General features: G+C 41.8%; 104 protein-coding genes, 2 tRNA genes and 1 pseudogene. 63 read left to right on the top strand and 44 right to left on the bottom strand.

Annotation, left to right across the window (positions count from 1 at the left end):
* Nucleotides 1-114 precede the first annotated feature (114 nt).
* The gene (locus H562_RS0114210) at nucleotides 115-858 is read right to left on the bottom strand and encodes a dienelactone hydrolase family protein (protein WP_084466383.1); all 744 of its coding nucleotides are present in this window, start codon (nucleotides 856-858) and stop codon (nucleotides 115-117) included.
* Between the two features lie 150 nt (nucleotides 859-1,008).
* On the opposite strand from H562_RS0114210, the gene H562_RS0114205 reads away from it, so the two are divergent.
* Nucleotides 1,009-1,368, top strand: a complete 360-nt coding sequence (locus tag H562_RS0114205; RefSeq protein WP_027378102.1) for a cupin domain-containing protein — start codon at nucleotides 1,009-1,011, stop codon at nucleotides 1,366-1,368.
* A 70-nt stretch (nucleotides 1,369-1,438) separates the two neighbouring features.
* Here the strand turns inward: H562_RS0114205 and H562_RS0114200 are convergent, their stop codons facing one another.
* Genes H562_RS0114200 through H562_RS0114190 form a run of 3 tightly spaced genes read right to left on the bottom strand, consistent with a single transcriptional unit; the run spans nucleotide 1,439 to nucleotide 3,805 of the window.
* On the bottom strand, nucleotides 1,439-2,050 hold the full coding sequence (locus H562_RS0114200) for an HAD family hydrolase (protein ID WP_027378101.1): 612 nt from the start codon (nucleotides 2,048-2,050) through the stop codon (nucleotides 1,439-1,441).
* On the bottom strand, nucleotides 2,051-3,361 hold the full coding sequence (locus H562_RS0114195) for a Na+/H+ antiporter NhaC family protein (RefSeq protein ID WP_027378100.1): 1,311 nt from the start codon (nucleotides 3,359-3,361) through the stop codon (nucleotides 2,051-2,053).
* A 9-nt stretch (nucleotides 3,362-3,370) separates the two neighbouring features.
* The gene (locus H562_RS0114190; protein WP_027378099.1) at nucleotides 3,371-3,805 is read right to left on the bottom strand and encodes a type I restriction enzyme HsdR N-terminal domain-containing protein; all 435 of its coding nucleotides are present in this window, start codon (nucleotides 3,803-3,805) and stop codon (nucleotides 3,371-3,373) included.
* A 2-nt stretch (nucleotides 3,806-3,807) separates the two neighbouring features.
* Between H562_RS0114190 and holA the strand changes: the two genes are divergently transcribed.
* From holA to ligD, 7 genes are all read left to right on the top strand, one after another.
* On the top strand, nucleotides 3,808-4,845 hold the full coding sequence (gene holA, locus H562_RS0114185; protein ID WP_027378098.1) for a DNA polymerase III subunit delta: 1,038 nt from the start codon (nucleotides 3,808-3,810) through the stop codon (nucleotides 4,843-4,845).
* Between the two features lie 150 nt (nucleotides 4,846-4,995).
* A complete protein-coding gene (trxB, locus tag H562_RS0114180; RefSeq protein ID WP_027378097.1) occupies nucleotides 4,996-5,937 on the top strand; it encodes a thioredoxin-disulfide reductase in 942 nt (313 codons plus the stop codon).
* Between the two features lie 103 nt (nucleotides 5,938-6,040).
* On the top strand, nucleotides 6,041-6,409 hold the full coding sequence (gene crcB, locus H562_RS0114175) for a fluoride efflux transporter CrcB (protein WP_034691220.1): 369 nt from the start codon (nucleotides 6,041-6,043) through the stop codon (nucleotides 6,407-6,409).
* Between the two features lie 109 nt (nucleotides 6,410-6,518).
* Nucleotides 6,519-6,603, top strand: a tRNA-Ser gene (locus H562_RS0114170).
* Nucleotides 6,604-6,716: 113 nt separating this feature from the next.
* Nucleotides 6,717-7,799, top strand: a complete 1,083-nt coding sequence (locus tag H562_RS0114165; RefSeq protein WP_034691219.1) for a transporter substrate-binding domain-containing protein — start codon at nucleotides 6,717-6,719, stop codon at nucleotides 7,797-7,799.
* Between the two features lie 294 nt (nucleotides 7,800-8,093).
* Nucleotides 8,094-10,631, top strand: coding sequence for an excinuclease ABC subunit UvrA (uvrA, locus tag H562_RS0114160; RefSeq protein ID WP_051190526.1), 2,538 nt, complete (start codon nucleotides 8,094-8,096; stop codon nucleotides 10,629-10,631).
* Between the two features lie 252 nt (nucleotides 10,632-10,883).
* Nucleotides 10,884-13,589: a DNA ligase D gene (ligD, locus tag H562_RS0114155; RefSeq protein ID WP_027378093.1), complete on the top strand. Its 2,706-nt coding sequence runs from the start codon at nucleotides 10,884-10,886 to the stop codon at nucleotides 13,587-13,589.
* Nucleotides 13,590-13,651: 62 nt separating this feature from the next.
* Here ligD and H562_RS0114150 read toward each other — a convergent pair whose 3' ends face one another.
* The 3 genes from H562_RS0114150 to H562_RS15260 all read right to left on the bottom strand — a co-directional run bounded on the left by H562_RS0114150 (nucleotide 13,652) and on the right by H562_RS15260 (nucleotide 16,114).
* Nucleotides 13,652-14,350, bottom strand: a complete 699-nt coding sequence (locus H562_RS0114150; RefSeq protein WP_027378092.1) for a DUF1826 domain-containing protein — start codon at nucleotides 14,348-14,350, stop codon at nucleotides 13,652-13,654.
* Nucleotides 14,351-14,429: 79 nt separating this feature from the next.
* Nucleotides 14,430-15,413 (bottom strand): hypothetical protein, encoded by a 984-nt coding sequence (locus H562_RS0114145; protein ID WP_027378091.1) that lies wholly within the window; start codon nucleotides 15,411-15,413, stop codon nucleotides 14,430-14,432.
* Nucleotides 15,414-15,619: 206 nt separating this feature from the next.
* Complete coding sequence (locus H562_RS15260; RefSeq protein WP_034691218.1) at nucleotides 15,620-16,114, bottom strand: c-type cytochrome; 495 nt, start codon at nucleotides 16,112-16,114, stop codon at nucleotides 15,620-15,622.
* Between the two features lie 402 nt (nucleotides 16,115-16,516).
* On the opposite strand from H562_RS15260, the gene H562_RS0114125 reads away from it, so the two are divergent.
* The 4 genes from H562_RS0114125 (at nucleotide 16,517) to H562_RS15455 (ending at nucleotide 19,976) form a co-directional block, all read left to right on the top strand.
* A complete protein-coding gene (locus H562_RS0114125) occupies nucleotides 16,517-17,422 on the top strand; it encodes a universal stress protein (RefSeq protein WP_027378090.1) in 906 nt (301 codons plus the stop codon).
* Nucleotides 17,423-17,432: 10 nt separating this feature from the next.
* The gene (locus H562_RS0114120) at nucleotides 17,433-17,879 is read left to right on the top strand and encodes a GNAT family N-acetyltransferase (RefSeq protein ID WP_027378089.1); all 447 of its coding nucleotides are present in this window, start codon (nucleotides 17,433-17,435) and stop codon (nucleotides 17,877-17,879) included.
* Between the two features lies 1 nt (nucleotide 17,880).
* Entirely contained in the window at nucleotides 17,881-19,002 is a 1,122-nt protein-coding gene (locus tag H562_RS0114115; protein ID WP_027378088.1) for an alanine racemase, read from the top strand.
* A 92-nt stretch (nucleotides 19,003-19,094) separates the two neighbouring features.
* Entirely contained in the window at nucleotides 19,095-19,976 is an 882-nt protein-coding gene (locus H562_RS15455) for an AraC family transcriptional regulator (RefSeq protein ID WP_156832017.1), read from the top strand.
* Nucleotides 19,977-20,002: 26 nt separating this feature from the next.
* Here H562_RS15455 and H562_RS0114105 read toward each other — a convergent pair whose 3' ends face one another.
* Entirely contained in the window at nucleotides 20,003-20,764 is a 762-nt protein-coding gene (locus tag H562_RS0114105) for an XRE family transcriptional regulator (RefSeq protein ID WP_027378087.1), read from the bottom strand.
* Between the two features lie 62 nt (nucleotides 20,765-20,826).
* Here H562_RS0114105 and dinB point away from each other — a divergent pair, with 62 nt between their 5' ends.
* The 7 genes from dinB (at nucleotide 20,827) to H562_RS0114070 (ending at nucleotide 28,282) form a co-directional block, all read left to right on the top strand.
* Nucleotides 20,827-21,975 carry a DNA polymerase IV gene (gene dinB, locus H562_RS0114100; RefSeq protein WP_027378086.1) on the top strand — a complete coding sequence of 383 codons (1,149 nt, stop codon included), beginning with the start codon at nucleotides 20,827-20,829 and terminating at the stop codon, nucleotides 21,973-21,975.
* A 107-nt stretch (nucleotides 21,976-22,082) separates the two neighbouring features.
* On the top strand, nucleotides 22,083-22,430 hold the full coding sequence (locus H562_RS0114095; protein ID WP_027378085.1) for a type II toxin-antitoxin system RelE/ParE family toxin: 348 nt from the start codon (nucleotides 22,083-22,085) through the stop codon (nucleotides 22,428-22,430).
* A gap of 7 nt (nucleotides 22,431-22,437) precedes the next feature.
* A complete protein-coding gene (locus H562_RS0114090) occupies nucleotides 22,438-22,752 on the top strand; it encodes a helix-turn-helix domain-containing protein (RefSeq protein WP_027378084.1) in 315 nt (104 codons plus the stop codon).
* Between the two features lie 423 nt (nucleotides 22,753-23,175).
* Complete coding sequence (locus tag H562_RS0114085; RefSeq protein WP_027378083.1) at nucleotides 23,176-26,235, top strand: DNA polymerase III subunit alpha; 3,060 nt, start codon at nucleotides 23,176-23,178, stop codon at nucleotides 26,233-26,235.
* Between the two features lie 78 nt (nucleotides 26,236-26,313).
* A complete protein-coding gene (locus H562_RS0114080) occupies nucleotides 26,314-26,556 on the top strand; it encodes a DUF6364 family protein (protein WP_027378082.1) in 243 nt (80 codons plus the stop codon).
* Nucleotides 26,556-26,963, top strand: coding sequence for a type II toxin-antitoxin system VapC family toxin (locus tag H562_RS0114075; protein ID WP_027378081.1), 408 nt, complete (start codon nucleotides 26,556-26,558; stop codon nucleotides 26,961-26,963). Before H562_RS0114080 ends, H562_RS0114075 begins: the two co-directional genes overlap by 1 nt.
* Nucleotides 26,964-27,271: 308 nt before the next feature.
* Complete coding sequence (locus H562_RS0114070) at nucleotides 27,272-28,282, top strand: M28 family metallopeptidase (protein ID WP_027378080.1); 1,011 nt, start codon at nucleotides 27,272-27,274, stop codon at nucleotides 28,280-28,282.
* A gap of 114 nt (nucleotides 28,283-28,396) precedes the next feature.
* Here the strand turns inward: H562_RS0114070 and H562_RS0114065 are convergent.
* The 5 genes from H562_RS0114065 to uvrA (H562_RS0114045) all read right to left on the bottom strand — a co-directional run bounded on the left by H562_RS0114065 (nucleotide 28,397) and on the right by uvrA (H562_RS0114045) (nucleotide 32,893).
* A tRNA-Arg gene (locus H562_RS0114065) sits at nucleotides 28,397-28,468 on the bottom strand.
* A gap of 137 nt (nucleotides 28,469-28,605) precedes the next feature.
* Nucleotides 28,606-29,136 (bottom strand): hypothetical protein, encoded by a 531-nt coding sequence (locus H562_RS0114060; protein ID WP_027378079.1) that lies wholly within the window; start codon nucleotides 29,134-29,136, stop codon nucleotides 28,606-28,608.
* A gap of 15 nt (nucleotides 29,137-29,151) precedes the next feature.
* Nucleotides 29,152-29,616: an SET domain-containing protein gene (locus H562_RS15250; RefSeq protein ID WP_051190524.1), complete on the bottom strand. Its 465-nt coding sequence runs from the start codon at nucleotides 29,614-29,616 to the stop codon at nucleotides 29,152-29,154.
* Between the two features lie 58 nt (nucleotides 29,617-29,674).
* A complete protein-coding gene (locus H562_RS15665) occupies nucleotides 29,675-29,827 on the bottom strand; it encodes a hypothetical protein (protein WP_156832016.1) in 153 nt (50 codons plus the stop codon).
* Nucleotides 29,828-30,109: 282 nt separating this feature from the next.
* Nucleotides 30,110-32,893 (bottom strand): excinuclease ABC subunit UvrA, encoded by a 2,784-nt coding sequence (uvrA, locus tag H562_RS0114045; protein WP_027378078.1) that lies wholly within the window; start codon nucleotides 32,891-32,893, stop codon nucleotides 30,110-30,112.
* A 308-nt stretch (nucleotides 32,894-33,201) separates the two neighbouring features.
* Between uvrA (H562_RS0114045) and H562_RS0114035 the strand changes: the two genes are divergently transcribed.
* From H562_RS0114035 to H562_RS0114020, 4 genes are all read left to right on the top strand, one after another.
* A complete protein-coding gene (locus tag H562_RS0114035; RefSeq protein WP_027378076.1) occupies nucleotides 33,202-33,918 on the top strand; it encodes a DUF2490 domain-containing protein in 717 nt (238 codons plus the stop codon).
* Between the two features lie 138 nt (nucleotides 33,919-34,056).
* Entirely contained in the window at nucleotides 34,057-35,187 is a 1,131-nt protein-coding gene (dnaN, locus tag H562_RS0114030; RefSeq protein ID WP_027378075.1) for a DNA polymerase III subunit beta, read from the top strand.
* A 152-nt stretch (nucleotides 35,188-35,339) separates the two neighbouring features.
* Nucleotides 35,340-37,775: a phenylalanine--tRNA ligase subunit beta gene (gene pheT / locus H562_RS0114025; protein ID WP_027378074.1), complete on the top strand. Its 2,436-nt coding sequence runs from the start codon at nucleotides 35,340-35,342 to the stop codon at nucleotides 37,773-37,775.
* Nucleotides 37,776-37,873: 98 nt separating this feature from the next.
* Complete coding sequence (locus H562_RS0114020; protein WP_027378073.1) at nucleotides 37,874-38,272, top strand: META domain-containing protein; 399 nt, start codon at nucleotides 37,874-37,876, stop codon at nucleotides 38,270-38,272.
* Nucleotides 38,273-38,337: 65 nt separating this feature from the next.
* Here the strand turns inward: H562_RS0114020 and H562_RS0114015 are convergent, their stop codons facing one another.
* The 7 genes from H562_RS0114015 to H562_RS0113985 form a co-directional block, all read right to left on the bottom strand.
* Nucleotides 38,338-38,586 (bottom strand): hypothetical protein, encoded by a 249-nt coding sequence (locus H562_RS0114015; RefSeq protein WP_027378072.1) that lies wholly within the window; start codon nucleotides 38,584-38,586, stop codon nucleotides 38,338-38,340.
* Nucleotides 38,587-38,620: 34 nt separating this feature from the next.
* Nucleotides 38,621-39,943: a hypothetical protein gene (locus H562_RS0114010; protein ID WP_027378071.1), complete on the bottom strand. Its 1,323-nt coding sequence runs from the start codon at nucleotides 39,941-39,943 to the stop codon at nucleotides 38,621-38,623.
* A gap of 58 nt (nucleotides 39,944-40,001) precedes the next feature.
* Nucleotides 40,002-40,892 (bottom strand): 3-hydroxybutyryl-CoA dehydrogenase, encoded by an 891-nt coding sequence (locus H562_RS0114005; RefSeq protein WP_027378070.1) that lies wholly within the window; start codon nucleotides 40,890-40,892, stop codon nucleotides 40,002-40,004.
* 26 nt (nucleotides 40,893-40,918) lie between these two features.
* Nucleotides 40,919-41,734 carry a M23 family metallopeptidase gene (locus tag H562_RS0114000; protein ID WP_027378069.1) on the bottom strand — a complete coding sequence of 272 codons (816 nt, stop codon included), beginning with the start codon at nucleotides 41,732-41,734 and terminating at the stop codon, nucleotides 40,919-40,921.
* 63 nt (nucleotides 41,735-41,797) lie between these two features.
* Nucleotides 41,798-42,616 carry a M23 family metallopeptidase gene (locus H562_RS0113995; protein ID WP_027378068.1) on the bottom strand — a complete coding sequence of 273 codons (819 nt, stop codon included), beginning with the start codon at nucleotides 42,614-42,616 and terminating at the stop codon, nucleotides 41,798-41,800.
* Nucleotides 42,617-42,618: 2 nt separating this feature from the next.
* Nucleotides 42,619-43,503, bottom strand: coding sequence for a class A beta-lactamase, subclass A2 (gene bla, locus H562_RS0113990; RefSeq protein ID WP_027378067.1), 885 nt, complete (start codon nucleotides 43,501-43,503; stop codon nucleotides 42,619-42,621).
* 173 nt (nucleotides 43,504-43,676) lie between these two features.
* Nucleotides 43,677-44,639: a Gfo/Idh/MocA family protein gene (locus H562_RS0113985; RefSeq protein ID WP_027378066.1), complete on the bottom strand. Its 963-nt coding sequence runs from the start codon at nucleotides 44,637-44,639 to the stop codon at nucleotides 43,677-43,679.
* Nucleotides 44,640-44,870: 231 nt separating this feature from the next.
* Here H562_RS0113985 and H562_RS0113980 point away from each other — a divergent pair, with 231 nt between their 5' ends.
* The 7 genes from H562_RS0113980 (at nucleotide 44,871) to H562_RS0113950 (ending at nucleotide 52,760) form a co-directional block, all read left to right on the top strand.
* Nucleotides 44,871-45,521, top strand: a complete 651-nt coding sequence (locus H562_RS0113980; RefSeq protein ID WP_027378065.1) for a protein-L-isoaspartate(D-aspartate) O-methyltransferase — start codon at nucleotides 44,871-44,873, stop codon at nucleotides 45,519-45,521.
* Nucleotide 45,522: 1 nt separating this feature from the next.
* Nucleotides 45,523-45,969 carry a PH domain-containing protein gene (locus tag H562_RS15450; protein ID WP_051190523.1) on the top strand — a complete coding sequence of 149 codons (447 nt, stop codon included), beginning with the start codon at nucleotides 45,523-45,525 and terminating at the stop codon, nucleotides 45,967-45,969.
* Between the two features lie 141 nt (nucleotides 45,970-46,110).
* Nucleotides 46,111-46,542, top strand: a complete 432-nt coding sequence (locus H562_RS15240; RefSeq protein ID WP_051190522.1) for a DUF559 domain-containing protein — start codon at nucleotides 46,111-46,113, stop codon at nucleotides 46,540-46,542.
* A 230-nt stretch (nucleotides 46,543-46,772) separates the two neighbouring features.
* Nucleotides 46,773-50,135 (top strand): cytochrome c biogenesis protein CcsA, encoded by a 3,363-nt coding sequence (gene ccsA, locus H562_RS0113965; RefSeq protein ID WP_027378064.1) that lies wholly within the window; start codon nucleotides 46,773-46,775, stop codon nucleotides 50,133-50,135.
* 302 nt (nucleotides 50,136-50,437) lie between these two features.
* Nucleotides 50,438-51,355 carry a ribonuclease Z gene (locus H562_RS0113960; RefSeq protein ID WP_027378063.1) on the top strand — a complete coding sequence of 306 codons (918 nt, stop codon included), beginning with the start codon at nucleotides 50,438-50,440 and terminating at the stop codon, nucleotides 51,353-51,355.
* A gap of 78 nt (nucleotides 51,356-51,433) precedes the next feature.
* A complete protein-coding gene (locus H562_RS0113955) occupies nucleotides 51,434-52,198 on the top strand; it encodes a TIGR02757 family protein (RefSeq protein ID WP_027378062.1) in 765 nt (254 codons plus the stop codon).
* Nucleotides 52,199-52,223: 25 nt separating this feature from the next.
* Nucleotides 52,224-52,760, top strand: a complete 537-nt coding sequence (locus H562_RS0113950) for a DUF1003 domain-containing protein (protein WP_027378061.1) — start codon at nucleotides 52,224-52,226, stop codon at nucleotides 52,758-52,760.
* Here H562_RS0113950 and rsmA read toward each other — a convergent pair.
* Nucleotides 52,757-53,524: a 16S rRNA (adenine(1518)-N(6)/adenine(1519)-N(6))-dimethyltransferase RsmA gene (gene rsmA / locus H562_RS0113945; RefSeq protein ID WP_027378060.1), complete on the bottom strand. Its 768-nt coding sequence runs from the start codon at nucleotides 53,522-53,524 to the stop codon at nucleotides 52,757-52,759. The two genes, H562_RS0113950 and rsmA, sit on opposite strands and share 4 nt — an antisense overlap.
* Nucleotides 53,525-53,658: 134 nt before the next feature.
* On the opposite strand from rsmA, the gene H562_RS0113940 reads away from it, so the two are divergent.
* The 6 genes from H562_RS0113940 to rluF all read left to right on the top strand — a co-directional run bounded on the left by H562_RS0113940 (nucleotide 53,659) and on the right by rluF (nucleotide 58,001).
* Nucleotides 53,659-54,558 (top strand): cell division protein FtsX, encoded by a 900-nt coding sequence (locus H562_RS0113940; protein WP_027378059.1) that lies wholly within the window; start codon nucleotides 53,659-53,661, stop codon nucleotides 54,556-54,558.
* Nucleotides 54,559-54,864, top strand: a complete 306-nt coding sequence (locus tag H562_RS0113935; RefSeq protein WP_027378058.1) for a DUF3098 domain-containing protein — start codon at nucleotides 54,559-54,561, stop codon at nucleotides 54,862-54,864.
* Nucleotides 54,865-54,942: 78 nt separating this feature from the next.
* On the top strand, nucleotides 54,943-55,755 hold the full coding sequence (locus tag H562_RS0113930; protein ID WP_027378057.1) for an undecaprenyl-diphosphate phosphatase: 813 nt from the start codon (nucleotides 54,943-54,945) through the stop codon (nucleotides 55,753-55,755).
* 156 nt (nucleotides 55,756-55,911) lie between these two features.
* Nucleotides 55,912-56,643 carry a tRNA pseudouridine(55) synthase TruB gene (gene truB, locus H562_RS0113925; RefSeq protein ID WP_027378056.1) on the top strand — a complete coding sequence of 244 codons (732 nt, stop codon included), beginning with the start codon at nucleotides 55,912-55,914 and terminating at the stop codon, nucleotides 56,641-56,643.
* 70 nt (nucleotides 56,644-56,713) lie between these two features.
* Nucleotides 56,714-57,298, top strand: coding sequence for a hypothetical protein (locus tag H562_RS0113920; RefSeq protein WP_156832015.1), 585 nt, complete (start codon nucleotides 56,714-56,716; stop codon nucleotides 57,296-57,298).
* On the top strand, nucleotides 57,279-58,001 hold the full coding sequence (rluF, locus tag H562_RS0113915) for a 23S rRNA pseudouridine(2604) synthase RluF (RefSeq protein WP_027378054.1): 723 nt from the start codon (nucleotides 57,279-57,281) through the stop codon (nucleotides 57,999-58,001). Before H562_RS0113920 ends, rluF begins: the two co-directional genes overlap by 20 nt.
* A 9-nt stretch (nucleotides 58,002-58,010) precedes the next feature.
* Here rluF and H562_RS15235 read toward each other — a convergent pair whose 3' ends face one another.
* The 5 genes from H562_RS15235 to H562_RS0113890 form a co-directional block, all read right to left on the bottom strand.
* Nucleotides 58,011-58,199 carry a hypothetical protein gene (locus H562_RS15235; protein WP_034691217.1) on the bottom strand — a complete coding sequence of 63 codons (189 nt, stop codon included), beginning with the start codon at nucleotides 58,197-58,199 and terminating at the stop codon, nucleotides 58,011-58,013.
* A 74-nt stretch (nucleotides 58,200-58,273) separates the two neighbouring features.
* Nucleotides 58,274-58,825 (bottom strand): DUF1003 domain-containing protein, encoded by a 552-nt coding sequence (locus H562_RS15230; RefSeq protein ID WP_034691244.1) that lies wholly within the window; start codon nucleotides 58,823-58,825, stop codon nucleotides 58,274-58,276.
* A 59-nt stretch (nucleotides 58,826-58,884) separates the two neighbouring features.
* On the bottom strand, nucleotides 58,885-59,556 hold the full coding sequence (locus H562_RS0113900) for an AcvB/VirJ family lysyl-phosphatidylglycerol hydrolase (RefSeq protein WP_027378053.1): 672 nt from the start codon (nucleotides 59,554-59,556) through the stop codon (nucleotides 58,885-58,887).
* Entirely contained in the window at nucleotides 59,553-62,144 is a 2,592-nt protein-coding gene (locus tag H562_RS0113895; RefSeq protein WP_027378052.1) for a phosphatidylglycerol lysyltransferase domain-containing protein, read from the bottom strand. The genes H562_RS0113900 and H562_RS0113895 overlap by 4 nt, the downstream gene beginning before the upstream one ends.
* A gap of 20 nt (nucleotides 62,145-62,164) precedes the next feature.
* Nucleotides 62,165-65,602, bottom strand: coding sequence for a polysaccharide deacetylase family protein (locus H562_RS0113890; protein WP_027378051.1), 3,438 nt, complete (start codon nucleotides 65,600-65,602; stop codon nucleotides 62,165-62,167).
* Between the two features lie 227 nt (nucleotides 65,603-65,829).
* On the opposite strand from H562_RS0113890, the gene H562_RS0113885 reads away from it, so the two are divergent.
* Nucleotides 65,830-66,141 carry a hypothetical protein gene (locus tag H562_RS0113885; RefSeq protein WP_027378050.1) on the top strand — a complete coding sequence of 104 codons (312 nt, stop codon included), beginning with the start codon at nucleotides 65,830-65,832 and terminating at the stop codon, nucleotides 66,139-66,141.
* Between the two features lie 68 nt (nucleotides 66,142-66,209).
* Here the strand turns inward: H562_RS0113885 and H562_RS0113880 are convergent, their stop codons facing one another.
* From H562_RS0113880 to H562_RS0113850, 6 genes are all read right to left on the bottom strand, one after another.
* Nucleotides 66,210-67,631 (bottom strand): sigma 54-interacting transcriptional regulator, encoded by a 1,422-nt coding sequence (locus H562_RS0113880; RefSeq protein ID WP_027378049.1) that lies wholly within the window; start codon nucleotides 67,629-67,631, stop codon nucleotides 66,210-66,212.
* A 73-nt stretch (nucleotides 67,632-67,704) separates the two neighbouring features.
* Entirely contained in the window at nucleotides 67,705-68,856 is a 1,152-nt protein-coding gene (locus tag H562_RS0113875) for a vWA domain-containing protein (protein WP_051190521.1), read from the bottom strand.
* A 259-nt stretch (nucleotides 68,857-69,115) separates the two neighbouring features.
* Nucleotides 69,116-70,663 (bottom strand): SulP family inorganic anion transporter, encoded by a 1,548-nt coding sequence (locus H562_RS0113870; RefSeq protein WP_027378047.1) that lies wholly within the window; start codon nucleotides 70,661-70,663, stop codon nucleotides 69,116-69,118.
* Between the two features lie 233 nt (nucleotides 70,664-70,896).
* The gene (locus tag H562_RS0113865; protein WP_034691215.1) at nucleotides 70,897-71,577 is read right to left on the bottom strand and encodes a type 1 glutamine amidotransferase domain-containing protein; all 681 of its coding nucleotides are present in this window, start codon (nucleotides 71,575-71,577) and stop codon (nucleotides 70,897-70,899) included.
* A 335-nt stretch (nucleotides 71,578-71,912) separates the two neighbouring features.
* Nucleotides 71,913-72,485: a pentapeptide repeat-containing protein gene (locus H562_RS0113855; RefSeq protein WP_027378045.1), complete on the bottom strand. Its 573-nt coding sequence runs from the start codon at nucleotides 72,483-72,485 to the stop codon at nucleotides 71,913-71,915.
* Nucleotides 72,486-72,636: 151 nt separating this feature from the next.
* Nucleotides 72,637-74,757, bottom strand: a complete 2,121-nt coding sequence (locus H562_RS0113850) for a heavy metal translocating P-type ATPase (RefSeq protein WP_233702006.1) — start codon at nucleotides 74,755-74,757, stop codon at nucleotides 72,637-72,639.
* Between the two features lie 188 nt (nucleotides 74,758-74,945).
* Here H562_RS0113850 and H562_RS0113845 point away from each other — a divergent pair, with 188 nt between their 5' ends.
* A complete protein-coding gene (locus tag H562_RS0113845) occupies nucleotides 74,946-76,082 on the top strand; it encodes an amidohydrolase (RefSeq protein WP_027378043.1) in 1,137 nt (378 codons plus the stop codon).
* A complete protein-coding gene (gene alr / locus H562_RS0113840; protein ID WP_027378042.1) occupies nucleotides 76,072-77,223 on the top strand; it encodes an alanine racemase in 1,152 nt (383 codons plus the stop codon). Before H562_RS0113845 ends, alr begins: the two co-directional genes overlap by 11 nt.
* A gap of 46 nt (nucleotides 77,224-77,269) precedes the next feature.
* On the opposite strand, the gene H562_RS15225 is transcribed toward alr, so the two are convergent.
* Both H562_RS15225 and H562_RS0113830 read right to left on the bottom strand, forming a co-directional pair.
* Nucleotides 77,270-78,376 (bottom strand): AI-2E family transporter, encoded by a 1,107-nt coding sequence (locus H562_RS15225; protein WP_084466380.1) that lies wholly within the window; start codon nucleotides 78,374-78,376, stop codon nucleotides 77,270-77,272.
* Nucleotides 78,377-78,626: 250 nt separating this feature from the next.
* Nucleotides 78,627-80,159 carry a T9SS type A sorting domain-containing protein gene (locus H562_RS0113830; protein ID WP_027378041.1) on the bottom strand — a complete coding sequence of 511 codons (1,533 nt, stop codon included), beginning with the start codon at nucleotides 80,157-80,159 and terminating at the stop codon, nucleotides 78,627-78,629.
* 465 nt (nucleotides 80,160-80,624) lie between these two features.
* Between H562_RS0113830 and H562_RS0113820 the strand changes: the two genes are divergently transcribed.
* From H562_RS0113820 to H562_RS0113800, 4 genes and pseudogenes are all read left to right on the top strand, one after another.
* On the top strand, nucleotides 80,625-80,804 hold the full coding sequence (locus tag H562_RS0113820) for a PLDc N-terminal domain-containing protein (protein WP_034691214.1): 180 nt from the start codon (nucleotides 80,625-80,627) through the stop codon (nucleotides 80,802-80,804).
* A 168-nt stretch (nucleotides 80,805-80,972) separates the two neighbouring features.
* Entirely contained in the window at nucleotides 80,973-81,188 is a 216-nt protein-coding gene (locus H562_RS0113815) for a hypothetical protein (RefSeq protein ID WP_156832014.1), read from the top strand.
* Nucleotides 81,189-81,750: 562 nt separating this feature from the next.
* Nucleotides 81,751-82,304, top strand: a pseudogene (locus H562_RS15220) (REP-associated tyrosine transposase).
* Between the two features lie 323 nt (nucleotides 82,305-82,627).
* Nucleotides 82,628-83,650 carry a T9SS type A sorting domain-containing protein gene (locus H562_RS0113800; protein WP_027378037.1) on the top strand — a complete coding sequence of 341 codons (1,023 nt, stop codon included), beginning with the start codon at nucleotides 82,628-82,630 and terminating at the stop codon, nucleotides 83,648-83,650.
* A gap of 302 nt (nucleotides 83,651-83,952) precedes the next feature.
* Here the strand turns inward: H562_RS0113800 and H562_RS0113795 are convergent, their stop codons facing one another.
* From H562_RS0113795 to H562_RS0113755, 9 genes are all read right to left on the bottom strand, one after another.
* Nucleotides 83,953-85,731 carry an acyl-CoA dehydrogenase family protein gene (locus H562_RS0113795; protein WP_027378036.1) on the bottom strand — a complete coding sequence of 593 codons (1,779 nt, stop codon included), beginning with the start codon at nucleotides 85,729-85,731 and terminating at the stop codon, nucleotides 83,953-83,955.
* A gap of 126 nt (nucleotides 85,732-85,857) precedes the next feature.
* The gene (locus tag H562_RS0113790) at nucleotides 85,858-86,175 is read right to left on the bottom strand and encodes a four helix bundle protein (RefSeq protein WP_051190520.1); all 318 of its coding nucleotides are present in this window, start codon (nucleotides 86,173-86,175) and stop codon (nucleotides 85,858-85,860) included.
* A 169-nt stretch (nucleotides 86,176-86,344) separates the two neighbouring features.
* Nucleotides 86,345-87,526, bottom strand: coding sequence for an acetyl-CoA C-acyltransferase (locus tag H562_RS0113785; RefSeq protein ID WP_027378034.1), 1,182 nt, complete (start codon nucleotides 87,524-87,526; stop codon nucleotides 86,345-86,347).
* Between the two features lie 50 nt (nucleotides 87,527-87,576).
* The gene (locus H562_RS0113780) at nucleotides 87,577-87,930 is read right to left on the bottom strand and encodes a four helix bundle protein (RefSeq protein ID WP_027378033.1); all 354 of its coding nucleotides are present in this window, start codon (nucleotides 87,928-87,930) and stop codon (nucleotides 87,577-87,579) included.
* A gap of 85 nt (nucleotides 87,931-88,015) precedes the next feature.
* Nucleotides 88,016-90,409, bottom strand: coding sequence for a 3-hydroxyacyl-CoA dehydrogenase/enoyl-CoA hydratase family protein (locus H562_RS0113775; RefSeq protein WP_027378032.1), 2,394 nt, complete (start codon nucleotides 90,407-90,409; stop codon nucleotides 88,016-88,018).
* 4 nt (nucleotides 90,410-90,413) lie between these two features.
* Complete coding sequence (locus tag H562_RS0113770; RefSeq protein ID WP_027378031.1) at nucleotides 90,414-90,866, bottom strand: MarR family winged helix-turn-helix transcriptional regulator; 453 nt, start codon at nucleotides 90,864-90,866, stop codon at nucleotides 90,414-90,416.
* 166 nt (nucleotides 90,867-91,032) lie between these two features.
* A complete protein-coding gene (locus H562_RS0113765) occupies nucleotides 91,033-91,956 on the bottom strand; it encodes an ABC transporter ATP-binding protein (RefSeq protein ID WP_027378030.1) in 924 nt (307 codons plus the stop codon).
* Between the two features lie 40 nt (nucleotides 91,957-91,996).
* A complete protein-coding gene (locus H562_RS0113760; protein WP_027378029.1) occupies nucleotides 91,997-92,980 on the bottom strand; it encodes a FecCD family ABC transporter permease in 984 nt (327 codons plus the stop codon).
* Nucleotides 92,981-93,036: 56 nt separating this feature from the next.
* Nucleotides 93,037-93,609 (bottom strand): TlpA disulfide reductase family protein, encoded by a 573-nt coding sequence (locus H562_RS0113755; protein WP_027378028.1) that lies wholly within the window; start codon nucleotides 93,607-93,609, stop codon nucleotides 93,037-93,039.
* Between the two features lie 33 nt (nucleotides 93,610-93,642).
* Between H562_RS0113755 and H562_RS0113750 the strand changes: the two genes are divergently transcribed.
* From H562_RS0113750 to H562_RS0113655, 20 genes are all read left to right on the top strand, one after another.
* Nucleotides 93,643-94,767, top strand: a complete 1,125-nt coding sequence (locus H562_RS0113750; RefSeq protein ID WP_027378027.1) for a 2Fe-2S iron-sulfur cluster-binding protein — start codon at nucleotides 93,643-93,645, stop codon at nucleotides 94,765-94,767.
* A gap of 66 nt (nucleotides 94,768-94,833) precedes the next feature.
* Nucleotides 94,834-95,391 (top strand): SanA/YdcF family protein, encoded by a 558-nt coding sequence (locus H562_RS0113745; protein WP_394330178.1) that lies wholly within the window; start codon nucleotides 94,834-94,836, stop codon nucleotides 95,389-95,391.
* Nucleotides 95,392-95,474: 83 nt separating this feature from the next.
* Nucleotides 95,475-96,092: a uridine kinase gene (gene udk / locus H562_RS0113740; RefSeq protein WP_027378025.1), complete on the top strand. Its 618-nt coding sequence runs from the start codon at nucleotides 95,475-95,477 to the stop codon at nucleotides 96,090-96,092.
* 35 nt (nucleotides 96,093-96,127) lie between these two features.
* Complete coding sequence (locus H562_RS0113735) at nucleotides 96,128-96,484, top strand: FtsB family cell division protein (protein ID WP_027378024.1); 357 nt, start codon at nucleotides 96,128-96,130, stop codon at nucleotides 96,482-96,484.
* A gap of 19 nt (nucleotides 96,485-96,503) precedes the next feature.
* Nucleotides 96,504-97,670 (top strand): methylmalonyl-CoA mutase family protein, encoded by a 1,167-nt coding sequence (locus H562_RS0113730; RefSeq protein ID WP_027378023.1) that lies wholly within the window; start codon nucleotides 96,504-96,506, stop codon nucleotides 97,668-97,670.
* Nucleotides 97,671-97,709: 39 nt separating this feature from the next.
* Nucleotides 97,710-98,858: a class I SAM-dependent methyltransferase gene (locus tag H562_RS0113725; protein ID WP_027378022.1), complete on the top strand. Its 1,149-nt coding sequence runs from the start codon at nucleotides 97,710-97,712 to the stop codon at nucleotides 98,856-98,858.
* Between the two features lie 53 nt (nucleotides 98,859-98,911).
* Nucleotides 98,912-99,202 carry a hypothetical protein gene (locus tag H562_RS15215; RefSeq protein ID WP_034691213.1) on the top strand — a complete coding sequence of 97 codons (291 nt, stop codon included), beginning with the start codon at nucleotides 98,912-98,914 and terminating at the stop codon, nucleotides 99,200-99,202.
* Between the two features lie 95 nt (nucleotides 99,203-99,297).
* On the top strand, nucleotides 99,298-100,680 hold the full coding sequence (locus tag H562_RS0113715; protein ID WP_027378021.1) for a dipeptidase: 1,383 nt from the start codon (nucleotides 99,298-99,300) through the stop codon (nucleotides 100,678-100,680).
* Between the two features lie 100 nt (nucleotides 100,681-100,780).
* On the top strand, nucleotides 100,781-101,485 hold the full coding sequence (locus tag H562_RS0113710) for an SDR family oxidoreductase (RefSeq protein ID WP_027378020.1): 705 nt from the start codon (nucleotides 100,781-100,783) through the stop codon (nucleotides 101,483-101,485).
* Between the two features lie 154 nt (nucleotides 101,486-101,639).
* Nucleotides 101,640-102,386: an electron transfer flavoprotein subunit beta/FixA family protein gene (locus H562_RS0113705; RefSeq protein WP_027378019.1), complete on the top strand. Its 747-nt coding sequence runs from the start codon at nucleotides 101,640-101,642 to the stop codon at nucleotides 102,384-102,386.
* 38 nt (nucleotides 102,387-102,424) lie between these two features.
* Nucleotides 102,425-103,372, top strand: coding sequence for an electron transfer flavoprotein subunit alpha/FixB family protein (locus H562_RS0113700; protein ID WP_027378018.1), 948 nt, complete (start codon nucleotides 102,425-102,427; stop codon nucleotides 103,370-103,372).
* Between the two features lie 148 nt (nucleotides 103,373-103,520).
* A complete protein-coding gene (locus H562_RS0113695) occupies nucleotides 103,521-104,675 on the top strand; it encodes a sensor histidine kinase (RefSeq protein WP_027378017.1) in 1,155 nt (384 codons plus the stop codon).
* A 45-nt stretch (nucleotides 104,676-104,720) separates the two neighbouring features.
* Nucleotides 104,721-104,891 (top strand): hypothetical protein, encoded by a 171-nt coding sequence (locus tag H562_RS0113690; RefSeq protein ID WP_156832013.1) that lies wholly within the window; start codon nucleotides 104,721-104,723, stop codon nucleotides 104,889-104,891.
* Between the two features lie 88 nt (nucleotides 104,892-104,979).
* On the top strand, nucleotides 104,980-105,570 hold the full coding sequence (locus H562_RS0113685; RefSeq protein WP_027378015.1) for a bifunctional nuclease family protein: 591 nt from the start codon (nucleotides 104,980-104,982) through the stop codon (nucleotides 105,568-105,570).
* Nucleotides 105,571-105,586: 16 nt separating this feature from the next.
* The gene (locus tag H562_RS0113680; RefSeq protein WP_027378014.1) at nucleotides 105,587-106,846 is read left to right on the top strand and encodes a nucleoside permease; all 1,260 of its coding nucleotides are present in this window, start codon (nucleotides 105,587-105,589) and stop codon (nucleotides 106,844-106,846) included.
* A 79-nt stretch (nucleotides 106,847-106,925) separates the two neighbouring features.
* On the top strand, nucleotides 106,926-108,104 hold the full coding sequence (locus tag H562_RS0113675) for an acetyl-CoA C-acyltransferase (RefSeq protein WP_027378013.1): 1,179 nt from the start codon (nucleotides 106,926-106,928) through the stop codon (nucleotides 108,102-108,104).
* 85 nt (nucleotides 108,105-108,189) lie between these two features.
* A complete protein-coding gene (locus H562_RS0113670; protein WP_027378012.1) occupies nucleotides 108,190-109,680 on the top strand; it encodes an MFS transporter in 1,491 nt (496 codons plus the stop codon).
* 108 nt (nucleotides 109,681-109,788) lie between these two features.
* Nucleotides 109,789-110,715, top strand: a complete 927-nt coding sequence (locus H562_RS0113665) for a mevalonate kinase family protein (protein WP_027378011.1) — start codon at nucleotides 109,789-109,791, stop codon at nucleotides 110,713-110,715.
* A gap of 50 nt (nucleotides 110,716-110,765) precedes the next feature.
* On the top strand, nucleotides 110,766-111,659 hold the full coding sequence (locus H562_RS0113660) for a geranylgeranylglycerol-phosphate geranylgeranyltransferase (RefSeq protein WP_034691212.1): 894 nt from the start codon (nucleotides 110,766-110,768) through the stop codon (nucleotides 111,657-111,659).
* Between the two features lie 99 nt (nucleotides 111,660-111,758).
* Nucleotides 111,759-112,841 (top strand): pseudouridine synthase, encoded by a 1,083-nt coding sequence (locus tag H562_RS0113655; RefSeq protein ID WP_233702005.1) that lies wholly within the window; start codon nucleotides 111,759-111,761, stop codon nucleotides 112,839-112,841.
* Between the two features lie 263 nt (nucleotides 112,842-113,104).
* Here H562_RS0113655 and H562_RS0113645 read toward each other — a convergent pair whose 3' ends face one another.
* Nucleotides 113,105-115,324: an NADP-dependent isocitrate dehydrogenase gene (locus tag H562_RS0113645; protein WP_027378008.1), complete on the bottom strand. Its 2,220-nt coding sequence runs from the start codon at nucleotides 115,322-115,324 to the stop codon at nucleotides 113,105-113,107.
* Between the last annotated feature and the right edge of the window lie 19 nt (nucleotides 115,325-115,343).

Genomic DNA, 115,343 nt, shown 5'->3' with positions numbered 1-115,343 from the left:
CGCGCGGGTTTTGGGGGATGTTAGAATTACATTATTATTTTAAGCCGGAGTTTCCAACCTTGTCCGAGGCGGCGGATTGGTTCTTTATTTCAGGACAAAAGAACAAGAGAAGAATTATTTCAAGACCTCCTTCAAAAACATCAGCGTATGATTCCAGGCTCTTTTCGCCATTACCTCATTATAATCCGGCGATTCGGGGTTGGTAAAAGTATGTTTTGAGTTGGCATACGTTATAATTTGCCAGTCCGTTTTTCCTTCTTTCAACTCGGTGACGAGATTGGAATAATCAGCAGCGGTTACACTTTCGTCATCGGCTGGATTTTCTACCAGTACTTTTGTTTTAATACCTGTGTTTTTCCGGCCCTGATCTTTCGCCAATCCGCCATGAATGGAAATAATTCCCGCCACCGACATGTTTGCGCGAGCAGTTTCGAGAGCGCCGGTTCCGCCAAAACAATAGCCGATTACTGCGATTTTCTGTGGATTAGCGCCGCTCTTTTTAAGCTGCTCCAGTGCCAAGGCGATTCTTTTCTGGTAGGCCTCATAGTTTTCTTTATAATATCCCGCCAGTTTGGCCGCTGAAGCATTGTCCGCAGGAATATTACCTTCGCCGTAAATGTCGGCAATAAAAGCAATGTAGCCGGCTTCCTGCAGGTTTGCTGCTGCAGTTCTTGCTTCAGTGTCAATACCTTTCCATGCAGGCAGGATCAGTACGCCGGGAAGTTTTTGTCCCGCGTTGGAAGTGACGAGACCGTTGAGTTTCTGGGCACCTTCATTATAAGAAACTGGTGTAAGTTTTTGGCTGAATAAATTGCTTGTGCCCATAAGAGTTGCTGTGACTAAAAGATTTCGGATCATAATCGTGTTGTTTAAAGGTTAAATTTACAGATAAAACGCAGGATATTTGGCCTTAAGTTCATAGATTTTCCAAATGATATTCATCCACCGTGCTTTGTTTTTCAGCCGTGATTAAATTTGTAATTTTGATTTACCGCTAAAAATTCAGTTATGCCAAAATATAAAATTCAAAAATCACCGTTCACCGTACCTACAACCGACGGGAAACTCATTGAGGAGATCTGGGGAAATTCTACCGGAAACTCACAGATTTCAATTGCACACATGGTGGCGCTGCCGAACTGGAGCGAACCTTTTCAGACGCCCGACTTCGATGAATTTACGTATATCATTAAGGGAAAAAAACAGTTTGAGATCGATGGCGAAACCGTCGTTTTAGAAACCGGTCAAAGCATTCTCATCCAAAAAGGTGCCCGGGTGCGCTACAGCAATCCATTTGCAGAACCCTGCGATTATATGGCCATTTGTCTGCCGGCTTTTTCAATGGATCTGGTGAACAGGGAAGAGTAAGCCCGTTTTTCTGGTTTTCCTTTACTTTAACGATCAGGAAATCTACGTTCTCCTGAATCTTGCGTGCCGACTAAAATTCTATTCCAAGATTCTTTAGTTCAGTTCCTAGATCAGTGTTTTCTTTTATGTGAATGCAGATAAATCCCAGTTTTTCCGCAGTTTCAATATTCTTTTGGTTGTCATCGATAAAAACAGATTCTTCGGCTTTTATTTGATATCGGGTCAAAAGCAGTTCCCAAATTTCGCGGTTTGGCTTAATGAGCTTTTCGGTGCCTGAAACCACAATCTTTCCTTTAAAGATTTTAAAAAAGTCGTAATTGCTGAGCGCATGTGGAAAAGTTTCCGCCGACCAGTTCGTCAGACCGAAAAGTTGGTAACCCGAGTTTTCGAGCTTACGCAGGACTTTTACATTATGCGGAATATCAGTTTTCAGCATGGCTGTCCAGTTGTCATAATATGCACGGATCTCGTTTTCCCATTCCGGGTGCTTCGCTATTTGAATTTCTGTACCTTCGGCGAGACTTCTGCCGCGGTCCTGTTCCGCATTCCATTCATCGGTGGCGATATTTCCGAGAAAATATTCCATCTTTTCATCATTCTTAAAATAATCTTTATAGAAGTAACGCGGATTCCAATCCATCACTACACCGCCAAAATCGAAAATAATATTTTTTATTGCCATTTAATTGTTATTAACAGTATTTGCCCGCGCTTTTTTACCAAATAACAAGGAGATCAGCGTCACGGCTAACAGAAGATGCAGATAAAATGCATTCTGCACCAGATCGACATAACCGATTTTGAAGTGACTCAGCGAAATTAAAAGCAGGATCTGCGCGCCGTACGGAATAATTCCCTGCACGTAACACGCAAAAATATCAAGTATAGAAGCGCTTTCCTGGGGTTTTAAACTATACTTGTGGGTAATCTCTCTCGCGACTTTGCCGGATATCAATATTGCAATTGTATTGTTTGCCACACAAAAGTTGGCCACCGTCACCAATCCACCAATGCCAAGTAAGGCAGATCTTTTTGATTTAATGACTTTACTGATGTTCCTTAACAGAAAACTGATGCCGCCGGCTTTTTCTACTAATGCCGCCAAACCCCCTGTGAGAAGTGAGAGCAGAAATATTTCCGTCATCTCAGTAAAACCTTCATAAGTGTTAAGTGCAAAATCCATCAGGCCAAAAGTTCCCGTAGCAACACCCAAAATCCCGGCAAAAAGTAAGCCCGAAAACAGCACTATAAAAACATTAATCCCAATAATAGAAAGTGCGATAACGAGTAAATAGGGAAGAATCAGCAGAAGGTTGAATTCATTTTTTTCAGGAACCACGGCAGATGTATCCGCCGTAAAACCGATATAAAGTAAAATGATGACAGCAATAAGTGCCGCGGGTAAAGCGAGGCGGAAATTGGCTTTAAACTTATCCTTCATCTCGCAGCCCAAACTTTGCGTTGCTGCAATTGTAGTATCGGAAATGACCGAAAGGTTGTCGCCAAACATAGCGCCGGACAGCAAAGCAGCGCCCATTAATCCGAGCGGCGAACCACTTTTTTCTGCCAGGTCTATCACGATCGGTCCCAAAGTTACAATAGAACCCACGGAAGTTCCCGACGCAAAAGAAAGGAAAGAGGCAATTACAAAAACGCCCACGGGGAAATACGCGGCAGAAATATAATTCAGACCTAAATTTACAATGGTATCTACACTTCCCGTCGCTTTAGAGACTGTGGCGAAGGCTCCTGCGAGAAGGTATATGATGCACATAGTCAGTATTTTACCGTCACCACAACCTTTAAGGAAAGTGTCGGTCTTCTGGTTAATGGAACCTTTTAAAAATACAAATGCAGATACAATTCCGATCAGTGCGGCAATCGGCGAGGGTAGTGCATAGAAATCAGCGGTATAAATCCCAAAACCCAGAAAAACACCCACAAAACAAAGCAGAGGTAAAACCGAAATGATAGAGCCTTCGTTTTTTATCATGCCGCAAAATTACGCTTCAAAAGGTAAAAAAGCATATTGCTCCCCGTTAAACTTCGCAAAAATATGCTGCAAACCGTTGCTCAGAATTATTTCTCCTGCACCCAACACAGAGTTATACCGCGCGGTCTGCTCAAAGGTTTTTTCGCTGAGCTTTATGTGTGGCGCTTTGCATTCGACCAGAATTACAGGCACAGTTTTTTCGGTGACAATGAGATCGATGCGTTTCGTGGTTCCGTTCAGGATCAGTTTTTTTTCGAGGATAAGTGACGAAAGATTGCGGCCCTGTTTGATGTGGTAAAAGTGTACCCAGTGCTGCCTTACCCATTCTTCGGGCGTGAGTTGCAGCCACGCTTTGCGGACCAGGTCATAAATAAAAAACTTATCTTTGTCTCTCCTGATTTGGAAATCAAACCGGTCCTCAAAATTAAGTTTCGGAAGCTGCATTTATGAAAGAATTAGATTTAATCCTCAAAAATATTAAAAATAAAGAGCTTTTACCTATTTATTTTTTTCATGGTGAAGAACCGTATTTTATGGATGTTGCTTTAAAGTCTTTTGAAAATGACTATCTGTCTGAAGATGAGAAAGCATTTAATCAAACTATGGTTTACGGGAAAGATACGACCTACAGTGAAGTTCTTTCCCTTGCGCGGCAGTTCCCCATGATGGGCGACATGCAGGTCATTATTTTAAAGGAAGCGCAGGAAATAAAACTCACTGAAAAAGAAGCAGAAGCTTTGAAGGTTTACGCGGAAAATCCTGTAGAATCTACGCTTTTGGTCATCGCGCACAAGTATAAGAAAATTGATTCGCGCAAGAGTTTCGCAAAAACACTTTTTAAAAACAAAATGCTTTTCCTGACGGAGAAAATCAAAGAAAATGCAATCGCACCCTGGATCGATAAAGAGTTGAAGCGCCTCGGTCTGCAAAGTAAACCCCATATTTCTACCTTACTGTCGCAATATCTGGGCTCCGATCTTTCCCGTATTTCCAATGAACTTCAAAAACTGAAGATCATCCTGAAAGATGGTGAACTCCTTGACGAAAAAATGATCGAAATGCATATCGGGATCAGCAAGGACTTCAATATTTTCGAACTTACCAAAGCTGTGGCCAGAAAAGATGCGGAAAATGCTTTCCGTGTAGCATATTATTTAGGTAAAAATCCCAAACAGAATCCTTTTGAAATGATCATGGGGAATTTCTACAGCTTTTTTTCAAATCTGATCATGTATCATACGATGGCGGGTAAAAATCCGCAGCTGATTCAGCAGGAACTGGGGCTAAACTATTATCAGAATATTGATGCTGCCGCAGCTGTCAGAAAATATTCGCTCAAACATGCGACCAGAATCATTTCTATACTGCGCGAAATGGACCTGAAAAAGAAAGGACTTGGCGCGGTGAATATGTCTGATGGTGAACTGCTGAAAGAAATGGTATATAAAATCCTGCACGTGGATCAATATAAGGTGAAGCTGTAGAGGTTTTAAGAAGTAATTGTCAAAAAAACAAATTGCAGTAAATTTCCGAAATACCGCGATTGACAAATTTAATCGGCCAAAACTTCGCCACCTTAAAATAAATCCCGATTTTTGAGGCCTTAAACTGAAAATCAACCTCAACCTTATTTAATGGAAGAAAATATTTTAGAATGTGTGATCGTGGGTTCGGGACCGTCTGGCTTTACGGCGGCAATTTACGCTGCCCGTGCGGATCTGAAACCTGTACTTTATACGGGCCTTGAACCCGGCGGACAGTTGACTACGACTACAGAAGTCGATAATTTTCCCGGTTATCCGGAAGGAATCACCGGGCCGGAAATGATGATGGACCTGCAAAAACAGGCTGAACGTTTCGAGACCAAAGTACTTTATGAAATGATCACCAAAGCTGAGTTTTCGCAGGAAGTAGGCGGTGTGCACAAGCTCTGGGCGGGTAATAAAGAAATTTTAGCTAAATCTGTCATTATTTCAACCGGCGCAACTGCCAAGTATTTAGGGTTGGATGATGAGAAAAAATATTCCGGTGGAGGCGTGTCGGCATGTGCGACCTGCGACGGTTTTTTCTATAAAGGGAAAGACGTGGTTGTGGTAGGAGCCGGTGATACCGCGGCAGAGGAGGCAACTTATCTCGCGAAACTCACCAATAAAGTAACACTTCTTGTACGGAAAGATCACTTCCGCGCTTCGAAAGCAATGATGCACCGCGTAAACACCACGCCGAATATTGAAGTGAGATTCAATCACGAACTGATCGGTATTGAAGGCGAAAATTCGTTGGTTGAGAGAGCGGTTGTTATTAATAACCTTACGCAGGAAAAGTCTACCATCGCTGTTCACGGAATTTTTATCGCCATTGGACATAAGCCCAACACGGATATTTTTAAAGGTCAGATCACGCTGGATGAAAACGGCTATATTGTGACCGAACCCGGTACCACGCGCACCAATCTTCCGGGCGTATTTGCCGCCGGCGACGTGCAGGATCATATTTACAGACAGGCGATTACTGCAGCGGGGAGTGGCTGTATGGCTGCCATGGATGCAGAGAAATATCTGGCGGAACTGGATTAGTTTAAAATATATTTTGAATGTTCAATGTTTAATAAAACATTTTTGACAACCTAAATATTTCTGATATTCCCTTGAAAATTAATAACAGAATTTACAGTTTTTAATGATAAAAAATCTGTTCTACATATTTCTGGGCGGTGGTGCGGGCAGCGTTCTGCGTTTCCTGGTCTCCAATTATACCCAGAAGTTGGCGAATGTTCAAAATTTCCCGCTGGGAACTTTTGTGGTGAATATTATAGGTTGTTTCCTGATCGGATGGTTAACATCTTATTATCTTCGGGCCGATAATTATTTTCGCTTTCTTTTGATCACCGGATTTTGTGGCGGTTTTACCACCTTTTCAACATTTTCTGCAGAAAACCTTTCGCTATGGCAGGCCGGCAATTACGGCATGCTGTTTTTGTACGTATTTCTAAGCATTATTGTAGGTTTTGCGGCGGTTTATGTGGGTTTGCAGATGGCAAAGAATTAATTTACGGCTGATTGTGAAGCGGTTAAATTATTTTTGCAAATATTATTTGGTCAGTGTAGAAAAGCTTTTTATATTTGCACCACTGAAAAATGAGAGATCATTTTTCTAAGGAGGAATGGCAGAGTGGTCGATTGCGGCAGTCTTGAAAACTGTTGACTGTAACAGGTCCTGGGGTTCGAATCCCTATTCCTCCGCTAATATCCCCAACCGAAAGGTTTGGGGATTTTTTATTTGTGACTTTTTGCACTTACGGGCGGTTTTTATTTTTTTATTAAATTGAGGCGCAGTTAATTTTAAAATATTCCCGATGCGCCATATTCTTTGTTTTGTTATATTTTCCGTTTGTCTTCCCACTTTAATCAAAGCACAGAAACTGCCCTCAACAGATACCCTCACCGTCGGCATCGCAGGAACTGCGCCCTTCGTGATTATGGAGAAAGGAAATCCGCAGCCACAGGGAATTTCGCCTGCTCTTTGGAATGCTATTGCCCAGGACCTGAACTGGAATTATAATTACCACACGTATGACAATGTCAATCTCGCACTCGATGGCCTGAAAAGAGGCGAGGTGGATATGGTTGCAGGACCGGTCACCATTAACTCTCAAAGATTGCAGAACTTCCGGTTTTCGCAGCCTTTTTACCAGTCAAGCTTGGCAATCGCCTATAAAAAGGGAGAGTTCAGCGTCTGGAGCATGATAAAACTGCTGTTCAGTATTAAGTTGCTCCTGGCAGTCGGCATTTTTTTAGTCATCCTCACCATTGTAGGAACTTTGTTGTGGTTTGCTGAGCGAAAGGAATCTCCGGAACAGTTTCCTGCGGAACCCGCAAAAGGAATCGGCACCGGCATGTGGCTCGCCATCGTGACCATGAGCACCACAGGATATGGCGACAAAGCGCCCGTTACGTTACTTGGACGAATCATCGCAGGAACGTGGATGATTGTGTCCATCATTTCGGCAACGTCGATGGTGGCCGGCATAGCGAGTGTGCTTACACTTTCTAATTTTCAGTCTGTAGACGTGCAGAATATTGAACAGCTCAAGGGTAAAAAAGTCGCCACTGTAGCAGGATCGCCCGCGGTTGATTTTTTAAGGGAATATGGCCTTACCCGCAAATCGGCTGAAAATCTTTCCAAAGCTATGGAGATGCTGCACGATGGTCAAGTTGACGCGGTGGTTTATGACCGGCCCCAATTAATGTACTACCTGCAAAATCACCCAAAAGAAGATTTTAGAATCGCCGCCGCCGAATATTATAAACAGGGCTACGGTTTTGCTTTTCCGAAAGAAAGTAAACTGACCTATGATGTGAACCGCACTCTGCTTGAACTGGCGGAGCAGGGTGAAAGTTCAAAAATAATTGAAAATTATATAGGAAAGGAAAATTAGCCGACAACAAAAGAATCACGCTCCGGTAAATTTGCAGAAGGAAATACTGGCCTTTAGATTGATTAAAATTGCTGAGTTTACTTTTTAATGGACCTAAGTTTATATCAAAGTTTTTTTAACATCACTACTGTTTTGAATTCAGATTAAGAAGTAGAATCGCCTTGTTTTTCTTTAATAATTTCCATATTCACAGGCTGTATTTATTAATGTATATGACTTTTTAGGGCTTTCTGCTACTGTTTCCCGTACCGCATTGTTTGCGATGGAAGGCATCATTTTTGCACATTTTGCTGCATGCAGAAAAAGACTTATAATTCCCCGATATCAAACGGTTTTATTCGTGTTAAAGGCGCACGCGAAAACAACCTGAAAAATGTTAGCCTGGAAATTCCACGTGACGCGCTGGTAGTTTTTACCGGCGTTTCAGGTTCCGGAAAATCATCATTGGCTTTCGGGACTTTGTATGCAGAAGCCCAGCGGCGTTATCTGGAATCGGTTTCACCTTACGCACGGCGGCTTTTTCATCAGATGCCCATTCCGCTTGTGGATGATATTGAAGGTCTGCCTCCTGCGGTCGCACTGCAACAGCAACGTGGTTCTTCTACTACAAGATCTTCGGTAGGTTCAGTAACCACTTTATCGAATTTGTTGCGCATGCTTTATTCGCGGGCCGGCAATTATCCCGTAGGTCAACCGCTGTTGTATGCGGAATCTTTCTCTCCAAACACACCCGAAGGAGCCTGTCCCCACTGTCACGGGTTAGGGCGGGTTTATGAAGTGACGGAGGCAAGCATGGTGCCCGATGATTCACTTACTATTCGAGAGCGCGCAATAGCAGCCTGGCCCACCGCCTGGCAGGGGCAGAACCTCCGCGATATTTTAACGACTCTTGGTTACGATGTAGATGTGCCATGGAAGGACCTTCCTAAAAAAGAGCGCGACTGGATCCTCTTTACCGACGAAAAACCTCAGGTGCCGGTATATGCTGGTTTCAACCGCGAGCAGGTACAAAGAGCCATTAAAAGAAAGATGGAACCCAGTTATATGGGAACTTTCACGGGTGCCAGGAAATATGTACTTCATACTTTTGCCCATACACAAAGTGCGCTGATGAAAAAGCGCGTATCAAAATATATGCTCAGCAGCGAATGTCCGGTCTGTCACGGTAAAAGGTTGCGGCAGGAATCACTGTCGGTCACCTTTGCGGGATTTGACATTGCCGAAATGTCACAGCTGCCGCTTAAAAGGCTTAGTGCGGTTTTTTTGCCATACAGCAACGGAACTGCTCCCGAACTGAAGAAACTGGGAAAAAACCACGAAGAGAAAGTCATTGTAGCACAGCGCATCGCCGAAGATCTTATGGCGCGGCTCTCGGTGTTACTGGAACTCGGTTTAGGATATCTCTCGCTTGACAGGACTACACCTACACTTTCGCCTGGCGAGCACCAGCGACTTCGCCTTGCCACACAGGTCCGGAGCAATCTTTTTGGTGTCGTTTATGTTTTAGATGAACCTTCGGCGGGACTTCATCCTGCTGATACCGAAGCTTTGCTGACTGCACTTGATGGTTTAAAGGCGGCAGGGAATTCCCTTTTTGTGGTAGAGCACGAGCTCGATGTTATTCGCCATGCCGACTGGATCGTGGATGTTGGTCCGGCTGCGGGAGAAGGTGGAGGTAAAATTCTGTACAGTGGGCCGCCTGCAGGTTTACAAGAGATAAAAGCTTCCCGCACGCGCGAGCATCTTTTTAATAATAAAGAGTTATCCCGACGGGAGGCGCGCAGACCGAATGCATGGCTGCGTTTAAGTCACGTAACACATAATAATATTCAGGACCTTAACGTAGATTTTCCGCTTGGTGTACTTACGAGCGTCACCGGTGTTTCCGGCTCCGGCAAAAGCACGTTAATAAGCCAGGTCCTTGTAGATCTGGTTGCTGAACATCTGGGAAACGTACCGGCTGAAGAAACTGAAACCGAGGACCTTTTGGCTCAGGAAAATACGCCCGCACCGCAAGGAGAAATTACCGAAGGTGCCGAACATATTAAGAGGTTGGTTCAGGTGGATCAAAAGCCCATCGGGCGAACACCAAGGTCGAACCTGGCGACTTACACCGGCCTTTTCGATAACGTGCGGAAAATTTTCGCTTCCACAAAACTGGCGAAAAGCAGAAAATACGATGCCGGCAGATTTTCTTTTAATGTCGGTAAGGGGCGTTGCCCGAATTGTGAAGGGCAGGGTTTTGTGATGGTGGAATTGCTTTTCCTGCCGAGCGTATACGCGCCGTGCCCTGTCTGTGGCGGGTCGCGTTACAATGCAAAAACGCTGGAAGTCACCTACAACGGAAAAAACATCGCAGATGTCCTGGCAATGACCGTGGCAGAAGCCGCGGAATTTTTTCGGGAAGATGTAGCAGTTTTCCGTGCGTTAACTGTTTTACTCGAGGTAGGTTTAGGCTATCTGCGCCTTGGCCAACCTGCTACAGAACTCTCAGGTGGTGAGGCACAACGGATCAAACTGGCTACAGAACTGCAACGCCTCAGCCGTGGAAATACACTTTTTATTCTGGATGAACCTACCACCGGTCTGCATCCTTTTGATGTGGAAAAGTTGGTTTTGCAACTTGAAAAGCTGGTTGATGCAGGTAATACTGTTGTTGTAGTTGAACATGATATGCAGGTAATCGCCGGCAGCGACTGGGTAATCGACATCGGACCGGGCGCCGGCGATGAAGGCGGCAGGATCGTTGCAGCAGGTATTCCGGAAACAGTTGCCAAAAATAAAGAAAGCAAAACCGCGAAATATCTGCAGCGGACTTTGTCGGGTTCCTGAACGGGAAAAGTTTCAAAGATGGAATGCAAAGCTTTAAATATTAATACCCGCTCATCAGTTTAGCTGAAATCATTAACAATAAAAAACATTGATTACCAGAAAAAGTGCGGCAAAATAACTTTAGATATCCCAACCGCGAATAAATGCCCCGCTCGGTGCAGTTTTTGTAAGCAAATATTTGGATACTAAAGCGGCCGTCAATGGTTTGAGGATATGGTGGCAGGACTTTTCGTTTCATTAAAATCATCAGTTATGGCATTAGAAAAATACCGTGAGAAAAGAGCAGAAGATAAAACGCCGGAACCTTTTGGCGGAAAGCCTTCAGGAAAAGAATTAAGATTTGTGGTTCAGAAGCACGACGCCTCGCATCTGCATTACGATTTCCGGCTGGAGATGGATGGCGTGCTGAAAAGTTGGGCAGTTCCGAAAGGGCCTTCAATGGATCCCGATGTAAAGCGTCTGGCGATGATGGTAGAAGATCATCCGTACGACTACAGGACTTTTGAAGGTATTATTCCGAAAGGCCAGTACGGTGGCGGTACAGTGATTGTGTGGGATGAAGGGGTTTATGAACCTGCCGAATTGCCGGAAGAAACCCTGAAAAAGCAGGAAAAAGAACTTCTCCATCAGTTGCACGCCGGTAAACTGAAATTTAAAATGAACGGCCAAAAACTGAAAGGCGAATTTGCCCTTGTTAAAGTGCACGGGCGCGGTGAAAACGGCTGGCTGCTGATGAAACTCGATGATGAATTTGCAACCTCAAAAGATATTACCAAAGAAGATGGATCGGTGATTTCCCATAAAACCATCAAAGAGATGGAAGCTGATCCGGATGAAGTGTACGGCCAAAAATCATCAAAAAAATCATCAAAAAAAGATCCGGATAAGCGTAAAGAAAAATTAACGGTGAAATCTGAAACTAAAAGTGAAACAGAACAGTCGGAAGCCCCACAATATTCAAAAGCGGATATTGATGCTTTACTGAAAAAATGCCCCAAACAGAAATTTTATAGCAGTGTAGATCCCATGCTTGCCACGTTGGTCACTGAACCTTTCGAAAGCGATGAATGGATATATGAAGTGAAATGGGACGGTTACCGCGCGGTGGCTTTTATGAATAATGGTGACGTATCGCTGAAGTCCCGGAACGATAAAAGCTTCAACGAAAAATTTTATCCTGTGTACAATGCGCTTAGCAAATCAGAACTCAATGCGGTACTTGACGGCGAAGTGGTTGTAGTGGGAACGAGCGGGAAATCGGATTTCGGCGGTCTGCAAAACTGGCGAAGCGAAGCCGACGGTGATCTTGTATATTATGTTTTTGATATACTTTGGTACGATGGTTATGATTTAAAGTCGCTCACCTTAATGGAGCGGAAAGCCATCCTGGAAAATATATTGCCCGAAAGCGAAAGTGTAGTTCTCAGTCAGGTTTTTGATACGTCGGGAATTGAGTTTTTGAAAGCCGCCAAGAAAATGGACCTGGAAGGCATCATGGCAAAACGCAAAGACAGCACCTATCATATAAAAAACAGGACCAGAGAATGGCTGAAGATCAAAGCCAACAAAAGACAGGAAGTCGTCATCGGAGGATATACCAAAAATGAAGGAACCAGCAAACTCTTCAGCAGCCTGCTGTTGGGCGTTTACGAAGGAAAAAAACTGGTCCATACCGGCAAAGTCGGCACAGGATTCAATGCGAAGGATCAGAAGGAAATGATGGAACTGTTTGCACCGCTTGTTACAAAAAAACCACCTTTCTCAGAAGAACCCGATGTGAATAAACCTTCGCGTTTCCGTCCGGATCCACCGCACGCAACAGTCACCTGGCTGAAACCTGAGCTGCTCTGCGAAGTAAGTTTTACCGAACTCACTTCCGATGGGATTATGCGCCACCCGTCTTTCCAGGGAATGCGCACCGATAAAAATGCTAAAAAAGTAGTACTCGAAAAAGAAGTTCCGGTGGAAGATGTTCTTGCTGCCGATGAGCAACCCGTAAAATCCCGCACCAAAGCCGGCCGGAAAACGCTTTTAAACCCCAAAGACAAAACCCAGGTACGCAAGGTCAACGGCCACGAACTGAAATTTACGAATCTCGACAAAATCTTCTGGCCCGGCGAAAAAATTACCAAGCGCGACTTCATTAATTATTATTACCAGGTGGCTCCGTACATTCTGCCTTATTTAAAGGACCGGCCACAAAGTATGAACCGTTTTCCCGATGGGATCGAGGGCGAAGGTTTTTATTACAAAGATGTGACAGGCAAAGCGCCCGACTGGTTAGAAACCTACCTTTACACCAGCGATACGGATAAGCGTGACCGCAAATATCTTGTGGGTAAAGATGAAGCCACACTCTTGTATATGGCCAATCTTGCGTGTATTGAGATGAATCCATGGAGCAGTACGGTGAAAAAACCGGACCATCCGACTTTCTGTATTATTGATCTTGATCCGGATCAAAATTCCTTCGACCAGGTGATCGAAACGGCGCAGGTGACCAAACAGCTCCTGGACAGTATGGGCGTGCCGTCTTATTGTAAAACCAGCGGTTCCACGGGACTTCATATCTATATTCCACTAGGTAATAAATATACTTACGAGCAGTCCAAAGAATTTGCGCGCGTAATCGTAACGCTTGTGCAGAAAGAATTACCGAAGATCACCTCGATTGAGCGCATAATTAAGAACCGCGGAGGCAAAATGTATCTCGATTTTCTGCAGAACCGGCCACATGCGACGATCGCGGCGGCATATTCGGTGCGGCCAAAACCTGGTGCCACAGTATCGATGCCGCTCCATTGGGACGAAGTGAAAAAAGGACTCAAGATGAGCGATTTCACCATTCACAATGCATTGGAACGGATTAAAAGTGAGGGCGACATCTTCAAGCCGGTGCTTGGAAAAGGTATTGACATGAAAAAGGTGATCGGAAAATTCTCTGAAAATGAGGAGTGATCGATAACCAGAGTTAATAATTAAGAATTAAAAATTAATAATTAAGAATTAAAAATGAGCCATTAGCAGATCAGCAACAATCGCAGTTCACCGGTTTTTTCTATTGGTGCGCGGTGCACGCATGGCAAACTTTTCTGGCCGGGATGATCAACTGCGAGTTTCCAGAGGTTTCCCACACCAAGATTGATGGGCCGGCTGCCGGATTTGGCTTCGTAATGAAGATCAAAATAATTGTCTACAAGGAATTTTTCAAAGTCAGCTTCATCGCCATCATAAATTTTTGCGAGCTGCTCACGTACTTTGGGAATTGAGACTTTCTTTAAAGCGTCGGCGTTTGGCAATATTTCGCTTGCCGCACCAAAGTAAGTACATAAAAAAGTGCTGGTTGCAACTGGCGACCGGTCTACATGAAAGGAATATACATCGGTAGAAATAAAATCAAAAACATCGTCGCGCTCATAACATTTAAGTAAATTAAGTGATGGCAAGGCACCTGCCTTTGTCAGCAGATCAAGGTCGTTTAAAATACAGCTGCGGGCCATATTTCCTTTCTCAGAAAGCTTCAGAGACAAAAGATCTTCGGTGGAAATTTCTGTAATATCTTCCTCAAGTTCGAGTTTTGAAACGATCTCCAGAAAATCTCCTGTGAGATTTCTTTCCCAACAAACTGCGTTCAGCGTTCCGCGGAATTCACATTCCATAAGCGCATCGAAAGAGGCTACAGTCTTTATTTGTTGTTTACACGGATTATTTTGAAACATTGCTTATTAAAATTAAAACTTTCTAAAGCCCTCAAAATACAGGAAATATGGAAACGGGTCTTTTTTTGTTTTAAAGAATCTAGAAAGGCTGATTAATTGTTTCCGGAACTACGAACTCCTTGGTATAAGGATTCTGCAGAAAACTTAAGAACGGTTTCTGAAACTGTATGATATCTTCGCGTTGAATACCGTACACCGACCAGTAGTTCGTGAGCAGTTGCGCAAAAACCTCTTCATCCCAAAAGGCAAAAACCGGGCGGTCTTCTGTAGCCATTATTGGAATCGCTTCGATGGAAACTCCCTCTTCAGTGCAGTCAATTTTATATTGCGGTTTGTATTGTAATATATAATCGGCGTAGTGAAACCGTGCAAACAACTCTTCAAACTGAAGCGGATGTAAAACGTGACCTTTCATTTTTTCAGTAAGTTCTTTTTCCTTTTCACCGATGACGCCGTTGTCCTGCAAACAGGCGATAAAGCCAAAACCATTGACACCAAACTGAAACAAAAGATTCACAGTATCATCGCGGTAACTGATAATATCCGCCGAATATTTCAACGGAAAAACTATGATGCTCCAGGGTTTATGGCCTACAAATGAAACCGGTTCTACGATTGACTTCAGCATAAGATGAAAATTTCCAAAACGTTCGCGGAGCATTGGCGACAGGTCAAACTCTTCGCGCTGTCTCATCATTCGGTTGCTTTCATAATACATTTCGTAGTACAGCATACCGTAAACCATTCGGCCTGCCCACAGGAAAATCTGTTGCTCATCAAGTTGCTCAATGCCTTGGAATCCTTTTTTGTATGCATTGTAAAAGGTTTCATCCAGCGCTTCAAAAGCTTTTTTAACACGTGGCGAACACGGCAGCTGAAGATCATTGTATGTGTATGATTTTGATTTGTCCATCATTTCAATCCGGTCTTCGCGGAATTTAAAATGATCCATAAGCCAGTTCGGGTAAACCGGCATTTTCTCGGTTGTAAGTTCGCCGGTCAGAAAGCAGAACTGTTCGTTGAAGATCAGATCGTCGAAAGGATTAAAAAGCGTTGGTGACATATAAATAAAACACAGTTTGGTGAAAAAGTTTTTGCAAAGATAGCCATAAACACTGTGGCCGGCGCCGAACGTATGTGAAATATATCAGCCGAAACACGCGTTGGAATTTCTTTAATTTTGAATTACGCATTTTTGAAAAGCGCATAAAAAACCCCGAACGATTTCTCGGTCAGGGCTCGCAGTATAAAATGGGCACGTATTTCCTGCTATTTTTTATTTTCTTTTCGGGGCGGCATCAGAACCGGGATCATTTTGCTTACGCCCTGTAAATATTTTTCGGGATCAGAGTTTCCGCGGTGGCAGGTGATACAGTAAACGCGTGTGACCTGTTTTGGTTTTGGATCCGGCATGTGAGGCAGAAAATATTTTGAATTGATGTCGTCGGTCATCTGGATCATTCCCCGCGCTATTTCTTTATTAAGTTTGGCGTCGGAGGCAAAGTCCAGCTTTTCAGGATTGTCCTTTTGCGGCGCGTGGCAGTGTGCACAATCAACGCCTAAAGATGCATTAAAGGTTTTCATTAAAAACATCAGGCTGTCTTTGGTAATGTTTTTGGGCAGAACTTTCAGGTTTTTGAAATCACTTTGCGATTCGCTGACCGGACGGTACACTTTGGTTGAATTCGTGGTCACGATTACTATTGCGCCAATAATCGCAAGCAACCCAAAGAACGAAAGGTAGGATTTAAGTTTTGTTTTCATAATATTCAGTTTTAAGGTCACACTAAGTTATAAATTATTTTTTTGGTGGGGTGAATTTCTGCTTGGAATTTTTCGCCTGATAACTTAGAAACCTGATACAAACCATGAAAACTGAGCAGATTTTCATTAGAAATTATTAGAAACTTAATGCGCGGACGATTTTCATTTGCGCTTGTTTTTTCTGAAATTCATTCCAAAATTTGAAACAGAAAAGCGCATAGTCGCCATCAAGTATATTTTTTTATTAACTACCTTTTTATTTCAGGAAAGTTTCTAATTGTACCAAATCACTCGATATAATCGGTAATACGTACCACTATGTGCGTTTTTATTAACATCAAATCTTTTAGTGGAGGCGTAACTTTGCCGTGAGAAATTTTGTGAAACAGAAAAACAATGCAGATGAAATCCGAAATAAAAATCATACTTGTTCCTACCGACTTTAAAAACCGGTCAGGAAACGCGCTGCAAGTTGCTGCTAAAATGGCTCAGCGACACAATGCAAAACTAATTGTTACGCACGTGATCAATGCGTACTACATGATCGATCACGGCGGCAAGCAACTCATTGGTTCGCAGACATTACAGCAAAATATCGATAATACAACCCGCAAGCTTGAGGCACTTCAAACCAAATTAAAGTCAAAATATAATCTTGCTGCCCAGGTGCAGATCAGTACGCAAAACATCGTCGACACCATCAATGATTTTATTGTAAGCGATAATGTAGATGTTGTAGTAATGGGAACCAGCGGCAAACAGAAAATGAAACATTTCATCTTAGGTTCCACTTCATATAATGCGCTTCTGCACGCAAACTGCTCCGTTCTGCTTATTCCAGAAAAATTCCAAAAAACAACTTTTGAGAAAATTCTTTTTCCCGTACGTGTAAAGCACGAGTTACATCAGAAAGCAGATTTATCGGTTTTACTGGCGCGGAAGAATAATGGTGACATCAACCTGTTGGGTGTGGGCAATCCGCAAAGCAACGCCATGGTGCGCCAGGCTTATATAGAAATGAAAAAAAATCTTGCCATAAAATCTGCGGATTTTATTTCAGAATTTAAGTTTTCGCGCGATAGTGCAGATTTGATCGCGGAAGCCGCTAAATCCAAAAACAGCGATATTATTATGCTGGCGGACCAGGACGAAGATTCGTGGAAATCCTTTATGGCCGAAAATTTCTTTAAGAAAATGATCAACCGGACGGATATTCCACTGTTTATCGTAAAATCTAAACTCAAAAAAATTAAAAATAACACAGAACGCCTCACAGGTTATGATGTAACTTTACCTGTTCCCGGATAAAATATTTTATATGATTACAATCAAAACTTACTCTCATCATGAACCTGCTTCAGCATACATTCAAAAGGAAATCGGTCATTTTCTCTTCGAAAATCTGGAGCAATACGGTGATCCCGAAGAGCATATCCAGAAATGTCTGGACTATGCCTTTGGTAAAGACCAAAAACCTGGAGGTCTTGTGATCACTGCAACAGACACTGCAACCCAGAAGCTTGCAGGCGCTGTCATTCTGAATAAAACAGGTATGGAAGGCTATATCCCGGAAAATATTCTGGTTTATATTGCGACCGATAAAGAACTCCGCGGAAAAGGCGTGGGAAAGAAACTCATGCAAACCGCCATTGAAAATACAGACGGCGATATTGCGCTGCACTGCGAACCCGATAATCCTGCGAAATTCCTGTATGAAAAACTCGGATTTTCCAGTAAATATCTCGAGATGAGATTAAAGAAATAACATGTCATACATTACTTTACATGCCACAAAGCTGAGGCACAACTTTAAAGTACTCGATCAGGTTTTCGAACAGAACCATATCGAGTGGGCAATTGTGGCTAAACTGCTCTGTGGAAACGAAAAATTTCTTGAGGTTCTGCTGAATTTGTCGGACAAAGAGATCTGCGATTCGCGACTTAGCAATTTGAAGACTATTAAAAAAATATCGCCCAAAACCCAGACCATTTATATTAAACCTCCGGCAAAGCGCCTGGCCAAAAGCATTGTGAAATTTGCCGACGTCAGTTTCAATACAGAACTGGCAACCCTGGAGGTGCTTTCTGCCGAAGCTGTAAAACAGAATAAAATTCACCGCGTGGTGCTGATGGTGGAGATGGGTGAGCTGCGGGAAGGAATTATGGCGCGGAACCTGATGACTTTTTATGATGAGGTTCTTGCACTCCCAAATATTGATGTGGTGGGACTTGGGACGAATCTCAACTGCCTGAACGGAATTTTGCCCGATGAGAAAAAACTCTACAAACTCAGCCGTTTTAAAGAGATCGTGGAAGAACATTCCGGGAAGAAGATCCCGTATATTTCGGGAGGTTCATCGGTAACGATCCCGCTTATTTTCACTAATGAAATTCCGCTCGGTATCAACCATTTCCGGGTGGGCGAAACGCTTTTCTTCGGAACCAATGTGTACAAAGATTCCTTGTTGGCAGGCATGTATCACGATGTTTTCACGCTGACTGCTGAAATCATCGAAATGCAGCAGAAACCCAATATTCCGTCCGGTTTGGCGGGTACCAATCTTACGGGAGAAACGCCTGTGTATTCTGAAGACGACAGAGGAAGTTCCTCGCTGCGGGCGATTGTAGATGTGGGATTACTGGATATTGATTTGCGCGATATTGCGCCGCTGCTCCCGGGAATTGATATTATTGGGGCCAGTTCCGATATGCTTATCCTTGATCTTAATGAAAATGCCGCGAATCTTGAAGTGGGTGATACCATTGATTTCAGCATGAATTATATGGCAGTTTTGCGTGCTATGAATTCCGATTATGTAGATAAAAAAGTAGAAACCGAGATCTTGCCACCCTCGCTTACATCGGATGAATTTATCTGTCTGAACTAGTTTTTTGTCACAAGACTTACCCCGAATTTAGATGAAATTATTTGTTTTATCTGGTTTGTTTTATCTTTGTTAAAGATGTAAAACAGACCTCAATGGCGCGTTCCCGTATTAATTCTCTTACAATAGATTCTTTGAAACATCCTTTTTCTTTTCAAGGTGAATTTCTTCTGCTCAATGTTTCAGATTTGGTTTCGGTGTTTTCTGCCCAGAATTCCTTTAAAACAAAATTTTACACATTGCTTTTGGTAGAAAGCGGTTCGGGTACTTTGCGCATTGATCATCAGGCACATGCGCTGCAGAAGGGCCGTGTTTTTTTTGGCGATTACGGACAGGTTTTTTCTTTTTCTGAGGTTGAGAATTTCCGGGGAGAGGCGGTGCTTTTTACGCGTTCTTTTTATAATTTGATTTATACGGGCAACCGAAAGATCCGGAACGATACCGCATTTTCGAACTTGCCTTTTTTTCGTGACTTCTCCAAAAATGACTTTGCCCATTTCCGTGCAGGCATTGCGGATATTAAAAGGGAATTCACGCGTGCAGAAGTTTTAGGTCAGGAAATTATCTGTTTGTTATTAAAGGCGTCTATGTTGAAATACATCCGGAAGACCGAAAATCCGGATTATATCGGCTTCAAGACCAACCGGAAGAATTCTTATATCGAAGATTTTAAGAATCTGGTTGAAATTCATTTTAAGGAACTCAAAAGAACTTCAGATTATTCCCAGAAATTGGCCATTTCCGCGAATTATCTGAATGCTTTAATTAAAGAAAAATTCGATATCTCGGCAGAAAATTATATTCAGAACCGTGTGATTCTGGAGGCAGAAAGACTGCTGCTGAATACTGATCTTTCCGTTACGGAAATTTCTTTTGAACTTGGTTTTTCCGATAAGTCGCATTTTGGGAAATACTTTAAAAAAATCACTCAGGAAAGTCCGAATAATTTTAGGAAAAAATTTGCCGGTTTATCCTAGTTTTTTTTGTGTTAATGTTTTGCGGTTTACTGCGCTTTGATCAAATCAATTTCCTTCTTCAAACTTAGAAACATGTCCTTCACCGTCATCATATCCAAAGTTTCGGTTTCAAATTCTGCCGTGTTGATGCTGCATGCATATTCCCAGATTTCAACCAGCTCCGAAAGTTTAATATCATAAGGCTTATACAGTGGATTGTCGGAACTCACCGTAATATTTCTGGTGGTTTTCTTTTCAAATCTTTTGTACACCACGCCTTCATTTTGGGTGATGAAGATATAGGTTTTCCCTTTTTTCAGCTCATTTACATTTTCCACATATTTTCCCACGATAAAAGTTCCGTCCTTAAAGGGCGGCATGGAATCTCCACTTGCCGGAAACGCGCGGAATTTCCCGTTTCGCAGAAAAGGAAGTGAGATGGTCTGGAGTTTCTCGATATATTCGGGATCGCTGTAACCCTGCAGATAACCCATCTGGGCTTTTTCCGGAATGATTTCAATCTGGTTTTCGCCTTTTTCATCAACCATAATAGGCAGTATTATTCGGTTGTCCGGCAGTTTTAACATTTTTTCTAAAGGGTATTTACGCACATCCATTCCCACGAGTAAATCAATACTTACGCGGTAATACTTGGAGATCCGCAGAAGGATCTCAATGGGCGGTTCTGTGGCGCCGTCTTCATATTTGGCATACCGGCCGCGGGTGATGAGAAGGTCATCGGCGACTTTCTGTTGCGAGGATTTTTGTTGCGCCCTCAAATACCGCATGTTATCTGATAAAACTGACATTGCTATAAATTATATCAACAAATATACAAAAATTTGATATAAATCATACTAATTTTGTTCCCATGGAAAGAGCAATTGTACACATGGATCTGGATACTTTTTTTGTGTCCTGTGAAAGATTACAGGAATCGAAACTCAACGGAATCCCCGTCATCATCGGTGGTGGCGACCGTGGAGTAGTAGCGTCCTGTTCTTATGAAGCGCGGTATTTCGGCGTGCGTTCTGCCATGCCGATTAAAATGGCGATGCGGTTATGTCCCGAAGCAAAAGTAATTCGCGGCGATTACGAACGCTATTCAAAATTCTCAAAAGAAGTCACCGAAATCATTCAGGAAAAAGTTCCTGTTCTGGAAAAAGCCAGCATCGATGAATTTTATATGGACCTCTCGGGTATGGACCAGTTTTTTGGGTGTTACCAGTGGACGAAAGAAATTGCTGACTCAGTAACGAAAAATACGGGATTGCCGATCAGTTTTGCCTTATCGACGAATAAAACAGTGTCGAAAATAGGCACAGGAGAATCAAAACCTGTGGGAAGATTTGAAATTCCCGCCCAACATACCAAAAGTTTCCTGAATCCTTTATCGGTACGGAAAATTCCTATGGTCGGCGATGTGACCTTTCAGCTTCTTTCGCGTGTCGGCATCAGAACTATTCAGACTTTGGCAGATATGCCGGTTTTGGTTTTGCAGCAGATGATTGGTAAAAACGGCGGCGAACTCTGGAAAAAAGCCAACGGCATCGATCTTACTCCGGTTGTTCCGTATTCGGAGAGAAAATCTTTGGGCACCGAACACACCTTTACCGATGATACCATGGATGTTTTCGAAGTCAGGCGGCTGATCTCGGGTATGGCAGAATCTTTAGCGTACCAGCTGCGGCAGGAAAAATGGCTGACTTCCACCGTAGTTTTAAAAATACGTTATGCCAATTTCGATACCGAAACCAAACAGGCAAAAGTTTCCTACACCTCCATTGATCATACTTTAGCCCGCGTAGCCCTGGATCTTTTTGATAAACTGTATACGCGAAGAATGCGTCTGCGCTTGGTAGGATTAAGGTTTACAAACTTAGTTCACGGTACCTATCAAATGAATTTATTTGAAGACAGCGAACAGCTCATCAATCTTTACCAGGCCATGGACCGCATGAAAAACCGTTTTGGCAAAAATGCGGTGGGTAGAGCTTCGGGATTTGAATTGGTGTGTTGAGTGTATAAAATTTCCCTGGTTCATTAATAGAATATAGAACACGATATTAAATAAAGTTTCATTATAACGAAACTTTAATTATCTTTGATTTACTAAATATTTCATAAATGAAGAATCTTTTTGAAATTATTTTTTTGGATGAGGCGTTTGAGTTTTTAAGTGGACTGGAAAAAAAGCATTATGAAAAAATTCTTTACAATATTCGTAAATCTCAGGTAAATCGGGATCCGGAACTTTTCAAAAAATTAACCGATGAAATTTGGGAATTTAGAACGCTTTATCAGGGTCTTCAATATCGGCTTCTGGCATTTTGGGATAAAACTTCATCTACGCAAACCCTGGTTATTGCAACCCATGGATTTATAAAAAAGAGAAGTAAAATTCCTGATAATGAAGTTGAAAAAGCAACTAATGCAAGAGCTAAATATTTTACAGAACAACAAATTAAAAAATAAGAATAAAATGAAAATCTATACTTTAAATCAAGTACAAGATCGATTAATAGGAGAGATTGGTACACCGGAACGTGACTTGTTTGAGTATGAACTTAAAATGGACCTAATTGGTAAGGCGATAAAAGAAACCCGAATTGAAAGGAATTTGACCCAGGAAGAATTAGGGAAATTAATAGGCGTACAAAAAGCTCAAATATCCAGACTGGAAAGTAATGCCAATAATGCAACAATAGATACCTTATTAAAAGTTTTTACTGCTTTAAAAGCTAAAGTAAAATTACAGGTAGAATTACCCAATTTAAATATAAGTGTAGGGGAATAGTAATTGATTTTTAACCACAAAATCCCAAAGTTTCCTTTTTTTAAAGCTCAAAAATACCAAAAAGCGGTAAGTTCATTTTCCCTACTGTAGAATTAAGAAGGATGTGAAATTTTTAATTTCAGAGAGATATTTTTAATTACGAAGAGTTTTTTCTGACTTTAGGAAACGGAAGCGTTAAGAAAATTGAATTAAAACCCGTTAAAAAATTCCCACTGTTTGAGCGCGCAATAATTCTTATTAAAAGGCTATATTTTGTATCGCGCGAGTTTGGGGAATTTTAGGATTTAAATTCAAATTTTAGCTGAATTTCCAGTCTTGTCCGCCGCGGCGGATGGTTCTTTTGTTTCAAGACAAAAGACCAAAAAATGCATTTTTACAACTTCTGAATCTTCATCTCTTGTCTATCCGTCTATCATCTAAAAAATGTTTCTAAACTCTCACACATACCACAGCCTGCGTTACGGCACTTTATCGGTTGAAGAACTGGTGAAGCAGGCCGTGGATTCCGGTGCGAAAGAACTGGCTCTGACAGACATCAATACCGTTACCGCGATTTATGATTTTAAAAAAGAATGTGAAAGATCCGGCATCAAACCCATCGTTGGCGTAGAAATCCGGCGGGAAAATCAACTCCTTTATATTACCATTGCAAAAGATGCAACCGGAATCGCCGAAATCAACCGCCTGCTGACGAACTACAATTGCGAAGGAGCCGATCTGCCGCAGGTTTCACCGGATTTCGAAAAAGTTTTTGTGATTTATCCGCTTCAAAATATCCCGGAAACTTTAAAGGAAAATGAATTCATCGGCATCCGTGCGGAAGAACTGAATCTGCTGATCCGGCCGGAGTGGCAAAAGTTTTTGGATAAGATAGTCGTGCTGCATCCGATTACTTTTAAAACAAAAAAAGAATTCAACCTGCATAAAATTCTGAGAGCCATTGATCAGAATACTTTGATCTCCAAACTTGCTGAAAACGATTTCTGCAGGGTAAATGAAACTTTTAAACCTTTAGAAAAAATCAAAGAAAAATTTAAAAGATATCCGAAGATCCTGGGAAACACGCAGTTTATTCTGGATCACTGTTCTTTTGACTTTGATTTTACCACGCCGAAAAACAAGATTTATTTTACTGAAAATAAAGCCGATGATGATGCGCTGCTGAGATTGCTGGCTTATGAAGGTTTAAAAAAGAGATATCCGGAACCGACAAAAACCGTTATCGACCGTATTGAAAAGGAACTGAAAGTCATTCAGGAAATGGATTTTGCCGGCTATTTTTTAATCACTTTGGATATTGTGAAATACAGCAACAGCCGCGGTTTCCTGCATGTCGGTCGCGGCAGTGGCGCCAACAGCATTGTGAGTTATTGCCTCGGAATTACAGAAATTTGTCCTATCGAACTCAATCTTTATTTTGAACGTTTCCTGAACAAAAACCGAAACAATCCACCGGATTTCGATATCGACTGGAGTTGGCAGGAAAGAGATGAGATCCTGACTTACATTTTCAAAAGATACGGCAAAGAGTACGTCGCTTTTTGCGGCACCAATGTCGAGTTTAAATACCGCTCGATCTTTCGCGAAGTGGGCAAAGCTTTTGGTCTGCCAAAAGAAGAACTCGATGTTCTGGCCAAAAATCCCATGGAAGTTCACGATGACAATAAAGTCGTGAAACTCGTGCAGAAATACGGCATGCTGCTCGAGAAATTCCCGAATCAAAGAAGCATGCATTCCTGCGGAATTATTATTTCCCAGGAACCGCTCACGAATTATACCGCTTTGGAAATGCCACCGAAAGGTTTTCCCATCGTGCAGTTTGATATGAATGTAGCCGAAGATATCGGCTTTGAAAAGTTCGATATCCTCTCGCAGCGCGGCCTCGGAACCATCAATGATACTTTGAAACTCGTGAAAAAAAATCAGGGCGTTGACATTGATATCCACCAAACAGCGCTCTTTAAAAATGATAAAAACTGTAATGATTATTTAACTATCGGCAAAACCATCGGCTGTTTTTATATTGAAAGTCCGGCCATGCGCGGGTTGCTCCGGCGTCTGAAGTGCGAAAATTATCCGACTTTGGTAGCGGCTTCCTCGATCATCCGTCCCGGTGTGGCGCAGAGCGGGATGATGAGGGAATATATTTTCCGGCACAACAATCCGACGCAGTTTGAATATTTTCATGATGTTTTTAAAGAGCAACTTGGCGAAACTTACGGAATTATGGTCTATCAGGAAGATGTGATCAAAATTGCCCTGCATTTCGGGGGCGTTTCGGCAGACGACGGCGATGTTTTACGAAGAGCGATGAGCGGCAAGTCACGCTCCATCAAAAAACTTCAGGAAGTAAAAGATAATTTCTTCGAATCCTGCGCGCGGAAAGGTCATCCGGAACAACTTTCTAAGGAAGTTTACCGCCAGATCGAATCCTTCGCGGGCTATTCTTTCTGCAAGGCGCATTCTGCTTCTTACGCTGTAGAAAGTTACCAGAGTTTATATTTAAAGGTGTATTATCCCATCGAGTTTATGGTGTGCGCCATCAATAACGGCGGTGGTTTTTACCGCACCGAGGTGTATGTTCATGAATGCAGGATGGGCGGTGGAAAAATTCATAATCCCTGTGTGAATAAGAGTTTATTTGAAACTACCGTTTATGGCGAAGATGTTTTTTTGGGTTTGATGCATATTGAAAAACTGGAAAGCAGACTCGCGAATTTCATTCCGGATGAAAGAAGAAAAAATGGCGGTTATACTTCTCTGGAAAATTTCATCAAACGCGTGCCGGTGGGGATTGAAACGCTGCAGACTCTGATTTTTGTGGGCGCTTTTCGCTTTACGGGAAAACCCAAAAATGAGTTGCTGATTGAAGCAAGATTGTTGATGGTTCATTTTAAACCGGAATATCGTTTGCCCACTTTTTTTGAAACGCCAGTGCAGGAATATGAACTTCCGGTCCTGAAAAGAAACCGGTTTGAAGATGCTTTTGATGAAATAGAAATCCTTGGATTTGCTGTTTCCTGCAGTCCGTTTGATCTGTTGCAGACAAAATTTCGGGGTAATATAATGGCGAAAGATCTGCCGAAATACCATAAACAACAGGTAAAAATGTTGGCGTATCTGATTTCGAGAAAGCACGTTCCGACTAAAAAAGGCACCATGTTTTTCGGTACCTGGATCGATGTGGAAGGCAATTTTTTCGACACTGCCCATTTCCCGGATAATTTACAGAAATATCCCTTTCAGGGTGGCGGATGCTATCTGCTAGCCGGAATGGTGGAAGTGGATTTTCATTTTCCTACGATTACGATTTTCAAAATGGCGAAAATGCCTTTCATCCCGGACCCGCGTTATGCTGAAGATAAAGAAATGCGGTATGAAGTTCACAAAAAAATCAATGAAGATGTGAGTATGACGTGGAGACAACCGTATCCGCAGGAGCATGAGATCGGTTTGCCGCGGCTGAAAATGGTGGAAAAGTGAAGTTGGATTTAAAATTGAATGCGATAATATTTGTTGGTTACGTATCAAATTGTTAATTTTACACGTAAAGATTGTGAAATGAATACAAAACTGACCTTAAACCTCAATAAAAATATCATTGAACAGGCGAAGGAATATGCGCGAGAGAACGAGGTAAGCCTTTCAAAACTTATTGAAAGTTACTTACATTCATTAATAAAGAAGGAAGCTAACGCGAAAAAAGTCAGTCCACTTGTGCAGAGCTTGACCGGCGTAATACCCCTAAGTGGAGGCGAATCGGAAGAAGAATATTATGCCTACCTGAATAAAAAATACTCCTGATGGAAAAACTGTTCGTGGACACAAACATCGTTTTGGATCTTCTTCAGAAACGACCGGGCTTTTTCGAAGGTGCCCAGGAACTGTTTACCCTGGCCGATAAAAAACTGGTAACCCTATATGTTTCCGCTTTGACGATTGCCAATACACATTTCCTGCTGCAGAAGCACTTAAAAGGTGAAGCCAGAAAGGTCTTGGCAAAATTTAAAATCCTTGTGGAAATACTTCCTCTGGACGGAAAGATCCTTGAGTTGGCGATGGTTTCCGATTTTTCTGATTTTGAAGATGCTGTTCAATATTACACTGCTCTTGAAAATGAAATGGACCTCATCATCACGAGAAATAAAAAGGATTTCAAAAATGTCAGTTTACCGGTTTTAACAGCCACCGAATATTTATACCGAAAATAAAAGATTAAAAATCGCAAATTAATCAACAGCCCGACTTGAGTGGAGCTCTCCCGCGCCGCAGGCGGCGCGGGAAGCGGGAACGGAAGGCGGAAAAAGCCGCCAAAAAAACAAAAACTTCCGGGAAAGTCGAAGGTCTGCCATAAAGAAACCAGCGAAAAATCTTTTACTGATCACTTACATTCTAGAAATTCATGCAGAATTTAGAACTCAAAATTTTCATCCAGTTAGCTGCTATAAGTTGAACCGGAAAGAATGTTTTGAGTACTAAAAGAATTACTCCTATATTTAAAGTTCAAAAAAAATAATAAATGAAAAAAACAAATTTTCTGATCCTACCCTTGGCTTTTGCACTCTTACAAAGTTGTGCCGCCAATCTTTCGTATACGGGTTCACCCTTTAAAAAATCCTTTGAATCGATTACTTCTGAAGAGTTGAAAACACACCTGTATATCGTGGCTTCAGACGAAATGGAAGGACGCGATACGGGAAGTGAAGGTCAGAAAAAAGCCGGGCGATATTTGATTGAGCAGTATCAGAAGATGGGCGTTTCGCACCCGCAATCGATGAAGAATTATTATCAGACCGTGCCGAAAGAAGCTTTAAATGGAAGAAGAGGAAGTCTGCCCGAATCGGAAAATATCTTAGCCTTTATCGAAGGAACACAAAAACCGGAAGAAGTAATTGTGATTTCTGCGCATTACGACCACGTGGGCATGAGCAACGGCGACATTTACAACGGTGCGGACGACGATGGCAGCGGAACAGTCGCGCTTCTGGAAATTGCAGAAGCTTTTCAAAAAGCAAAAAAAGCAGGCAACGGTCCGAAACGTTCTATTCTGTTTCTACACGTGACAGGCGAAGAGCACGGACTATTGGGCTCGAAATATTACGCTGAAAATCCGGTTTTCCCTTTGGCTAATACCGTGGCCGATTTAAATATCGACATGATCGGAAGATGCGATCCCGGCAACTGCGGCAAAGATTATGTATACGCCATCGGCTCGGAAATGCTGAGCTCTGAGCTGAAGAAAATCAACGAAGCCGCAAACAAAGCGACCGTGAATCTGGAACTGAACTATAAATACGATGATCCGAATGATAAAGACCGCCTGTACTACCGCTCAGACCATTACAACTTTGCGAAAAACGGCATTCCTGTGATTTTTTATTTTGACGGCATCCATGAGGATTACCACAAACCCACCGATACATCGGATAAAATCGATTATGCAGCATTGAGGAAACGTGCACAACTGGTTTTTGCCACGGCCTGGGAACTGGCGAATCGGAAAGAGAGAATTGCGGTGGATAAGAAATAGTGTTAAAGAGTAAGGGAAAAGAGCCAGGTAAAAAGAGCCAGGTAAAAAGAGTCAAGTAAAAAGAGCCGCGTTTCCACTTGGCTCTTTTTATTTTTTATCTGGCTCTTTCCGTAGTAGCTTCACTGGGAATCGAACCCGGATCTAAAGTTTAGGAAACTTTTGTTCTATCCGTTGAACTATGAAGCCGAGTGGCAAAGGTAATTGTTTTCAACCTCTTTTCAAAAGCGCTGTTAGAGCTCCAAGCTCTAACAGCGCTCCCAAAAAAAATCCGCTCTTTACAAGCGGAGTTACTGGCTCAAATTGGCAGACATTGTATGCAGCCACTATTTCACGATGATCATATCTCCATTTTCCGGATTTAAATAAAATTTCTCGCCTTTACTATTTTGCATAACTGTAGCACCGTCGTCATTAAGACCGAGAACCCTAATTTCTGGCCGGAAGTTATTGGTTTTCCAGGAGAAAGATTCTGCCTTACCGTAATTCTTTGGTTTTTGGAAATACTCGCTTTTAGACCATACTTCAGGTTTTATAAAAATCATATCTCCGGTCGAACTATTGAGTGTAAACAGTTCGCCTTTGGTATTGCGGAAAACAGGATTTCTCTTTGAAAGCCCTTCAATGCGTAGATTTTCATTGCAGTTGCATTTCTGAAAGGATCCCATTTTTAAATAATCATTTTTAAGATTCATTTTAATATACATAGATTCTTTCTTAGGTGTTTTTACAGTAGCCTGTTCCTTGTTCTGTGCCTGTACATTTGCACATACTGCCTGTAAAGTGATAAGAGCAGCTGCAGACAGAAAGTTGTTTTTACTGAAGCAGAACGTGGGGTTAAAAATGATCGTTTTCATTGTGTTGTTTTTTTATTATTGAATCAGTGTTTTTCTACAGTTAGCGGCGCCACAGTGGCAAGGATGCAGTTTTATTTTCTCCGCGAGACTTAGGATTTGTTCCGATGAACTGCCCAATTGATAGTCGAAAAAAAGTTCTGCTCCTTCAATGATGTCTTCCATGGCATAGATGTAAGGTATTTGATCAAAAAAATAGACTTCGCAATTGGGCATACAGCTGTGATTAAAAAATCGCGCATCATTTCCTTCCCGTTCACCGTCAATAGCTGTTAAATCATCTAAGCGCATCACGTATACTAAAGAAGTTAATCCTTTTTCACGGTCTGAGGGTAAATCCTCCTTAAGGATTCGCTTACCCATATATTCAATGATTCGCGTTCCTTTGGGAATTGCTTTTTTCGCAAATACACCTTTACCATGAATAGGTGAGCTCTTTACCAATATGAAATCCCGGTCTATAAATTTTTTACTGTTTTTCATGCTTGCTTTTCGTTAGTGAGTAGCGTTCGAGACTTATTGGATAAACAGTTTTTTCATTTTACGGAATTTTAATCGCGGACCATTTTACATGTACAAATCTTTCAGATATAATGACAATAATTTGGCTTGGTTTCTTTTTCATGGGCTGGTTCAGCAGAATAAAAGCGTGCAGTTGATCCCAAACTTTTGCAACTGGAATCTTTTCAATCATACGTTTGTAGTTTTGCCACGGTAAAATCTGTAAACAATAAGGCTTTTGCTAAAAAAAGTATAACATATTCAATAAACTAAATTAATTAATATATTGCTACGGTCTTAGAAAAAAAAAGAAAAATTTTCGTTTTATTTATTAAAAATGAAAAATATACAAACAAAAAGTCAGCTCCAAAAAGCTGACTTTAATTTTAACTGAATATTTCTAAAAACTTTTTTGATGTTCACCGCAAAACCTTCGTTTTACGATCGTCTTCCATATAATTTAGACTGATCCCGTCTACAGTTTCTCTGTTAAATATTTCGCAGTGTGCGATTGTTGATTTTTAATCAAATCTTCCGGTGTTCCGGCAAAAACCACTTCGCCACCATGCTTTCCTGCTCCGGGACCAATGTCAATAATATAATCCGCAGTCTTGATGATATCGGGCTGATGTTCGATCACAACTACCGAATGCCCAAGTTCGATCAAGGCCTGAAGCGATTGCAGCAACTTATTGATATCATGAAAATGCAGACCTGTCGAAGGTTCATCGAAAATAAATAAAGTTTTATCCGTGGTTACACCTTTTACCAAAAACGACGCGAGTTTCACACGCTGCGCTTCGCCACCGGAAAGGGTAGAAGAGCTCTGACCGAGTTGCAGATAACCCAAACCAACTTCCTGCAGCGGTTTCAGTTTGGTGACAATTTTTTCCTGTTTGTTTTCTTTGAAAAACTCGATCGCCTCGTCTACGGTCATGTGCAGAACGTCGGAGATGTTCTTTTCATCATATTTCACTTCCAGGATCTCATTTTTAAAACGCGTGCCATGGCAGGTTTCACATTCCAGTTCAATATCGGCCATAAACTGCATCGAAACGGTAATTACGCCTTCGCCTTTACAATCGTCGCAGCGGCCGCCATCAACATTAAAGGAAAAATGCTTTGGTTTCAGCCCTTGTACAGCAGCAGATTTCTGTTTCGAGAAAAGGTCGCGGATATCATCGTAAGCCTTTAAATAAGTCACGGGATTTGAGCGCGAGGATTTCCCGATCGGATTCTGGTCGATCAATTCAATGTTTTTAACGAGTTTTTTCGGGAATTCTACGGAATCATAATCGCCTTTTTTTCCACCCATTCCCAGTTGGATCTGAATGTCATTCGTCAGAATTTCTTTCATTAAAGTCGATTTGCCGCTGCCGGAAACGCCCGAAATTACCACCAGACATTCCAGCGGAACATCAACATCAATGTTTTTCAGGTTATTTTGCCGCGCACCTTTGATATGAATCCATTCTTTGGGTTTTCTCCGCTTGGCCGGCACTTTAATTTCTAAACGGCCGGTCAGGTATTTTGATGTTAAAGTATCTGCATTTTCAAGTTCTTCGAAATTTCCGGCAAAAACGAGTTCGCCACCCAAATAGCCGGCTTCCGGACCGATATCGATGATATAATCTGCAGCTTTCATCACATCTTCGTCATGTTCCACCACGATCACAGTGTTGCCCAGATCGCGCAGGTTTTTTAAAACTTCAATCAGATTTTCGGTATCTTTTGAGTGCAGTCCGATCGAGGGTTCATCTAAAATATAAATAGAACCAACCAGCGAACTTCCCAGACTTGTCGCCAGATTGATCCGCTGACTTTCACCACCGGAAAGCGTGTTCGAGGTTCTGTTGATGGTAAGATAACCTAGACCAACTTTCTCCAAAAATTCCAGGCGCGTTGTGATTTCGTACAAGAGCCGTCTGGCTATTTCGGCATCGTGCTCGTTGAGTTTCAGCGATTTTATCAAGGGCAAAAATTCATCCAGCGGAAGTTCGATTACTGACTGAATATTGTGTCCGTCTATTTTCACCCATCTGGTTTCCTCGCGCAGGCGCAGACCTTCACAGCTGGGACACAGCGTTTTTCCGCGGTATCGGGAAAGCATTACGCGGTACTGGATTTTATACAGGTTTTCCTCCAGCATTTTAAAGAAACTGTTGATCGAAGGGAAACTTCTGCTGCCGTCGCCTTTCCATAAATAGTTTTTCTGCTCTTTGGTCAACTGATGGTAAGGTTTATGGATGGGGAAGTCTTTGGCTTTTTTAATGAAGTTTTTCTTCCACTCGCTCATGCTCTCGCCTTTCCAGCTCGCCACAGCTTCTTCGAAAACCGAAAGATTTTTATTGGGGATGACCAGGTCTTCGTCGATGCCGATGACTTTGCCATAACCTTCACATTCGGGGCAGGCGCCGTACGGATTATTAAAACTGAAGAAATGAACATTGGGTTCCATAAACTCAATCCCGTCGAGCTCAAATTTATTCGAAAATTCCGTGATCGTTCCGGTGTCCGTATTTTTTAGGGAACAATAGCCGTGACCTTCATAAAAAGCCATTTGAATAGAATCCGCGAGCCGCTGGAGAAAACTGTCGTCTTCTTCATATTTAAAACGGTCGATGACCAAATGGATTTCCATATCCTTTTCCGGCGCAAAACCGAAACTTTCCAGATCTTCGATGCCTGCGACATTTCCGTTCACCTCCAGGCGTGTAAATCCCAGGACTTTCAGCGTTTTCAGTTGTTCCGTAAACTGCGAAACATCAAACTTAAGCGGACTGCGGAGGAGAAAAGTCTGGTTTTCATTTTCTTTAATGAAATTTATTACATCTGTCACCGAATCTTTTTTCACCTCCTTTCCCGAAACCGGCGAGTAAGTTCGGCCCACGCGTGCAAAAAGAAGTTTCAGGTAATCATAAATCTCCGTTGAAGTTCCCACAGTCGAGCGCGGGTTGCTGGAAATTACTTTTTGCTGTATGGCAATTGAAGGCGCTAAACCTTTAATATCATCAACCTTGGGTTTCTCCAGCTTTCCCAAAAACTGCCTGGCGTAGGAGCTTAAACTTTCCACATAACGGCGTTGACCTTCTGCATAAATGGTGTCGAATGCCAGCGATGATTTCCCGCTGCCCGAAACGCCGGTAATCACAATGAGTCTGTTCTTTGGCAGAAGCACATCAATGTGTTTAAGGTTGTTCAGATGCGCGTTTTTTACGAAAATCTCTTTTTTTATATCGATATCTGTATCTGTAGTCATAGGTAAAATTGAACATACAAAAATACGGATTTTTTTAAGGAAAAGGTTTTACAAAACTTAGCCTGGAATTTGTTTGGAGCCGAAATATTTTTTTATCTTTGTAGTACAAATATGTAACAATCATGAGAAAACTACTGAATGATTTGATTACACATTTGATGAGAAAAAGATAACGTTTATTAATCACAAACAACAGGATGTCGCCAAGCAGGTGACATCTTTTTTTTAGGGTGATTGCCTGGAAAAAGTCATGTTTTGACCTAGCAGTTGCGCAAATTATCATTTCCATAATTCTGTATTTTAGCTGCATGAAAAAACGAGGTTTAATTTTACTGTTGATTTTAATTCATTCAGCAGCTTTTGCACAGGAGGACTATTTTTCCAGTAACAGCACGATATCTGTAACGTATAAAATTAATCCCAATTTTTTTCTTAATGCAGAAGGTAACCTTCGCGCGTATGAGGATTTTTCCGTTCCGGATTATTATGAAATGAAAGCAAGTGGCGGCTATAATTTATCTGAATACCACAAACTTTCAGTCGGTTTCGGCAAAAATGGCTATTATGAAAATGAGCTTTTTGATAAGCGGGAATTTCAGGTCTGGCTTCAGGACGCAATCGAGCTGAAAAGCGGAAAATACACTTTTGAAAACCGCCTGCGCGCAGAAAAAAGTTGGTTTTATGAACCTGTGATCAAGAAATATTCCGACAGGATCCGCTTGCGTTACCGCCTGAACATTTCTGTTCCTCTTACTGCTGAAACCGTAAAAGGCGGCGCACTTTCTGCAAATGTGTACGACGAAGTTTTTTTTATTACCAACAGAAGTCCATCGCTTGCGCGAAATGTAATTTATGGCGGTTTAAAATATCAGCTCGATGAAAACCTGGCAGTGGCTTCGGGCTATCATTTCCAGCGCGAATTTGCACGAAAAGGAAATGTAAACTATCACATGCTGTACTTTGCAATCCTCATTTCGATTGATGGTTCGGGCAATAAAACAGCGAGTTCCGGAAAGACTGACTGATGTTGATAACTTTTACTTGATTTCATTTTTAATTTAGAGGTTTGTTTCCTTCATTTAGGTCAAATTCATATATTTGTGAAAATATTTTTTTAAAGGCTGATCTGAATCAACTTTAAAGAAGAAAATAAAAACGATCAAATGAAATTTATTGTTGCCAGCGGGGAATTACAGAAAGCTTTAAACACCGTAAGTGGTGTGATCTCCAGTTCACAGTCCAGACCAATTCTGGAAAACTATCTGTTCGAACTTCAGGAAAATCATCTGAAAATTACTGCTTCCGACGGTGAGACTACTCTTGTTACAACACTCGATGTAAAATCCGACGATTCCGGTAAGTTTGCGGTTCCTGCCAAGATTTTTCAGGATTTTGTAAAAACTTATAACGAACAGCCTTTGACCCTGTCGGTTAAGGACTCTGAAGACGGAAACGGCAGTTTGCTGGAAATTCTGGACGAGAAAGACAACTTCGCTGTAGCACTTGATAATGCAGAAGATTATCCGGAATTACCCGAATTTGACGCGTCACAAAGTGTTAAGATTTCTGCGGGAGTTTTAGCCGAAGCTTTAAACAATACGCTTTTTGCTACGAGCAACGATTCACTTCGCCCTGTAATGACAGGCGTACTGTTTCAGTTTAAAGAAGATGAAACGAATTTTGTCTCCACAGATTCGCACCGTTTGGTAGTTTATAAAAGAAAGGACTTGATCAATGCCGAACCTATCGAATTCATCATGCCGAAAAAACCTTTGGCAATCTTTAAAAATATTTTAGCCAATTCAAACGACGATGTAATCATTGAGTTTAATGAAAATATGGCGAAATTCACTTTTGGAAACAATATCTGGATCTGTAGGCTTATCGATGGGAAATATCCCAATTACAGCGCCGTAATACCAAAAGAAAATCCAAATGTGCTGACGATCAACAGGAATTTGCTTTTGAGTTCAATCCGAAGAGCTTCGATCATGTCTAACAAATCCACCAATCAGGTGCGCTTCAAACTTTCGGGAAATATTCTTCACCTTCATGCCGAAGATACAGAATATGCAAACAAAGCCGACATGCAGATTCCGTGCGATTACAATGGCGAGGACATCAACATTGGTTTTAGCTCCAGGTTTTTAACGGAAATGCTTTCTGTGCTGAATTCAGATGATATCACTATGAAAATGTCGCAGCCGAACAGACCGGGAATTATTGAGCCTGTAGACGGTTTGGAAGCAGAAGAGAATATTCTGATGCTTTCGATGCCGGTCATAGGAATGTAATTATCCGTAGAGCACATTCACAAAATTAAGGTTGAGATTCATATTATTTGGATCTCAATTTTTTTTTAAGCTTCGGAATCACGATATTTGCACCATTCAGAATTGCAGTATAAGGCTGCCCGCTGAATATAATATCTCAAACTGTCAATCCAATGAAAATCTCCGCTAACTGGCTGAAAGACTTTATACAAACAGATCTAAAAACGGAAAAAACCGGTGAATATCTTACTGATATCGGTTTGGAAGTCGAAGGAATTGAAAAATTCGAATCGGTAAAAGGCAGCCTTGAAGGGATTTTTGTGGGAAAAGTAATGTCCTGCGAACAGCATCCGAACGCTGATAAACTTAAGAAAACTACCGTAGATATTGGGAGCGGCACTTTGCTGCATATAGTTTGTGGCGCGCCAAATGTAGCGGAAGGACAAACTGTACCTGTAGCCGTTGTCGGTACCGTTTTATATTTTAAAGACGGCAAACCTTTAGAAATAAAAGAAGCGAAAATTCGTGGAGAGATTTCACAGGGCATGATCTGCGCCGAAGACGAACTCGGCCTGAGCGACGATCACGGTGGAATCATGATTCTTGACGAGAGTAAATTTGAATTAGGAAAAAAATTCGCAGATTATTTTGATCTTGTCAATGACCAGGTTTTCGAAATTGGTTTAACACCCAACCGAACCGATGCCATGTCGCATTACGGTGTAGCACGCGACCTGAATGCGTACCTCACGACCAATCAGATGAAGTCGGAGTTCACCAAACTTTCGCCAGAAAACATCACTGCGGAAGGTGTTTCAGATTTCACGCTTGATATTGAAGATGCCGAACTTTGCCCAAGATATCTGGGCGCAGTGATAGAAAATGTAAATGTGGCCGAATCTCCGCTTTGGCTGAAAAACCGGTTGAAAGCCATTGGCCTGAGCCCGATCAATAATATCGTAGATATCAGCAATTATATACTGCACGGTCTTGGACAGCCGTTACACGCTTTCGACGCAGATAAAATTGCAGCTAAAAAAGTGAAAGTCGGTCTGAGTGAAAAAGGGACTAAATTTGTAACCCTCGATGGTGTTGAAAGAACACTGAACGGTACCGAAATCATGATCAAAGACGGCGAAAATACACCGATGTGTCTTGCAGGTGTTTTTGGCGGTGCGCATTCCGGTGTTTCCGAAAGTACACAAACCATCTTTTTAGAAAGTGCCTACTTTAATCCGGTCGCGATACGCAAAGCAGCTAAAGCACACGGTTTGAATACAGATGCGTCCTTCCGCTTCGAGCGTGGAGTAGATCCGAATATTACCAGAACAACACTTACGCACGCCATTAAAATGATTGAAGAAATCGCCGGTGGAAAACTGAAAGGCGAAATTCTGGAAAATTACCCCGTAAAAATTGAAGATCATTATCTGATCCTGCGTTTTTCAAAAGTGGAACAGATCCTGGGTACGAAAATCCATCGCGAAAAAATAAAGGAAATCCTGAAAGCGCTGGAAATCACGGTACTTAATGAGATCCAGAACGGTTTGGAAATTTCTGTGCCTGCTTACAGAGCCGATGTGACGCGTGAAATAGATGTAATAGAAGAGATCCTGCGGATTTACGGTTATAATAAAATCGATTCACCAAAGAAAATTTCTTTCAGTCCTGTAAAGCTTAGTTTTAATGATCAGGATGCGCTGGAAAATTCCTGGGCCAGAACTTTGCAAAGCAACGGTTTCAATGAGGTTATGAACAATTCGCTGACTTCAGTTAAAGATGAAACCAACGCTGTAAAACTCCTGAATCCGCTGAGTAACGATCTGGCATTTATGAGAAAATCTTTGCTCGAAGGACTTCTGGAGAATGCAGATTACAACATCAAACGAAAAAATCCCGATATTAAATTTTTTGAACTCGGTAAGATCTACCACCGGAGACCTGTAGCAGAACCAGCGCCGGAGCAGCCGAAAAATAAATATGAGGAGCGAAAGCAGCTTGCCATTTTGGTTACCGGCAGGAATGTAGGTGAAAACTGGCTCGAACCAAAATCAGCCACGAATTTTTACTATTTGAAATCATATGTGAAAATACTTCTGGAAAATCTCCAGCTAAATACAGAAGAAAAAGCGCTGGACGATCCGCGTTTCTCCGATGCGCTGGAAATTACCGCCCGTGGTAAAACCCTGGCAAGGCTCGGAAAAGTTTCTGCTGAATTACTGAAAGATGCCGACATAGATCAGGACTGTTATTATGCAGAAATCGAAGTTGAAAACTGCCAGAAATTGCGTGAGGAAAGCAACCTCAAGTTTGCAGATATTCCAAAATTCAATAAAATAAGAAGAGACCTCGCGTTGCTTTTGGATAAAAACATTTCGTATGCCGACCTTCACAAAGCAGCAAAAAAGAATCCGTCGAAATATTTGAAAAGCATCAACCTTTTTGATGTGTATGAAGGCAAAAACCTGCCGGAAGGAAAAAAATCGTACGCGTTGAGCTTTGACCTTCTGAACGAGGAAAAAACTTTGGAAGAAAAAGACATCACAGAAGTGATGAACTCATTAATAAAAACCTTCCAAAAGGAATTTGCAGCGGAATTGAGATCTTAAGAAGTAGAAAATCCCTCGGACTTTAAGTAAAATTACCATGAGCATGCAGCCCGGTTTAAGTCGCGATTATTTCTTACATTTGACTAAATAAATTGAAAATGAAAAATATATTTTTGGCTTTTTTCGCTTTGGCAGTTATCGTTTCCTGTTCGGTAATCAACACCTCGAAGGTTGGAAGTTCACAACCCAATATTGCTGATACGCAATGGACTTTGGCCGACAATGTGAAAGGTAAAAAGCCTACATTAAATATAGAAGCCGGCAAAGTTACCGGTAACGCGGGTTGCAATAATTATTTTGGCGAACTTTCGCTGGATCCGACTGCGGGAAATTTCAGTGTGAAAAACGCGGGTGCAACAAAAATGGCCTGTGACAATCGGGATATTGAAAGCAACTTTCTGAAAATGCTGAGCGAAACCGATAAATATGTGGTAGCCGGAAATACTTTGGAACTGTATAAAGGTAAGTTGCTGCTGCTGAAATTCAATAAATTATAAGAAATTACTAAAAAAGATCATAAAAAAAAGGAACCCAAATTTGAGTTCCTTTTTTTGATTTTTATCTAGGCTTCGTCTTCGTCGTCTTCTTCATCGTATTTCGCGAGTTCGTCGTCACACCATTTAAAGGCGGCTTCTACAACTTTCGTCGCTTCATCGGCCATGGTTTCCTCGTCGTCTCCTTCCAGATCATCAAACCATTCCACTTCTTCTTCCTCAACATTCAACACGAATCTTGGGTACTCTGTGTGAACTACAAAGAGATCTTCAGGGAAATCTGAATTGTCGGCTAATAAAAACTTTGGTAATTTCATAATAATTAATTTAACTCCTCAAAAGTAATAAAAATTATTGAAATTGATTCTTGTCGATCTTTATTTTTCGCAAAACTCTGTACGCTGTGAGCGTGTTTTTACGCAGTGTGTCGGCTGGCTTAAAGGTGATGTTCACCCGCGGATTTACCGTGCTGATGAGTTCGGCGATTTTAAATTTGTCGAGTTCTTCCTCGCTTTCAACATAAAATTTCAGTGGAACTTTATCTAATTTTTCCGCTCTTAAAAATGTGGTGATCACTTTTCGGTTTTCGAGATAATTTCCTCTGGAAAGCCAGGTAAAAATTAAACCGGTAAGCAAACTTAATATGGTAAGGCCGTAAGTGAATTTTCCCAAAATTCTGTACATCTTCTTGAAGTAAACCAGCCAGATTGGTAATGAAAATGGCGCCATCAGTCTGTAATCGATCGCGTTTACGGAATAGAAATACTGAATGAAAAATGAACATAGGATTCCAAAAACACCCATAAATACGAGGAAGAATTCAGTTTCCGAAAGTTTCTGCTGTACAAACAGGTAGACTATCAACAAAATATTAAACAGACCGATGCCGTAGATTGCATAGTTGATCAGACCACCGCCCGGATCTGCAATATGCACGAACGGGTTAAATGTAGTTGTGAGTCCCTGAAAGAGTTCGGTAAGCAGTTGAGAAGTGGGATGAAGCCCAATCTCCAAAAAGGTGTCGATATACTTTTCATTAAAGTAATCAATGAAAAGAAATTTATAAAGTACGACATATACCAGGGCGGTGAAAGCTGAAGTTATAAAGATTTTTCCATAATGTTTTCTAAAATTTATCAGGCCAAAAAGTAAAACCCCACCGATCAAGAAAAGTGCGGGATAACGGATGTTGTAGAGGATGATCAGCGCCAGTGAAAGTAGAACAAACGCCCGCAAGCCTTTCAGTTGGTCAATGATAATCTGCCTGCCAACGAACAGGAATACAAATACAAAAGGCAAGATCAGCGCTTCGCTCATGGTGTAAGAAAAGATCGAAACAAAGCTGAAAAGACCGCCGGTCAGGATGATTTCTTTGAAATAAAATTTCTTTTTCCATGCGAACCATACGAGAACCAGATAAGCCATAATCCCGAGGATTTTGCTCGCCCAGAATTCATCAAATCCAAAGAGGGTGAAGAATTTTAAACTGAGCGGATAACCGAGAGGTGTGACGGTATTATCGATTACCGGAAAAACATTTGCCGAGCGCATGAAGCGTATAGAATCTGGATTTGTGCGCCCTTTTTCATTCAGAAGGAAGCGCAGGGCAGTCGCGGTCAAGGTGGCAAAAACCAGAAAAACACGGATTTGGTTTTCGAGAAGTCTTCTTCGCATGATACTGATTTTAAAAGCGCTGTTAGAGCTCCGAGCTCTAACAGCGCCCATTCCGGTTTTATTTCAGAAACATTTTCGACACTTTTTCCGCTTTTTTATTTTCCGCATAATCGTAGAAACCTTCGCCGGATTTAGCACCGAGTTTCCCCGCCGTTACCATATTGACAAGCAGTGGATTAGGCGCGTACTTGGGATTTTTGAAACCCTCGTACATCACATTCAGAATAGCGAGGCAAACATCCAGACCTATAAAATCTGCGAGTTGCAAAGGTCCCATCGGGTGGGCCATGCCCAGTTTCATCACCGTGTCGATCTCTTCCACGCCGGCCACGCCGTTGTATAAAGTTTCTATGGCTTCATTGATCATCGGCATAAGGATCCGGTTAGCTACAAATCCCGGATAATCATTTACTTCCACCGGAACTTTTCCCAAGGTTTTACTGAGGTCAAATATTGCGCTGAAAGTTTGGGGTGAAGTAGAGTAGCCTTTAATGATCTCCACAAGCTTCATGATCGGCACAGGATTCATAAAATGCATGCCGATCACTTTTTCCGGGCGGTTGGTTACCGAAGCGATCTTGGTAATTGAAATCGAAGACGTGTTGGTCGCCAGAATACAGTTTTCCGGCGCTAGTTCGTCCATCTGGCGGAAAATTTTCAGTTTCAGATCCAGATTTTCAGTAGCAGCTTCGACAATCAGGTCGGCATTTGCAGCACAATCTGCAAGATTTGTGAAAGTGGAAATTTTTGTGAGTGTTTCCTGTTTTTGTGTTTCGGTCAGATTTCCTTTGGCGACAATACGGTCCAGATTTTTTGTAATGGTGGCAAGTCCTTTATCTAAAGCTTGCTGCGAAACATCAACTAAATCAACTTTGAAACCTGTTTGTGCAAAAGTATGTGCAATTCCGTTTCCCATGGTGCCTGCACCGATTACGACAATGTTTTTCATTTTATATTGTTTTATGAAATTATATTTTAATAATTCTTGGTGTAACTTTTTCCTTCTTCTAAAAGTGCAGCGCCACTTTTTGAGGTCCTGAATTTTGTTTTAAAGTAGGTTCTGCTGCCATCTATATTATTTTTAAAAACCGAGAAATGCAGGTGAGGACCTTTAGTAAAACCGGTATTCCCACTGTACGCGATGAACTGGTTTGCAGCAATCTGGTCGCCCAGTTGAACAGCAACACCGTTCTTTTTCAGATGTACGTATTCTGCCATGGTTCCGTCGCTGTGCAATATAATTACTTTATTGTTAAACTGCGCACAGTCAATAGTGGGGCAGTGCGAAGAATGGCCGCTTTCAACTTCAACAACTTTGCCTGCACGTGCCGCGAGGACCTGGTCATTTTCCTTTAAGCTGAAGTCGATCGAATTCGCTTTTTGGTGAGAGAATTTGCCGTTATAACCCTGAAAGATCAAATAGGTTTTTTGTTTTGCAAACGGCAGACTGTAAACATAGTTTTCGTCGAAATCCTGATCGGTAATATCGCCCAACACAAACCCAACATCATAAGAAAAAGAAGATTTTAGCCTGGAGTCGGCAACGGCGACGGTAGAAATCTTAAACTTATCAGTTTTCGCCGGAATAATGATGATTGCTTTATTTAGTAACGAGGAAGTCATATTTTCCGCGGCGTAAGTATATTCGGCAGAAACCGGTGCAAATGTATGGTTGTCGGCGAAGATCTGCATTTCATTTCCGATTTTCTCGTGATAGAAAGTAACGTCAATATTCTTCTGCGCGCGGCTCAGGAAGGGAAGTGTGATCAATAAAACGTATAGATATCTCATTTAAATTTTGGAGGATTTTTATTTAATTATAACAAAGAACCGAAGCTGTACCTTTTTTCATTATTAATAATTTCGGGTATAACTTTTTCCTTCTTCCAAAAGCGTGGCCTCACCTTCCAAAGTCCGGAATTTCGTTTTAATGAATGTTCTGCGGCCATCGATCCTATTTATAAAAACCGCAAAATGCAGATGCGGACCGCTGGCAAACCCTGTGCTTCCGCTGTAACCCAGGAGCTGGCCCTTTTCAACTTTATCACCTTTCCGCACAACTGCGCCGTGGTATTTTAAATGAGAATAATCCGCAAAAGTCCCGTCGCTGTGCATGACAAGGACTTTGTTATTGTATTTTGCACAGGAAATATCGGGGCAGTTCCGGTCATTGGAATCCACAACTTCAACTGCAATTCCTTCGCGGGCCGCCAAGACCGGACTTCCTTCTTTCAAATCAAAATCGAGCGCAAATTCATTTTGGTGCGAAAACTTGCCGTTATAACCCTGATAGACCGACTGGGTTTTTCCGCTTTCAAAAGGCAGAGAATAGATATAATCCTCATCAAAACTCTCCTGCAGTGCATTTCCAAAGTTATAGGAGTTGGTGTAGGAAAATGAGTTTGCCGCATTGCGCTTTATTTCCTTAAGCTCCGCAATCGGAAATCTTTTTGTTTTTGGCGGTATCACTACAATTTCATCGTTTGGAAGGGTTGAAGTCAGGTTACTTAATTTAAAGGCGAACCGTGCGGAAATCGGCATCGGTTCGTTGTTATCCGCAAAAATCGCAATCTCACGGTTTACGACTTCATTATAAAATTTGACATCCCATTTCTGCTGAGAAAAAAGAAATAAGGAACAAAAAAGTAAAAATAAAAAAGGAAATCTTTTCATCGCTATTTTTTGCTAAAATAATCAAAAATGAGCTTCGAAATTTCCGCGATCATTTTCGTATTAGTTTCATCACTTTCCATAGAATCAGAAACGAATGCGCTGACGGCGTAATGTTTTCCGCTGGGAAGTGTTACAATTCCAATATCGTTTTCGGCGATGGTCAGACCTTTTTTATCTTTCCCGGAAGAGCCTGTTTTGTGGGCAACCGGAGTTCCTTTTGGGAGCAGCGCCACGAGTTTATTTGCGCCAGTACTGGTTTCCAGCATGGTCTGCATCAGGAAGTCCGTGGACTTTTTCGAAACTAATTTTCCCTCAAAAAACTTTTTGAGCAGTTGGTTCGAGGCGTTTGTGGTAGTCCAGTTCCAGTACATAAATTCGTAACCCTGATGCATTTTCTCTTCATCCGCTTTTATCCGAAAGTCTGAAATACCTGTATTATTAATGAAATTCTGCACTTCTCCTGGTCCACCAATCAGTTTCAACAAAAGGTCGGTGCCATTGTTATCGCTCTGAGCAACGCTGTATTTCAGGAGTTCACTTAAAGACATTTCGATATTTCCTGCCGGATATTTCTCGCGGATTGGGCTCCAGGTGTTTTCGTGAAGGTCAGTTTTTTTAATGAAAATTTTTTGGTTTAGATTTAATTCGCCTTGGTCAACAAGATTTAAAACCGCAAGTGCAATATGAAATTTAAAAACACTCAGCATCGGAAGTTTTTTGTCTCCGTTAATGTCTAAAGATTTATTGTTTTCAAAATCCAAAACAGATACGGCTACCGTGGCATTTTTTGCTTTGATGATGCTTTCGATCTGCATTTTTAATGACTGTTTCTGTGCAAACACACCAGCCGAAATCATTAAAAAGAACAGTATTAATTTATTTTTCATTTAATTATGTGAAAAAGTTGAGCAAAATTGTTGGTTTATTATCTCTTTTAAAGGCCAGAGGAACTTAATAGTCGAATCCGGCTGAGATATCAGAGCTGTTGGCAAAGTTTGCAGCAAATTCCTAGAACTTCTTGACCATAAACTTCAACTTTTCAAATCTGAAAAGTTCTGAATCAGCTGATCAGTTTCACGATTTCAAGCGCCACTTTTAATGCTTCTGTTCCGTCTTCCAAAGAAACTTCTACGTTTTTATTTTCAGTGATGGCATCGGCAAAACTTTCTAATTCGTCGAGTATAGCATTGTTTGGCTGAATATTGGGGTATTCGAAAATAATCTGGTTTTTTTCACCTTCCGCGTTTTCAATGATCATATCAAAATCGCTTGGATTTTCGGGCGCCGCGCGCATGCGGATGACTTCGGCTTTCTTCTCCAAAAAATCTACAGAGATATACGCATCTTTCTGGAAAAAACGCGATTTGCGCATCGCTTTCATCGAAATTCTTGAAGTTGTGAGATTCGCTACGCAGCCATTTTCAAATTCGATCCTTGCGTTGCAGATGTCGGGCGATTTCGAAACGATCGAAACGCCGCTCGCATGTATGGCTTTAACTTTTGACTTTACCAAAGACAACAAAATATCCAGGTCATGAATCATTAAATCCAAAACCACAGAAACATCGGTGCCACGCGGATTGAATTCGGCCAACCTGTGAATCTCGATAAACATTGGGTTTTTGATATAATCCTTTGATCCAATAAAAGCGGGATTATACCTTTCTACATGCCCAACCTGTGCTTTAATTCCATATTCCCGGCATTTGTAAAGAATTTCTTCAGCTTGTTTCAAAGTCTGTGTAATGGGCTTCTCAATGAAAAAATGAATTTTTCTTTCGATAGCTTTGAGTGCATAATCGTAGTGGTATAAAGTAGGTGTTACAATATCCAGCATCTCGATTTCATTTAAAAGATCATTAAAATTTTCGAAATATCTGTAGCCGAATTCTTTTTCCAGCTTTTTTCCGTTGTCCGCATCGGCATCGTGGAAACCCACAAGCTCGTATTTTTCCGACTGCTGCAGCAGTTTTAAATGTATTTTCCCCAAATGACCTGCGCCTACCAATCCTGCTTTAAGCATAGAAATTTATTTTTTGTAAAGATAATAATTACGGGAGACATGAGATAGCAGATATTAGACGCTAGTCACTGGATATGAGACGCGAGACGTTAGACACTAGACATGAGACGCGAGACGCGAGACTTGAGACGCGAGACATTAGACATCAGCGTTTAAAAATCAACAATTAATAATTAATAATTAAGAATTCCCGCATTGTATATTCTCGCCTCTATTCCCTATTTTTGTGACATGCATGATTCGTTTTTACACAAAGGGAAAAGAAAAATACTGGTCGAATATCTCCGCGGGAAAATAGGCATCACCGACGAAATGGTGCTTAAGGCCATAAATGAGGTGCCGCGTCATCTTTTCCTGGAAAGTATTTTTGAAGATTACGCTTACGAAGACCGCGCATTTCCCATTTTGGCAAAACAAACGATCTCGCACCCTTCTACAGTGGCAGAGCAGACAGAGCTTCTGCAGGTAAATGAAAAAGAAAAAGTGCTGGAAATCGGCACAGGCAGTGGTTACCAAACCGCCGTCCTGGTGGCGATGAATGCCTGGGTTTACACCATAGAAAGACAAAAGGATCTGCATGATTTCGCGCAAAGGAAACTTCGCGAACTTCATCTCCGGCCAAAATTTCAGAGTTTTGGTGATGGTTTTGCGGGATTGCCGACTTTTGCCCCTTTTGATAAGATCCTGGTGACATGCGGTGCAGAAGTGTTGCCTACTGAACTGCTTCATCAACTGAAAATAGGTGGCATGATGGTAATTCCCCTAGGGAAAAGCGATGAGCAGATACTTACCCGCTTCACAAAAAAATCTGAAAAAGAATTCGAAAAAGAGGAATTTGGTGCCTATAAATTTGTACCCATGCTCAACAATACCAACCACTGAAATGGCAGACGCAATTTTCAGATCAAAACCCCCGGATAAGACCTTTCTGCTTTTGTATGCCGGAGTGGTAGTTTTTCTTTGGAGCATCGCTTTCTATACCTATCTGCAAAAAAATGACCCGCTTGTTTTTCTGCCTGTCGGAATTATTTGCACCCTCATTTTATTTTTGACCTTGGCAAGTCATCTATGGCTGAAAATTATCATTAGAGATCACTTTTTAACCGTACACCTTATTTTTGAAGTTTCGCGGAAAGACATCCGCCATATTACAAAGATCCGCAAAGGTGAAACAATGTGGAGCGGTTTTGAAAAATTCGGAACGGTAACCAAAGGTTTGATTATTTTCACGAAATATAAAAATGACCTTTATATTTCACCTGAAAATGAGGAACTTTTTTTCCGTAAAATTTTAGAGGTCAACCCCGAAATAGTGATTGAAAGAGTGTAATGGATAGGAAGAAGTAGGGAATTCCCCTCCTTTGGAGGGGTGGCAAAAATTTGGGATAAATTTTTGACGGGGTGGTTTTACAGGCCAAAAGTAAAATAGCTTTTTATTTTCTTAAATTTAATGTGCCAGATTTCCCGGTTGATGAAACAGATATTAACATATATCGGCGACGAACCAATTTACAGGAATTTCATTGAAGATCTGCCATACACTCCTGAGTTGAAAAAGCTATTACCTGGCAAACGGAAAGCGGGGATTCTTGCCGAAGTTTTATTTTGGTACCAGGTCAGGGCGGGCAACTTTCACAGGATAGACTTTGACCGGCAAAGAATTATTGGCAATTATATCGTGGACTTCTATGTAAAAACTCTTGGACTTATCGTCGAGATCGACACTCAGGTTTCTAATGACATTTATAAACCTGACACAAAAGCTGAGCAATACCTCGAATCGCTCGGCCTAAAAATGTTCAGGATTTCTGAGACTGACATTAAAAATAATATGGTGATGATAATGAAAAATCTAGAAGTGTTCATTATCGAAAACTATGGAAACCACCCCGTCAAAAATTAAAATTTTTGCCACCCCTCCAAAGGAGGGGAATCCCAATTCACCTTTCTTCAAATACCCTTGCAGATTTCCACTATACCTTAAACCGCGGCTATAATTATTACAAATATCGTTTGTCTTATTCGCTATTTCAGTTTATAGTATGTATTTTTGCATGCCCTTAAATTTATTCTAAATTAAAAGACTGAAATCAGAATTTTACTCATTTCAGTTAAATGAAAGTTTTGATTCCTATGAAAAAAATTCAGAATATTCTTATTTCTACGCGAACCATGGCAGTTTTGCTGCTACTTTTCGCTTTTTCTATGGCTTATGCCACCTTCCTGGAAAATGATTACGGAACCCCAACTGCCAAAGCCCTTATTTATGAGGCCAAGTGGTTTGAACTTATCATGCTGTTGCTGATCATCAACTTTATTGGGAATATTGCACGTTACCGGCTTTTCCGGCGGGAGAAATGGCCGGTCTTGGTGTTTCACCTTGCATTCGTGCTGATATTTATCGGAGGTGCGATCACGCGGTATATCAGCTATGAGGGGATGATGCATATCCGCGAAGGAGATACCTCAAACGAAGTGGTAACGGATAAAAATTTCTTTAAAATTCAGATCGAAGAAAAAGGTGATGTGCTCAATTATCAGGATGTACCGTTTACCATGATTCCCGATGAAGCGCGGGAAAAGAAACTTATTGCCAAGATTGCAGGCAAGACCTTCAAAGCCGGTTATGATTACCACGGAAAACAGATTTCTGTAAAACAGGTTCGGTATATCCAGCGGAAAAAAGACAGCCTTGTTGCGGATAATTCCGGTGCAGAATATCTGCATCTCGTCTCTACGGGCCAGACCGGTCGGGAAAATATATACATCAAACCCGGTGAGTCCAAACTGGTCAACGGAACTTTGGTCGCCTTTAACAAAGCCATTGATGGTGCGGTTGAATTTAATAATACCAACGGTACTTTACTTATAAAAACTCCTGTTGATGCTACGTTTATGACTATGGCAACGCAGGCTACGGGTGAAACCAAGAAAGATGAATACCAACCTTTGGTATTACGGAGTCTGTACAGCATAAATGATCTTAAACTGGTCGTTCCCGAAGGACTGAAAAAAGGAAAACTTATCGCTTATGAGGGTGACAGGAAAAAGGATAAAGACGTGAATGACCAGCTTACGGTTGAAGTAACGGGACCAAAAAGTAAACTGCTCGTGGATTTGCCGGTAGAAAAGGGAAATCCCAACGCCTTCAAGCAAATCACGCTCGATGGGCTGAATATTATTTTAGGCTTCGGACCAAAAATCTATAACACGCCGTTCTCTCTGAAACTGGAAAAATTCGTAATGGAAACTTACCCCGGCAGTTCGTCGCCCAGTGCGTATGAAAGCCATGTTGAGATCATTGATGGCGGAAAGCAGACGCCCTACAAAATTTATATGAACCACGTTTTAAATCATGGCGGCTACCGTTTTTTCCAGGCGAGTTTTGATCCCGACAGAAAGGGAACTGTACTGTCTGTAAACCACGATTTTTGGGGAACAATAGTTACCTATTTCGGATACACCTTCTTATTTTTAGGAATGTTCGTTACATTTTTCTGGAAAGGTTCACACTTCTGGAAACTCAACAAAAATTTAAAAGTGGTAAACAGCAAGAGGGCTGCAATGGCCGTTTTACTGTTTTTAAGCTTAAGTATAAATGCACAATACATAGACACTCATGGGACCGACGGCAGCGAGCAGAAACATTCCGCCGGCGACGGCTATGACCATGCCGGAGCTGATGCGGCTTTAATGCAGGAAGCAGCTTCGGATAAACAGACCGGGGCGCTGCCTTTGAGATCACCAAAAATGATTTCTGCCGATGAGATCATTGCGCGGAACAAGATCTCAAAAGAACATGCCGATAAATTCGGTTACCTTCTGGTTCAGAACAGAGAGGGCCGTATTGTTCCGATTAATACCCAGGCTTTAGATGTTCTGAGGAAATTATACAAAAGCGATAAATTCAAGGGCTCCGACGGAAAAAGTATGGATGTCAACCAGTGGTTTTTATCGATCAATACTGATACTGCGACCTGGACTATGGTTCCTATGATCAAAATTAATAGTGGTGGTGATGAATTGCTGAAGAAGACCAAAGCCAATGCTGAAGGCTACACTTCGCTGATGAATCTTTTCCCTGCGGATGCAACCGGCCAGCTGCATTATGTGTTGGAAGATGATTTCAGGACAGCTTTTGCCAAGAAACCTGCCGATCAGTCTAAGTATGATCTCGCGGTCATCGATTTAAATGACCGTGTTCAGGCCTTTAACGAATTTTTCAGCGGTCAGTTTTTAAGAATAGTTCCTGTAAAAAATGATCCCAACAGCACGTGGCATTCCTGGTTAGATCAAAATTTCGAGCCAGATGAAGCTTCTCAAAAAGTAATGGGCCCTTACTTCTCGAGTATTTTAGATGCGCAGCAGAATGGCGACTGGAAAAAAGCCGATGCAGAACTTGCGAAACTTTCCCAGTACCAGCAGACCTGGGGCAAAAACGTAGTGCCTTCAGAATCCAAAGTGAAGCTCGAAGTTTTTATGAATAAAGTTAACCTGAACTTCAAGCTTCTCATTTTCTACACGCTGATTGGTGGATTGCTTTTGCTGCTTGGTTTTGTGGAATTGTTTAAACCCAACAAAATCCTGAACAGGATCATCAAGGGAATTATCGCACTGGGGATCGTGGGTTATACCGCGCACTTCCTGGGTCTTATCGCCAGATGGTATTTATCCGGACACGCTCCCTGGAGCAATGGTTACGAAGCGATTATATTTATTTCTTGGGTCGGCATTTCCGCGGGCTTGATCTTCTATTTCGGATTTGGCAAACCGAGTTTCAAAAAGAAAGACAGTTCAGTAAAAATCAAACGCACCAATGTGTCAAACGCACTGATTCCCGCGGCAGGATTTATGGTTGCTGTAATTATGATGGGCTTTGCACACGGTGGCTCCGCGCTGGATCCGCAGATCACGCCGCTCGTTCCGGTGCTTAAATCGTATTGGTTAATTGTCCACGTCGCGATCATTACCTCGAGTTACGGCTTTTTTGGCTTGTCGATGGTAATCTCTGTAATTACGCTGATGTTTTACATTATCTCCAACAAAAAATCCTATCATTTCCACCACGACAGTACGCTGAAGGAACTGACCATTGTTTCCGAAATGTCTTTAACCATGGGACTTTTCGCGTTAACGGTCGGGAATTTCCTTGGCGGTATCTGGGCCAATGAATCCTGGGGCAGATACTGGAGCTGGGATCCCAAAGAAACCTGGGCTTTCATTTCCATCATGGTTTACGCATTCATTTTGCACATGAGACTAGTTCCGGGACTTCGCGGCAGATGGGCTTTCCACGTAGCCGTACTGTTCGGATACTGCTCGATGGTGATGACTTATTTCGGCGTAAATTATTATTTGAGCGGTCTGCATTCTTATGCAGCAGGTGATCCCGTACCGATTCCGGCCTGGGTTTATATTGGCATTGCCACGATTATCACGCTTTCCGCCGTATCTTTTTGGCGCCTTAAGGTCCTCAACAGACCGGATAAAAACTAAACTCAAAAGGTCCCGAATAGATTTCGGGATTTTTTTTGCCGTGCGTTCATTCTTTTTAGGAGCACCGGGATACACATTGTTCCGAAGATTGTACCCGCCCTCACTACTCGCCCTTGTTTGGTGCGGCCGCTTCCAGCGGCCGCACCAAACAAGGGGCTCAAACATGCCGTTCGGTCGGGGCTAAAACCCAGGGTATTTTTTTCCCCGAATCACTAAATTTTCTTTAAATTTGTCCCCAGCTCACCAAATTTCACTTGCGGCTTTTTTGCCCGATCGAAAAATATCCACCACATCATACCGTTTTGAGTACTTATCTTACCATCCTCGGCTTCAATTCCGCCATTCCTACCGTGAATACCGCACCTACTGCGCAGTTTTTGGATATGGAGGAGCGGGCATTTCTAATCGATTGCGGCGAGGGAACACAGGTACAGCTCCGAAAAGCAAAAGTGCGTTTCTCAAAGATCAGTCACATTTTTATCTCGCATCTGCATGGCGACCACTGTTTTGGTTTACCGGGACTTATTGCTTCCTTCCGCCTGCTGGGCCGCGAAACACCGCTGCATGTTTACGGACCGCTGGGAATAAAGGAAATGATGGAAACTATTTTCCGGCTTACAGAAACATACCGCGGTTTCGAGGTCATCTACCATGAGCTCAGCGGCAATTCATCAGAAAAAATATTTGAGGATCAGCGTATCGAGGTTTTTACTATTCCCCTAAATCACCGGATCTACTGCAACGGCTATCTCTTCCGCGAAAAGCCGAAGGAGCGCCACCTGAATATGAAGGAAATTTCAAAATATCCGGAGATTGAAACCTGCGATTATCATCATTTGAAAGCCGGCCGCGATTTTGTCCTCAGTGATGGCTATGTTCTGAAAAATGAAGTCCTCACCACGGAACCTACAAAACCGGTTTCATACGCTTTCTGCAGCGACACCAGATACTGGGAAGATGTAGTTCCCGTAATCAGAGAAGTTGATGTGCTTTATCATGAATCCACTTTTCTGCATGACCTGAAGGATATGGCAGATCACACCGGCCACACAACAGCGCTCGAAGCGGCCCGGATTGCCAGGAAAGCCAATGTCGGAAAACTTATCCTCGGGCATTTTTCCAACCGCTACAGCGATCTCTCCGTTTTCACCGAAGAGGCTCGCGAAGTATTCCCGAACACATTTCTTCCCAAGGCATTGGAGCCGGTAAAAATTGGGTAGTACAGCTCGGTGACAATTTTTGTCATCAGCCGCTTTATGAACACAAACCTTCTCTCAATTAAATTTTAAACTTTCTGCATGACTTTTTCAGACCTAAAAATTTTCCTTGACGAAAAAGCAGAATTATATAACACACCGGACTTTATTGCAAACGATCCTATTCAGATTCCACACCGCTTTACACTGAAACAGGATATCGAGATTGCAGGTTTTCTGACCGCTACCATCAGTTGGGGAAACCGCAAATCCATCATCAACGATGCTGAAAAGATGCTGCGTTTTATGGAGCATTCACCTTTTGATTTCATACGTAATGTGTCCGGTAAAGAGCTGAAACCCTTAGAAAAAATTTCCATCCACAGAACTTTCAGCGGCGGGGATTTCGCGGAATTTATAAGAAACCTGCAGCGATTGTACCGCGAGAGCGAAAGCCTGGAGAAGTTTTTCCTGCTTCGGGAAGATGAAGAAAATTTCTACCATGCACTGGAGCGCTTCCGAACAGAATTTCTGAATGATATATCGCACCGCAGCTGCAAACATGTGAGTTCTACCTATAAGAATTCCTCCGCCAAAAGACTGATTATGTTCCTGCGCTGGATGGTTCGGCAGGACAGAAAAGGTGTTGATTTTGGTTTATGGGAAAATATAGATCCGAAATATCTGTCCGTTCCGCTGGATGTACATACCGGCAACATATCGCGCAAACTGCAACTCATCCAAAGAAAACAAAACGACTGGAAAGCCGTAGTAGAAATGGATTCGGCCTTGCGGAAATTCGACCCTGCTGATCCCGCAAAATATGACTTTGCACTTTTCGGATTGGGCGTTACGGGAAGTTTTTAACTAAATTTGCCAAAATCGAGATTTCATGAGCCGCGAAAAACTTACTGAAAAAAAGGCCGAATTTCTACAGAAAGTCACCGATGGCGTGATGTGGTGGATTGGTTCTATTCCCTCGCTCATCGTGCATTCAATCGTATTTCTTGTGGCATTTTTACTGCCCGTGTTTGGTATTGTGGCGGTTGATAAAATGCTGTTGGTCCTCACCACCGTTTTGTCGCTGGAAGCGATATATCTCGCAATTTTTATTCAGATGTCAGTGAACAGAAGTCATGAGCATATTGAAGACATCCGCGAGGATATTGAAGAAATCCAGGACGATATCGAAGAGATCAGCGAGGATATTGAGGAGATCAGCGTCGACATTGATGATATTCAGGAAGACATTGAAGACATTGCCGAAGACGAAGATGATGATGACCACAATGAGCGCGCCAGAAATGTAATGCTCAAGAGCAACGTGTCTTCAAACAAAAATGAGATCCGCGCCATGCGCGATGTAATTGCAAAACTGCAGGCACAACTCCACGAACTGAAACAGGAGAATGATCTACCGAAGTCTTAAGCGTTTTTCCAGGCGTTTGTAAAAGAAATAAAATCCTGAATCGATAATTCCTCAGCACGCTTTTCCATAAACTCGTGCGTGAGCAACGCTTCCGGAATCTCAAGAACTTTTAGCGAATTCGACAGTTTTTTCCGCCTTTGACCAAAGCCTGCTTTCACGATCTTCTTGAATAAAACTTCATTTCCCGCCAGACCTTCATTGGGATTTCTGGTCAGCCGGATCACGCCGGATTTAACTTTAGGCGGCGGATTGAACACGTTTTCGTGCACCGTAAACAGGTATTCCACGTCGTAAAGCGCCTGCACCAACACCGAGAGAATTCCATACGCTTTTGTACGCGGAACCGCCGCGGTACGTTCTGCAACTTCTTTCTGGAACATTCCCACCATTTCGGGTACATCTTCGTAATAATCAATAATTTTAAATAAGATTTGCGACGAAATATTGTACGGGAAATTGCCGATCACTGCAATCTGAGCCTGAAAGACTTCTGAAATATTCAGTTTCAGGAAATCACCCAGAATACGATCCTCCTGCAGTGCGCTGTAATTTTTTTTAAGGTAGGCGACCGACTCTGTATCTACTTCTGCCACATATATTTCCGCGTGTTTTTCCAGCAGATATTTAGTCAGTACGCCCATTCCGGGACCCACTTCCAGGACTTTTCCATAGTTTGAAAAACTAAGCGATTCTACAATTTTTTGGGCAATATTTTCGTCGGCCAGGAAATGTTGGCCCAGATGTTTTTTGGCTCTTACGCTCATGTTTTCACAAATCTTGTTTTCGGGTAGAAAGCCTTTGGAAAAGACATTTCTTATATTTTTTTTAACACCTATTTATTGGCATTGCCGGCAAATTACGGAAGATTTTTTCTATTTTAGCAGAAATTTTTTATTTCATGGCAAAGACAGTTGAGGATTTTAACAAAAGGCGGCTGCGCTCCAGCAACATTACCGTAATCATCAGTATCGCTCTGGTACTTTTTTTATTGGGATTAATGGGGCTGATTCTCATCAACGCACAGAAATATTCCGATTATATCAAGGAGCAATTGGTAGTAAACGCCTATTTTGATGAAAACTTCGATGTGAAGGATTCGGCGAAAACCGTAAAAATGGAGCGCGAAACTTTTGAAAAGATCCAGAAACTCACACCCGTAAAACGCGCGACATACATCACCCGCGAAATGGCTGCCGATGAAGCCAAGAAAAGTATGGGAATCGAAACCAGCGCCCTTTTCGAGGAAAATATTTTCCCCTCTTCCGTAGAAGTGGCCCTGAAACCCGAATATGTAGATCCTGCGCGTATCGATGAAGCCATCAAGCAGATTAAATCCACACCCGGAATTGTAGATGTAAAAAACAACAGCACGCTCATGGTCGAGGTTTATAATAACCTGAACAATATTCTGAAATGGATTTTGGGCTTCTCGCTTTTATTCCTGGTTTTGGCAATTGTCCTCATTAATAATTCCATACGTCTGAAAATTTTCTCCAAAAGATTTATTATAAAAACCATGCAGCTCGTAGGCGCAAAACGCCGGTTTATCCTGAAACCGTTCATCAAAGAAGCGGTAATTCTGGGTGTTATTGGCGCGGTCCTGGGACTTGCGGTACTTTTTGGCGCCTGGTATTATTTCATCACGCAGATCGGAACGCCCTTTGCGCAGGATGATAACCAACTTATCTTGCTCGTGGTGGGAATTTTCCTGCTGGGGATTTTTATCACCGTTTTCAGTACTATCTTTGCAACCTGGCGCTTCCTGCGTTCTAATGTAGACGATTTATATTACAGCTAAATGAGCAAAAAGAATAAAAATTTCTCCGCCGATAATATCGGTAAGAAACAGGTGGATACTCCGCCGCAGCCGGGTTTCTACTTTGGTAAACAGAATTACAGACTCATGCAGATCGGCCTGGTGCTCATCGTTCTCGGTTTTCTGCTGATGATGGGCCCGGACGCCAATACAGTTGATGGGAAATTCGACCCTAATTCGTGGAATGGGGGAATTTTCTCTATCCGCAGGATCAGAATTGCACCTTTGCTTGTAATCGCAGGTTTTGTGGTCGAAGTTTTTGCTATTCTCAAAAGAAACAAAGCGTAAAATTAAACACGCAGCAACATACCACTTTGTCAAAGTTTCGCACTTTGCCAAAGTTTTTTTTAATCTCAGACATACAAAATGGATTTAATTCAAGCGATCATCATCGCCATTATCGAAGGTTTAACCGAGTTTTTGCCGGTCTCATCCACAGCGCACATGATTTTTACAAGTTCCATCTTCGGCATTCAGGAAGATGAGTTTGTGAAGATGTTTCAGGTTTCGATTCAGTTCGGTGCCATTCTCGCCGTGGTTTTTCTGTACTGGAAAAAGTTTTTCGATTTCAAAAACCTCAGTTTTTATTACAAACTTGCGATAGCCGTAATTCCGGCTTTGGTCCTGGGCAAGCTTTTCGATGACAGGATTGAAGCAGTTTTGGGCGATCCCGTTCCCATCGCCATCGTACTTATAATCGGCGGTATCGTGCTTTTATTTATTGATAAAGTTTTCAAAAACCCCGTCATTAATGATGAAAAGGAAGTTTCTTACAAAAGTGCGTTGGTCATCGGTTTCTGGCAGTGTCTCGCCATGATGCCGGGAACAAGCCGCAGTGCCGCTTCAATCATCGGTGGAATGCAGCAAAAACTCACGCGCAAGGCGGCCGCTGAATTTTCATTTTTTCTCGCTGTTCCAACCATGCTTGCGGTTACCGTGTATTCACTTGTGCTGAAAGACTGGAATCATGCCGGCGCCTCGCAGAAAGGTTACGAACTTTTGATGCAGGACAATAACCTGATGCTGTTTCTTATGGGAAACCTCATTGCGTTTGTAGTGGCAGTTTTGGCGATTAAATTCTTCATCGGTGTGCTTACAAAATACGGTTTTAAGCCCTGGGGTTGGTACCGGATCATAGTGGGAATTATTTTGCTGATCTATTTTACGCAGTTTAAATAAGTTATTTAATGTGGCAGAAAACGGAGCAGTGATGTTGCTTTTTTTATGGCAGCTTTTTCCGCCCTCCGTTCCCGCTTCCCGCGCCGCCTGCGGCGCGGGAGAGCTCCACTCAGGTCGGGCTGCAGAGCCTTTATCTTTACCAATTTTGTTTTTAAAATGACCGATACAGATTTTTTACAGGGCCAGATCATCCTTCTCGACAAACCTTTGGACTGGACGAGCTTTCAGGCAGTAAATAAACTGAAGTACAAACTGAAGAGGGAATTTAACCTGCCAAAAAAATTTAAGATCGGACACGCCGGAACACTCGATCCGCGCGCTACGGGATTGCTCATAGTCTGCACCGGCAAATTCACCAAAATAATTCCCGAAATCCAGGATGCGCCCAAAGAATATCTGACCGAGATAAAGATCGGCGTACAGACCGAATCCTATGATACCGAAAAACCAGAAATCCTTCACCGTGATATTTCGCTTATTACAGAAGAAAATATTCAGGAGACATTAAGCAGATTTCTCGGCGAGATCGACCAGAAACCACCGGTCTTTTCTGCCATAAAAATCGACGGAAACCGCGCTTACGACCTTGCGCGCGCCGGCAAAGACGTAGAAATGAAATCCCGGAAGACCACCATTAATTATATAAAAGATGTAGAAGTTGATCTGCCGTTCATAGGCTTTACTGTTGGCTGCTCCAAGGGAACATATATCCGGAGTTTAGCCCACGACATTGGTCAGGAGCTTGGTGTTGGTGCTTATCTTACCAATCTGCGCCGGACAAAGATCGGTGAATATACTATAGAAAATGGCAGTTCAGATTATTTAAATGACGACTACCGTTTCGCCGATTTCAACAAAGACCTTTCCCAGAATAACAGCGAATCGTAACTATACTTTCAGTAATCGTTTGTTTCGTTCAGAACAAGACAGTTGGTTCCGATATCCTTTAAAAAAATATATGAAAAAAATTACCTTATTGTTTTTATTAATGTCAATATTGGCTTTTGGTCAGAAGCTGAAAAGACCGGCAATGGGTTTTTATTTTTCGCCGGAAGTGAGTGCAGGTTTTAACTTGTCAAATATCATTAAAAGTAACCGCGACAAAGAAACCGATCCCAATTATATTTACAATAATAATTATCCCAACGATTTCTCTTACGGCGTTTCGGCAGTTGCCGGTTATAATTTTATTCCAAATTTAGCTTTAGGTGGTGGTTTGAAATATACATACACTGCTGATAATTTCCATACTTTTTACGCAGTTATTCAGCCCAAAATCCTGTTCAACCTTGACGACGATCCCTATTTCGTGGATCTGACTTATGGTTTTCAGCTTAATGATTCTGCGGTCAACAATGCAGATTTTTGGGGTGTGAAAGCAGGAACTTTATTATCTTTCAGCAAGCGGCTCAGCCAGCAGGCCGGGTTTTATCTGGAAGGTCAGCAGTTGGGAAATACGGGCGTGGTTTTTGTCGGTGCGTTTTACGGTATCACTTTGTTCAGCAATAAGAATTATAACAAATATGGAAAAGACACGGATTAATAAATACCTTTCGGAAGTGGGTTACTGCTCGCGCAGAGAAGCTGACCGGCTTCTGGAGCAGGGCAGGATTACCATCAACGGAGTGGTTCCGGAACTGGGAACCAAAGTTTCCGACGAAGACGAAATTTTCGTCGATGGAAATTCCATTAGAAAAACCGAGGAAAAACATGTGTATATTGTTCTGAACAAACCTGTAGGAATAGTCTGTACCACCGATACGAAACGCGAGCGCGATAATATCGTAGAATTCATTAACCACCCGAAAAGGATTTTTCCTATCGGCAGACTGGATAAACCCAGTGAAGGTCTGATCCTGCTGACTTCCGACGGTGATATTGTAAATAAAATCCTGCGTGCCCGAAATAATCATGAGAAGGAATATATTGTACGGGTAAACCATCCGATCACACCCAAATTTCTTCATGAAATGCGCAGTGGAGTTCCAATTTTGGGAACGGTAACCAAAAAATGTGAAGTGGAACAGATCGATGCCTTAAGTTTTAGAATTGTGTTAACACAGGGTCTCAACCGCCAGATCCGCCGGATGTGCGAATTTTTAGGCTATGAAGTGAAGAAGCTGAAACGAATCCGAATCATGAACATCAAACTGGATCTGCCGGTCGGCAAATGGCGCGACCTCACCGAAAAGGAAATGCAGGAACTGGAAAATTTACTGGAAGATTCTGAAAAAACAGTGGAATAGGGAACGTTCTTAATCCGCCGAACTTGCCGCTAATTCCGTGCAGCGTTTTTTATATTTCCGGTAGAGGAAAAATAAATATATTGTGATTGCGGGATGCAGAACAACAAAGAGCAGCACATTCAGCTGCTGATAAGTAATGCCCAGCGCGTTGCTCATAAGCTGCATGATCTTTACGCAAATCCAGAAAATCTGTTCCATAAATGATGTTTATTTTGAAGGTAATTCTTTAAATAAAAATAAAAAAAATTTTCCGTCTCAACTAACTTTAAATTTCAGATCTTTCCCATCACCTTTAATTTGCGGTTCATTTCCTCCAGAAGTTGTAGCTGTTTTTGCTGAATGTCGCACAGGTTTTTATACTGGTCAACGATGGAAAGGTCTACTTTCTCGTGCAGGTTGCGGATCTCGATCTCGGATTTTAAATTGATCATGTAATCATTCACGGCTCTTTTGCGGTCTTTAGCTTCCTTTCGGTTTTGGCTCATCATGATGATCGGTGCCTGAATAGCGGCGATGCAGGACAGAATCAAGTTCAGCAAAATATAGGGATACGGATCGAAACTTGTGTTGTGCATGACCTCAGTGTTAAACACAATCCAAAGCATTAGGCCAAGTGCGAAAATAATAATGAATTTCCAGCTGCCACCAAACTGTGCAACTCTGTCGGATAGTATTTCGCCGGTCGTGCGGCTTTCATCATCTTCGGCAACTGTGGAGGTGATTAGCGTTTCTTCTTCAATGGCTTTTTCTATGATCGCATGCAGTTTGTGCAGCTGTTCATTTTCATTCTTGAGCAGATCCAGCACGTATTTTTTATTTCTCATGATCTGTGTTTTTAATGGTTTTTTGCCGGCAGCGTTTTTATTTATTATGAAATCATTAATCAAAAATATTTCACCAGTGCATCGGCGAGCATCTTTGTATTTCCATTATACTGATGATTTCCCGCGAGGTGCAGGAAGTTATATTTTTTTAATGTAATTTCCTGCATCGGAAAATGTAACTTCTCGAAATCGCTGACTACCACAGTTACCGGAACACCTTTCAGGCGGTTGATCTCCGAAATTACGCTGAATCCATATTCCTTTTCTCCGGTGACATATTCCTGTAAATGAATTTCAAAATCGTTGACTTTTGAGGGTCCTACAATGATCAGACTGCTGATGTTCTTTTGAAAATCCGGGTCAAAACGGTTGTAAATAAAAGGTACCACATCTGCACCGTAAGAATAGCCGATAAGAATTATTTTTTTATTTTTCCGGTTTTTGATGAGCTCTTTCAGGAATATTTCGGTGTCGGCAGAGGCGCCCGCCGGCGTACGTTTTTTCCAGAAATATTTCTTACTGTTCAGCGCAAAAACATCATAACCGAACCGGTGAAGTTCCTGCGAAAGTGATTTCGAAAAGGTGTTGAAACCACCGTCGCCGCTCACGTAAAAAATGACCGGCTTCGTGCTGTTACCGTTCCACGACGATACAGGAAACGGATCTGACGTTTTGCAGGAAATTAAAATAAGCAGCGAACTGACGCCGAGAAACTGCGCAAACTTTTTCATGTCGGTTTTGTAATTTTGTTTAAGGCAGCCGGAATCTGCAGTAAGTCGAAATCGCTGCCATACACCAGGTATTTGTTTTCCCAGCGGTCAGTATATTTTTCCTTAAAATCGCGCAGGTTTTGGTAATGCCTGAAACTGCCGATACGGTTGTATACAAATTTCAGTATTTCCTCTGCGGTGTTGTCTGGCTGTTTCAGGCCGCCCAAAGGAGTCAGCCCAAGATTAATGTACTGCAGATTTTTGGATTTCGCATAAGAAACCAGTTTCACGATCATCGCATCCATGCTTCCGTTTGGCGCGTTAACCGTTTTGCGGATCAGGTCGTAAGTACATTCCTCGGGCGCAAAATCCGGAATGATATTAAGAAAAGCTTCAAACTTTCCTTCAGGATTTTTAATGACGATCAGGTCCTGATTCGCGATCTCTGCGCGGTCAAACATTCCCTGAGAAAATACCATTTCCTCTTTGTTGAATTCCTTTAGCCATTCATCGGAAATACGTTGGATTTCATTGAGGATTGGCGCCGTGTGCGGACTGTACAAAATTTCTGCTTCATATCCTTTTTTAGCCAAAGCATTCAGCCCGTTTCTCAGCGATTTCCTTTCTTTCCCTTCGAGTTTGAAAGTTGCTGTGTTCATAATCGCTTCCTGACCTATGAATAATTTTTGCTTTTTAAAGGGTTTAAAAAGATACAGACTTTCTTCATCCACACGGTAATACACCGATTTTAAACCGTGACTGCGGCAGTAATCTTCAAACTCTTCAATGATTTCTGCTTTGTTTTCTTCTGCGCAAACCGGTTCCTCGAGCACGAAGGCAAAATGATTTGCGATGCGGTAAGCCACAAAACCTTCGGCGACATCGGAAAAATAAAACTGTTTATCTTTTGCCGTTTTAAAGAAATCCAGTGCCGACGTTCCATAGTTGCTGACCAGATTTCGGGCTTCTGCAAAATCACCGGAATTTTCTTCTGAACTTACCAGTTTGCGGACATTAAAAAGTGAAAAAATAAGAAGCAGCCAGGAAATAATTCCCAGGAAATAATTGATGTACTCAAAGTCACGTGCAAAACCTGTTTTCGGATGCAGGCCGCTGTCCTGAAAAAGCAGGAAACTGTGCAGCGTGTAATAAAGCGACTCGCTCCAGGTAAAATCGATACCGAAATGCCGCTCATCAATAAAATAAAAACTGAGGAAATTAAAAATGACCACGGCGCATAAAAGTCCCAACAACCAGGAGAAACCACGTTTTAAATATTTCCGGTTTGTCTGTAATACATATTCTTTACGGCTGATGACCAGCATGAAAATAATGACCAGCGCAGCGATAGCCTCTTCATAATCTAGCGCCTTAATGATATTTCCAAAAAAAGAAATAATGGCCAAAATCAGCGCAAAATACCACACCCTTTTTAAGCCGCGCAAAAGGTAGGCCGATGAAACGATAAGCAGAATACCCGCAATTAAAGTGAGTATTTTGGAAAGATGCATTATATTTTCCGAGAGATAGGTTTTACTGATGATCAGTCTTTCTGCGAGCGGCGGCGTGATCACCGAGATAATGTTGATTAAACCCAACACAAAAATCGCAATTGCAGGCAAAATCCGTGCGATGATTTTGCGCCCTTTCCACACAAATGCCACAATCCCCAACAGCAGAGGAAGCCAAAATTCAAAGATCCTGTACAGCAAAGTGATTCCTAACCCCTGACTGTGAGAAAAGCCGAAATTTGCCAGAATGAAAATAAGACTGAATTCTACCGCGCCCAAACCTCTTAAAAAAGGGGAAACCAGCATGAGCAATACAGAAATTGTATAACCGACCGCCGCGGCCGGAAATGAACCGGCGGCACCAAAAGCAAGCATTGCGATCAGTAAATGAAAAATTCCGCAGAATTCTATAAGTGTGGAAATAATGATTGTGAGGTAAAAATATTTCCTATCGATCTCGCCACCAAAAAACCCGTCAACTTTAATTATCTTTTTTGGGAAATGTTTTTCTGCAAAACTATAGATAAAACCTTTTGCCCTTAGTGAGTTTACAAGCCCGAAGACCGCGGCGATAAAGATGCCTGTTCCCGCCAGCCAGATCCAGGAATTGCCAAAATTTTTATGGGCAAAAGCGGCATAACCAACGACCGGAATGCCCACAAGAAAAACAGTCACAATGCCTGTAAAACCGTAAATCGCGCTGGCCCTGTGAATGCTGTTCTTATCAAAGTTCTTGCGCTTGAGCTGCCGCGGCGTGTATGCCAGCGAACTTATTCCGCCAGCCGGCAGAAAGACGCTGAGGAAATTTCTTTTCAGGAACAGTTCCAGTGCATCTGTAGTTTTCAGTTTTACACCAACTGCCCGAAAAGCGGTAATATACATCACGCACTGCAGAAATACGTAAAGCAGTGTGAGCAGAATTCCCACCGTGATCCAGAATGGTTTTGCATGATGCAGCTGCGGCAGGATCGAGGACATTTCTTTCCTTTCGCTGCGGAAGAATACAAACGCCAGAAATAAAATGAGAATAGCAAGAAGTTCCTGCCAGCGGATCTTCGTGAGAATTTTTTTAAAAGATAAAATTATATTGTCCGCCATTTGACTTGAAAATCTCTAAGTTACGCAGTTTTCACATTTCCCGTACGTTTCAGAACACCCCAGTTCTGGATTTCTCCTTTAACGGCTTTCCGGATAGATTTAAAGAGTATATAGTACATCAGCTGACGATAGATCACGCGCTGCGGAATCATCCAGATGAGTTTGCCGAAATTTTCTTTTTCAAATGCAAAGGCTACTGCCGCACCCAGAATATCGACCAACGAAAAAATAATGTAATACAGGATAATGTGGTACGGATCGGCGACTATCAGTCCCAATCCCGACAGGATAAGACTTACCACCAACAGCAGGTCCGCAAGCGGCGCCAGAAACGGAAGTAAGATCTGATAGAGCAGTATATTAGGCAAAGCAATCCTGCCGAAGTTTTTGTATTTTTTTCTGAAAATAGCATCGCGGTGTTTCCAGAAACTTTGCAGGATTCCAAAACTCCAGCGGAACCTCTGTTTCAAAAACTGCCCGATGGTTTCCGGCGCCTCGGTGTACGAAATCGCCTCATTACACTGTTCGATGATATAACCCAGTTTGTGCAAACGCATGGTTAAGTCACAATCTTCCGCCAAAGTATCGGTCGTAAATCCGCCGGCTTCCAAAACCGCTTTTCGGCGGAAAGCGCCTAAGGCACCCGGAATCACGGTGATGCAGTTTAATAAAGAAAAGGCGCGGCGGTCAAAATTCTGGGAGGTAATATATTCAATGCTCTGCCATTTTGTAATCATATTGATCTCGTTGCCCACTTTTACATTTCCTGCCACTGCACCCACTTCTGCAGGTCGGCCGTGCAGATAAAAGGTTTTCATCAGTTGCGATACAGCATCGGTTTTCAGTTGGGTATCCGCATCGATACACACGATAAATTCAGCATTGGTTTTTGATATTCCGAAATTGAGTGCAGAAGCTTTGCCGCCATTTGCTTTGGTAAACACTTTAACTTTCTCATTTTTTAAAAAAGCATTTTTTACATTTTCAAAAGTCCGGTCGCTACTGCCGTCATCTACAAACACAATATTGAGGTTTTCGAAATCCTGGTTCAGTAATGAATTAACGGTTCTAACCGCGTTTACTTCTTCATTATAAGCCGGAACAATGATGCTGACCTCTAAGTTTCGGCGAATACCGTGAGAATCTGCCCGCAGTTTTTTTTCTCTTTTTGTCTGCAGCCACGCGAGGATCCCCATAAATATCATTCTTCCCACCGACAGAATAATGCCGATCAGAAAAAGCGAATAAATGATCTGTCCGAGCCAGTAACTCGCTGAGGCGAAGAAAAAATTCAGATCATTTTTCCAGCTTCTCTGCACGGGCGGCATGAGTTCGCTTTCCGGCACTTTCATTAAATCTGCAACAGTGGTGAATTTACAGCCTTTGTCTTTAAAATATTTAATGATTCTTGGCAGCGCATCCACAGTCGGCTGCCGCGTATCACCACCGGAATCGTGGAGCAGAATGATACTTGCATTATTTTGAGTCGCAAAGCGAATGGTTCGGTTTACAATGGAATCACCATTCATTTTCGGATTCCAGTCGTTGGGATCTATGCTTTCGCCGATCGCAATATAATTATCGCGTTTACTTTGCACCAACGGTTCCAGTTCTTCATAAGTCTGTGGCTCAGAATCGGCATTATAGGGTGCGCGGAAAAGTACAGTTGATTTGCCCGTAATGCACTCGATCAGTGAACGTGTGGTTTTCAGTTCCAAAGCCGCGCGTTCAGGAGACATTTTTGCTAAATTTCCGTGAGTGAAAGTATGGTTTCCGATTTCGAAACCGTCGCGGTTAATTCGCTGAACCAACGGAATGTTGGCTTCTGCGTTTTCACCGATCAGAAAGAAGGTGGCCGGAACCCTTTCTTTTTCCAGTATCCGGAGGATCTTGGGTGTAAACTCCGCGCTTGGCCCATCATCAAAAGTCAGAATAATTTTATGGCCCGGGCCGATCCTTGAACTGTCTTCCGCAAATTTTTCATATAGAAAACCCGAAGGTAACTGTGCGTAGCTTTCCGAGGAAATTAAATTTTCATTTTTATCGGTTTGAATTTTGGTGCGTCCCTGTTCCGGCGAGTAGAGAATATTGATGATCTCGCCACTTCCGATGGCGGTTGGTTTCGTATTGAAGTTAGGCGGCATCATTTCCAGCAGCGTGTAACTGAAAGGATTTTTCTGCAGGCTCTCTGTGCTCAGGTCGCGCGCATAGAAAGACCATATCCGCGGATCCTCGCTGCCAAGTCGCCAAAGCGCGGTTCCCGCATTCCGGTAATCATCCGAAAATCTCAAAATATTATACGCGGTCGCGGCATCAGTAAACCAAACGCTGTTTTTTGAGGAAGGTTCATCATCACTTCCTTCAAAATCATAGGCATAATGAAGGTTGTAAGAATTTTCATCAAAAGTGATCGTTGACTTCGAAATTTTTGCGCGGTCGATGACCTGGCTGTATGTCAGATCTTCGGTCCGGGTGCCGTTTTCATCGGTGATCCATTGGCGGCCGTACGCGCCTAAACCAAGGATCAGTTTTTCGGCAGGTATGTCTTTTGCGATCTGATCCAGTTGTTTCTCGATCCATTTCTGTTCACTCACAGGGCCGGCCTGCGAACTGTCATTAAATTCATCGTACGCCATCACGATGAAATAATCGGTGTAATTTTTTAAATAATTATGATCGTAATCTGAATTATCAGCCATGATGTCGATCGACACAGTCAGTCCGTTATTTTTGAACTGTGTGTAAAGATTTTTCATGAAAGCGTTTAAAAATTCATCGGAATTCTCATTCATTTCCTCAAAATCGATATTGATTCCCTGGAGCTGATTTGCTTTTAAAGTATTGATGATCTGTGCAATAAGTCTGTTCTGTATTTTTTTGTCGTGCAAAACAGTATGCAGCAGTTCGCCGCTGAAGTTTCCCTGGCTGCCCCTGGCTGAAATGAAATTGTTCAGGATCGGCTGAATACTCAGTTTATGGTGTTTCATGACTGACAGTGCTTCCGCATCTATGCGGGAATCGAGTTGAAAAGTCTTTGGATTAATAAAAAACCATTCCGGATAAATCGTGTTCAGTTTGTCGCCGTTGGTACGCAGGTCGTAAAGCGAAAGTGGTGACCATGGCACATAAAACGCTCCGCGAATCAGGCGGGCATTTACCATGTTTGTTCCGGCTTTTTCGGCGCTGATTTTCTTCTGGAGAAAATCTTTGAATCCTTTGAATTTTTTATTCAGCGGCGTGGTTAAAGTGAATTTGTTATCGGGATTTATTTTAGACTGAAACAGTTTGCCAACCGAATTCATCTGCGGCATCGAAGGATTTTTTCCCCTGGCAACTGCAATTCCCACTACAATTAAAATAAAAAGAAGAACAGAAGCTACGAGACGGATGCTCCACTGCGTGAGTCTGTAGCGCTTGGCGCTGTTCGTTTGAAATACCTGTCTGGAATCTTGCGGCATTCTTGATTTAATTAAGAAGCAAAGGTAAATTAGTTTGCAGGTTCATTTTATTTTCGGAATCTTAAAATTTTATTAAATTTTTACTGCGTAGAAACCGCGAAACCCGCGTGCAAGCCTTTAATTTACGGCTTTGCGGCAGAACTGAGGGCGTGGAAAATATTATTATAACAATTACCGTTTAATTTCCTTTTGTTTTTTTCCTAATTTTACAGCGTAATTTTCCTGCCATGAATTTATCGCCTGAAGGACAGAAACTTTTCGATACCCTAATTTCCGAAATGCTGGACGACGGTTTTGTGCGCATCAGCGAATATACCTTTTACAAAAAACTTGGCAGCATGACGGTTTCGCTTGGTGACCACGCTCTCAATATTATGCACCAGGGAAAATGTTACGGTATCCTGCCCGAGCGCGAATTTCTGAAGCTCGCCAATGGTTTCGGACCCCTTCTGCATCAGTTAAAATATCTGCTCGCCTTTTCTATGCGCCAGGATATGAACAGGATCGTGAATTTTTTTTCTACTTTTTTCCTTAACTAGAAGTCAAACGCTATTTCACAGGCGGGCATTAATAAAAAAGCAGCAAATGATTTTTGCTGCCCTTTGCTTTAATTAAAACTGTAGGTATTATTTTCAGACTTATCCAACTTTTTACTGATGGTCAGCGCCCACAATATCAACTCTTTGCAGAAATTCTGGTCATCGCGGCTGTAATTAGCGGCATATTCATCTATAATTTCATTTAAAGGCGTTACGCTTTCCAAATTAGCGTAATATTCTTCATCGGTATCGGTAAAATTAAGTTCGAGCGAATTCTCATTAAACCATCTTGTGAGATCAGTATACGGTGTTTTTCTGCCTTCCTTTTCAAGCTTCGTGATGCGTGGGAAAATTCTTTCGAATAAAGTGATGACCGCTTTATCGATCAGGAGTTTGGCAACTTCATCAGCACCTTCCTGCTCGCCTTCGTACACGAGTTCGATTTTTCCGGTAATCGAGGGAATGATAGATATAAAATCTACCAAACGCACAGTTGTGTTCGCTGAATCGGATTCTATCAGGCGCAGTTTGGCCGCTGCCACAAGATTTTCCATCGCGCTGATGGTCAGCCGTGCGCTCACGCCGCTTTTTGCATCAACATATTCGCTGTCGCGTGCAGCGAAAGCGACTTCCTCCAGCAGATCTTTGGCCAGCTCGGGAATTGTTATGGCAGCTTTATCTTCGGGCGAAATCAGCGCTTCCTGTTCGGTAATGTGCCGCGCGAGCTCGATTGTTTTGGGGTAATGCGTAAATATCTGGGATCCGATTCGGTCTTTCAACGGTGTTACAATACTGCCGCGGTTGGTGTAATCTTCGGGGTTGGCGGTGAAGACAAACTGAATATCCAAAGGCATTCTCAGCTGAAAGCCACGTATCTGTATATCACCTTCCTGCAGAATGTTAAAAAGCGATACCTGAATTCTCGCCTGCAGATCCGGCAGTTCATTCAAAACGAAGATCGACCGGTTTGCGCGCGGAATCATACCGTAATGCAAAACGCGCTCATCGGAATAAGGCAGTTTCAAAGTAGCCGCTTTAATCGGATCGATATCACCGATCAGATCTGCCACATTCACATCGGGCGTGGCGAGTTTTTCGAAAAACCTGTGCGAGCGGTGCACCCACGAGATCGGGGTGTTGTCACCCTGTTCTGCCAAGAGGTCGCGGGCATATTTTGAGATGGGACTGAAAGGACTGTCGTTGATCTCCGAACCTTTTACAATCGGCATATATTCATCGAGGAGATTTACCATACTTCGGGCAATCCTGGTTTTGGCCTGGCCGCGCAATCCCAAAAGGTTGATGTGGTGACCTGCAAGAAGTGCTTTTTTGAGCTGGGGCACTACCGTATCTTCATAGCCCCAAAGTCCTTCGAATACGGGTTCTTTGGCTTTGATCTTTGCAATAAGATTCGCCTGAATTTCCTGGCGGATGGTTTTTTCTTTGTACCCGGAATCTTTTAATTCTTTGAATGTGATATCTTTTTTCATGTATTTATTATGATGATTTGTAGTCTTTAATAATTATCAGTGCTTGTTGTTTAATTGGCAGCAGTCCCGGTTATCAGATTCTTTTAATCCTGTTTTTTTCATAATCTTCAAAAATCATTTGTCCCAGACCTGAGAGTCCTGTCAGGAAAGCCTTTCCCTGATTCTGCGCGGTGAAAAGTTCCACAAACCGGCGGAGGTACGGATCCTGTGCAATCATAAAGGTAGTGATCGGAATATTTAATTTCCTGGCCTGTGCCGCTTTGTTAAGACATTGGCCCACGATCATCTCATCCAGGCCGTTGCTGTTCATGTAAAACTCACCGGAAGGCAAGCGCACACAACTTGGTTTTCCGTCGGTGATCATAAAGATCTGTTTGTTGGTATTCCGTTTGCGGCGCAGAATATCCATGGCAAGCTCCAGTCCGGCCACGGTATTGGTATGGTATGGACCCACTTTTAAATAGGGCAGGTCTTTTACCTTAATGGGCCAGGCCTCATTACCAAATACGATAATATCAATAGAGTCTTTCGGATACTTTCTTTTGATGAGTTCCACCAACGCCATGGCGACTTTTTTTGCAGGAGTAATGCGGTCCTCACCGTACAGGATCATCGAGTGACTGATGTCGATCATCAGCACGGTACTCATCTGCGCTTTATGGCGGGTTTCTTCCACGATCAAGTCGTCTTCGGTCATACGCAGGTCGCCAATCCCATTGTTGATTTGCGCATTTTTTAAACTTTCGGTCATGTTTACCGCAGACAGGTCGTCACCAAACTGAAAGGAACGGTTATCGCCGTCGCGCTCGTCGCCCACACCTGTTTTGGAGGTCCTGTGATTTCCGATGCCGCTCTTCTTAAGTTTGCCGAAAATCTGATCCAGCGCATATTCCCGTAACGCAGACTCGAGTTTTGCTGTCAGGATATTCTTTCCTTTGCCATTTCCGGTATTGCCTTCTTCTGGATCTTTTTCTTCTTTAATGTAACCACGCTTTTTCAGATCTTCCTCAAAATCCGCGAGTGTATATTCATCGGTAAAAATATTGTATTCCTTGTCCAGCGTATCCAGCCAGTCGAAAGCCTCCTCAATATCGCCGGATGTATGCGTCAGGAGCTCTTTGAAAATTTCAAAGACGCGGTCGAAGGGCGAAATTTCCTGCGGAATATGCCGGCTGAAAATAAAGCCTTTCCCGAAATTTAAGTCGCGGTTTTTTATACTTTTCATTGCTTTTTAAGTAATATAACAAATCTGATTTATAACGGTCCTTCATTACGTTTTGTTTGATCTGCTTAAAACCTGATCATTTTCAGCGAAACCGTTAGACACCGCATTTCATTAAAAATACGAAATTAAACAGAAATAAGATTTCTCTTACGTTTTGTTCCCAGCACGCTAAGTTAGGATGCCAAACTTTTTTAAATGGTTTTTCGCTAATGACTTTCGCAATCGTAATGATAGATTTTATAATAGGACGGCGGAATGTTTACGCGCCAGCTTCCCGCTCTGTAGCTACGAGATATTCCGGATCCTGTATGATGTTTACATCGATCACTGCTTCAGCGTTTTGCAGCAGCCGTATGCAGTCGGCACTTAAATATTGCAGGTGGACTTTTTTTCCTGCAGCGCTGTATTTTGCAGTCAGGCTGTTGAGCGCTTCGATCGCCGACATATCTGCAACCCTCGATTCGCGGAAGTTTATAACGATTTCCTGAGGATCATCTGCAACCTTGAATTTTTCCGAAAAAGCCATTACCGAGCCGAAGAAGAGCGGTCCATAAATTTCATAATGCTTCACACCCGCCGCGTCGGTGTAGGTTCGTGCCCGAATTCTTTTGGCACTTTCCCAGGCAAAAACGAGCGCTGAAATGATCACTCCAATTAAAACCGCCAAAGCCAGGTTATGGAGTACTACAGTAATGGCCGCCACCAGAATGCCGATGAAGATATCGTGTTTCGGCATTTTGGTAATGATCCTGAAACTTGCCCACTCAAACGTGCCGAGTGCCACCATGATCATTACTCCAACAAGCGCTGCCATGGGTAACCTGCCAATCACAGGTGCACCAAACAGAATTATCAGCAGAATAGTAACAGCGGCAATAATTCCAGAAAGCCGCGCTCTGGAACCGGCCGAAAGGTTTACAAGTGTTTGTGCGATCATTGGGCAGCCACCCATACCAAAGAAAAAACCGTTGGCGATATTTGAACCGCCCTGCGCAAGGCATTCGCGGTTCCCATTACCTTTTGTTCCGGTCATCTCATCTACAAGATTCAGGGTGAGGAGGCCTTCGGTTAAGCCTACAGCTGCAAAGATCATCGAGTAGGGAAGAATGGTTTTGAAAGCTTCTGCGGTGAAAGGAATCTGCGGAACATGAAATGGTGGAAAACCACCCTGAACTGAGGCTATATCCTGAACAGTCTTTGTATCAATGCCAAAAGCGACAACCAAAATAAAGACGACTACGATTGCCACAAGTGAAGCGGGGACTTTTTTAGTGATCCTGGGGAACAGAACAACGATTCCTATCGTTAATGCAACTAAGCCAGCCATTACAAATAATGCCTGGCCGTGGAGCCAGGAGATACCGTTTGGCGTACTAATTTTGAACTGCTCGAGCTGCGACATAAAGATAATGACGGCGAGGCCGTTTACAAAGCCATACATCACAGGTTGTGGTACCAGGCGGATGAATTTGCTCAGTTTAAAAAATCCGATCAGGATCTGGAAGATTCCTGCGAGAATCACAGCTGCGAAAACATATTCGATTCCGTGAGATCTCATCAGTGCGATCAGAACCACTACCGTTGCGCCGGCACCACCCGAAACCATGCCCGGCCGCCCACCGAAAACCGCCGTAATCAAACCGGCAATAAAAGCTGCATATAAGCCAACCAGCGGCGGAAAGCCGGCAAGAATAGCGAAAGAAAGTGATTCCGGAATCATCGTCATAGCCACTGTAAGGCCGGCAAGAATTTCGTTTCTGTAATTTATTTTTGCAGAAAAATCGAATAAGTTGAGCGCTGTTTTCATATTTGTAATGCCAGACGAAGATGCTAAAGAATGTAAGATAAAAAATTAATATCCTTAAATTTCGGACGGCTGCAAAAATACTAAAAATAGAAAAGGCGCGCCTAAGAGGTCAGCTTTGGCGTTTTAGATGTCTAAGCAGGAAGCAACATCAAAATCATTAACAAAAAAAAGCCGCTTCTGTACAGTGCCTTTTTTAAATCGAACCGGGGTTTAACGGGTTGGTAAGCTTAATATTATTGCAAATGCTTGATGAGAGCTTCTGCTGTTGGCCCCGCAGACAAAGGATTTTGTCCTGTGATGAGAAGTCCGTCGGTTTCTACGTGCGGGCCTAAGGGCAAAAGCGCAGTATGATAGATGAAACCTGTTTCTTTCAGGCGGTCTTCAAGTTGATATGGAATGTTATTGGCGCGCATGGCGAGTTTTTCTTCCATGTTTGAAAATCCGGTTACATTTTTCCCTGTAAACATCGAAGGATCCATTTCTACCGCTTTGAGCAGCGCTGCGGGACCGTGACATACAGCAGCAACAGGTTTGCCACTTTGTAAAAAATCTATGATGAGCTGGCCGCTTTTTTCGTTATACGCCAGGTCAAAGAGTGGTCCGTGGCCACCCGGATAAAAAACCGCGTCGAAATCTGCTGCAGCTACTTCTTCGAGTTTGTGTGTGTGATTAAGCGCATCTTGAGCCATAACATCGTCCTGAAATCTGCGGTTGGAAGAAGTGATGTTTTCGGTCATTGCACTCATAGGATCGATGGGTGGCTTGCCACCTTTGGGACTGGCCAAAGTGACCTGGTAGCCCTTATCTATAAACTCATAGTAGGGATCTGTAAATTCTCCGATCCATAAACCAGTCGTAGAATCAGTATTCTCAAGTTCTTTGTGCGAAGTGAGAATCATTAATACTTTTTTCATAATCACTGAAAATTTTAGGTTTTTAATTAAAGTCGGGGGTTTTGCTTCTGAACCAAATTTTGTGGAAGAATGATGCCAAAAAAGAATTCTTTAAAAAGAAATAAAAAATAACAACGTGCAGGAATGGAGTTCCCGTAATCATTTGCAGAAACTCTGTAAACAAATGTGCCGGGCATTATTAAATGCGCCTTATTTGATTTGGCCAAAAACTGTAAAGTATTTTACACAATTCTAAGTGCAGTTTTTGAAAAAGAAGAGAGCATCTCCCGGAAGCCTGTGTTTAGAATCTGTAGGCAAAACGCCCGAAGAAAAGGTCAGCAGATTGAGACTGAACTTTACTCAATTATAAGGTCGTACTGATGCAGAAGTCCGGGAACTCCTGTGAGTGAAAATCTGGCTTTTTTTAACCGGTTCACTTCCGGGTTGATGCTGTAGTTCACGGCTGTAGAGAAATCAACTTGATTCAGAATACTGTTTTCCAAAAGCGCATTTCTGAAATCACAGTTTTCGAAAATACAACCTGTAAGATCGCTCTCTTCAATTTCAATTTCGTGTAGGATGCAGTTTTTAAATATTGTTTTACGGATTTTCATTTCCAGAAAACTAGAGTGGGTGAGGTTGCACTCTTCGAAACTGAAAGTTAGGCCAAACTGATTACAATCGCCAAAGTGAAGACCGAGCATCTTACATTCTTTAAATGTAATATCGCGAAGCGCGGTTTGGCGGAGTTTTACCAGACTGAGATTACAACGCTGAAAGCTGCATTCCGAAAACTTGATTTCGGAAAGATCGGAATGTGAAAAATCGCACATCAGAAATGTGCAGTTTTCGTATTCACCTCTTGGTAAGGGATTTTGTGTAAAGTCTACTTTATCGAAAGTTTTATCAGCTACAAAAATTGCTTCCATGCTCAAAGATAATCAATAACGAAACGTGACCCATGAATTTTGTGCTGACAGAAATCGAATTGCAAGGTGAAAATTATCAGTATTAAATTGCTGTATATGGCACCCTTTTAAATAAAATTAAATCGGGGTTTAATCCTTGGAAAATAAATGTTTAAAATTTCATTTTTTGGATCCGTACGGCATTTAAAATGGCTAGCAATGCAACACCTACATCCGCGAAAACCGCTTCCCACATCGTTGCCAAACCACCGGCGCCTAATACCAAAACTGCGGCTTTCACTATAAACGCAAGGGTGATATTCTGCCAAACGATCATTTTTGTTTGTTTCCCAATGTTGATCGCCACAGGAATTTTTGAGGGCTTATCATCCTGAATTACTATATCGGCAGCCTCTATCGTCGCATCGCTTCCCAAACCGCCCATGGCAATTCCCACATCACTAAGTGCTACGACGGGCGCATCGTTTACGCCATCGCCGACAAAAGCCACACTTTCTTTCCTCGCTTTGATTTCTTTGATCTTCTTTACTTTGTCTTCGGGTAAAAGCCCGCCAAAAGCTTTCTCAATACCGAGTTTTTTTGCCACAGCCTGCACCACCGAATCTTTATCGCCACTCAGCATGGTAGTAGCCACACCCAGCTTCTTCAGCCGGTCGATGGTTTGTTGCGCGTCAGCTTTTATTTTGTCGGCAATGGTGATAAAGCCTGCGAACTTGCCGTCGTAAGCAATTGCGATCACTGTGTCGGTAAGTGAGTCGGTCTCTGTGTAGGAAACTTTAAACCGGTCAAGAAGTTTAAAATTTCCTGCTAATAATTCTTTTTCATTAATGATGCCCCGCAAACCGTGACCCGGAATTTCTTCTACAGCAGAAAAGTGAATGCCCGGATCAACAGTTCCTGCAAAATTGTGAATAGCCGCACCAATCGGGTGGGTACTTTTGCTTTCCAGCGCATTGACCATATTCAAAATTTTGGTTTTATCGAACTCGGGTTTCATCGTCACTTTCTGCACCTGGAAAACACCTTCGGTCATGGTTCCGGTTTTATCCATCACCACATTTTGCACCGTTGCGATGAGGTCGAGAAAATTACTGCCTTTAAATAAAATCCCATGCTTACTCGCTGCACCAATGCCACCAAAATATCCGAGCGGGATACTGATCACCAAAGCGCACGGGCAGGAGATGACCAGGAATACCAAAGCCCTGTACAGCCATTGGCCGAAAATGTAATTCTCTACAAAAATAGCCGGCAGCAAACAGATCAAAATTGCCAGCAGAACTACGATCGGTGTATAGATCCTGGCGAATTTTCTGATGAAAAGTTCGGTTGGTGCTTTCTGAGCGGTGGCATTCTGTACCAATTCCAGGATTTTCGATAATTTTGAATCGCTGAAATCTGTGGTCACTTTTACCTGTGAAACTGTATTCAAATTGATCATGCCGGCGTACACTGAATCACCAGCAAGTTTTGTATCGGGTTTACTTTCGCCGGTAAGCGCTGAGGTATCAAAAGAAGAGCTTTTCGAAAGCAGTTCACCGTCCAGGCCTAGTTTTTCACCAGGTTTTAACTGAATGATATTGCCAATCTTCGTCTGATCAGCTTTAATGGTTTTGGGAATATTGTTTTCAAGGATTGTCACTTCCTCAGGACGCTGGTCCAGCAGGGTTTTTATGTTTGCCTTCGCTCGGGTCACCGCCAGTGTCTGAAAAACTTCACCTACCGAATAAAAAAGCATAACGGCCACACCTTCCGGATATTCACCCAACGCAAAAGCACCTACAGTAGCGATGGTCATCAAGAAAAATTCAGAAAAAATTCCGCCTTTTATGGCACTTTTCACTGCCTCTTTCATCACCGGCAGACCTACAGGCAAATAGGCGAGAGCGTACCATGCAATCCGCACATAATCGCGAAACCAGTTCTGGGGAATAAGGTGATCCAGCGCAAGTGCAGTTAGAAGCAGAATCAGGGAAATGATGCTCGGCAGAAAAAGCTGAAAATTGCTTTGATCACCTGCAGTATGATCATGATCATGGCCGTCGTGGTTGTGATCCAGTTCTTCTTTGAATCTGGTACCGTGAAAATGGCCGTCGTTTTTACGATGTCTTTCCTTTACTTTTTTGGAAATGACAGGCACAGCTTCCTTTCCTAATTTTTGTATCAGCTTTTCATCTGCAGTTTTGTTTATTTTCTCTTCCTCGGTGCAGCAGATCTGCCGGCCATCTTTATCGTAAATATGGGTGTGCTTCATCGTATTTTTCGGGATCATCCAAGCAGTTATTTTACTCTTTGCTAAAGTAAACATTCAATTTTTAAGCTAAAGTATTTTGGTGTTTTAGTTTCCAGCCCTAATTTTAAAGGCCAACTTTATTTTATATTTATTATTTTAAGGCGTTGTACTCAATTTTTATCTCTGATAATATTACTGAAAATCAATATAATTTTTAAAATTCTTTTATGAATGATATTCTCGCGCTTAGGAAAAACCTACACCAAAATCCGGAACTCTCGGATAAAGAATTTGAAACTGCCAAATCAATTTCTTCATTTTTAAAAAATTACGCACCAGATCAGCTTATCGAAAACCTTGGAACCGGAACCGGTATTATTGCAGTATACCAGTCTGAAAAAACGGCCTTCAAAACAGTCATGTTCCGGTGCGAACTCGACGCGCTTCCCATTCAGGAAACAAACGGTTTCGCTCATAAATCAAGAATTGATGAGGTTTCGCACAAGTGCGGCCACGACGGACATATGAGTATTATGTGTGCACTGGCCAAAAAACTTCATGCTAAAAGAATGCAGCACACCAAAATCCTGCTGCTTTTTCAACCTGCGGAAGAAAACGGGCAGGGCGCAGTGGCAATTTTCAATGATGAAAATTTCAGGAAACTTACTCCCGATCTGGTTTTTGCGCTACATAATATTCCGGGTGCTCCTATGCATGAGATCATCGTCAAGGACCATACATTTACCTGTGCCGTGAATTCAATTATAATAAAACTTTATGGAAAAACAGCGCATGCCGGCGAACCACAGAACGGGCATAATCCTGCAGTAGCTATTTCGGAGATCATTCAAAAATTTCAGGATGTGATGCAGAGCGATCCTGCAAAGGAGAAATTCACGGTCATGACACCAGTCTGCATAAAAATGGGTACGCCGGATTATGGAGTTTCGGCGGGTTATGGCGAAGTGCATTATACTGTTCGCCGCGCCGCAAATAAAGAAATGAAAGAACTGGAACAGGAACTTGAAACCATAGCCACTGAAACGGCATTAAAACGTGGATTGAAACCGGAAATAATGTGGACTCAAAGTTTCAGCGCTAACGAAAACGATCCTGCGGCAGTTGATCTGATCAGGAAAGCTGCCGGCAGTTTAAATTTAAATTTAAAGGAAATGGAATTTCCATTCAGTTGGGGCGAGGATTTCGGCATTTTCACCGAGCATTATAAAGGCGCGATGTTTGGTGTAGGAAGTGGTGAAAATACACCGGCGCTCCATAATCCTGATTACGATTTCCCGGACGAGATTACAGAAACGGGTGCCACCATGTTTTATAAAATAAGTCAACTTATCGATGCACAATAATTCATTTCTGGAGTTGGATTCTACCGCTTACCGCTCAAATATGCAGTTCCTTCGTAACCATTTTAAAAATAGACCGGTTATTTCGTCGGTCGTAAAAGGTAACGCGTACGGACACTCGATAGAGGAGTTCGTGCAGATTGCACTTGCTGAAAACGTGGACCATTTCTCGGTTTTCGACAGTCAGGAAGCACGGCGTGTGAAATCTGTTGCGGCAGGAAAGGCCACAGTGATGATCATGGGTTGGCTCGATGAAGGAAAAGATCTGAAATGGAGCATTGAGAATAAAGTGGAATTCTTTGTTTTTGAAAAGCACCGCCTAACTGCCGCTGCTGCCGTAGCAAAGAAACTCAAGATGAAGGCCACTGTTCACATTGAGGTGGAAACCGGCATGAACCGCACCGGCTTCAACAAAACAGAAATAAAATGGGTGCAGGATTTTCTCAGAAAAAATAAAGATCACATCGAGTTCAAAGGGTTATGTACGCATTTTGCAGGAGCGGAAAGCATCGCCAACTACTTCCGGATTAAAAACCAGATCGCCGCTTTCGATGAAATTTACAGGCAGTTTTGTGCAGTAGATTTAAAACCGCTGCAAAGGCACGCTGCGTGTTCTGCCGCGGCTATGATGTATCCGGAAACGCAGTACGATATGGTGCGCATCGGGATCATGCAGTATGGTTTTTGGTCCAGTGCTGAAGTGCTGGTGGATTTTTATAACAGAAAGCGCAAAAATATTGATCCGCTGAAACGCGTTATCAGCTGGAAAAGTCAGGTAATGAGTGTGAAAAAAGTAAAGCGCGGTGAATTTGTAGGTTATGGCACAAGTTTTATGGCCGACGAGAATATGAAGATCGCGACAGTTCCCGTAGGTTACGCGCACGGCTACAGCCGCAACCTCAGCAATGTAGGCCGGGTTTTAATTAATGGCGAGCGGTGCGTAGTCATAGGCAGCATCAATATGAATATGATGGTGGTAGAAGTAACTTATCTGCCGGAGGTTAAGCGCGGTGATGAGGTGGTGCTGATCGGTGACCAGGCCGATAATAAACTTACCGTCGCCTCTTTCAGCGACTACAGCAATATGTTAAATTATGAGTTGCTGACACGTATCTCGGCCGACATTCCGCGAATCATTAAATGATAAATAATAAGGCTGATAATCTTCATTAAAGAAAGTCAGCGAAAATTTAAAGTTCTGTGCTTTCCGCACGGTCCTCACCGGTTGGTGCAGTTGGAAACTGTTCTTCTGCAGTATTTGAATTTGTCGGAGACTTGGCTTGGTTCCGCTCCATTTTCAACACTTTATAGAAAATTCCGGGCAACGAAAGAAGCACCGGCCCGAAAACCAGCCCCATTACGCCGAAAAGTTTCAAACCCAGCAGCACGCCGAAAACTGTAATTAAAGGATGAATGTCCGCCATCTTTTTCAGAACAGTGAAGCGCAGAATATTATCAATAGAACCTACAAGAATCAGACAGTAAATGGCGAGAAAAAGCCCGCTGTTTACATCACCGGTTGCAATCTGGTAAATGGAGACGGGAATCCATACGAACATGGTACCTACCACCGGAAGTATTGACGCGGCGCCGGTAAGCAAACCCCAGAATATGGCATTGTGCACACCGAAAATATAATAGCCCAGGATCGCGATAAGTCCCTGAGCAAATGCGATGATGGGAATTCCGTATGCATTCGAGCGTATAAGATCTGCATTTTGTTTAATGAAATATTGCTTGCTCCTGGTAGAAAGCGGCAGCATTTCTTTAAAATCAGCCTCCATAGTTCTGGTGTTGATGAGCATATAATACAAGATAAAAAGTGCCACAAAAATATTGGCGAAGATCTGGCCCACAGCATTCAGCGTGGAGGGAATGTAAGAAATCGCCGTGTTTACAATTTTCAGGATGCGCTCATTAGAAAATGAAAAATCAAACCGTTTTAGAAATTCGTTATTCTGAAGAAAGATCTGGACTGAATGAAATTTTTCTACCACCAGATCGCGGTCGCTGATAAGTTCATTGATCTTCGGCACCAGAATATCGATCAAAACCCACAGCGGAATCCCAAAACTGATGATCAGTAAAATGAAAATGAAGGCCACCGCCAGATTTTTTTTCCAGCCGCGCTGCTCGACGAGTTTGCGGTAAAAACTCCGGGTGAGGACATATAAAGTAACTGCACCAAGAAGGCCGGAGAGAAAATAGTTCAGCACAAAAATATCGAACAGCATAATCCCAAGTGCCAGCAAAAGAAGCAACTGATGGATCGTAATTTTTTTAAAGAGATTTCGCACAGCAAAGGGATTTGTCTCAAATGTACAAAACAGAATTTAAATTATTCTTAATGAAAATCTTGGGCAGATGTTGTACCTGATTTTGGTCGGATGTTGAAGTCATTTATTTAAGAAATTCTATTCGCTCAGTTGATTTTTTTAAAAAAATACTTCAGAACAATTTGTGAACATGTGACCAAAATTGATTAGGATCTTCACAAAAAAAACCGATGATCAGATCACCGGCTTTAAGATTTAAATTACTGGACTGTTATTTTTTAATGAAACGAAGCGTGGTTAATTTTCCGTCGCTCATGAGGTTTACGATATAACTTCCGACAGCAAGTTTCGAAATATTAAGGCTTGACTTTGAACTTACCTTCGCCGTCATCACCTTTTGACCGGCCATATTGTAAATTTCTGCGTCGTGTTCTTTGCCGCTTTTCTCAAAATTAAAATGTAGCTGATCAGAAGCGGGATTAGGGTAGAGTTGTGCAGCAGCAGTACTTGCATTCTGAACCGCCAAAGTTTTATCGAGGAAGCGTGCGAGGAAATACTGGACCGGCGAACCCGCAGGTGCCATATCTCCGGAAACCATGATTTTGCCGTCGGGCTGGAGAATGACTTTATAAATCTCACTGTAGGTGGTGCCGGCGATGTGCAGAAACACTTTACCTTTATCTCCAAAAGAAGCATCCAAATGACCGTCAGCGGTAACGCGCGCCAAACCGGAATCGTAAGCGCTGCCCTGATTTGCCGCACCGGCAAGTACAAGTTTCCCATCTGCCTGGAGCGCCATATCTGCCAGATAACTTTCGCCATTTTCTACAAGTCTGGTTCTAAAGAATCCATCGGTGCCGTAGGTCGAATCAAAACTGCCGTCAGCATTCAGCCTTGCCACCACAAGTTCATAGCGCAAGGGTTGTGTTGCATACCATGAATGGCCACCGATAAGTATTTTGCCGTCTTTCAGCGCAATTACCTTTACACCAAAGTCGTTATCGTTTTCAGGTCCCACGTGGAAGTTCAGTTTGCCATCTTCACCAAAAGAGGTATCAATAGTTCCGTCAGGATGGTACGCAGCAATACCGTATTTAAATTTATTTTCGAAAACATCGAGAATCATTCCCCCGAGGATTATGCGTCCTTCTGAGGTTATCGCGATACTTTTACTGTAACTGGCGAGTTGGCCGAATTCGGTGATCACCCAGCCATCGGTACCGAAAGCGGTATCGATTGTGCCGTCACTTTTTACTTTCGCCATCGAAAAATGATCATTTACATAGCCCGACAAAATAAAATCACCTTCGTTGGTCATGGCGAAAGACTCTGAAACTTCAGTCTGGCCACCATCAATTATGGCGATGCCCGCCGTGCCGAATGTATTGTCGAAGCTTCCGTCCGGATTTAAACGTACCAGCACAAAATCGCCTGTAGAATCATCCCAACGGTAACCTGCCAGCACGATCTTGCCATCGGGCTGCACTACAATCTCCTTTACAAAAGATTTAATCCACCCGCTCGAAAAACTGATCTTGCCGTTTGTGCCAAAGGTGGTGTCGAGGCTTCCGTCGGCATTGTGCCGGTTAACGCCTACTTTGATTGCAGACGACGAGCCGGTCGCACCGGCCACGATAATTTTGCCGTCGGGCTGCACCGCCAAAGCGTCACCTGAATTGTTTCCGGTGGAATAGTTTCCACTTAAAATGCCAGTTTGGTTGAAACTGTTGTCTAAACTTCCTGACTGAGCGTTCAGGAACAGACCACATGTCGCAAACATGAAGCTGATAAAAGTCTTTTTCATAATAAAATTTTTGGATTTTTGATGTAGCTAAATTTAGAAAAAAACGGCTCACAGACCAGAAGACATATTGCTCAATTCACGAATTCTGCAAACTTTTATTTTTAAAATGTTTGAGCACCAGTGTATTAAAAATATAAACTTTTTGTCTGTTTATATTGTTTTGGGGCAAATTTTGATGCGTAAACTAAAAGGTTGCGGCGCTGGCACATTCCCGTTCAGAACGTCAACCAACCGGAGTGCCAGTAAGCTTTATTCAAAAGCTAAAAAAGCTTACTCTACAGGCAAAGCTTGGTTAACTCTAAAGATGAAGAGAATCAACATGGTGGAGAAAGAATTAACACAGACTAATCTAAATTCATGTATGCGCTAAATGTTTGAAAACAATAACCCCGAAACAGACGGAATTTAATAAGAGCTTCTCTTTCCGGCTGCTGTAGAATAATTTAAGAGAAGCTGAAAATCACGATGAACACACAAGTGTACTATTACGTTTTCGGAATTCTGTTTCTGGCCGCATTTATTTTCAGTTTGATGGAAATCCTTCGAAGTTCCTATACTTTATCCGCCAAAATCCTGTGGATTCTGGTCTGCCTGTTTATGCCGATCCTGGGATCCATATTGTTTTTCTTTTACCGAAAAGGCTAGGTTTTTTTTCAGGTGTCACCCGTTGTGCTGTTCTAGAATGTATTTTCGGGAATCCTTAATCTGTTTCTTTGTTCAGCAAAAAAAAGTGTCTGTGACTGAAAAGGTGCGGTTTTTGTGGCGATTTTTAATTCTGTTAATTATTTACTATTCACTAATAAAAATACTGTTATGAAATCAACTGTTTTTAGTTTACTGTTATTGGGATTGGCGTCGGTTAGCTGTTCGCAGAAAGAGAATCCCGCAAACACCGAACCCGCGAATTATGCGGAAACCCGCGATGCACTGATCCAGAATCATGAAGATGATTCTTTAAAAACAGACAGTGCAAATGCATTAGTGCCGAGCGACCCACCGGCTTCCACAGATTCGCTGATGAAAAAATGATACACATTACAAAACGCCTGAGAAGGCGTTTTTTTATGTAAAATTCCTTACGCAGTTTTGTGGGTTTAAACTAATATTTAAGAGTTTTCACAATAAATCAATATGCAGTAGGTTGAGCAAATCAGAAATTCTGCGGAAGTAAAGGTTATTGCGAAAGCGGAGGATTATTATTTCAGCAGTGCCAGAAATTATGCTGATTTAGAAGGTCCTTTGGATGGTTTTATGGGTTTTATGGGGTGAGTTTAGTCACGGATTGCAAATCCGCGACATCAGAGGTGAGTTTAGTCACGGATTGCAAGTCCGCGACATCAGATCACGGATTGCAAATCCGCGACATCGAATCACGGATTGGAAATCCGCGACATCCGCGACATCGAATCACGGTTGGAAATCTGCGACATCACACATCAGACAGAAGAACAGATTTGAAACGACATCGATAGCGGGGACATCGATAGCGCGGATTTGCAATCCGTGCTTTTGCTTTTGCTTGCGAGCAAGAGCAACGCGCAGCAATTATATTTACGCCTATAAATTTTTAATTATCTTTATAAAAACAATCATGTCTACCAAATATAAAGCTCCAGATATTAACATGGCCTATTTCATAACGGTTACGGTTGTGGGTTGGGTTGATGTGTTTACACGATTGTCCCAAAAAATGGTGATTATTGATTCTCTCAAATATTGTCAGGCGCAGAAGGAATTGTCAATTTTTGCATATTGCTTAATGTCTAATCATCTGCATATTCTTTGCAGAGCTGATGGAAAATCCTCTTTACCGGAAATTATGCGGGATTTTAAAAAGTTTACGTCTAAGAAAATTATTGAAACCATTAAAGATTCACCTGAAAGTCGAAGAGAGTGGATGTTGGATTATTTCCAGAAATCATGTCAACATTTGTCACGTGGGCAAAAATATAAAGTCTGGCAAGATGGTTATCACGCGGAAGAAGTTTATCTGATAAATGGATCAAACAGAAAATCAATTACATTCACCAAAATCCAGTCAAAGAAAAGATCGTTCTGCAAGCTGAAGATCACTATTTTAGCAGTGCGAGAAATTATGCTGATGTAGAAAGTCCTTTGGATGTTTTAGTGGTTTTTATGGGGTGAGTTTAGTCACGGATTGCAAATCCGCGACATCAGATCACGGATTGCAAATCCGCGACATCAGATAGTTGCGCAAGCCGAGGATTATTATTTCAGCAGTGCGCGAAATTATACTGATGTAGAAAGTCCTTTGGATGTTTTTGTGGTTTTTATAGGTTGAGTGTAGTCACGGATTGTAAATCCGCGATATCGGTGTACCGGTATAAGTTGTTGAACAACTACTTTTTTGTTTTTGTATTAAATAAATTTTATTCAAAAGTACTTTTGTAATTATTACTTTTGGAGCTATATTTAGCTAAATTTAGAATACTAATAAACTATTTTATATGAGAACCATTTTTTTCTTCATTTTTACTTTTCTTTTCTTCTGCCACAGTCATGGGCAGAATGTAAATATTCCTGATATAAATTTTAAAAATAAACTCATCGGTGAAGGTGTAGATATAAATGGTGATGGGGAAATACAGGAAACGGAAGCTCATGCTGTAGTGACAGAATTGAGTTTAAATGATGCACACATTTCAGATCTTACAGGAATCAAATCCTTTACAAATCTTAAAAATCTTTATTGTGGTCGCAATAATCTTACGACTGTAGATGTAAATGGAATGTCGAATTTAGAACATATTTATTTAGGAGAAAATCAATTAGATACGGTAAATATTACTGGTTGTAATGCCCTTAAATATGCAGCATTTCAACATAATAATCTGAGTTCTATAAATTTAACAGATCTGATATCTTTGCAATATTTAAATTTAGATGATAATATTTTTTCAAGTTTATTGATTAATAATCTGCTAAGTTTAAAAATTTTTAGTTTCATGGATAACGGGATTGGAGCTACCTTGAATTTTAATGCTTTGCCTCTGCTAGAAACTATATATGCTAATAATAGTAAATTGAGTTCCATTAATGTAGCAGGGCTCCAGGCAATGAAAGTTTTAAATGCCTCCAACAATCAAATTCAAACAATATCTTTTCAGGATGGTCTTTTGCAAAATTTGCAATTTCTGTCTGTTGTCAATAATCCAATTCAATTTATTTGCAAAGATACCTTTGATGTTTTGCCAGATACCGCACCAATACCACAACTGACAGCTCTTTGCATATTATCTGCAAATGGTATTAATATGCAAAAACCCAAAAGTCTTATTAGTTCTAACCCCGTTCAGGATTACCTAATCTTAAATCAAGCAGTAGAAAAAATAGAATTATTTAATGCAGAGGGTAAAAGTTTGTTAAAAATAAACAACAATAAAAACCCGGAAATTAACGTTTCCTCCCTTCCAGCAGGAATGTATTTATTAACTACAGAAAAAGGAAATGTAAAATTTATTAAAAACTAACTATCGTTTTACAGTTTAAACAGAAATTGTTGGGATTCTAGGTCTGCACGTAATACAATACCGTAAAATTGAGTTCTTGTAGCACTGTCACTCACGGTTAATTGATGTTGCGTTATGTTGTCACCTATTGCAAATCCGCGACATCACATTGATTGAAGTTGTTGTAGTGTCGCCATCGATGGCGCGAATTTGCAATCCGTGCTTACAATTCAAAAAAAGTAAAATAAAAACGCCCCGATTTCTCAGAGCGTTCAATATTTAACTTTGGGACTGCTTCGTTCTTAGCAAAGACGGAGGATTTATTAATATTTCCCTTTCTCCACAAAATGCGCCGCCACTTTTTCAGTTAATGCAACTACATTTGGCATATTGGTGTATTTTGTAAATCTTCGTAATCCAGAAAGCATCATGCGCTGTTCGTCGCCTTCTGCAAAAGATACGATTCCTTCTTTCGCTGCGGTGGTAATTGCTTCCACAGCTTTGTAAAGGTTTAATCTCGCCATTGCTGCTTCTACAGAATCGGTATCGAAATGTTTTTCTGCTCTTAACACTGCAGATTCTGCCATATAGATCTGATTCAGAATTTCAGACGCATTTAATAAAAGATGCTGCTGTTTTTCGATTTCCATCATGTATTTCTGAAGCGCGGCTCCGGCAACCATTAAGAATACTTTTTTCAGGTTGTGAAGGATTGCTCTTTCTTCAGACATATATTCTGAATAATCTGGAACTTCAAAAGACGGAATTCCCATCAGTTCTTTTCCGATCGCCATTGCTGGTTTCAAGAGATCAAGTTCGCCTTTCATGGTTTTCTTGATCAACATTCCTACGGCAAGAAGTCGGTTAATTTCGTTGGTTCCTTCATAAATTCTACCAATTCTGGAATCTCTCCAGGCTGCTTCCATTGGAGCATCTTCAGAGAAGCCCATTCCACCATAAATCTGAATTCCTTCGTCTGCGATATGTTGCGTCAGATCCGAAACGTACACTTTTAGAATAGAACATTCTACGGCATATTCTGCCAAAGCGCTTAATTCTGCTTCTGCGTGAGACATTCCACCCGCAACGAATTCCTCAATTTTATCTTCTACATTTTTCGCAGCACGATAAGATCCTGCTTCAGAAACGAAAATTCCTGTGGACATTTCTGCAATTTTCTTCCGGATCGCGCCGAAAGTAGAAATGGAAACGCCGAACTGTTTTCTTTCGTTCGCATAATTGATGGCAAGTCCTGTAATTCTTCTCTGTCCGTCAATGTTTGCAGCGGCTAATTTAATTCGGCCTGCATTTAAAGCATTGATCGCGATTTTGAAACCGTTGTTTCTTTCCCCTAATAAATTTCCAACCGGAATTTTCATATCATTAAAGAAAACCTGACGGGTAGAAGAGGAGCGAATTCCCAATTTGTGTTCTTCTTCGCCGAAAGTCATGCTGTTCGGATCTTCCAGTTCAGAACGGTTGATCACGAAACCGGTAATGTTTTTATCGTCTTCAATTCTTGCGAACAGCGTAAAAGTATCTGCAAAACCTGCATTCGAGATCCACATTTTCTGACCGTTGATGATGTAATGTTTTCCATCTTCGGAAAGAACGGCTCTCGTTTTTCCAGAGTTCGCATCGGAACCTGCATCTGGTTCTGTCAGACAGTATGCACCGAATTTTTCACCGGTTGCTAAAGCAGGAAGATATTTTTGTTTCAATTCTTCCGTTCCATAAAGTAGGATAGGAAGTGTTCCGATTCCTGTGTGTGCTCCGTAAGCAGTTGCCAAGGATCCATTTGCTCCGGAAACCATGTCGCAAGCAAGCATGGTACTCACGAATCCCATTCCGAGACCGCCATATTCTTCCGGAACAGCAATTCCCAAAGTTCCCATTTCGCCCAATTTGCGCATGGTTTCTTCGGTCAGTGCATAATCTTTTTTCTCGAAACGCTCTCTGTGTGGGATGACGTCTCTTTCCATAAATTCAGTTACGGAATCCCGAAGCATTTTTTGCTCCTCAGTCAATTCTTCAAGACTGAATAGTTCTGCTGCAGGAATATCTTTGATGATGAATTCACCGCCTTTTAAAGTATTGCTCATTATTTTGATTTTAAATTTTTATTTAAGACGAATAGATGATAGACGGATAGATAATAGATGTTATTGGCTCGTATTGTCTTCCATCTATTTGTCTATTATCTATTTGTCTATTATCTTCTTGTCTTCTTATTCTTTTAATGTATTTTGAAAAACCATTGTGGCTCTTTGCCATTCTTCTATTTTGTTTTCGAGATTATCTGTTACTTCATTCGAAATATATTTCCGGTGATTCGCCAATAGAAGTTGTGTTTGTAACTCGAATGATGAACCTAAAGAAATATCAATGAAATGACTGAAAGATTTATTAGTTCTACTCGAACCTTCTGCAATATTAGATGGAATTGATATTGAGCAGCGATCCATTTGACTTTTCAAACCAAATTTCTCGAAGGTTGGAAAGGTATCAGTGAGATCCAAAATTGTTTTTGCAATTTCTAAACCCATCTGCCAAATTTTAAGTTTCTTAAAATTTTATGTCTCTTAAAATCGCTCATAATCAAATTTTTATTTAATTAAAATCTCTTTCTCGTTTCTCAGTCTATCATCTATCCGTCTATTATTTTTCAGTCTTTTTCAAAGTCTATTATCTATCCGTCTATTATCTTCTCGTCTTTTAAAGCAGTTCAAAAATACTCGCCGCTCCCTGTCCCGTTCCTACGCACATGGTTACCATTCCGTATTTCATGTTTCCGCGTTTTCGCATTTCGTCCAGCAATTGAACGGTTAATTTTGTTCCGGTACAACCAAGTGGATGGCCGAGTGCGATGGCTCCGCCGTTAACGTTTAGGATGTCTGGATTAAGATTTAATTCTTTTTTCAAAGCAACCGATTGAGAAGCAAACGCTTCATTCAATTCAATTAAATCAATGTCTTTCAGTTCTAAACCTGCTTGTTTTAAAGCTTTAGGAACTGCGTACAATGGACCCATTCCCATGATTCTTGGTTCTAAACCTGCTGCAGCATAAGCGACTAATCGTGCTTCCGGTTCCAATCCTAATTCTTTCACCATTTCTTCCGACATTACAATTACGAATGCCGCACCGTCACTCATTTGAGAAGAATTTCCTGCCGTAACCGAACCGCCGTTTGCAAAAACTGGACGTAATTTTGCCAGACCTTCTAAACTCGTATCTTTTCTTGGACCTTCATCCATCGTAAAGTCGTATTTCTTGGTCTGCATTTTCTGGTTTTCATCCAGGTAATTATATTCTACCGGAATTGGAACGATCTGGTCTTTGAATCGACCGGTTTCATTGGCTTTCAAGGCTTTTTGATGAGATTCAAAAGCGAACTGATCTTGCTCTTCACGCGAAATTTTAAATTGATTTGCAACTTCTTCCGCCGTATAACCCATTCCCCAATAATAATCAGGATTAGATTTTGCCATATCGCTTTCCGGAACAGGTTTGTAACCGCCCATCGGAATGTAAGACATCGATTCTGTTCCACCTGCGATGATACAATCCGCCATTCCTGCCTGAATTTTTGCAGACGCAATTGCAATTGCTTCAGAACCTGATGCGCAATATCTGTTCACCGTAACACCAGGAACCTGATCGGTATTTAATCCCATTAAGGAGATTAAACGCGCCACGTTCAAACCTTGTTCTGCTTCCGGCATTGCGTTACCAACGATTAAATCGTCGATTCTGTTTTTATCTAACTGCGGCACTGCAGCCATTAACTTTTCGATAACGGTTGCTGCCATGACGTCGGGACGCGTGAAGCGAAGTGATCCTTTCGGAGCTTTTCCGACTGCGGTTCTGAACCCTTTTATGATGTATGCTTGTTTCATTTTAGATTAGAGATTTTTAGACAAGAGATTTGAGACTCTTGCCGTTTAAATTATTTATTAATATTATCTTTAAAAACGTAAACCATTTTTTGAACTTCATTTAACTTCTTCAACAAAGATTCATTAACCTCAGATGAAATAAAATTTAATCTTTCAGATATAATTAATTGTGTCTGAAGTTCATAAGAAGAGCCATATGCAATATTTAAAAAATGAGAAAATTGTGGATTTGTATCTCTTCCTGCCCCTTCTGCAATGTTGGAAGGAATTGACACCGCTGATCTTTTGATCTGTGATGAAAGTCCATATTTTTCATCATTTGGCATATTTGCTAATGCTTGATAAACATCGACACACAAATCAATTGAGTCATTCCAGATTTTTAATTTTTTAATGTTATGCATTATGAATAAATTTAATTACGATTTATATTCTGCTCTTAATTCTCAAGTTGAAAAGTCTTTAGTCTCAAGTCTCTCCGTCTCAAGTCTAATTACGAAGCGGTTTCCCTTTTGTCAACATAAACTGAATTCTTTCCAAAGTTTTTCTTTCGCCACAAAGCTGTAAGAAAGTTTCTCTTTCAAGATTCAATAAATACTGTTCTGTAACAATGGTTGGTTCAGAAAGATTTCCTCCAACTAAAACGTTGGCTAATTTATCAGCAATCAACTTATCGTGCTCAGAAATATATTTTCCGGTTAACATTTGATCGGTTCCAACTAAGAACATTCCCAAAGCATCACGACCTAAAACTTTTACTTTCTGTTCAATCGGTTGCGTGTAACCGTGTTCCGCTAAACTTAAAGCGAGCATTTTTGCAGTTTTGATCTGACGGTTTTTATTCACCACCACGATGTCTTTATGGTTTTCAAGAATTCCCATATCGTAGGCTTCATAAGCAGAAGTTGCGACTTTTCCCATCGCGATATTCATGAACATATCACGAAGTCTGTTGTTCTTCACATCATCAGAATGGAATTCACGGGAAACTCTCAACGCCATTTCTTTCGTTCCACCGCCACCTGGAATTACACCGACACCGGTTTCCACTAATCCAATATAAGTTTCTGCGGCTGCAACAACTCGGTCTGCATGCATCGTCATTTCACAACCACCACCAAGAGTCATTCCGTGAGGAGCGACTACAACAGGAATTGAAGAGTAACGAACGCGCATCATGGATTTTTGGAAATAGGCAATTGCCATATTCAGATCGTCCCAATCCTGATCGATGGCCATCATTAAAATCATGGCTAAATTTGCGCCGACAGAGAAATTTGCTCCTTGATTTCCGATAACTAATCCTTCATATTCTTTTTCGGCTAAATCGATGGCTCTGTTCAAACCATCTAAAACTTCACCTCCTAAAGAATTCATTTTAGAATGGATCTCAAAGTTGATAATTCCATCTCCTAAATCCTGAATTGAGGATCCTGAATTACTCCAAAGCGTTTTATTTTTTCTGATGTTATCAAGAATGATAAAGGCTTCCTGACCCGGAATATTATGATAGTTTCCGGAGTTTTTATCGAAATAAATACTTTGACCTTCGTCGTTTACTTTATAGAAAGATGCTACATTTTTCACCCAATCAGAAACTTCGTAACCGGCTTCTTTAGCCAATTCAATTCCTTTTTGAACGCCAACTGCATCCCAAATTTCGAATGGTCCATTTTCCCAACCAAAACCTGCGCGCATGGCGTCATCGATTTTGTAGAGCTCATCAGAAATTTCCGGAACTTTGTGAGAAACGTACGCGAACAGAGCACCTAAGGATTTTCTATACAGTTCTGCAGCTTTATCTTTTCCACCGATTAAAACCTTGAAACGGTCGATTGGTTTATCGATGGTTTTTGTTAAAGCAAGCGTAGGAAATTCAGTTTTGCCCTGAAGTTCGTATTCCATCGTATCCAAATTCAGCCCGTGAATTTCAGATTTTCCTTCTGCATTTTTAATTTTTTTATAGAAACCTTGGTCAGATTTAGATCCCAACCATTTGTTGTCGATCATTTTCTGCACATAATCCGGAAGTTTAAAAACATCATTAAAGTCGTTTGCTTCAACTTTACTGTCACGAACGCCGTTTGCAACCATCACCAAAGTATCCAATCCAACAACATCAGCAGTTCTGAAAGTTGCGGATTTCGGTCTACCAATTACGGGACCGGTTAATTTATCAATATCAGAAACATTTAACCCTAAACCTTTAATTTCATGAAGCAAATTCATCATGGAGAAAACTCCAATTCTGTTTGCGATAAATGCTGGAGTATCTTTCGCTTCTACGGTTGCTTTTCCTAAAAATTTCGCACCATATTCCATGTAGAATTTCACGATTTCCGGATCAGTTTCCGGCGTAGGAATAATTTCTAAAAGCGGTAAATATCTTACCGGATTAAAGAAATGCGTGCCCGCAAAATATTTTTTGAAATCATCGCTTCTGCCTTCAATCAAGAAATGAATCGGAATACCGGAAGTATTTGAAGATACCAAAGTTCCCGGTTTTCTAAACTGCTCAATTTTTTCGTAAACCGATTTTTTAATGTCTAATCTTTCAACCACAACCTCAATAATCCAGTCGGTATTTTTGATTTTTTCTAAGTCATCATCAAAGTTTCCCACCGTAATTCTCTCGGCGAATTTCGGAGAGTATAAAAGCGCCGGACTTGATTTCTGTAATTTCACAAAATTCTCCGCAGCGATTCGGTTTCTCACCACTTTATCTTCTTTGGTCAAGCCTTTTTTCTGTTCAGCTTCGGTCAATTCAAAAGGAACGATATCTAATAAAAGCACCTGTACGCCGATGTTGGCGAAATGTGCAGCGATACCGGAACCCATAATACCAGAACCGAGAACCGTCACATGTTTAATTCTTCGTTTCATATTTTTATTTTTTATTATTTAATTCATTCGCGATCTTCAAAATGTCTGTCATCACTTCTTTAAAAATTTCCATTTTTTCCTGAGGAATTTTTTCCACCACTTTTTTATTGAAATTGACAACGACTTCTTTGGAAAGATTTCTTGAATTCAAGCCTTTTTCCGTGAGTTTAATGATCACTTCCCGCTTGTCGTTTGTGGTTTTTTCTTTGTAGATATAACCATTATCTTCTAGAAGTTTAATAATTCTGGTTAAAGAAGTCGGTTCGATGGCCATTTTCGGACCCAGATTCGTACTTCTTGTACCTTCTTTTGGATCAATTTTCAAAAGTGTAAGCGCCTGAACCGCTGTTGCATCGTGATCCTGCGCCATTTCAGAATACATTTTTGATACTGCCAACCACGTAGATTTCAGAATCAGGTCTACATTTTCTACTTTTTCATGATGTGATTTATTCATATTTCTTGTTTAATGTGGTTATGTCAAATATAAAAAATATTATGCATGCATAGTATATTATTACTGTTAATGTTTTGTTAATAATTGGTAATCAGTATGTTAAAAGATATGAAAAGCATAGTACTATGCATGCATAATACTTTAAAAAACCGTAGAAAATGGGGATTTATTGGCTGTTTGTAATAAAACTCAGGATATCTTCAAATGAAGTGCAATTTTGTTGTGCATTCTCTGTAGAAATCTCCCAAAAACCGCCTTTAAATTTAAATTGAAGAGCGGAGAGGTCTTTTTGCACATTTTTCTGGAGGAAAGAGTAGAGCATTTCCGTGTGGAGTTCCGGTGCCAGAATCTGCGGTGCCACAAATCCCGAATTGAACTCGAAGATTTCAGGATTAAGAAGTTCGTTGTGTTTCAGCAGAATTTCTTCTGTAATTCCGGCTTCAAGTTTTTCGTTATTAATGAGCCAGATTTTATCGGCAAATTCCTTGGCAAGGCGCCAGTCGTGGGACGAGAAAAGGATTAGTTTATTTTGTTTTTTTGCCAGGTCACGCAGGAGTTTCAGGATAATGATTTTATTTTGGTCATCCAAGTGGGTAGTCGGTTCATCCAGAATAATCATGGGTGAATTTTGTGCCAGGGCGCGGCCAATGAATGCTTTCTGAAGATTGCCGTCGGAAAGCTGCGTCAGTAGAAAGTCGCGGTATTGCGTTAGGTTCAGACTTTGGATGATCTCATCAACTTCATTTTTATCGCTGTTTTTAAGTTCGAAGTAATACGGATAGTGAATGTATTTTCCCAGCGAGATCAGGTCGGTTACGGTATAATTTGCGGGCACTGGCGCTTTCGAAAATACAACGGCCACGAGTTTTGCGATGTCCTCAGTTGAAAGGTCTGCCACATTATTTTCCTGGATGAATATTTCACCGCTTAAAATAGAAGTCTGCTTCAAAATACTGTGAATCAGAGTGGTTTTTCCCACACCATTGTTCCCGATCAGAAGACAAATGTCACCTAAAGCCAAGTCAGTATTAACTTCTTTGATTAAGGGGTTTTTATAGCCGACGTCTGTATTTTTTAGATGTAAAAACATATATTATTCGTGCCGCTTAAATATTTCAATTCCTTATTCATCAGGCTTGCCGCCCCAGACTTCTTTTGTTCAGCATCATTGTCAATATAACCGGGATCCCAAATAAAGAGGTGATCACATTCAAAGGGAACAGTGTAACTTCAGAAACGACCGAAAAGATTTCCATGATGAGTATTCCTAAAAGCATATTCAGGATCCATTGTTGCCACAGTTTGGCGGGATTGAACAGCATTCTGCAAAAATGCGGAACTACAATTCCGATAAATAAAATCGGTCCCAGAAACGCCGTAACAGAAGCCGAAAGCAGTGAAGACGCGATGATAACCAGAAATTTCAGCTGCTTCAGGTTTACCCCTAAACTCTGCGCGTAAGCGGTGCCCAGGGAATTCCCTATTAATGGTTTAATGCTTTTGAAACTCAGCAGCAAACCTAAAACCACAAATCCGCCCAACACTAGGATCTGATTTCTTGAAACCTGATTATTCGCCCCAAAACTCCAGAGTACATAGTTTTTTAAGCTTTGGTTTTCGGCATAAAGCTGCAGGATCGAAACCACGGCGCCCGCCAAAGCAGAAATCAAAAATCCAAAAATGATAAGAAAGGATTTGTCCCGGAATTTCCCCGAAAGCGCCAGTAAAACAGACATTAGCAAAAGGCTGCCTGCAATTGCAGAAAAACTCAGGAAACTGTTTTGCAGAAATTCCGGAAGGATAAAATCCTGCGAAAAGAAAATGTAAAAAGCCACACTCAAACTCGCTACCGAAGTAATTCCCAAAACTGAAGGTCCTGCAAGTGGATTCTGAAAATATTCCTGCAGCAGAAACCCGGAGGTCGGTATCGCCATACCCGCAAGAAGCATTCCTAAAATCCTGTTCATCCGCAGATCGGCGATTTGCGAGTTTGGGGTATTGCTGAAGAAATCCGCAAAATTCAAACGCAAAAAACCGATATTTAAATTCAAAGCGATGGAAATACAAATTCCCACAAGAATTAAAATACCGGTAATTTTGAAGCTTTTTGTCATCGTTCACGAAAAAACGTGGATATAAATATGAGCTGGGCTTTTTAAAATTTTGAGTATTATTTAAAGGATTCCAGTTTTTCAGTCAGCATTTCCATGCTCATCGATCCCAGAGTTTCGTCCGTTTTATCGCCTTTTCTCATAAAGGTAAACGGGATTGCGCCACCGTCCCATTTTTTGAAGTTGGTCGAAAAGAACTCCGGTGTCAACTGAGAACCGTCGAGCAGCACGATGTGGTTGGAGAGATTTTGTTCTTCCGCAAATTTTTTCACCGCAGTATCCCAGTCATCTTTGCTGTCAAGATCTATGAATGTGAATTTTACAGGCTGGCCTTTCATTTCCGCCATTTTTTCTTTGAAGTGGGGGATTTCCTTCATACACGGTCCGCACCAGGTAGCGAAGAAGTTGTTCACATACAGCGTATCGTTATTTTGTTTGCCAAGAATCTTCGAGGTTTCCGCCGGCGATAATTCTATTTTTTTGAAAGGTATTACGGCTTCTGCATATTCATTGTTTTGGGAACCGGCGGCTACTGCGGTACTGTCTTTTTCGGAATTTTCTGTGTCGGAAGTTTCCTTTTTACAGGCGGTAAAAGCCGCAAGGATCAGTGCACTTATAATTAACTTCTTCATTATATTTTTATTATTTTTGAATTCTGGTATATTATGGAAAAACTCTTTAACAAAGCAAGAAAAACAGAATTTCACCGGCTAAAATTAGCTAAAAAACAGCAGCTAACCAAAAACACCTTTTCGCTGGAGTTCGAAATTCCTGCTTCTCTCAAGCACCGTTTCCGTTTCGAAGCCGGCCAATATGTGACTTTAAGATACACGCATAACGGAAAGGTTTTTCAAAATGATTTTTCCATGACCTCCGCACCTTACGAGCAGAAAATTGCTTTAGGAATAAAAATAAATACCGGGAACAGCAGCACCAGTGGGCTCTTCCATACTTTTGAAGTTGGCGACAGTATAGATGTTTCGGAACCGCGCGGCCGTTTTACGCTGGTTTCAAAACCGCACGAATTCCGCACTATCGTAGGTTTTGCGGGAGGAATTGGCATCACGCCGCTCCTCAGCCATTTTAAGAATATTTTGCATACTGAGCACCGAACCAGACTGTTCCTCTTTTACGGCAACCGCAATTCACACAATATCGCCTTTAAAGATGAACTCGATGAACTGGCTGAAAATTCGCGCGGCAGAATGCAGGTATTTTATTTCATGTCTCAGGAAAAAACCGGCGAACACCTCTTCCATGGCCGGCTCGACGGTAAAAAAGCAAAACTGATCATCAATCAGATTCTGCACCTAGATGATACCGATGAGGAAAGCACAATTTGGGACGCTGTAGATGAAGTGCTGATATGTGGCAAAGGTGACATGATTAAATCACTCGCAAATGCCTGTTACAACAATGGTATTCCCAAAAAGAATATTCATTTCGAACTGTTTGAGGAGTATAACGAAGATATTTATCCGGTAGAAAAAGTCTTTCCCGCAGTTGAGGACATACAGGTGGATTTTAAACTGTTCGACAGGCAGTATTCAACTACCTTAAAAAACAATAAGATTAAACTTCTGCAGCAGTTACTGATTCAGGGATTTCCCGTGCCATATTCCTGCAAGTCGGGGATCTGCGGAAGCTGCGAATGCCTGCTGCAAGAAGGTGAAGTAGAATTGCTGGAAAATGAATATCTTACCGAAAAGGAGGAACGTGCCGGGAAAATTCTCGCGTGCATGTCCGTAGTTCTGAGCAAAACAATAAAGGTTAATTTCGATTTAATGTAATTTTTGAAGAAGATATTAGACATATTCAAATCATTTTTCACGCTTGTTGAAATCGGCGTTCTGCTAATGATTATGGCTAATATCTGGGTTTTTGCTTTAACTAATGGCCGCACATTTACTAAAATTTCCAAAATTCCACCACGGGAAACTGCTCTGGTTTTAGGGACTTCACCGAAGATGAGATCAGGCATTTCCAATCCCTATTTCACTTCCAGGATGGATGCTACTGCTCTTCTTTACCACCACGGAAAAATTAAAAAGATCATCGTAAGCGGAGAAAAAAGCCGTGGTTATGATGAACCATCTGCGATGAAAAAATATCTGGTTTACCAGGAAGGTGTCCCCGAAAACATCATCACCGAAGATCCCAAAGGCTTTAAAACACAGGCAAGCATCAGCAACTGCAAAAAAATTTACAAGGCAAATGACGTCATCATCGTGTCGCAGGGTTTTCATAATCTGCGCGCCCTTTTTTATGCAAGAAATAACAATATAAATGCGTTGGGATTTGATGCGCAGGATGTTTTGAGCAACCAAAGTTATTACCGGAATCAGTCGCGGGAGTTCCTGGCGCGCGTATACGCCGTGATTTTTTATATTCTGGATATCGAAAAGAAAGCATAGAATGTGCGGTTGGTAACAGAAAGCTTACCGTTTTAAACGGCCCGGATTTCAGACAAAATCATATATTTGTAAAAATAATTACTATGCTCGTTATCGGAATTGCCGGCGGAACAGGATCCGGAAAAACAACTGTGGTCAATAAAATCCTGCAGCAGTTGAATACTGAAGGTGTAAATGTTTTATCGCAGGATAATTATTATCATGACAATCAACATCTTACACTTTCCGAAAGAGAAGTTCTGAATTACGACCATCCGAAATCGATTGATTTTGAACTTTTGCTGAAGCATGTAAAAGCCCTGAAAAACGGTGAGCAGATCGAACAGCCGATTTACTCCTTTGTAACCCATTCCCGAACCGGCGACCATGTGCTGATCGATCCCAAAAACGTTCTTATAGTAGAAGGAATCCTGGTACTTACCAATCCCGAACTTTTAAAGGAATATGATCTGAAAGTATTTGTTCATGCAGATTCCGACGAAAGGCTCATCCGCAGGATCCGCAGGGACACACAGGAGAGAGGCCGTGACTTGCAGGAGGTTTTGCACCGCTACCAAACCACGCTGAAACCGATGCACCAGGAATTTATAGAACCTTCAAAAAACGAAGCCGACCTGATCGTTCCCAATATGAAACAAAATACGGTGGCCATTGATTTCCTGTCGACTGTCATTAACAATACTTTAAAGAAAACGCACTAGCAGCCGAATTTTTTTATCCAATAAAACGCTTCCCGATGAAAGAATTAATTAAAGAAATACAGCCCAAATCACCTGCTTCAAAGTTTGTACGGAAATATATTGTGAACAAATATTTTATCACCATCCTGTTTTTTCTGGTGTGGATGGTTTTTTTTGATAACACTTCGTTTCTCGTGGTTAACGAGTTAAATGGTGAGATCAACCGCTACGAAGAACAGTTGGCTTATTATAAAGATGAATACCGCAAAAACGACGATTTTTATAAAAAACTGATGAATAATAAATCGGAAAAGGAAAAATTTGCCCGCGAAAACTACTTTATGAAAAAGCCAAACGAGGAAATTTTTATCCTGGTAGTGGATTCCTCGAAAATTAAACCGGTCACAAAATAATCTCATTAAAACAGAAAAGATGTTTGAAAAAATTACACTTCGGGACTGGGAAAAAATGGTTCAGAAACAACTGAAAACTGAAGATATTTACGCGGTCCTCTCGAAAGAGAATTTGGAGGGAATTGATGTAAAGCCGTATTATTCAAATGTTCCGTTGTCACTTATTAATTTGCCCAAGGCTGTAGAATCTACGCATCTGGTGTCACCTTACCATGAAAACTCCGAAGATAATGCATTTGCGTTCCTGCTTGATCAGAATGTTGAGGGCTTGGCTGAAAAAGTGATTTTTGTAAATAACAGGGACTTGGCTGAGCATATTTCGCTGGCAGATGAGAACACCTATTTTTCACTTATCGATATTTTTTCCGAAGATTCAACAGGCGAAATTAACGTACAGCTTGGCAAAGAGCTTTTGGCAAAGAATTTTAACAGAAATATCGCGGTCGATATCTCACTGCATCAGAATGCAGGCGCCTCCATCATTCAGCAGGTGGCTTTTGCATTATTGAAAACCAAGGAACTTACCGAAAATTTTGGGGGAGAGATCCTGAATAAAATTATATTCCGGATTGCTGTTGGAGGAAACTATTTTTTCGAGATTGCCAAACTGCGTGCGCTTAAACTTGTGGTAAATCAGTTTTCCAAAGAGTTTGGTCTGGCAGAAACACCTTTCATCTTTGCGGAAACCACCCTGCGGAACAAGGCAAAAAATGATGGGGAAAATAACCTGATCCGTTCCACACTGGAACTTTCAGCTGCCATGATCGGTGGCGCCGATGCAGTATTCAGTAACGCTTACAAGCTTGATGAGGGCAACTCGCTCTCCGAAGAAATCTCCTTTAAACAACAGGTAGTACTGGCCTACGAAAGTATTATTAATGTTTTCGAAGATGCCGGAAACGGAAGTTATTATATTGAAGATATCACCCGACAGATCGCTGATAAATCCTGGCAGCTGTTTCTGACTTTAGAGAATGAAGGCGGTTATTGTGCTCTTTTAAAAGCGGGCAAAATTCAGAAATTGATTTACACCCAGGCGGTGAATGAACAAAATTGGGTAGCCGAAGGAAAAATAAAACTCATCGGCGTAAACCTTTATCCAAAACTGGAAAAAACAAAATCTGCCGAAGAATTATACGATCCATCAAAAATATCTGCCGTGCGGCTGGCAGAAATGTTTGAGTAAAATTGGGCGATCGCCGTTTTAAAAAAATAATTCATTTTGGTGAAACATATTTTACAGACCGAAGTTCAAAATTACATTAATGCAAATCTAAAAACAGATTTGCATTCTTTGTTATTAAAGAACTCACCGTTCGCCGAAGTTTCAATGGCGGAAATTGTGCAGCAGATCAAAGGAAAAAAAGTCGCCCTCAAAAAATTTCCGTTTCTGCTGAAAGAGGGTATTATCTTTCCACCAAATCTTAATCTTGAGCAGGCTTCTTCGCAAGCTACCGCGGAGTTCAAAGCGCAGCTTCTGAGCGGTGGAAAATTTCTGGATCTTACTGCCGGTTTTGGGATCGATGCCTACTTTCTGTCGCAGAATTTTGCAGATGTTACTTTGGTTGAGCAGAATATTGGGCTTCTGAATATTGTTAAACACAACTGGAAATTGCTGAACCGCAAAGCAGCTTTTATTAATGAAAATCTGGAAGAATTCCTGGAGGATAACACAGAAAGGTTCGACCTTATTTATCTGGATCCTGCGCGTCGCGATTCAGAAAAAAACAAGAAATTTCTGCTGCAGGATCTTTCGCCAAATCTGCTGGAAATCCAGTCGCAACTTTTTGAAACCGGTGACAAGATCATCATTAAACTTTCACCATTAATTGATATTTCATATTTAATCTCTGTCCTGCAGAATATGGTGGAAATCCAGATAATTGCGGTAAAGAACGACGTGAAAGAACTTTTGGTTTTTTTGGACGCTACTGCCCCAAGCGATAACGTACAAATTTCATGTGTCAATCTACAGAGTGCGGAACATGCTTTTGTATTCGATTTCAAAAAAGAAAAAAATGCGGTTTCTGAATTTTCGGAGCCTTTGCGGTTTCTTTATATTCCGAATAATGCGGTCCTGAAGGTCGGCGCTTTCAATACAATTTCAAAGGCTTTTGGTTTAAAAAAACTTCATCCAAACACTCACTTTTACACAGCTGATGAATATAAAGCAGACTTTCCCGGCAGAATACTGGAAGTTGAAATCATAGAACCTAAGAATATTGAGAAAGGTGAAAAGTTCAATATTATCTCTAAAAATTATCCGCTTTCACCCGAAGCCATTAAGAAAAAATATAAAATACATGATGGTGGAGGCCGCTACCTTATTTTCACGCAGACGCGCCGAGGAAAGATTATTGTAAAATCGCGCTAATATTTTGCAAAAAGGGCAGGATTTCATACTTTTGAACAATCAAAAAATTTAGAATGAAAAAAATTATTTTAGGTGTAGCGCTTGCAGGTCTTTTGATCGGATGTAAAAAAGTTCAGGCGGGCGGAAATCTTGGTGTTTTGAAAATGGAAGCGGGCGCAGAGCGTTACAGCGATGATCAGATGAAAGAGTACAAACCTGAAGCGAACACTGCCCCAGAAATGGCCGCACCTTCCGCTGCCGGCGACAGTACACAGGTTTCAGCTACCATGACTCCGACCGTAAAAACGGACAGTCTCAAGGCAAGAAAACCGGCAACCGACACTTCACCTGCGCACCAGTTATAAAATAAGTACACTTTATAAATATCTAAATGTCTTGCTCCGGCGGGACATTTTCTTTATTTTTACATACTACGATCTGAAAATATTAAATAAAAAAAATGAAAGAAACTTTAGATTACATTCACGAAAACAAACAGCGCTTCGTAGATGAACTTTTTCAACTGTTAAAGATCGCTTCGATTTCTGCAGATCCTGCCTATAAAGGTGAAGTTCTAAAATGCGCGGACGAAGTGGCAAAATATTTAAAAGATGGCGGCGCCGATAACGTAGAGGTTTGCGAAACCAAAGGTTATCCGATCGTGTACGGCGAAAAACTTCTGGATCCAAAATTGCCCACCGTCCTTGTCTATGGTCATTATGATGTACAGCCGCCGGATCCATTGGAGTTATGGACAAAGCCACCGTTTGAGCCGTACATTGAAAAAACAGAAATTCATCCCGAAGGCGCGATCTTTGCGCGTGGTGCTGCCGACGATAAAGGTCAGTTTTTTATGCACATCAAAGCTTTTGAAGCCATGATGAAAACCAATACTTTGCCTTGTAACGTAAAGTTTATTTTGGAAGGTGAAGAAGAAGTAGGCTCCAAAAGTCTTGAAGATTTTGTAAAAGAAAATACCGAAAAACTATCGTGTGATGCTATCCTGATTTCCGACACGCATATCTATTCAAATGAGCAACCTACTGTGACCACCGGACTTCGCGGTTTAAGCTATGTAGAAGTGGAGGTTGAAGGACCGAACCGTGACCTGCATTCGGGGCTTTACGGTGGAGCAGTTCCGAATCCGATCCACGTACTTTCGCGGATGATCGCCGGTTTAATCGATGAAAACGGGCACATTACGATCGATGGTTTTTACGATAATGTAGAAACGGTTGCAGATGAGGAAAGGGCAGAAATGAATAAGCTGAAAGATGATCCGGAACATTTCAAAAAATCAATCGGTCTGAATGGAGTAGAAGGCGAGCAAGGTTATACCACACTCGAAAGAACTTCAATCCGCCCGACGCTCGACTGCAACGGCATTTGGGGAGGTTACACCGGTGAAGGCGCAAAAACGGTGATTCCGTCGAAAGCTTTTGCGAAAATATCAATGCGTCTCGTCCCTTACCAGACTCCGGAGGAGATCACTGACAAATTCACCAAATATTTCGAAAAAATTGCACCGACAAATGTAAAAGTAAAAGTAACGCCGCACCATGGTGGCATGCCTTATGTTTTACCGAGCGACACCAAAGAGTTCCGCGCTGCGAAAAAGGCAATGGAAACCGCGTTTGGTAAAGAAGTCTTACCGTACAGAAGCGGCGGAAGCATTCCGATTACCGCTATGTTTGAAGAAATCCTCGGTGCAAAATCAGTGTTGATGGGTTTTGGTCTGGATTCCGACGCGATTCATTCACCAAATGAACATTATGGACTTTACAATTTTTATAAAGGAATAGAAAGTATTCCGCTTTTCTTTGCAAATTATGCTTCGTCATAGTTCCCAAGCATTGCAGAAACCGCAGACTTTATACTAATGTTTGTTAAAAATCGCCTCAATTTGAGGCGATTTCTTTATATTTAAGACTTAAAATTTTATCATGTTTGAAAACAAAGTAGCATATATTACAGGCGGTACAAAAGGTATTGGCCTTGGCGTGGCAAAAATACTTGCCGATCAGGGAATCCGTGTAGCAGTAAGCGGCCGGAAAAAAGAAGATGTAGAATCAGCGGTAGCTCTGATTTCTGAAGACAGCTCCAAAGTTTTGGGAATTGTATCCAATGTCCGGAACTATGAAGATGAAGAGAATGCAGTATCACAGATTTTGGAACGTTTCGGTCAGCTCGATTATGTAATCGCGAACGCAGGTGTTGGGATCTTTAAACCAGTTGATGAGCTTTCGGTTGAAGATTGGAATACGATGATCGAAACCAACCTCACCGGGATTTTCTACACCTTAAAAGCTTCGGTAGAAGAACTTAAAAAGTCCAAAGGTTATTACATCAGTATTTCGAGTTTGGCGGGGACTAATTTCTTTGAAAAAGGGTCAGGTTACAACGCCTCGAAATTCGGCGCCGTAGGTTTCACGCAGGCCGCAATGGTAGACCTGAGAAATTACGACATCAAAGTGGCGACCATCATGCCAGGCTCCGTTTCTACTAATTTCAACGGAAACATTCCTTCGGAAAAAGATGCCTGGAAAATCCAGCCCGAAGACCTTGGGAATTTAATTCTGGATATTCTGAAAATGAATCCGCGTACTCTGCCGAGTAAAATTGAAATACGTCCGGCAAAAACCAAATAGCCAACTGCCCGATTATTATGCCGGCAATATATTTTTAATAAGATGTATTATGCATGCATAGTATATTATTTTTATCTTTACGACATTAACAAGTGGAACAAATGAGATCTGAATTGATTTCATTCCACAAAAAATTTAATTAAACTTTTGACAAATGAAAATATTAGTGTGTATCAGTAGTGTTCCGGATACTACTTCGAAAATTAATTTTACGGCAGATAAGTCCGCTTTCAATAAAACGGGCATTCAGTGGGTGATCAATCCGCTGGATGAATTCGCGCTGACAAAAGCAGTTAAACTGCAGGAATCACAAGGTGCGAGCGTCACCGTACTCAATGTAGGCGATGCAACAACCGAACCTGTGATCAGAAAAGCACTCGCCATTGGCGCAAATGAAGCAGTGCGCGTAAATACAGAAGCTAAAGACAGCTTTACTGTTGCTAAAGAAATCGCAAATGTCGCCAAGGATGGTGGCTATGACATGATTCTTTGCGGAAAAGAATCCATTGATTATAATGGTGGTGCTGTTCCCGGAATGGTAGCACAACTGCTCGGTCAACCTTTTGTTAATGCCTGTGTAGGTTTGGAAGTGAATGGTTCCGAAGCAACTGCCGTCCGCGAGATCGAGGGTGGAAAAGAAACTATATCTGTAAAACTTCCGGCAGTTATAGCGGGGCAGAAGGGAATGGTTGACGAGAAAGATCTCATTATTCCGAATATGAGAGGAATTATGTCGGCGCGTACAAAACCGCTGCGTCTTCAGGAGCCGGTTTCCGCTGCAGTAAAAGTTGAAGGTGTTTCCTACGATTCTGTACCGCAGAGAGCCGCCGTGAAAATGGTCTCTGCTGATAATCTCGACGAATTGGTACGTCTGTTACACGAAGAAGCGAAAGTGATCTAAGGCAAATTCAAGAAATTTAAATTTAAAAAAATTACAAAATGGCAATATTCGTATATGCAGAAAATATAAACGGTGTTTACAAAAAAGCAGCCTTCGAAGCGGTTTCATACGCGAAAGCTGTGGCGGAAAAGGCGGGTGACACAGTGACAGCAATTTCTGTGAACCCAACCGATTCCTCTGATTTGTTATATAAATATGGAGCAGATAAAGTCATCAATATTAAAGATGAAGGTTTAAAAAATTTCAGTGCCAAAGCGTTTGCACAGGCAGTGAATGAAGTAGCCGACGGCAACATCCTTGTTTTTCCCCACACAACAGATGCTTCGTCAATTGCACCAATGCTTGCAATAATGATGGATTATTCGCTGATCACCAATGTGGTTGAAGTACCTGAAAACCTTTCACCGGTACAGGTGAAAAGAAAAGCATTCTCCGGGAAAGGATTCATGCATGCAAAAGCTGATTCCCAGGGTGTAATTCTTACGGTTTCGCAAAATTCCTTTGGCACGAAAGAAAATGCTGCGTCGGGTTCCGAAGAAGTGAAGGAACTTTCTATCGCAAATGAAGATACCAAAGTAATTTCTCACGAGCAAAGCTCCGGAAAACTTGATCTGAAAGAAGCTGAAATCGTAGTTTCGGCCGGCCGTGGTATGAAAGGTCCTGAAAACTGGGGTATGATCGAAGATCTTGCGGGTGTATTGGGCGCTGCAACTGCCTGTTCGAAACCGGTTTCCGATATTGGCTGGAGGCCGCATACAGAACACGTGGGGCAGACCGGTAAGGCCATTTCTCCAAATCTTTATCTGGCAGTTGGCATTTCGGGTGCGATCCAGCATCTTGCCGGTGTGAATTCATCAAAAACAATTGTGGTGATCAACAGCGATCCCGAAGCTCCTTTCTTCAAATCTGCGGATTATGGAGTTGTTGGAGATGCTTTCAAAATAGTTCCTGAACTTACCGAAAAGATCAAGGCTTTGAAAGGCTAAATTTAGTCTCTACATAATATTAAGCGCCGGAAGATGTTTCGGTGCTTTTTTTTTTGCCTTAATGATTAAACAGCTGTAATTTTTTTTTTAGTCGCGGATAAAACGTAAAAACTGTACATTTACGTAAGGGATATTTATTCTGCGCTGTATGGAGGTGTTTGTCTGGAATATGGTGATTTCTTTTCAGCTGCTTTTTATCATTATAAGCAGTGTTATATTTGTGTACCTCCGCGAAAAAAGTTTTAAGTACTACGTACTTTATAACCTCTGCCTTGTAATTTATGTGCTGAGCAGAAGCGATAATTATTATCTCGCCACGCAAAATTTTTTCGCCCGGTTTCTTGGTCAGATGAATGCCGAAATTTTTCTGCAGATTCTGAACTTTTATATCCAGATCGTATTTTATACATTTTACAGTATTTTCGCACTGTATTTTCTCGACCTCGACAAGCGCGCGCGGCGGTTTTTTACCAAGGTGCTTTCTATTTTAAGATTTCTCACACTTCTGTTTTTAATATTGGGAGGTCTTTGTTACTTTTTGAAGAATCCCGTTCTATATATTTCGTTTTATACATTCCTTTACCTGCCGGTAATGCTCACGATTTTCGTGATCTCGCTTATAAGGGCGATGCGTGTGTCCGATAAGCACAAACATTTTTTTCTGTTCGGCGTCTGTGCGTATGTGGCTTGTGCGCTGCTTGCTTTTGCGGGAAGCTTTATGCCGTCGCTAAACATGCGCAATCCAATCACATCATTCTACATCGGTATCATTCTGGAAACCATTTTTTTCAGTCTGGGACTTGCCTATAAAATGAAACTCATCAATGATGCTAAAAACCGCGTGAATAATCTCGTGCTGCAACACCGGCATCAGCAGCAGATTACAAAACTTCAGGGTTTGGTTGAAGGCGAGGAGCGCGAGCGGAAGAGGTGGGCCGAGGAACTGCACGACGGTATTTCCGGCGACCTGACCGCCATTAAAATGAATATTTCTTACCTTAACCAAACAAATAAGCTCCCCGAAAACTCACTGATTCTTCAGGATCTTTCGCAAACAATTGAGAAATCCTGTCTGCAACTCCGGGAACTTTCGCATAATCTGTCGCCTTCATCGGTGACTAACCATGGACTTCTGCATGCCGTTGAACAGTTTTGTATGAAGATTCAGACTTTGTATAAAATTGATATGAAGTTCAGTTTCAGAGGTGGCCATTTTGAACTTTCGCAAAAAGTAGAAACCCACATTTACCGCATCATTCAGGAACTTGTAAATAATATCGTGAAACATTCCGAAGCTACCTAGGGCAGTGTCACTATCCAGGCCGATGGCACTCAAATATTGATTTCTGTGCAGGATAATGGTAAAGGTTTTTCGGTAAATGGCGTGAGCAGCGGTATTGGACTCAGCAATATTGATTCGCGTGTGAGTTTTCTTAATGCCCGCTTGCGGCGCAGAAGCAATTCCGATGGCAGTATTTACAATCTAACTGTGAATGTTTGCGATCTGCCAAAAACATAATTAATATCAGGTGCTTTCTTTGCCGACATTGTGCAATATATTTCCGAAAATAAATCGCGGGTCTAAAAAATCATTTATATTTGTACTTATGGATTATAAAAGATTAATCATACGCGGGATTTCTTACAGTCAGACGCAGTCGGGTGCATACGCACTGCTTCTGGAACATGAAGAAACAAACGTAAAGTTGCCCGTTGTAATAGGAAATTTTGAAGCGCAGTCGATATCATTAGGCCTTGAAAAAGATATTCATCCGCCGCGGCCACTTACTCACGATCTCTTTGCGAAATTTGTTCTTTCTGCGGATTTTACTCTTACATCCGTAATCATCTACCAGATTTTAGATGGTGTTTTCTTCTCCAATATCAATTTTAAAAATAATGCCAACGGCGAAGAACTGATCTTAGATGCACGCACATCTGATGCTGTGGCGATGGCTGTTCGGTTTGAAGCGCCTATATTTACCACGCAGCAGGTTCTCAGCGAAGCAGGTATTCTGCTCGAACTCGAGGAACCCGGCGCAGAAGAAGAAAGTTTTTCCGGTGACTCTGGAAACCTTACAGCGCTCACGCTGGAGGATCTGCACAAACTTTTGGATGATGCCGTGAAAGACGAAGACTTCGATGCGGCCCTGGAATTACAGCAGGAAATTAAGCGGAGAAATAAAAAAATCGACTAATATTATCAAATAAATTATGAGTTTAAAATTACGTCTTACGGTCCTCAGTTTTATGCAGTTTTTTGTATGGGGAGCCTGGCTCATCACCATCGGCGTGTATTGGTTCGGCACTAAACAATGGGGCGGCGAGGAATTTGGAAAGGTTTTTGCTACCCTGGGAATCGCTTCGATCATCATGCCTGCCTTAACCGGAATCGTGGCTGACCGCTGGATAAACGCCGAAAAATTATTTGGTATTTTGCACATACTTTACGGTATCACACTTTTTTTCTTACCGCAGATTACAACTCCCGACCACTTTTTCTGGGTCATGCTTTTGGCAATGATGTTTTATATGCCTACAATCTCACTTTCGAATTCAATTGCGTACTATATCTTGAAAAATAACAACTACGATGTGGTTAAGGTATTTCCACCTATACGGGTTTGGGGAACCATAGGATTTATTGCCGCCATGTGGATCACGAACCTTACGGGAAATAAAGCCTCGGGAAATCAGTTTTACATTGCAGCGGTTTTCGCGCTGATACTTGGTGTTTACGCCTTTACATTACCGAAATGTCCACCACAAAACGTAATTCCGGCCGATGCGACTTTAGCGGAAAAACTTGGGCTCAATGCGTTTTCTCTTTTTAAAGATTACAAAATGGCGCTTTTCTTTCTGTTTTCGCTGTTTTTAGGTGCGGCGCTGCAGCTTACAAATATGTACGGTGATACTTTTCTTTCCGATTTCGGGAAAATGCCTGAGTACGCCGACAGTTTTGTAGTAAGAAGATCCACACTTATTATGTCGCTTTCACAGTTCTCGGAAACGGTCTTTATCCTGGCAATTCCTTTTTTCCTCAGCCGTTTTGGGATTAAGAAAGTGATGCTTTTCTCGATGTTGGCCTGGGTGCTGCGTTTCGGATTTTTCGCGTACGGAGTACCGGTAGGATTTGGTCTGGGTCTGATTATTCTTTCCTGTATTGTATACGGAATGGCGTTCGATTTCTTCAATATTTCAGGTTCACTATTTGTGGAAACGACTACGAACTATAAGGTACGCTCATCGGCTCAGGGCTTATTTATGATGATGACCAATGGTTTTGGAGCGATTTTCGGCAGTCTTGCAAGTGGCTGGATGATCCAGGAATATTTCACCTTGCCCAATGGCGACAAGATGTGGCATGAGATCTGGCTGGTATTTTCCGGTTACGCACTACTGGTGGCGATTCTTTTCGCGGTAATGTTTAAACATAAACACGATCCCGAAGCTATTGCAGAGGCAAACCTTTAATCAAAAATCAAAAAACACACTGTTTCCAAAGTGTGTTTTTTTTTGTAATTTGGCGTACTTTAAATTAATAAATAGTATAATGAAAGAAGTATTCATAGTATCAGCAGCCCGGACACCGATGGGACGTTTCATGGGAAGTCTCTCTACAGTTCCGGCTACAAAGCTGGGTTCCATCGCGATCAAAGGCGCTTTAGATAAAATAAATTTAAATCCTGATCTTGTAGAAGAAGTATATATGGGTAACGTGCTTCAGGCTGGCGAAGGTCAGGCTCCGGCCCGGCAGGCCGCGATGGGTGCTGGTTTAAGCAATGCAACACCTTCCACAACCGTAAATAAAGTTTGCGCGTCCGGCATGAAGGCGGTGACCATGGCTGCACAGGCTATAAAAGCAGGTGACCAGAATATTATCGTGGCAGGTGGCATGGAAAATATGTCCGCAGTCCCGCATTATTATAACGCACGAAAAGCGGTAAAACTTGGCGACGTGAAAATGCAGGACGGTATGATCCTGGACGGTCTTACCGATGTGTACAATAAAGTTCACATGGGAGTTTGCGCAGAACAGTGCGCCGCAGAATATGGTTTTTCCCGTGAAGATCAGGATAATTTCGCCGTAGAATCCTATAAGCGTTCGGCAAAAGCCTGGAGCGAAGGTAAGTTTAAAGACGAGATTGTGCCTGTAGAAATTCCACAAAGAAAAGGCGAACCGGTTATTTTCTCTGAAGATGAGGAATATAAAAGCGTTAATTTCGATAAGATCAGTACATTGGCTACGGTTTTTCAAAAAGAAAACGGTACCGTGACCGCTGCAAATGCATCGACTTTAAATGATGGCGCTTCTGCCTTAATTTTAATGTCCGGAGAAAAAATGGAGGAACTCGGCTTGAAGCCTTTGGCAAAAGTTATTTCTTATGCTGATGCTGCGCAGGAACCCGAAAAGTTTACGACAGCGCCTTCCAAAGCCTTGCCGATCGCGCTCAGGAAAGCAGGTCTGGAAGTTTCGGATATCGATTTTTTCGAATTTAATGAGGCTTTTTCAGTAGTCGGTTTAGCTAACAATAAAATTTTAGGGCTTGATGCTTCCAAGGTCAATGTGAATGGTGGTGCGGTTTCGCTGGGGCATCCACTTGGCAGTTCAGGTTCAAGGATCATTGTCTCGCTGATCAACATCTTGAAGCAGAACAACGGAAAGTACGGCGCAGCTGCGATTTGCAACGGCGGCGGCGGCGCAAGCGCGATCGTGATCCAAAATGTGTAAACAGTTTACATCCATTAAATAAAAACCTTAAGGATCACCGTATTCTTAAGGGTTTTTTTATTTTTGTCCCATTAATAACCACCTTATGCCGGAAAACGAAAATTTACCACCGCAGAACATCAAGAATAACCCGAAAATCATGAAAGCCTGGGCTTTGTACGACTGGGCAAACTCTGTATATTCACTTGTAATTACTTCTACAATTTTTCCGATTTACTATTCCATTCTTACCACTGCCTCCGAAAAAACCGAGTATGTAGCGGCCACAGGCCAATATATAAAAGTCCCGGTTCGGCATATGATCACGGTTTTTGGTAAGGAGTATCAGCCAGATGCCGTCTACGGCTATTCGCTTACGATCTCATTTTTGATCGTGGTGTTGCTTTCTCCTGTACTTTCTTCACTTGCAGATACGATTGGCAACAAAAAGTCATTCCTACAGTTTTTCTGTTATCTGGGAGCAACTTCCTGTATGGGACTGGCGATGTTTACAGGAATGCAGAATATTTTCCTCGGGCTGCTGTTCAGTATCACCGCGAGTGTGGGATTTTGGGGAAGCTTGGTTTTTTACAATTCCTTTCTGCCGGATATTGCAACGCCCGACAAGCAGGATGCACTTTCGGCAAAAGGGTATGTATACGGATACATCGGTTCGGTGCTTTTAGTGGTGATCTGTCTGGTCTTAATACAGGTATTTGCAAAAACACCGCAGGAAGCCAAATTGTATACGCGGGTTTCTTTTCTTATCACCGGCGCCTGGTGGTTTGGCTTTTCGCAGTATACTTTTAAACATTTACCACAGTTCGGAAATGTGAAGGATCAGCTCCCAAAAGATCTGGTTTTGCTGAATTATAAAAATATATTTCAGAAACATGAAAAGCAGGGCGGAATTTGGGAAGTGCTAAAAGACAATGCGTGTTTTTACAAAGCCATTGTCAAAGAGAGTTTTCATGAGCTGTTCCGGGTCGGCAGAAAACTTTTCGCAGACCGCAACCTCAAATTTTTCCTGTCAAGTTTTTTCTTTTACAGTGTCGGTATGCAGACTATTTTTCTTATGGCCACGCTTTTCGGGAAAAGTGAGATCAATTTGCCACAGGAGCGTCTGATCATGACTTTGCTTCTGATCCAGATCGAAGCAATCATCGGGGCACTCTTTTTTTCATGGTTATCCCGGAAGATCGGCAACAAAAACGTAATATCCATCGCTATAGTTCTTTGGATCATCGCCTGTCTCTCCGCGTATTTCCTGAACAAAGAAAATCCAAATGTAGATTATCAGTTTTATGCAATTGCCGCAATAATTGGCCTTGTAATGGGCGGTCTGCAGGCTATGTCGCGTTCCACTTACTCCAAACTGCTGCCGGAAGACTCTATGGATAACACGACCTTCTTCAGTTTTTACGACGTGCTCGAAAAACTGGCTATTATTTTAGGAACTTTCATTTTCGCGACTATGATAGAAAAGTACCACAATATGCGTTTCTCCGCATTGTCTATGTCGGCGTTTTTCTTTGTCGGTCTTGTCCTCATACGGTTTTTAAAGGTGAAAGTGTTGCCTGCGAAAAGCACAGAGTAAATTTTAATTTTTATTTATTTAAGTGGCTTTATATTTGTTAATAAGGTAAATGAATTTTATATAAATTCCGTATCTTTGCATTTGAAAGTCAACGGATTAAATTAAACTATGACCAATCCTTTATTTTACGCAAAAATTCTTCTGTTCGGTGAATACGGCATTATTGAAGATTCACAGGGTCTGACTTTGCCGTACAGTTTCTATAAAGGTGCCCTTAAATTTTCGGATTTAAACAGTGAATTTGAACAGGATTCAAATGTTTCACTGGGAAAATACGCAGCCTATTTAAAGGAATTGCAGTTGCCGGAAAACTTTCAGATCAACATTTCAAAATTACAGGAAGATCTGCGGCAGGGGCTTTTTTTTGATTCCAATATCCCGCAGGGTTACGGCGTAGGAAGTTCCGGAGCTCTGGTCGCGGCGATATTTGAGCGCTACTCACTTCATACTTTTCTTCCCGAACATATTTCGAAAACCGAACTGAAAGAACTTAAGAAAGTCTTTGGTCTGATGGAGAGTTTTTTCCACGGCAAAAGTTCCGGCATAGATCCGCTGATCTGTTATATGAATCTCCCTATCCTCATTGAAAACCGCGATGACGTAAATAAAGTGTCGATTCCTCAGAGTGCCGAAGGCAAGGGTGCAATTTTTCTTATTGATTCCGGCATGACCGGCGAAACAGGACCAATGGTTCAGATCTTCTTTGAAAAAATGAAGACCGAAGGTTTTAGAAAAACCATGAAGGAAGAATTCATACGTTACAACAATGCCTGTATCGATGCATTTCTGAAAAAGGAGATGAACCCGCTTTTCAGAAATCTCAAAAACCTTTCCATCTGGGCTTACGAACATTTCAAACCAATGATTCCCGAGAGTATTTATAAAGCCTGGAAAAATGGTCTTGATACCAACGCTTATTACCTGAAACTTTGCGGTAGCGGCGGCGGCGGCTATATTCTTGGTTTTACCAAAGACTACGAAAAGGCGGAAAAAATGCTGCAGGGTTTTCACAAAGAAGTCATTTACAGATTCTAAATTTAAGACCGGGATTTGACATTTGTTAAACTTTTAAGTGTCTTACTTTTATGAATAATAATCCTGTGCTTTACAGAATTTCGCAGCTTATCGGTTTTCTTTTGGGAGCGCGTGTTTTCGTGGCGCTTCTTTTCACTTTCGCTCTTTATGTTTCCACGTTTTTTCTCTTTAATCAGGAAGAGAGTCTTCGTAATTTTGTTTTCGATTTCCGCGTGCACGGAATTATTTTCTGCACGGTGCTGAGTATTCTGGCAGGCGGCATTATCAATCAGTTTTACGACCGCGAAAAGGATCAACTGACCAAGCCATTCCGTACGCGGCTGCAGAAATTCCTTAAACAGAAATATTTTCTCTACGCTTATCTTACGCTGAACCTTCTTTCGCTGGGGATCGCGTTTCTCATATCACCTCGGGTTTTTGTGTTCTTTCTGGTTTATCAATTCCTTATGTGGTTTTACAGCCATAAATTAAGTAAGCTTTTAATCCTTAATAATTTAACATTTGTTACTTTAACCGTATATCCCTTTTTCGGCATGTGGGTTTATTACCGCACTTTTTCGTCGAAGATTTTTTTAATGGCGGTCTTTCTTTTTTTTATCCTTCTGATCTGTGATATTATAAAAGATCTGCTGACTAAAAATGCAGACAGGATTTTTGGATATATGACCATTCCGAATTATTGGGGCGCTCCATTTTCGAAAAAGGTGATCAGTTTTATCGGATGTATTTTGGTGGTGATCTCTGCGTTAATAATTTCTACTGAAGGACTTCACACGATCATGAATCTCTATTTTGCGGCCGGTCTGTTTGTAATCATCATCAGTATGTTTCTGTTATGGAAAACGCCCAAGAAATTCAGCATTTACGCTTTGAATATTCTGCGAATCTGGTTGTTTGCAGGAATAATCGCCATGTTGTTTGATGGTATTGTTGCCAGATTTTAATTTAAAACAGTCAGCAAGACGTAAAAGAGACTTTGCCTGCGGTAAAAGAATCCTAATGTTCAGCGAATTAGTTTTATCTTTGCAAAAATTTTTCAGACTATGAGCCGAGACAGAAACAGCAATGACAAACCGAAAAAATCCCGAATTTCCTCCGCAGGACGTTCCAAACCTACTGCTGCTCGCGCACCAAAAGTTGAAAAAACGGAAGAGAAAAAATCAAAACCCGCACGAGAGCCCCGACTGATGTCGGAATCGGAAGCCAGATCCTTTGAGAAATCCTTTAGCAAAACCGGCAAGCCTACAGGAAAACGCAGCGGGAAATCCTTTGATACACGTTCAAAATACGAGAAGGGCGACAGCAAATTCGGCCCCAAAAAACCTTTTAAATCTTTTGATAAAAAAGATGACGGCGAGAGAACACGCTCTTTTGTACAGAAAAGACGTTTGGAAAAAATTTCGAAAGAGGTTCCAAAAGAAACAATCCGTCTTAATAAATATCTGGCCAACTCCGGAATCTGCTCCCGCCGCGAAGCGGATGAACTCATCACGCAGGGACTTGTGCAGGTGAATGGGAAACCTGTTACAGAAATGGGCTATCAGGTTCAGAAAACCGATAAAGTGGTCTTCGATGGTCAGGGAATCACTCCCGAAAAACCGGTGTATGTACTGCTCAACAAACCGAAGGGATATATTTCTACAACTAAAGATGAGAAAGCACGTAAAACTGTGATGGATCTGGTAGCAAACGCCTCGCCTTACAGAGTATTCCCGGTTGGCCGGCTTGACCGTTCCACAACAGGCGTGATACTCCTGACCAATGACGGTCACATGACCAAGAAGCTGACACATCCGTCATTCAATATGAAAAAAATATATCATGTAATGCTGGACCGGAAACTGGATCGTGCCGACCTTAATGCTATTGCAGAAGGAATTCGTCTGGAAGAAGGTATCGCAGAGGTCGACAGCATTTCCTACATCGAGGGAAAACCGAAAAATGAAGTCGGAATCGAAATTCACATCGGCTGGAACCGCGTGGTACGCAGAATCTTTCAAAAACTGGGTTACGAAGTGGAAGCGCTGGACCGTGTGATGTTTGCAGGCCTGACCAAGAAAAACATCAAACGCGGACACTGGAGAATACTCACCGAACTTGAAGTGAACAGTTTGAAAATGTTATAACTTATTTATAAAATCAAATTACAGAAACCCTTTTTGCACTGCCGAAAGGGTTTTTTTCTGGTTTTCAGGCGGGCAAATGGTGGTTTCGCAGATATCTCCGCAGTTATTTCACAACTGAAATTAACGCTTTCTGAAACTCTTTTTCTAAAATTTCACTGTCAGATTCTGTTTTTTTGCAGACTTTAAGTTCTGCTTTTAAATCTTTAGACAAAAAAAAACTTCCCGAAATTTCCGGGAAGTAGTTTAGAGAATATAATTAAGACTTAAATCGAATTTACAATCGTATTCAAAGTTTCAGAAGGTCGCATGGCGGCATCGGTTTTATTGAAGTCCGGCTGGTAATAACCACCGATATCCTGCGGTTTCCCCTGCGCTGAAATAAGTTCTGCGTTAATTTTCGCTTCATTATCTTCGAAGGCTTTCGCAACAGGTGCAAAGCGTGAAGCGAGCTCCTGGTCTTTGGTTTGTTTCGCCAAAGCTTCTGCCCAGTACATCGCAAGATAAAAGTGCGAACCACGGTTATCATTTGAACCGATTTTTCGCGAAGGGGATTTATCGTTAGCCAGGAATTTTTCATTGGCTTCATCCAGAGCATCGGCAAGGACCTGCGCTTTTTTGTTGTCCTGAGTTTGTGCCACATGTTCCAGACTGGCCTGAAGAGCCATAAATTCGCCCAGAGAATCCCAGCGCAAATATCCTTCTTCGATGAACTGCTGAATATGTTTTGGCGCAGAGCCGCCGGCGCCCGTTTCGAAAAGTCCGCCGCCATTCATCAGCGGAACTATCGAAAGCATTTTCGCCGAAGTCCCAAGTTCCAGAATAGGGAAGAGGTCGGTAAGATAATCTCTCAGTACATTTCCGGAGACGGAAATCGTGTCCAGACCTTTTCGGATTCTTTCCAGCGTAAACTTCATTGCATCTTCTATATTCAGAATGCGGATATCCAAACCTGAGGTGTCGTGATCTTTTAAATAATGATTGACTTTTTTGATCATTTCGCGGTCGTGAGCGCGGCCTTCATCCAGCCAGAAAACAGCCGGCGTATCCGAAAGTCTTGCGCGGTTCACAGCGAGTTTCACCCAATCCTGGATCGGAGCGTCTTTCGCCTGACACATCCTGAAAATATCACCTTTGTGTACAAACTGTTCCAGCAACACATTGCCATCTGCGTCGGAGATTTTTACCGTTCCGCTGCCCGAAATTTGGAAAGTCTTGTCGTGTGAGCCGTATTCTTCCGCCTGTTGCGCCATTAATCCTACATTTGGTACAGAGCCCATTGTTTTGGGATCAAGTGCGCCGTTTTTCTTCATATCCTCGATCGCGGCTCCATAAAAACCTGCATAGTTGCGGTCCGGGATCATTGCAATGGTGTCTTCCTCCTCGCCGTCTTTATTCCACATTTTACCGCCGCCGCGAATAAGTGCGGCCATCGAAGCGTCTACAATCACATCGGAAGGAACGTGGAAATTTGTAATTCCTTTTCCGGAATTGACCATCGCAATATCGGGACCGTAATCCATCACGATCTCAATATCTGCACGGATATCCGGTTCTTTTGCGTGACCTTTGATCTTGTCGTAAAGATCCTGAAGACCGTTGTTTGGATTTACATCCAGTTCCTTGAAAAGCGCTGCATATTTTTCGAAAACGTCGTGGAAGTACACCGCTACCATTGCGCCAAAAATAATAGGGTCGGAAACCTTCATCATAGTTGCTTTCAAATGACCGGAAAGCAGTACATTTTCAATCTTTGCTTCATCGATCGAATCTTTTACAAAACCTTTCAGTGCCGACATACTCATCACCGAAGAATCGATGATCTCACCTTTTTTAAGCGGCGCAAGCTTTTTCAGTTCCTGTACAGAACCGTCGTCGCCACAGAAATCAATTTTATATTGTGAGTCGTTTTCTATGGTCAAAGATTTCTCGGTTCCGTAGAAATCACCGCTGCTCATATGAACGACTTTGGTTTTTGAGTCTTCGCTCCAGCTTCCCATTTTGTGCGGATTCGCCTTTGCGTAATTCTTCACAGCTTTAGGTGCTCTCCGGTCAGAGTTTCCTTCCCGCAAAACGGGATTTACGGCGCTGCCCAAAACTTTCGCATACTTTGCTTTCAATGCTTTTTCCTCTTCAGTTGCAGGCTCTGAAGGATAATTCGGCACTGCGAAACCATGTTTCTGAAGTTCAGCAATAGCGGCATCAAGCTGCGGTGCCGACGCAGAGATATTCGGTAACTTTATAATATTTGCTTCCGGTTTTGTGGCAAGAACGCCAAGTTCGGCAAGTGCATCTTCAACTTTTTGGTCTTCCTTCAGATACTCGGGGAAATTGGCAAGGATCCGGCCGGCAAGCGAAATGTCTTTTGGCAAAATTTCTATTCCTGCAGTTTTCGTAAAAGCCTGCACAATGGGCAGAAAAGAATGGGTTGCCAACATGGGTGCTTCATCCGTTAGGGTGTAGACGATCTTTGAATTTTCTGACATTATATATTGTTTTTTATTT

Source organism: Kaistella palustris DSM 21579 (genome assembly GCF_000422265.1).
Classification (GTDB): domain Bacteria; phylum Bacteroidota; class Bacteroidia; order Flavobacteriales; family Weeksellaceae; genus Kaistella; species Kaistella palustris.
This window is presented reverse-complemented; position numbering and strand designations above follow the sequence as displayed.

Excerpts from the sequence above, each read along its gene's own strand:
- H562_RS0114210 (WP_084466383.1), bottom strand. The coding sequence starts at position 858 with ATGATCCGAAATCTTTTAGTCACAGCAACTCTTATGGGCACAAGCAAT.
- H562_RS0114205 (WP_027378102.1), top strand. The coding sequence starts at position 1,009 with ATGCCAAAATATAAAATTCAAAAATCACCGTTCACCGTACCTACAACC.
- H562_RS0114200 (WP_027378101.1), bottom strand. The coding sequence starts at position 2,050 with ATGGCAATAAAAAATATTATTTTCGATTTTGGCGGTGTAGTGATGGAT.
- H562_RS0114195 (WP_027378100.1), bottom strand. The coding sequence starts at position 3,361 with ATGATAAAAAACGAAGGCTCTATCATTTCGGTTTTACCTCTGCTTTGT.
- H562_RS0114190 (WP_027378099.1), bottom strand. The coding sequence starts at position 3,805 with ATGCAGCTTCCGAAACTTAATTTTGAGGACCGGTTTGATTTCCAAATC.
- holA (WP_027378098.1), top strand. The coding sequence starts at position 3,808 with ATGAAAGAATTAGATTTAATCCTCAAAAATATTAAAAATAAAGAGCTT.
- trxB (WP_027378097.1), top strand. The coding sequence starts at position 4,996 with ATGGAAGAAAATATTTTAGAATGTGTGATCGTGGGTTCGGGACCGTCT.
- crcB (WP_034691220.1), top strand. The coding sequence starts at position 6,041 with ATGATAAAAAATCTGTTCTACATATTTCTGGGCGGTGGTGCGGGCAGC.
- H562_RS0114165 (WP_034691219.1), top strand. The coding sequence starts at position 6,717 with ATGCGCCATATTCTTTGTTTTGTTATATTTTCCGTTTGTCTTCCCACT.
- uvrA (WP_051190526.1), top strand. The coding sequence starts at position 8,094 with ATGCAGAAAAAGACTTATAATTCCCCGATATCAAACGGTTTTATTCGT.
- ligD (WP_027378093.1), top strand. The coding sequence starts at position 10,884 with ATGGCATTAGAAAAATACCGTGAGAAAAGAGCAGAAGATAAAACGCCG.
- H562_RS0114150 (WP_027378092.1), bottom strand. The coding sequence starts at position 14,350 with ATGTTTCAAAATAATCCGTGTAAACAACAAATAAAGACTGTAGCCTCT.
- H562_RS0114145 (WP_027378091.1), bottom strand. The coding sequence starts at position 15,413 with ATGTCACCAACGCTTTTTAATCCTTTCGACGATCTGATCTTCAACGAA.
- H562_RS15260 (WP_034691218.1), bottom strand. The coding sequence starts at position 16,114 with ATGAAAACAAAACTTAAATCCTACCTTTCGTTCTTTGGGTTGCTTGCG.
- H562_RS0114125 (WP_027378090.1), top strand. The coding sequence starts at position 16,517 with ATGAAATCCGAAATAAAAATCATACTTGTTCCTACCGACTTTAAAAAC.
- H562_RS0114120 (WP_027378089.1), top strand. The coding sequence starts at position 17,433 with ATGATTACAATCAAAACTTACTCTCATCATGAACCTGCTTCAGCATAC.
- H562_RS0114115 (WP_027378088.1), top strand. The coding sequence starts at position 17,881 with ATGTCATACATTACTTTACATGCCACAAAGCTGAGGCACAACTTTAAA.
- H562_RS15455 (WP_156832017.1), top strand. The coding sequence starts at position 19,095 with ATGGCGCGTTCCCGTATTAATTCTCTTACAATAGATTCTTTGAAACAT.
- H562_RS0114105 (WP_027378087.1), bottom strand. The coding sequence starts at position 20,764 with ATGTCAGTTTTATCAGATAACATGCGGTATTTGAGGGCGCAACAAAAA.
- dinB (WP_027378086.1), top strand. The coding sequence starts at position 20,827 with ATGGAAAGAGCAATTGTACACATGGATCTGGATACTTTTTTTGTGTCC.
- H562_RS0114095 (WP_027378085.1), top strand. The coding sequence starts at position 22,083 with ATGAAGAATCTTTTTGAAATTATTTTTTTGGATGAGGCGTTTGAGTTT.
- H562_RS0114090 (WP_027378084.1), top strand. The coding sequence starts at position 22,438 with ATGAAAATCTATACTTTAAATCAAGTACAAGATCGATTAATAGGAGAG.
- H562_RS0114085 (WP_027378083.1), top strand. The coding sequence starts at position 23,176 with ATGTTTCTAAACTCTCACACATACCACAGCCTGCGTTACGGCACTTTA.
- H562_RS0114080 (WP_027378082.1), top strand. The coding sequence starts at position 26,314 with ATGAATACAAAACTGACCTTAAACCTCAATAAAAATATCATTGAACAG.
- H562_RS0114075 (WP_027378081.1), top strand. The coding sequence starts at position 26,556 with ATGGAAAAACTGTTCGTGGACACAAACATCGTTTTGGATCTTCTTCAG.
- H562_RS0114070 (WP_027378080.1), top strand. The coding sequence starts at position 27,272 with ATGAAAAAAACAAATTTTCTGATCCTACCCTTGGCTTTTGCACTCTTA.
- H562_RS0114060 (WP_027378079.1), bottom strand. The coding sequence starts at position 29,136 with ATGAAAACGATCATTTTTAACCCCACGTTCTGCTTCAGTAAAAACAAC.
- H562_RS15250 (WP_051190524.1), bottom strand. The coding sequence starts at position 29,616 with ATGAAAAACAGTAAAAAATTTATAGACCGGGATTTCATATTGGTAAAG.
- H562_RS15665 (WP_156832016.1), bottom strand. The coding sequence starts at position 29,827 with ATGATTGAAAAGATTCCAGTTGCAAAAGTTTGGGATCAACTGCACGCT.
- uvrA (WP_027378078.1), bottom strand. The coding sequence starts at position 32,893 with ATGACTACAGATACAGATATCGATATAAAAAAAGAGATTTTCGTAAAA.
- H562_RS0114035 (WP_027378076.1), top strand. The coding sequence starts at position 33,202 with ATGAAAAAACGAGGTTTAATTTTACTGTTGATTTTAATTCATTCAGCA.
- dnaN (WP_027378075.1), top strand. The coding sequence starts at position 34,057 with ATGAAATTTATTGTTGCCAGCGGGGAATTACAGAAAGCTTTAAACACC.
- pheT (WP_027378074.1), top strand. The coding sequence starts at position 35,340 with ATGAAAATCTCCGCTAACTGGCTGAAAGACTTTATACAAACAGATCTA.
- H562_RS0114020 (WP_027378073.1), top strand. The coding sequence starts at position 37,874 with ATGAAAAATATATTTTTGGCTTTTTTCGCTTTGGCAGTTATCGTTTCC.
- H562_RS0114015 (WP_027378072.1), bottom strand. The coding sequence starts at position 38,586 with ATGAAATTACCAAAGTTTTTATTAGCCGACAATTCAGATTTCCCTGAA.
- H562_RS0114010 (WP_027378071.1), bottom strand. The coding sequence starts at position 39,943 with ATGCGAAGAAGACTTCTCGAAAACCAAATCCGTGTTTTTCTGGTTTTT.
- H562_RS0114005 (WP_027378070.1), bottom strand. The coding sequence starts at position 40,892 with ATGAAAAACATTGTCGTAATCGGTGCAGGCACCATGGGAAACGGAATT.
- H562_RS0114000 (WP_027378069.1), bottom strand. The coding sequence starts at position 41,734 with ATGAGATATCTATACGTTTTATTGATCACACTTCCCTTCCTGAGCCGC.
- H562_RS0113995 (WP_027378068.1), bottom strand. The coding sequence starts at position 42,616 with ATGAAAAGATTTCCTTTTTTATTTTTACTTTTTTGTTCCTTATTTCTT.
- bla (WP_027378067.1), bottom strand. The coding sequence starts at position 43,503 with ATGAAAAATAAATTAATACTGTTCTTTTTAATGATTTCGGCTGGTGTG.
- H562_RS0113985 (WP_027378066.1), bottom strand. The coding sequence starts at position 44,639 with ATGCTTAAAGCAGGATTGGTAGGCGCAGGTCATTTGGGGAAAATACAT.
- H562_RS0113980 (WP_027378065.1), top strand. The coding sequence starts at position 44,871 with ATGCATGATTCGTTTTTACACAAAGGGAAAAGAAAAATACTGGTCGAA.
- H562_RS15450 (WP_051190523.1), top strand. The coding sequence starts at position 45,523 with ATGGCAGACGCAATTTTCAGATCAAAACCCCCGGATAAGACCTTTCTG.
- H562_RS15240 (WP_051190522.1), top strand. The coding sequence starts at position 46,111 with ATGAAACAGATATTAACATATATCGGCGACGAACCAATTTACAGGAAT.
- ccsA (WP_027378064.1), top strand. The coding sequence starts at position 46,773 with ATGAAAAAAATTCAGAATATTCTTATTTCTACGCGAACCATGGCAGTT.
- H562_RS0113955 (WP_027378062.1), top strand. The coding sequence starts at position 51,434 with ATGACTTTTTCAGACCTAAAAATTTTCCTTGACGAAAAAGCAGAATTA.
- H562_RS0113950 (WP_027378061.1), top strand. The coding sequence starts at position 52,224 with ATGAGCCGCGAAAAACTTACTGAAAAAAAGGCCGAATTTCTACAGAAA.
- rsmA (WP_027378060.1), bottom strand. The coding sequence starts at position 53,524 with ATGAGCGTAAGAGCCAAAAAACATCTGGGCCAACATTTCCTGGCCGAC.
- H562_RS0113940 (WP_027378059.1), top strand. The coding sequence starts at position 53,659 with ATGGCAAAGACAGTTGAGGATTTTAACAAAAGGCGGCTGCGCTCCAGC.
- H562_RS0113935 (WP_027378058.1), top strand. The coding sequence starts at position 54,559 with ATGAGCAAAAAGAATAAAAATTTCTCCGCCGATAATATCGGTAAGAAA.
- H562_RS0113930 (WP_027378057.1), top strand. The coding sequence starts at position 54,943 with ATGGATTTAATTCAAGCGATCATCATCGCCATTATCGAAGGTTTAACC.
- truB (WP_027378056.1), top strand. The coding sequence starts at position 55,912 with ATGACCGATACAGATTTTTTACAGGGCCAGATCATCCTTCTCGACAAA.
- H562_RS0113920 (WP_156832015.1), top strand. The coding sequence starts at position 56,714 with ATGAAAAAAATTACCTTATTGTTTTTATTAATGTCAATATTGGCTTTT.
- rluF (WP_027378054.1), top strand. The coding sequence starts at position 57,279 with ATGGAAAAGACACGGATTAATAAATACCTTTCGGAAGTGGGTTACTGC.
- H562_RS15235 (WP_034691217.1), bottom strand. The coding sequence starts at position 58,199 with ATGGAACAGATTTTCTGGATTTGCGTAAAGATCATGCAGCTTATGAGC.
- H562_RS15230 (WP_034691244.1), bottom strand. The coding sequence starts at position 58,825 with ATGAGAAATAAAAAATACGTGCTGGATCTGCTCAAGAATGAAAATGAA.
- H562_RS0113900 (WP_027378053.1), bottom strand. The coding sequence starts at position 59,556 with ATGAAAAAGTTTGCGCAGTTTCTCGGCGTCAGTTCGCTGCTTATTTTA.
- H562_RS0113895 (WP_027378052.1), bottom strand. The coding sequence starts at position 62,144 with ATGGCGGACAATATAATTTTATCTTTTAAAAAAATTCTCACGAAGATC.
- H562_RS0113890 (WP_027378051.1), bottom strand. The coding sequence starts at position 65,602 with ATGCCGCAAGATTCCAGACAGGTATTTCAAACGAACAGCGCCAAGCGC.
- H562_RS0113885 (WP_027378050.1), top strand. The coding sequence starts at position 65,830 with ATGAATTTATCGCCTGAAGGACAGAAACTTTTCGATACCCTAATTTCC.
- H562_RS0113880 (WP_027378049.1), bottom strand. The coding sequence starts at position 67,631 with ATGAAAAAAGATATCACATTCAAAGAATTAAAAGATTCCGGGTACAAA.
- H562_RS0113875 (WP_051190521.1), bottom strand. The coding sequence starts at position 68,856 with ATGAAAAGTATAAAAAACCGCGACTTAAATTTCGGGAAAGGCTTTATT.
- H562_RS0113870 (WP_027378047.1), bottom strand. The coding sequence starts at position 70,663 with ATGAAAACAGCGCTCAACTTATTCGATTTTTCTGCAAAAATAAATTAC.
- H562_RS0113865 (WP_034691215.1), bottom strand. The coding sequence starts at position 71,577 with ATGAAAAAAGTATTAATGATTCTCACTTCGCACAAAGAACTTGAGAAT.
- H562_RS0113855 (WP_027378045.1), bottom strand. The coding sequence starts at position 72,485 with ATGGAAGCAATTTTTGTAGCTGATAAAACTTTCGATAAAGTAGACTTT.
- H562_RS0113850 (WP_233702006.1), bottom strand. The coding sequence starts at position 74,757 with ATGATCCCGAAAAATACGATGAAGCACACCCATATTTACGATAAAGAT.
- H562_RS0113845 (WP_027378043.1), top strand. The coding sequence starts at position 74,946 with ATGAATGATATTCTCGCGCTTAGGAAAAACCTACACCAAAATCCGGAA.
- alr (WP_027378042.1), top strand. The coding sequence starts at position 76,072 with ATGCACAATAATTCATTTCTGGAGTTGGATTCTACCGCTTACCGCTCA.
- H562_RS0113830 (WP_027378041.1), bottom strand. The coding sequence starts at position 80,159 with ATGAAAAAGACTTTTATCAGCTTCATGTTTGCGACATGTGGTCTGTTC.
- H562_RS0113820 (WP_034691214.1), top strand. The coding sequence starts at position 80,625 with ATGAACACACAAGTGTACTATTACGTTTTCGGAATTCTGTTTCTGGCC.
- H562_RS0113815 (WP_156832014.1), top strand. The coding sequence starts at position 80,973 with ATGAAATCAACTGTTTTTAGTTTACTGTTATTGGGATTGGCGTCGGTT.
- H562_RS0113800 (WP_027378037.1), top strand. The coding sequence starts at position 82,628 with ATGAGAACCATTTTTTTCTTCATTTTTACTTTTCTTTTCTTCTGCCAC.
- H562_RS0113795 (WP_027378036.1), bottom strand. The coding sequence starts at position 85,731 with ATGAGCAATACTTTAAAAGGCGGTGAATTCATCATCAAAGATATTCCT.
- H562_RS0113790 (WP_051190520.1), bottom strand. The coding sequence starts at position 86,175 with ATGGGTTTAGAAATTGCAAAAACAATTTTGGATCTCACTGATACCTTT.
- H562_RS0113785 (WP_027378034.1), bottom strand. The coding sequence starts at position 87,526 with ATGAAACAAGCATACATCATAAAAGGGTTCAGAACCGCAGTCGGAAAA.
- H562_RS0113780 (WP_027378033.1), bottom strand. The coding sequence starts at position 87,930 with ATGCATAACATTAAAAAATTAAAAATCTGGAATGACTCAATTGATTTG.
- H562_RS0113775 (WP_027378032.1), bottom strand. The coding sequence starts at position 90,409 with ATGAAACGAAGAATTAAACATGTGACGGTTCTCGGTTCTGGTATTATG.
- H562_RS0113770 (WP_027378031.1), bottom strand. The coding sequence starts at position 90,866 with ATGAATAAATCACATCATGAAAAAGTAGAAAATGTAGACCTGATTCTG.
- H562_RS0113765 (WP_027378030.1), bottom strand. The coding sequence starts at position 91,956 with ATGTTTTTACATCTAAAAAATACAGACGTCGGCTATAAAAACCCCTTA.
- H562_RS0113760 (WP_027378029.1), bottom strand. The coding sequence starts at position 92,980 with ATGACAAAAAGCTTCAAAATTACCGGTATTTTAATTCTTGTGGGAATT.
- H562_RS0113755 (WP_027378028.1), bottom strand. The coding sequence starts at position 93,609 with ATGAAGAAGTTAATTATAAGTGCACTGATCCTTGCGGCTTTTACCGCC.
- H562_RS0113750 (WP_027378027.1), top strand. The coding sequence starts at position 93,643 with ATGGAAAAACTCTTTAACAAAGCAAGAAAAACAGAATTTCACCGGCTA.
- H562_RS0113745 (WP_394330178.1), top strand. The coding sequence starts at position 94,834 with ATGATTATGGCTAATATCTGGGTTTTTGCTTTAACTAATGGCCGCACA.
- udk (WP_027378025.1), top strand. The coding sequence starts at position 95,475 with ATGCTCGTTATCGGAATTGCCGGCGGAACAGGATCCGGAAAAACAACT.
- H562_RS0113735 (WP_027378024.1), top strand. The coding sequence starts at position 96,128 with ATGAAAGAATTAATTAAAGAAATACAGCCCAAATCACCTGCTTCAAAG.
- H562_RS0113730 (WP_027378023.1), top strand. The coding sequence starts at position 96,504 with ATGTTTGAAAAAATTACACTTCGGGACTGGGAAAAAATGGTTCAGAAA.
- H562_RS15215 (WP_034691213.1), top strand. The coding sequence starts at position 98,912 with ATGAAAAAAATTATTTTAGGTGTAGCGCTTGCAGGTCTTTTGATCGGA.
- H562_RS0113715 (WP_027378021.1), top strand. The coding sequence starts at position 99,298 with ATGAAAGAAACTTTAGATTACATTCACGAAAACAAACAGCGCTTCGTA.
- H562_RS0113710 (WP_027378020.1), top strand. The coding sequence starts at position 100,781 with ATGTTTGAAAACAAAGTAGCATATATTACAGGCGGTACAAAAGGTATT.
- H562_RS0113705 (WP_027378019.1), top strand. The coding sequence starts at position 101,640 with ATGAAAATATTAGTGTGTATCAGTAGTGTTCCGGATACTACTTCGAAA.
- H562_RS0113700 (WP_027378018.1), top strand. The coding sequence starts at position 102,425 with ATGGCAATATTCGTATATGCAGAAAATATAAACGGTGTTTACAAAAAA.
- H562_RS0113695 (WP_027378017.1), top strand. The coding sequence starts at position 103,521 with ATGGAGGTGTTTGTCTGGAATATGGTGATTTCTTTTCAGCTGCTTTTT.
- H562_RS0113685 (WP_027378015.1), top strand. The coding sequence starts at position 104,980 with ATGGATTATAAAAGATTAATCATACGCGGGATTTCTTACAGTCAGACG.
- H562_RS0113680 (WP_027378014.1), top strand. The coding sequence starts at position 105,587 with ATGAGTTTAAAATTACGTCTTACGGTCCTCAGTTTTATGCAGTTTTTT.
- H562_RS0113675 (WP_027378013.1), top strand. The coding sequence starts at position 106,926 with ATGAAAGAAGTATTCATAGTATCAGCAGCCCGGACACCGATGGGACGT.
- H562_RS0113670 (WP_027378012.1), top strand. The coding sequence starts at position 108,190 with ATGCCGGAAAACGAAAATTTACCACCGCAGAACATCAAGAATAACCCG.
- H562_RS0113665 (WP_027378011.1), top strand. The coding sequence starts at position 109,789 with ATGACCAATCCTTTATTTTACGCAAAAATTCTTCTGTTCGGTGAATAC.
- H562_RS0113660 (WP_034691212.1), top strand. The coding sequence starts at position 110,766 with ATGAATAATAATCCTGTGCTTTACAGAATTTCGCAGCTTATCGGTTTT.
- H562_RS0113655 (WP_233702005.1), top strand. The coding sequence starts at position 111,759 with ATGAGCCGAGACAGAAACAGCAATGACAAACCGAAAAAATCCCGAATT.
- H562_RS0113645 (WP_027378008.1), bottom strand. The coding sequence starts at position 115,324 with ATGTCAGAAAATTCAAAGATCGTCTACACCCTAACGGATGAAGCACCC.